The sequence below is a fragment of the uncultured Sanguibacteroides sp. genome, assembly GCF_900543425.1.
Lineage (GTDB): Bacteria > Bacteroidota > Bacteroidia > Bacteroidales > Marinifilaceae > Gabonibacter.
This window is the reverse complement of record NZ_UQRQ01000005.1, coordinates 1-115,343: the sequence shown is the minus strand read 5'-3', so window position 1 is coordinate 115,343 and position 115,343 is coordinate 1. Positions and strand designations below refer to the sequence as shown.

The 115,343-nt window shown below is 40.2% G+C and carries 97 protein-coding genes and 2 tRNA genes (1 of these 99 running past the window's edge); 57 read left to right on the top strand and 42 right to left on the bottom strand.

Going from position 1 to position 115,343, the window contains the following annotated elements; genetic code table 11:
• Nucleotides 1–1,715: the 5' portion of a putative porin gene (locus QZR76_RS04110; protein ID WP_294140661.1), read on the bottom strand. The gene continues 265 nt to the left of window position 1, outside the view; 1,715 of the gene's 1,980 nt are visible here — the first part of the coding sequence; its start codon is at nt 1,713–1,715; its stop codon lies beyond the left edge, outside the window.
• A 78-nt stretch (nt 1,716–1,793) separates the two neighbouring features.
• On the opposite strand from QZR76_RS04110, the gene QZR76_RS04105 reads away from it, so the two are divergent.
• From QZR76_RS04105 to QZR76_RS04060, 10 genes are all read left to right on the top strand, one after another.
• Nucleotides 1,794–3,500, top strand: a complete 1,707-nt coding sequence (locus tag QZR76_RS04105; RefSeq protein ID WP_294140660.1) for a glutamine--tRNA ligase/YqeY domain fusion protein — start codon at nt 1,794–1,796, stop codon at nt 3,498–3,500.
• 90 nt (nt 3,501–3,590) lie between these two features.
• Nucleotides 3,591–4,460 carry a YitT family protein gene (locus QZR76_RS04100; protein ID WP_294140659.1) on the top strand — a complete coding sequence of 290 codons (870 nt, stop codon included), beginning with the start codon at nt 3,591–3,593 and terminating at the stop codon, nt 4,458–4,460.
• A gap of 150 nt (nt 4,461–4,610) precedes the next feature.
• Entirely contained in the window at nt 4,611–4,835 is a 225-nt protein-coding gene (locus QZR76_RS04095) for a hypothetical protein (protein WP_294140657.1), read from the top strand.
• A 12-nt stretch (nt 4,836–4,847) separates the two neighbouring features.
• On the top strand, nt 4,848–5,312 hold the full coding sequence (locus QZR76_RS04090) for a hypothetical protein (RefSeq protein WP_294140655.1): 465 nt from the start codon (nt 4,848–4,850) through the stop codon (nt 5,310–5,312).
• A 149-nt stretch (nt 5,313–5,461) separates the two neighbouring features.
• Nucleotides 5,462–6,103 carry an MBL fold metallo-hydrolase gene (locus tag QZR76_RS04085; RefSeq protein WP_294140653.1) on the top strand — a complete coding sequence of 214 codons (642 nt, stop codon included), beginning with the start codon at nt 5,462–5,464 and terminating at the stop codon, nt 6,101–6,103.
• Nucleotide 6,104: 1 nt separating this feature from the next.
• Complete coding sequence (locus QZR76_RS04080) at nt 6,105–6,824, top strand: 5'-methylthioadenosine/adenosylhomocysteine nucleosidase (protein ID WP_294140651.1); 720 nt, start codon at nt 6,105–6,107, stop codon at nt 6,822–6,824.
• Nucleotides 6,824–7,303, top strand: coding sequence for an S-ribosylhomocysteine lyase (locus QZR76_RS04075; RefSeq protein WP_294140648.1), 480 nt, complete (start codon nt 6,824–6,826; stop codon nt 7,301–7,303). Before QZR76_RS04080 ends, QZR76_RS04075 begins: the two co-directional genes overlap by 1 nt.
• A gap of 1 nt (nt 7,304) precedes the next feature.
• Nucleotides 7,305–8,162: a zinc ABC transporter substrate-binding protein gene (locus tag QZR76_RS04070; protein ID WP_294140646.1), complete on the top strand. Its 858-nt coding sequence runs from the start codon at nt 7,305–7,307 to the stop codon at nt 8,160–8,162.
• Nucleotide 8,163: 1 nt separating this feature from the next.
• Entirely contained in the window at nt 8,164–8,916 is a 753-nt protein-coding gene (locus tag QZR76_RS04065) for an ABC transporter ATP-binding protein (protein WP_294140643.1), read from the top strand.
• A 103-nt stretch (nt 8,917–9,019) separates the two neighbouring features.
• Nucleotides 9,020–9,820, top strand: a complete 801-nt coding sequence (locus QZR76_RS04060; protein ID WP_294140641.1) for a metal ABC transporter permease — start codon at nt 9,020–9,022, stop codon at nt 9,818–9,820.
• Nucleotides 9,821–9,866: 46 nt separating this feature from the next.
• Here QZR76_RS04060 and QZR76_RS04055 read toward each other — a convergent pair whose 3' ends face one another.
• On the bottom strand, nt 9,867–10,454 hold the full coding sequence (locus QZR76_RS04055) for an indolepyruvate oxidoreductase subunit beta (RefSeq protein ID WP_294140639.1): 588 nt from the start codon (nt 10,452–10,454) through the stop codon (nt 9,867–9,869).
• Between the two features lie 45 nt (nt 10,455–10,499).
• On the bottom strand, nt 10,500–12,092 hold the full coding sequence (locus tag QZR76_RS04050; RefSeq protein WP_294140637.1) for a thiamine pyrophosphate-dependent enzyme: 1,593 nt from the start codon (nt 12,090–12,092) through the stop codon (nt 10,500–10,502).
• 365 nt (nt 12,093–12,457) lie between these two features.
• On the opposite strand from QZR76_RS04050, the gene QZR76_RS04045 reads away from it, so the two are divergent.
• The gene (locus QZR76_RS04045) at nt 12,458–14,383 is read left to right on the top strand and encodes a SpoIIE family protein phosphatase (protein WP_294140635.1); all 1,926 of its coding nucleotides are present in this window, start codon (nt 12,458–12,460) and stop codon (nt 14,381–14,383) included.
• A gap of 40 nt (nt 14,384–14,423) precedes the next feature.
• On the opposite strand, the gene QZR76_RS04040 is transcribed toward QZR76_RS04045, so the two are convergent.
• The 3 genes from QZR76_RS04040 to QZR76_RS04030 all read right to left on the bottom strand — a co-directional run bounded on the left by QZR76_RS04040 (nt 14,424) and on the right by QZR76_RS04030 (nt 17,200).
• Nucleotides 14,424–15,344: a DUF368 domain-containing protein gene (locus QZR76_RS04040; protein WP_294140633.1), complete on the bottom strand. Its 921-nt coding sequence runs from the start codon at nt 15,342–15,344 to the stop codon at nt 14,424–14,426.
• A gap of 27 nt (nt 15,345–15,371) precedes the next feature.
• On the bottom strand, nt 15,372–16,934 hold the full coding sequence (locus QZR76_RS04035; protein ID WP_294140631.1) for a DUF4301 family protein: 1,563 nt from the start codon (nt 16,932–16,934) through the stop codon (nt 15,372–15,374).
• 113 nt (nt 16,935–17,047) lie between these two features.
• Nucleotides 17,048–17,200, bottom strand: coding sequence for a hypothetical protein (locus QZR76_RS04030; protein WP_294140629.1), 153 nt, complete (start codon nt 17,198–17,200; stop codon nt 17,048–17,050).
• A 303-nt stretch (nt 17,201–17,503) separates the two neighbouring features.
• Here QZR76_RS04030 and QZR76_RS04025 point away from each other — a divergent pair, with 303 nt between their 5' ends.
• The 9 genes from QZR76_RS04025 (at nt 17,504) to QZR76_RS03985 (ending at nt 28,134) form a co-directional block, all read left to right on the top strand.
• Complete coding sequence (locus QZR76_RS04025; RefSeq protein WP_294140626.1) at nt 17,504–18,169, top strand: CBS domain-containing protein; 666 nt, start codon at nt 17,504–17,506, stop codon at nt 18,167–18,169.
• A gap of 30 nt (nt 18,170–18,199) precedes the next feature.
• Nucleotides 18,200–19,087: an NAD kinase gene (locus tag QZR76_RS04020; protein WP_294140624.1), complete on the top strand. Its 888-nt coding sequence runs from the start codon at nt 18,200–18,202 to the stop codon at nt 19,085–19,087.
• Between the two features lie 68 nt (nt 19,088–19,155).
• Nucleotides 19,156–19,899, top strand: coding sequence for an isoprenyl transferase (locus tag QZR76_RS04015; RefSeq protein WP_294140622.1), 744 nt, complete (start codon nt 19,156–19,158; stop codon nt 19,897–19,899).
• Nucleotides 19,900–19,904: 5 nt separating this feature from the next.
• A complete protein-coding gene (locus QZR76_RS04010) occupies nt 19,905–22,460 on the top strand; it encodes a POTRA domain-containing protein (RefSeq protein WP_294140620.1) in 2,556 nt (851 codons plus the stop codon).
• Nucleotides 22,461–22,566: 106 nt separating this feature from the next.
• Nucleotides 22,567–23,082 carry an OmpH family outer membrane protein gene (locus QZR76_RS04005; protein WP_294140618.1) on the top strand — a complete coding sequence of 172 codons (516 nt, stop codon included), beginning with the start codon at nt 22,567–22,569 and terminating at the stop codon, nt 23,080–23,082.
• 95 nt (nt 23,083–23,177) lie between these two features.
• Nucleotides 23,178–24,002 (top strand): glutamate racemase, encoded by an 825-nt coding sequence (gene murI / locus QZR76_RS04000; RefSeq protein WP_294140616.1) that lies wholly within the window; start codon nt 23,178–23,180, stop codon nt 24,000–24,002.
• Nucleotides 24,003–24,027: 25 nt separating this feature from the next.
• Nucleotides 24,028–26,238, top strand: a complete 2,211-nt coding sequence (locus tag QZR76_RS03995) for a RelA/SpoT family protein (protein ID WP_294140613.1) — start codon at nt 24,028–24,030, stop codon at nt 26,236–26,238.
• An 83-nt stretch (nt 26,239–26,321) separates the two neighbouring features.
• Nucleotides 26,322–26,774, top strand: coding sequence for a transcriptional repressor (locus QZR76_RS03990; protein ID WP_041504341.1), 453 nt, complete (start codon nt 26,322–26,324; stop codon nt 26,772–26,774).
• Between the two features lie 91 nt (nt 26,775–26,865).
• On the top strand, nt 26,866–28,134 hold the full coding sequence (locus QZR76_RS03985; RefSeq protein WP_294140611.1) for an adenylosuccinate synthase: 1,269 nt from the start codon (nt 26,866–26,868) through the stop codon (nt 28,132–28,134).
• 179 nt (nt 28,135–28,313) lie between these two features.
• On the opposite strand, the gene nhaD is transcribed toward QZR76_RS03985, so the two are convergent.
• Nucleotides 28,314–29,723, bottom strand: a complete 1,410-nt coding sequence (gene nhaD, locus QZR76_RS03980; RefSeq protein WP_294140609.1) for a sodium:proton antiporter NhaD — start codon at nt 29,721–29,723, stop codon at nt 28,314–28,316.
• 77 nt (nt 29,724–29,800) lie between these two features.
• Between nhaD and QZR76_RS03975 the strand changes: the two genes are divergently transcribed.
• The gene (locus QZR76_RS03975) at nt 29,801–30,463 is read left to right on the top strand and encodes an MgtC/SapB family protein (protein ID WP_294140608.1); all 663 of its coding nucleotides are present in this window, start codon (nt 29,801–29,803) and stop codon (nt 30,461–30,463) included.
• A gap of 35 nt (nt 30,464–30,498) precedes the next feature.
• On the opposite strand, the gene recQ is transcribed toward QZR76_RS03975, so the two are convergent.
• Nucleotides 30,499–32,673: a DNA helicase RecQ gene (gene recQ, locus QZR76_RS03970; protein WP_294140607.1), complete on the bottom strand. Its 2,175-nt coding sequence runs from the start codon at nt 32,671–32,673 to the stop codon at nt 30,499–30,501.
• Nucleotides 32,674–32,912: 239 nt separating this feature from the next.
• Between recQ and QZR76_RS03965 the strand changes: the two genes are divergently transcribed.
• The 11 genes from QZR76_RS03965 (at nt 32,913) to QZR76_RS03915 (ending at nt 47,625) form a co-directional block, all read left to right on the top strand.
• Nucleotides 32,913–33,878: a KpsF/GutQ family sugar-phosphate isomerase gene (locus QZR76_RS03965; protein WP_294140605.1), complete on the top strand. Its 966-nt coding sequence runs from the start codon at nt 32,913–32,915 to the stop codon at nt 33,876–33,878.
• A gap of 59 nt (nt 33,879–33,937) precedes the next feature.
• Nucleotides 33,938–36,433, top strand: a complete 2,496-nt coding sequence (locus QZR76_RS03960) for a DUF5686 and carboxypeptidase-like regulatory domain-containing protein (RefSeq protein WP_294140603.1) — start codon at nt 33,938–33,940, stop codon at nt 36,431–36,433.
• A gap of 108 nt (nt 36,434–36,541) precedes the next feature.
• The gene (gene lptB, locus QZR76_RS03955) at nt 36,542–37,273 is read left to right on the top strand and encodes an LPS export ABC transporter ATP-binding protein (RefSeq protein WP_041504347.1); all 732 of its coding nucleotides are present in this window, start codon (nt 36,542–36,544) and stop codon (nt 37,271–37,273) included.
• Between the two features lie 62 nt (nt 37,274–37,335).
• A tRNA-Leu gene (locus QZR76_RS03950) sits at nt 37,336–37,417 on the top strand.
• Nucleotides 37,418–37,496: 79 nt separating this feature from the next.
• Complete coding sequence (gene tig, locus QZR76_RS03945; RefSeq protein WP_294140601.1) at nt 37,497–38,849, top strand: trigger factor; 1,353 nt, start codon at nt 37,497–37,499, stop codon at nt 38,847–38,849.
• Between the two features lie 117 nt (nt 38,850–38,966).
• On the top strand, nt 38,967–42,293 hold the full coding sequence (locus tag QZR76_RS03940; RefSeq protein ID WP_294140599.1) for a SusC/RagA family TonB-linked outer membrane protein: 3,327 nt from the start codon (nt 38,967–38,969) through the stop codon (nt 42,291–42,293).
• The gene (locus tag QZR76_RS03935; protein WP_294140598.1) at nt 42,293–43,741 is read left to right on the top strand and encodes a RagB/SusD family nutrient uptake outer membrane protein; all 1,449 of its coding nucleotides are present in this window, start codon (nt 42,293–42,295) and stop codon (nt 43,739–43,741) included. Before QZR76_RS03940 ends, QZR76_RS03935 begins: the two co-directional genes overlap by 1 nt.
• A gap of 5 nt (nt 43,742–43,746) precedes the next feature.
• Nucleotides 43,747–44,439, top strand: coding sequence for a DUF4843 domain-containing protein (locus QZR76_RS03930; protein ID WP_294140597.1), 693 nt, complete (start codon nt 43,747–43,749; stop codon nt 44,437–44,439).
• Complete coding sequence (locus tag QZR76_RS03925; RefSeq protein WP_294140596.1) at nt 44,439–45,953, top strand: PKD-like family lipoprotein; 1,515 nt, start codon at nt 44,439–44,441, stop codon at nt 45,951–45,953. Before QZR76_RS03930 ends, QZR76_RS03925 begins: the two co-directional genes overlap by 1 nt.
• Nucleotides 45,954–46,095: 142 nt before the next feature.
• Complete coding sequence (locus QZR76_RS03920; protein ID WP_294140594.1) at nt 46,096–46,989, top strand: cation diffusion facilitator family transporter; 894 nt, start codon at nt 46,096–46,098, stop codon at nt 46,987–46,989.
• 9 nt (nt 46,990–46,998) lie between these two features.
• On the top strand, nt 46,999–47,625 hold the full coding sequence (locus tag QZR76_RS03915) for a DUF5715 family protein (RefSeq protein ID WP_294140741.1): 627 nt from the start codon (nt 46,999–47,001) through the stop codon (nt 47,623–47,625).
• Nucleotides 47,626–47,690: 65 nt separating this feature from the next.
• On the opposite strand, the gene QZR76_RS03910 is transcribed toward QZR76_RS03915, so the two are convergent.
• On the bottom strand, nt 47,691–48,401 hold the full coding sequence (locus QZR76_RS03910) for an SIMPL domain-containing protein (protein WP_294140590.1): 711 nt from the start codon (nt 48,399–48,401) through the stop codon (nt 47,691–47,693).
• 390 nt (nt 48,402–48,791) lie between these two features.
• Between QZR76_RS03910 and ychF the strand changes: the two genes are divergently transcribed.
• Together ychF and QZR76_RS03900 are read left to right on the top strand one after the other, a co-directional pair.
• Complete coding sequence (gene ychF, locus QZR76_RS03905; protein WP_294140588.1) at nt 48,792–49,892, top strand: redox-regulated ATPase YchF; 1,101 nt, start codon at nt 48,792–48,794, stop codon at nt 49,890–49,892.
• A gap of 68 nt (nt 49,893–49,960) precedes the next feature.
• Nucleotides 49,961–51,262: an NCS2 family permease gene (locus tag QZR76_RS03900; RefSeq protein ID WP_294140587.1), complete on the top strand. Its 1,302-nt coding sequence runs from the start codon at nt 49,961–49,963 to the stop codon at nt 51,260–51,262.
• 9 nt (nt 51,263–51,271) lie between these two features.
• Here the strand turns inward: QZR76_RS03900 and QZR76_RS03895 are convergent, their stop codons facing one another.
• Together QZR76_RS03895 and QZR76_RS03890 are read right to left on the bottom strand one after the other, a co-directional pair.
• On the bottom strand, nt 51,272–52,336 hold the full coding sequence (locus QZR76_RS03895) for an RluA family pseudouridine synthase (RefSeq protein ID WP_294140586.1): 1,065 nt from the start codon (nt 52,334–52,336) through the stop codon (nt 51,272–51,274).
• Nucleotides 52,333–53,160, bottom strand: a complete 828-nt coding sequence (locus QZR76_RS03890; protein ID WP_294140585.1) for a PASTA domain-containing protein — start codon at nt 53,158–53,160, stop codon at nt 52,333–52,335. The genes QZR76_RS03895 and QZR76_RS03890 overlap by 4 nt, the downstream gene beginning before the upstream one ends.
• 199 nt (nt 53,161–53,359) lie before the next feature.
• Between QZR76_RS03890 and QZR76_RS03885 the strand changes: the two genes are divergently transcribed.
• Together QZR76_RS03885 and QZR76_RS03880 are read left to right on the top strand one after the other, a co-directional pair.
• Nucleotides 53,360–55,105 carry a LysM peptidoglycan-binding domain-containing protein gene (locus QZR76_RS03885; protein WP_294140584.1) on the top strand — a complete coding sequence of 582 codons (1,746 nt, stop codon included), beginning with the start codon at nt 53,360–53,362 and terminating at the stop codon, nt 55,103–55,105.
• Between the two features lie 183 nt (nt 55,106–55,288).
• Entirely contained in the window at nt 55,289–57,472 is a 2,184-nt protein-coding gene (locus tag QZR76_RS03880; RefSeq protein WP_294140583.1) for a RelA/SpoT family protein, read from the top strand.
• Here QZR76_RS03880 and QZR76_RS03875 read toward each other — a convergent pair.
• On the bottom strand, nt 57,469–58,731 hold the full coding sequence (locus tag QZR76_RS03875) for an Nramp family divalent metal transporter (RefSeq protein ID WP_294140582.1): 1,263 nt from the start codon (nt 58,729–58,731) through the stop codon (nt 57,469–57,471). The genes QZR76_RS03880 and QZR76_RS03875 overlap by 4 nt on opposite strands.
• A gap of 120 nt (nt 58,732–58,851) precedes the next feature.
• Between QZR76_RS03875 and QZR76_RS03870 the strand changes: the two genes are divergently transcribed.
• From QZR76_RS03870 to QZR76_RS03845, 6 genes are all read left to right on the top strand, one after another.
• Nucleotides 58,852–59,781, top strand: a complete 930-nt coding sequence (locus QZR76_RS03870; protein WP_294140581.1) for a calcium/sodium antiporter — start codon at nt 58,852–58,854, stop codon at nt 59,779–59,781.
• A gap of 413 nt (nt 59,782–60,194) precedes the next feature.
• Nucleotides 60,195–60,680 carry a hypothetical protein gene (locus QZR76_RS03865; protein ID WP_294140580.1) on the top strand — a complete coding sequence of 162 codons (486 nt, stop codon included), beginning with the start codon at nt 60,195–60,197 and terminating at the stop codon, nt 60,678–60,680.
• A 261-nt stretch (nt 60,681–60,941) separates the two neighbouring features.
• On the top strand, nt 60,942–64,259 hold the full coding sequence (locus tag QZR76_RS03860) for a hypothetical protein (protein ID WP_294140578.1): 3,318 nt from the start codon (nt 60,942–60,944) through the stop codon (nt 64,257–64,259).
• A gap of 193 nt (nt 64,260–64,452) precedes the next feature.
• Nucleotides 64,453–64,863: a hypothetical protein gene (locus QZR76_RS03855; RefSeq protein ID WP_294140576.1), complete on the top strand. Its 411-nt coding sequence runs from the start codon at nt 64,453–64,455 to the stop codon at nt 64,861–64,863.
• Between the two features lie 183 nt (nt 64,864–65,046).
• Nucleotides 65,047–65,466 carry a hypothetical protein gene (locus QZR76_RS03850; RefSeq protein ID WP_294140573.1) on the top strand — a complete coding sequence of 140 codons (420 nt, stop codon included), beginning with the start codon at nt 65,047–65,049 and terminating at the stop codon, nt 65,464–65,466.
• A 1,477-nt stretch (nt 65,467–66,943) separates the two neighbouring features.
• Entirely contained in the window at nt 66,944–67,360 is a 417-nt protein-coding gene (locus QZR76_RS03845; RefSeq protein WP_294140572.1) for a hypothetical protein, read from the top strand.
• Nucleotides 67,361–67,427: 67 nt separating this feature from the next.
• On the opposite strand, the gene QZR76_RS03840 is transcribed toward QZR76_RS03845, so the two are convergent.
• The 4 genes from QZR76_RS03840 to QZR76_RS03825 all read right to left on the bottom strand — a co-directional run bounded on the left by QZR76_RS03840 (nt 67,428) and on the right by QZR76_RS03825 (nt 73,474).
• Entirely contained in the window at nt 67,428–68,858 is a 1,431-nt protein-coding gene (locus tag QZR76_RS03840; protein ID WP_294140570.1) for a hypothetical protein, read from the bottom strand.
• A gap of 487 nt (nt 68,859–69,345) precedes the next feature.
• Nucleotides 69,346–70,995 (bottom strand): AMP-binding protein, encoded by a 1,650-nt coding sequence (locus tag QZR76_RS03835; RefSeq protein WP_294140569.1) that lies wholly within the window; start codon nt 70,993–70,995, stop codon nt 69,346–69,348.
• Between the two features lie 103 nt (nt 70,996–71,098).
• Nucleotides 71,099–71,683 carry a DUF4251 domain-containing protein gene (locus QZR76_RS03830; RefSeq protein ID WP_294140568.1) on the bottom strand — a complete coding sequence of 195 codons (585 nt, stop codon included), beginning with the start codon at nt 71,681–71,683 and terminating at the stop codon, nt 71,099–71,101.
• Nucleotides 71,684–71,827: 144 nt separating this feature from the next.
• A complete protein-coding gene (locus QZR76_RS03825) occupies nt 71,828–73,474 on the bottom strand; it encodes an AMP-binding protein (RefSeq protein ID WP_294140567.1) in 1,647 nt (548 codons plus the stop codon).
• A 298-nt stretch (nt 73,475–73,772) separates the two neighbouring features.
• Between QZR76_RS03825 and QZR76_RS03820 the strand changes: the two genes are divergently transcribed.
• Entirely contained in the window at nt 73,773–75,170 is a 1,398-nt protein-coding gene (locus tag QZR76_RS03820; RefSeq protein WP_294140565.1) for a glutamate decarboxylase, read from the top strand.
• Nucleotides 75,171–75,395: 225 nt separating this feature from the next.
• Nucleotides 75,396–75,908 carry a ferritin-like domain-containing protein gene (locus tag QZR76_RS03815; RefSeq protein WP_294140563.1) on the top strand — a complete coding sequence of 171 codons (513 nt, stop codon included), beginning with the start codon at nt 75,396–75,398 and terminating at the stop codon, nt 75,906–75,908.
• A 65-nt stretch (nt 75,909–75,973) separates the two neighbouring features.
• On the opposite strand, the gene QZR76_RS03810 is transcribed toward QZR76_RS03815, so the two are convergent.
• The 5 genes from QZR76_RS03810 to QZR76_RS03790 all read right to left on the bottom strand — a co-directional run bounded on the left by QZR76_RS03810 (nt 75,974) and on the right by QZR76_RS03790 (nt 81,875).
• A complete protein-coding gene (locus QZR76_RS03810; protein ID WP_294140561.1) occupies nt 75,974–76,648 on the bottom strand; it encodes an ion channel in 675 nt (224 codons plus the stop codon).
• Nucleotides 76,649–76,732: 84 nt separating this feature from the next.
• The gene (gene glsA, locus QZR76_RS03805) at nt 76,733–77,698 is read right to left on the bottom strand and encodes a glutaminase A (protein ID WP_294140559.1); all 966 of its coding nucleotides are present in this window, start codon (nt 77,696–77,698) and stop codon (nt 76,733–76,735) included.
• Nucleotides 77,699–77,719: 21 nt separating this feature from the next.
• A complete protein-coding gene (gadC, locus tag QZR76_RS03800; protein ID WP_294140556.1) occupies nt 77,720–79,297 on the bottom strand; it encodes a putative glutamine/gamma-aminobutyrate antiporter GadC in 1,578 nt (525 codons plus the stop codon).
• Nucleotides 79,298–79,434: 137 nt separating this feature from the next.
• Nucleotides 79,435–80,619, bottom strand: coding sequence for an MFS transporter (locus QZR76_RS03795; protein WP_294140554.1), 1,185 nt, complete (start codon nt 80,617–80,619; stop codon nt 79,435–79,437).
• A 77-nt stretch (nt 80,620–80,696) separates the two neighbouring features.
• Nucleotides 80,697–81,875 carry an SAM-dependent methyltransferase gene (locus tag QZR76_RS03790; protein WP_294140552.1) on the bottom strand — a complete coding sequence of 393 codons (1,179 nt, stop codon included), beginning with the start codon at nt 81,873–81,875 and terminating at the stop codon, nt 80,697–80,699.
• A gap of 72 nt (nt 81,876–81,947) precedes the next feature.
• Between QZR76_RS03790 and QZR76_RS03785 the strand changes: the two genes are divergently transcribed.
• From QZR76_RS03785 to QZR76_RS03765, 5 genes are all read left to right on the top strand, one after another.
• Nucleotides 81,948–82,376, top strand: coding sequence for an N-acetyltransferase (locus tag QZR76_RS03785; RefSeq protein WP_294140550.1), 429 nt, complete (start codon nt 81,948–81,950; stop codon nt 82,374–82,376).
• 79 nt (nt 82,377–82,455) lie between these two features.
• Nucleotides 82,456–83,247 (top strand): UDP-2,3-diacylglucosamine diphosphatase, encoded by a 792-nt coding sequence (locus QZR76_RS03780; RefSeq protein ID WP_294140548.1) that lies wholly within the window; start codon nt 82,456–82,458, stop codon nt 83,245–83,247.
• A 10-nt stretch (nt 83,248–83,257) separates the two neighbouring features.
• Entirely contained in the window at nt 83,258–84,397 is a 1,140-nt protein-coding gene (locus QZR76_RS03775) for a glycosyltransferase family protein (RefSeq protein WP_294140545.1), read from the top strand.
• A 63-nt stretch (nt 84,398–84,460) separates the two neighbouring features.
• Nucleotides 84,461–85,366 carry a bile acid:sodium symporter gene (locus tag QZR76_RS03770; RefSeq protein WP_294140543.1) on the top strand — a complete coding sequence of 302 codons (906 nt, stop codon included), beginning with the start codon at nt 84,461–84,463 and terminating at the stop codon, nt 85,364–85,366.
• A 76-nt stretch (nt 85,367–85,442) separates the two neighbouring features.
• The gene (locus QZR76_RS03765; protein ID WP_294140541.1) at nt 85,443–85,880 is read left to right on the top strand and encodes a DUF2007 domain-containing protein; all 438 of its coding nucleotides are present in this window, start codon (nt 85,443–85,445) and stop codon (nt 85,878–85,880) included.
• A gap of 8 nt (nt 85,881–85,888) precedes the next feature.
• Here QZR76_RS03765 and QZR76_RS03760 read toward each other — a convergent pair whose 3' ends face one another.
• From QZR76_RS03760 to QZR76_RS03735, 6 genes are all read right to left on the bottom strand, one after another.
• Entirely contained in the window at nt 85,889–86,824 is a 936-nt protein-coding gene (locus tag QZR76_RS03760; RefSeq protein WP_294140540.1) for a DMT family transporter, read from the bottom strand.
• A 76-nt stretch (nt 86,825–86,900) separates the two neighbouring features.
• Nucleotides 86,901–88,151: a HAMP domain-containing sensor histidine kinase gene (locus tag QZR76_RS03755; protein WP_294140538.1), complete on the bottom strand. Its 1,251-nt coding sequence runs from the start codon at nt 88,149–88,151 to the stop codon at nt 86,901–86,903.
• Nucleotides 88,152–88,396: 245 nt separating this feature from the next.
• Nucleotides 88,397–89,470, bottom strand: coding sequence for an NADH:flavin oxidoreductase/NADH oxidase (locus QZR76_RS03750; RefSeq protein WP_294140536.1), 1,074 nt, complete (start codon nt 89,468–89,470; stop codon nt 88,397–88,399).
• 32 nt (nt 89,471–89,502) lie between these two features.
• A complete protein-coding gene (locus QZR76_RS03745) occupies nt 89,503–90,486 on the bottom strand; it encodes an aldo/keto reductase (RefSeq protein ID WP_294140532.1) in 984 nt (327 codons plus the stop codon).
• A 168-nt stretch (nt 90,487–90,654) separates the two neighbouring features.
• On the bottom strand, nt 90,655–90,927 hold the full coding sequence (locus tag QZR76_RS03740; protein ID WP_294140530.1) for a GNAT family N-acetyltransferase: 273 nt from the start codon (nt 90,925–90,927) through the stop codon (nt 90,655–90,657).
• Nucleotides 90,928–91,006: 79 nt separating this feature from the next.
• Entirely contained in the window at nt 91,007–91,909 is a 903-nt protein-coding gene (locus tag QZR76_RS03735) for an alpha/beta hydrolase fold domain-containing protein (protein WP_294140528.1), read from the bottom strand.
• Between the two features lie 357 nt (nt 91,910–92,266).
• Here QZR76_RS03735 and QZR76_RS03730 point away from each other — a divergent pair, with 357 nt between their 5' ends.
• The 3 genes from QZR76_RS03730 to QZR76_RS03720 all read left to right on the top strand — a co-directional run bounded on the left by QZR76_RS03730 (nt 92,267) and on the right by QZR76_RS03720 (nt 95,046).
• Nucleotides 92,267–93,604 carry a hypothetical protein gene (locus QZR76_RS03730; protein ID WP_294140526.1) on the top strand — a complete coding sequence of 446 codons (1,338 nt, stop codon included), beginning with the start codon at nt 92,267–92,269 and terminating at the stop codon, nt 93,602–93,604.
• Between the two features lie 9 nt (nt 93,605–93,613).
• Nucleotides 93,614–94,693: a trypsin-like peptidase domain-containing protein gene (locus tag QZR76_RS03725; protein WP_294140525.1), complete on the top strand. Its 1,080-nt coding sequence runs from the start codon at nt 93,614–93,616 to the stop codon at nt 94,691–94,693.
• 80 nt (nt 94,694–94,773) lie between these two features.
• Nucleotides 94,774–95,046, top strand: coding sequence for a hypothetical protein (locus tag QZR76_RS03720; RefSeq protein WP_294140523.1), 273 nt, complete (start codon nt 94,774–94,776; stop codon nt 95,044–95,046).
• Here the strand turns inward: QZR76_RS03720 and QZR76_RS03715 are convergent.
• From QZR76_RS03715 to mtaB, 6 genes are all read right to left on the bottom strand, one after another.
• On the bottom strand, nt 94,997–95,893 hold the full coding sequence (locus tag QZR76_RS03715; protein WP_294140519.1) for an AraC family transcriptional regulator: 897 nt from the start codon (nt 95,891–95,893) through the stop codon (nt 94,997–94,999). The genes QZR76_RS03720 and QZR76_RS03715 overlap by 50 nt on opposite strands.
• Nucleotides 95,894–96,088: 195 nt before the next feature.
• On the bottom strand, nt 96,089–96,988 hold the full coding sequence (locus QZR76_RS03710; protein WP_294140740.1) for an AraC family transcriptional regulator: 900 nt from the start codon (nt 96,986–96,988) through the stop codon (nt 96,089–96,091).
• A gap of 321 nt (nt 96,989–97,309) precedes the next feature.
• Nucleotides 97,310–97,394 (bottom strand) — tRNA-Ser (locus QZR76_RS03705).
• Nucleotides 97,395–97,436: 42 nt separating this feature from the next.
• Entirely contained in the window at nt 97,437–98,780 is a 1,344-nt protein-coding gene (nhaA, locus tag QZR76_RS03700) for a Na+/H+ antiporter NhaA (protein WP_294140517.1), read from the bottom strand.
• Between the two features lie 61 nt (nt 98,781–98,841).
• Complete coding sequence (locus QZR76_RS03695) at nt 98,842–99,876, bottom strand: NAD-dependent epimerase/dehydratase family protein (protein ID WP_294140515.1); 1,035 nt, start codon at nt 99,874–99,876, stop codon at nt 98,842–98,844.
• 139 nt (nt 99,877–100,015) lie between these two features.
• Nucleotides 100,016–101,329 (bottom strand): tRNA (N(6)-L-threonylcarbamoyladenosine(37)-C(2))-methylthiotransferase MtaB, encoded by a 1,314-nt coding sequence (gene mtaB, locus QZR76_RS03690; protein WP_294140514.1) that lies wholly within the window; start codon nt 101,327–101,329, stop codon nt 100,016–100,018.
• A 210-nt stretch (nt 101,330–101,539) separates the two neighbouring features.
• Between mtaB and ispF the strand changes: the two genes are divergently transcribed.
• The 3 genes from ispF to lgt are packed head-to-tail and all read left to right on the top strand — an operon-like array spanning nt 101,540 to nt 104,006.
• On the top strand, nt 101,540–102,019 hold the full coding sequence (ispF, locus tag QZR76_RS03685; protein ID WP_294140513.1) for a 2-C-methyl-D-erythritol 2,4-cyclodiphosphate synthase: 480 nt from the start codon (nt 101,540–101,542) through the stop codon (nt 102,017–102,019).
• A 1-nt stretch (nt 102,020) separates the two neighbouring features.
• Nucleotides 102,021–103,163 (top strand): lipid-A-disaccharide synthase, encoded by a 1,143-nt coding sequence (gene lpxB / locus QZR76_RS03680; RefSeq protein WP_294140511.1) that lies wholly within the window; start codon nt 102,021–102,023, stop codon nt 103,161–103,163.
• Nucleotides 103,164–103,187: 24 nt separating this feature from the next.
• On the top strand, nt 103,188–104,006 hold the full coding sequence (gene lgt / locus QZR76_RS03675; protein WP_294140509.1) for a prolipoprotein diacylglyceryl transferase: 819 nt from the start codon (nt 103,188–103,190) through the stop codon (nt 104,004–104,006).
• A 107-nt stretch (nt 104,007–104,113) separates the two neighbouring features.
• Here lgt and QZR76_RS03670 read toward each other — a convergent pair whose 3' ends face one another.
• The 9 genes from QZR76_RS03670 to QZR76_RS03630 all read right to left on the bottom strand — a co-directional run bounded on the left by QZR76_RS03670 (nt 104,114) and on the right by QZR76_RS03630 (nt 112,658).
• Nucleotides 104,114–105,589: a hypothetical protein gene (locus tag QZR76_RS03670; protein ID WP_294140506.1), complete on the bottom strand. Its 1,476-nt coding sequence runs from the start codon at nt 105,587–105,589 to the stop codon at nt 104,114–104,116.
• A 141-nt stretch (nt 105,590–105,730) separates the two neighbouring features.
• Complete coding sequence (gene tatC / locus QZR76_RS03665; RefSeq protein ID WP_294140504.1) at nt 105,731–106,552, bottom strand: twin-arginine translocase subunit TatC; 822 nt, start codon at nt 106,550–106,552, stop codon at nt 105,731–105,733.
• On the bottom strand, nt 106,549–106,755 hold the full coding sequence (locus tag QZR76_RS03660) for a twin-arginine translocase TatA/TatE family subunit (RefSeq protein WP_294140502.1): 207 nt from the start codon (nt 106,753–106,755) through the stop codon (nt 106,549–106,551). Before QZR76_RS03660 ends, tatC begins: the two co-directional genes overlap by 4 nt.
• A gap of 12 nt (nt 106,756–106,767) precedes the next feature.
• Entirely contained in the window at nt 106,768–107,280 is a 513-nt protein-coding gene (locus QZR76_RS03655) for an ECF transporter S component (protein ID WP_294140500.1), read from the bottom strand.
• A gap of 11 nt (nt 107,281–107,291) precedes the next feature.
• On the bottom strand, nt 107,292–109,181 hold the full coding sequence (locus tag QZR76_RS03650) for a TonB-dependent receptor (protein ID WP_294140498.1): 1,890 nt from the start codon (nt 109,179–109,181) through the stop codon (nt 107,292–107,294).
• Nucleotides 109,178–109,594 (bottom strand): DUF1893 domain-containing protein, encoded by a 417-nt coding sequence (locus QZR76_RS03645; protein WP_294140496.1) that lies wholly within the window; start codon nt 109,592–109,594, stop codon nt 109,178–109,180. Before QZR76_RS03645 ends, QZR76_RS03650 begins: the two co-directional genes overlap by 4 nt.
• Nucleotides 109,595–109,653: 59 nt before the next feature.
• Nucleotides 109,654–111,132: a 4Fe-4S binding protein gene (locus QZR76_RS03640; RefSeq protein WP_294140494.1), complete on the bottom strand. Its 1,479-nt coding sequence runs from the start codon at nt 111,130–111,132 to the stop codon at nt 109,654–109,656.
• A gap of 352 nt (nt 111,133–111,484) precedes the next feature.
• Nucleotides 111,485–112,048 carry a flavodoxin gene (locus QZR76_RS03635; protein WP_294140491.1) on the bottom strand — a complete coding sequence of 188 codons (564 nt, stop codon included), beginning with the start codon at nt 112,046–112,048 and terminating at the stop codon, nt 111,485–111,487.
• Between the two features lie 70 nt (nt 112,049–112,118).
• On the bottom strand, nt 112,119–112,658 hold the full coding sequence (locus tag QZR76_RS03630; RefSeq protein WP_294140489.1) for a flavodoxin family protein: 540 nt from the start codon (nt 112,656–112,658) through the stop codon (nt 112,119–112,121).
• Between the two features lie 345 nt (nt 112,659–113,003).
• On the opposite strand from QZR76_RS03630, the gene QZR76_RS03625 reads away from it, so the two are divergent.
• Together QZR76_RS03625 and QZR76_RS03620 are read left to right on the top strand one after the other, a co-directional pair.
• The gene (locus QZR76_RS03625; protein WP_294140488.1) at nt 113,004–114,119 is read left to right on the top strand and encodes an MBL fold metallo-hydrolase; all 1,116 of its coding nucleotides are present in this window, start codon (nt 113,004–113,006) and stop codon (nt 114,117–114,119) included.
• Nucleotides 114,120–114,148: 29 nt separating this feature from the next.
• Complete coding sequence (locus QZR76_RS03620; protein ID WP_294140485.1) at nt 114,149–115,153, top strand: DUF362 domain-containing protein; 1,005 nt, start codon at nt 114,149–114,151, stop codon at nt 115,151–115,153.
• The last annotated feature ends 190 nt before the right edge of the window (nt 115,154–115,343 follow it).

Sequence of the window (115,343 nt, the reverse complement as noted above, 5' to 3'; positions counted from 1 at the left end):
CCGAATTGTAAACCCAATACCCGTTTAAATAAACGGTTTTGATAATAGTTGTGGGAGTATAGGGAAATCTGAGGGAGTGCAAGTATCTCTTCTTTGTTGCTGACCTGATAATAGACCTTTTGATCAAAATAGAAATTGCCTAACTTGAAATTTTGTTTTACCCAAGCCGTGAATACCATTAAGTTCCCGTCGTATTGCCGGGGCATGGCTGCTGTATCCAAGTAGATGTAACCTTTGGTATTGTTTAAAGCGATTCCTATTTCCGTGCGGCGCCGAATATTATTATATTTTCCTTGCAGTCGGTAGGAATGAATTTTTCCGAAGTTATTTTTCCAGACGTTATGATTTCCCATGTAAAGTTCATAAAAGGGATTGGGGGTTTTGTTTTCTAATGAAGCATTAACCGTTACCGACGAATTTTTTCCCCGGTTCAGGTATTGTGTGATCTCTCCTTGTAGGCTATAATCCATATTATAGTCTCCGAATAAACAGTAGGCTGCCCATATATCGAAATTGAACAGAGAGTTTGTGTCTACATTAAAAGTTCCGGCTGTCAAATAAGTTCCCGTGTATTTACTGCTTCCGAAATCGGTTGTTGTCGTGTCCTGATCTATGTTGATTCGTTGGTGATAATCCAGGTATTTGAAATTAAGTCCGGCATATATACCTGGCAAATATTTATATTTGGGGTGTTCGTTCACGATGAGTTTAGTGGTAATTTCAAACCGTTTATTATTGACTATGTCCGCATTGGACATGCTGTCTATGTAGGTGTTCGGGAAAAAAGACGTTTCTACGGATTTCTCTTTAAATTTGTATTGATTATCTTGAACATTAAAAGATAGCACCGCTTTCATCGGGTAGACAATTGTGGTGTCCGTACGGGCGGAGTCCCGTTGGATAATGATTTCTTTTCCCTTTCCGATATTGTATTGGCCTAAAGCATAAAGATTGAAATTGTAAAAATTATTTCGAGGTTCGCTGACAAGATTCGTCGGGATCAATTGTGAATCCAAGGTCGTGTCCCGTAAAAAGTAGAGATCCTGAATTCCTCCGTTCTCGGTATAATGGCCGACATTCTGGTTGATGAAAAAAGATATGGCTACCCGTTTTAGTTCGTAAGAAGAAAAGAACGAGAGATTATAGGTTTTGGATTTTTGGTAAGAGTAAGCTCCAAGTCCCGATATGATATTGTAGCGGAATCCGGCACTCCAATAAGGACGAATATTTTGGACGTGCCATACATCCAGAAGGTCTTCCGATTTGGTACGGCCTCCGCCGTTAAAGTAATTGAGCTGAGTAAAAGGAGTTGTCGTATTGTACTCCAAGGCGTCTTCCGGTTTAAAAATGTAAGCTCTTACCCGGTTCAACGGGAAAAAATCCTCGCTTTCGATCCGGTTGATAAAAATATTGGATTCGTAAGCCGAAGGTAAATTACCCAGGTAGGTATTGGAGACACTTTGTTTGAATATAGGATTGAAGTTTTGGACTCCATCCGTGAGGGTATCCAGAGGAATTATTTTTTTATAAACACCGTTATGCATCCATTTCCACGTCATACGGTAATGTTTGACATTAGGCTTTTCTACGGAATCTTGTTCCATTCTCCTGTCCCGGGGATCTCTTTCATCCTCGTTGCCGTAGTCGTAATCGCTCTGAGCCAACGACATGATAGAGCTTAGACAAAATATGATGATGTAAAATAATTTTTTCATGGCCTGCAAATATACAGAAACTTTTAAAACTCTCATAAATTAATTACCTTTGCGACTCGTATGTTAAATAATTTTAGTATGGATAAGAATCATCTCGTATCAGAAGAAGAGAATGAAGTGAAATCATTGAATTTCATAGAACAGATCATAGAAGAGGAGTTGGCAGAGGGCAAGAACGGAGGACGGGTACATACGCGTTTCCCGCCGGAACCTAACGGTTATTTGCATATCGGCCATGCAACGTCGATTTGCTTGAACTTCGGTTTGGCTGCAAAATACAACGGGAAATGTAATTTGCGTTTCGATGATACCAATCCGTCGAAGGAAGATGTGGAGTATATCGATTCGATATTGGGGGATATCCGGTGGTTGGGATTTCAATGGGAAGGAGAGCCTCATTACGCTTCTGATTATTTCCAACAATTGTATGATTGGGCGGAAAAGATGATTATGGAGGGAAAAGCTTACGTGGATGATCAACCGGCAGAAGTGATTAGTGCTCAGCGGATGACACCTACCGAATCGGGAGTTAATAGTCCTTACCGGGACCGGACACCGGAAGAAAATTTGGATTTATTCCGGAGAATGAAAAGCGGGGAATTTCAGGCCGGAGAGAGAGTGTTACGGGCTAAAATAGATATGGCTTCTTCTAATATGCTGATGCGTGATCCGATCATGTATCGTATTATGCATGTGGCTCATCATCGTACCGGAGACCGGTGGTGTATTTATCCTATGTATGATTTTACTCACGGGCAAAGCGATTATCTGGAAGGAATCACTCATTCCATATGTACCTTGGAATTTGAAGTGCATAGACCATTATACAATTGGTTTTTGGATCAGTTGATCGATACCGTAGACCGCCCTCGGCAGATCGAATTTGCCCGTCGTAATTTAAGTTATACGGTAATGAGTAAACGTCGTCTGTTAGAGTTGGTACAAAAGGGAATCGTTGCCGGATGGGACGATCCCCGGATGCCGACAATTTCCGGTTTACGTCGGGCGGGTTACACTCCCGAATCCATTCGTAATTTTGCAGAAAAGGTCGGTGTTGCTCGTCGGGAAATTGTTGTGGATATGGCCTTGCTGGAATTTTGTATACGGGAACATTTGAATAAGGTGGCTCCGCGTGTAATGGCCGTATTGGACCCGGTAAAAGTGGTTATCGATAATTATCCTCAAGGACAAACCGAATACGTGGAGATCGAAAATAATCCGGAAGACGAAAGTGCTGGAACACGGGCTGTTCCTTTCTCCGGTGAGCTTTATATCGAGCGGGATGATTTTATGGAGGATGCTCCGAAGAAGTTTTTCCGGATGACGATCGGAAACGAGGTTCGTTTGAAGGGGGCTTATATCGTGAAATGTGAAAGCGTAGAGAAAGATGCGGAGGGTAATATAACGACCGTTCATTGTACGTATGATCCGGATACGCGGAGTGGCAGCGGGATCAATAGCAACCGGAAAGTGAAGGGGACCTTGCATTGGGTTTCCGCGACGGATGCCATTGATGCGGAAGTGCGCTTGTACGATCGTTTGTTCAAAGATCCGGATCCTGCCGGACATAAAGATATCGATTTTAAAGAATTTTTGAATGAAAACTCTTTAAAGGTTCTTACCCGTTGTAAATTGGAACCGAGCTTGAAAGAGGTAAAGGAAGGGGATCGTTTTCAGTTCCAGCGATTGGGGTATTTTTGTGTGGACAAGGATTCCCGGCCGGGACAATTGGTGTTTAACCGCACCGTGGGATTAAAAGATACCTGGGCAAAACAGAATAGTTAATTACTTGATAATAATGAATTGTACGATTTACAATGCCGATGTTTTTTCGGTGATTGTAAATCGTAATTTGTACTTTAAAATTAAAACTAAATGTTGTCGAAAAAGAAAGTTTTATCGGAAGTCAGGGCGTATGTATTGATTACGATAGGTTTGATGATGTATGCTTTTGCCGTGACTGCCTTTTTAGCTCCTCAAAAGATTGTCGGAGGTGGGGTGACGGGTATAGCTACGATTATTTATTTTTTATCGAATGAGGTGATTCCTATCGGTGTCAGCTACTTCGTTATTAATTTCCTTCTGGTGGCTATTGCCATGAAGATATTGGGTCCCAAGTTTGGGATTAAGACGATCTACGCGATATTCATGAGTTCCTTTTTGTTGGGAATACTGCAGAGTTATATCCGGGAACCTCTCTTGGAAGACCGTTTCATGTGTGCCATTATCTCCGGTATCATGTGTGGTGCTGGGATCGGGATTTCTTTGGTTAACGGGGGAAGTACGGCCGGAACGGATATCATAGCCATGATCATCAATAAATACCGGAATATCAGTCCGGGTAAGATCATCATGTATATCGATGTGGTAATCATCGGTTGCAGCTATTTTATCGAGGGTAGTTTCCAGGATATCATATACGGTTATGTGGTCATGGGAGTGGTCTCCTATACCATCGATATGGTATTTACCGGGCAGATGCAATCCGTGCAATTCCTTATTTTTTCGGATAAATACGAGGAGGTGGCTAACTCTATTACCCATGATCTGAAACGAGGGGTAACCGTTTTGGATTGTTTGGGATGGTACACGGGATCGGCCCGGAAAATGCTGGTAGTTGTGGTCCGTAAAAACGAAATGCAAAATATTATGCGGGTGACCAAACAGGTCGATCCGGATGCTTTTCTAACCATGAATACGGTTATGGGCGTTTACGGTAAAGGATTCGACACGTTAAGACCTTAATACCGAAAATGATTTCAAAAAATCCTCCCTGGTTTGCAATAACAGACCGGGGAGGATTTTTTATGAAAATAACACGTGTAATATTCTTTTTATTTTTAAGTTATAGTTAATAATTGTGCATGTAAATTCTTGTGTGTATATTTGGATCATATGGTATTGGAACTTGCCCATAAAGATCATGAATATGATAAATTTTGGGCTTATTTAAGTGATGTTACGGAAGAGGAACGCAAAGATCTTTATATGGGAGTGGCTATAAATGGAATTCCTCCTGTAATATATAACGATTATATCGATTCGGAATTGATTGATAGATATAGAAAGATGTATAATAAATATAATTATTTGTTGATAAGTGGATGGTGTAAAGAGTAAAGTAAAAATAGTATGATAAAGTTATTTGTAATGGTTATTTTCTTTTCCCCTTTGCTTTTGCTGCAAAGTAAAGAGGAAGGGAGTATTCCGGTGTATGTTTTGATCGGGAAAAATTCGGTGAATATTCGATATGTTGAGGAATATGACAGTTGTAGACAACATACTACTTATTGGTTCTGTTTTAAGGATACATTTGGTTTAGAATGTACTTTTGTTCGCTATACCAATATGCGGGAAGATTATTTAAATGATACATTAATCAAATCCCGCTCTTTTTTGGATAGTATCTCGTATTATGATGAAAAATGGTTGTTGACTTCCCCCCGAGTCGGTTCTTTAGATAACTGGAGGAATCGGATTTATGTGATTGATACTACCGGTTTAGGACGAGACTCGATTGTTTTGCGCCGATTTGATTTTTCGGCAGAAGAACCTACGGATGATGTCATCATGGAGGAGGAACTCAAATTTAATTAGATAATTTATTTTTTCTTTGAATCGTCCTTAGTTGTGCTTAAGCGATGCGGGATGATTCTTTGTTATATAATTTTTCGATTTTCATCGAATTATCGTCCGTTTTAAGTCGCAAATCGTATTATCTTTGTAGAATAATAAAATGGAGAAAGATGGAAATAAAGGTATTTGTAAATAATCCGTGGCAGGAGAACACGGTTATATTATATGACGAAACGGGAGAGGCCGTGGTGATAGATTGCGGATGTTTCTCGAAGGAGGAACGTCAACGGGTGAAGGATTTTATAGCGGATCGTCATTTGACACCGGTTGCGTTGTTGAATACCCATTTACATATAGATCATATTTTCGGGAACGGTTTTATGTTGGATGAATACGATTTGTCGGCACAAGCTCATCCGGCAGATGCTTTTTGGGTGGAGAATGCGGAAGAGTATGCGGCTATGTTGGGCGTGAGAGGAATCACACCTCCACCAGCATTGGGAGAGCCACTAAAAGACGGTCAGGTAATACGTTTCGGTCATTCGGAGTTGCGTGTAATTCATGTACCGGGCCATTCTCCCGGTGGCGTTTGCTTTTATAGTGAACAGGATAAATTGTTGATTGCCGGAGATGTATTGTTTGAGGGAAGTGTCGGACGGGCAGATTTGCCGGGTGGCGATATGGCGGAATTATTGGATGGAATCCGTGCGAAATTGTTTGTTTTACCCGACGATGTACGGGTTATTCCGGGACATGGAAGAGAGACCACGATCGGAGCGGAAAAGAGGTATAACCCTTTTTTTCAGGTGTAATATGAAGACGATAGGAGTCATTGTGGCCATGAGTTCGGAATACGAACTGGTCAAGTCGCTTTTAACGGAAAAGCAAGAGAGAGAGGATCGCGGAATATGTTATTTGGAAGGACAGGTAGAGGGGTGCCGGGTTATTTTGGTCAAGTCCGGAATCGGTAAAGTATGTTCGGCCGTAGGAACGGTTCTGTTAATTCGGGAGTATGCCCCGGATGTCATTATCAATACCGGGGTAGCCGGAGGAATTGATCCGCTTGCCCGGGTGATGGATATTGTGGTCGGAGAGCAGATGGTGTATCATGATGTTTGGTGTGGAGAAGGAAATGAATACGGGCAGATACAAGGATTACCGGCTCGCTTTATTTCGGATAGGGAACTCTACCGGATTGCGTTGGATATTCCTCACGAAGGACAGGTGTATGGCGGGTTGATTTGTAGCGGGGATCAGTTTATTACGGATCAGGCGGCTTTAGCTAAAATAAAAAAGAGATTTCCGGAGGGTTTGGCCGTGGACATGGAATCCTGTTCTATCGCTCAGGTCTGTTATTTGATGGATATTCCTTTTTTAAGTTACCGTATTATCAGTGATACTCCGGGAGTAGAGAATCATTCCGGACAATATCGGAATTTTTGGGAAGAAGCTCCCAAACGCTCTTTTTTGATACTGAAAGAGTTGATTGCGCGTGTCGGGAAAATGAAGCAAGGATGTAAAATTGAAAAATAATGGAAAAGATACCAAGTTTTACTATAGATCATATTCGCCTGTTAAGGGGAATATATGTTTCTCGAAAAGATGTAGTCGGAAACGAGGTGATTACGACTTTCGATATCCGAATGAAAGAGCCGAACCGGGAACCGGTATTGGGGCAAGGAGAGTTGCATACCATTGAACATTTGGCGGCAACTTACCTCAGAAATGATCCGCAATGGAAAGATAGAATTATTTTCTGGGGTCCGATGGGGTGTTGTACCGGAAACTATTTCTTGGTAAAAGGGGATTTGGATTCTCAAGACATAGTGGAGCTGATGCGTGAAACGTTCCGTTTTATTCGGGATTTTGAAGGAGAGATTCCGGGAGCGGCACCTAAGGATTGTGGAAATTATCTGTTACATAATTTACCTATGGCAAAATATGAAGCAGCCAGATACTTGACGGAGGTCTTAGATGTGATTGAAGAAAAAAATACGGTATACCCGGAATAATATGAAATGGATTTGGGGAATAGTGTTGGCGTTTTGTATTGTCGCTTGCGGAACAAAGCGGGATAAATCTAAAAATGTTAGTGTGAGCATATTGCCGCAGAAATATTTTGTAGAGCGCATTGCGGGAGACTTTGTACGAGTGAACGTAATGATTCCGCCCGGGGCTAATCCTGCCGTCAGCGATTTAACATCCGAGCAGTTGAAAATGCTGAATAATAGTTCTATTTATTTTGCTGTCGGGTATTTGCCGTTCGAACTTACCCATATCTATTCTTTATTGAAAGATAAAAAGGATATTTTATTGATAAAACATGCAGATGCGATCGAGCTACCGGAAAAGGAGCTTCCCACGCATCGGCATGGGGAGCTGGAAAGTCTGGACCCGCATATTTGGATGTCGCCGGCTTATGCCAAACAGATGGCTCAAACCATACGGGATGTATTGATCGATAGGTTCCCGGAGGAAAAGAGTCTCTTTTCTGAAAATTGCGATCGTTTTATGCAGGAGATAGATAGTATCGATCGGGAAGCTCGTCGGATTATTTTGCCCAAACGACATAAATTATTTTTGATCTACCACCCGGCTTTAACTTATTTTGCCCGGGATTACGGAATGGAACAAATCGCAATAGAGGATGAGGGTAAGGAGCCTAATCCGGTTCACGTGAAGATGATTATAGATCGTAGCCGGGAAAAGGGAGTCCGGGTCGTTTTTATCCAGAGTCAGTTTGATGAGGCTAATGCCCGTGCTATTGCGACGGAGATCGGAGGGGAGGTGATTCCCATAGATCCTTTGAATGTGGATTGGAAGGGTGAGATGAATTCCTTATTGAAGATAATCGATCAAAAAATGGATTAATATGGATGATATACTGGAATTGAAAGGAATAAATGCCGGATATGAGGGACATGCGGTTCTGAAGGGTGTGAATTTGACAATTCGTAAGAACGATTTTATCGGTATCATCGGTCCGAACGGAGGGGGAAAGACCACCTTGTTAAAGGTCATTTTGGGTTTAATAAAGCCGCTTTCCGGAGAGATCATTTATCATACGTCCAAACAATCTTTGTTTGGCTATTTGCCGCAAAATAGTCGTTTTGATACCCGTTTCCCGATTAACGTGGAGGAGGTGGTACTATCGGGACTTATGTCGGAAAAAGGGATATGGAAATCTTATTCGAAAGAGGATCGTTTGAAGGTAGACGAATTATTGGAAACTTATGGAATGGGGGGATACCGGAAAACTCCGATCGGCGACTTATCGGGTGGACAGATGCAACGTGTTTTTTTATGCCGGGCCATTATTTCGTCACCTAAAATCCTGATATTGGATGAGCCTTCAACCTATGTCGACACGAATTTCGAAAAGGAATTCTATGGACTGTTGGAAGAGTTGAATAAAAAAATGAGTATCGTGATGGTTTCTCATGATTTAGGGATGATATGTTCTTACGTGAAAACGATTGCTTGTGTGAATAGAGGTTTACATTATCATGAATCGAATCTGATTTCCCAAGAACAATTGAAATTGTATAATTGTCCGATCGAATTGATTTCTCACGGGACGGTGCCTCATCGGGTGTTATTAAAACACGAGAAAGACGGGGAGTAAAAATTAGAAATGGGGAATGATATGAAATACAACTTATTAATAATCATAAAAATATCATATTTTTAGAACCTAAAATCTACAATTGTAAATTTAAAATTAGAAGATGTTTGATTTATTAGAATACGGTTTTTTTCAGAATGCTCTGATCGGAACGATATTGATCGGGATAAGTTGTGGACTGATAGGTACTTATATCGTGGCGAAGCGGATGGTTTTTATTAGCGGGGGGATTACACATGCCTCGTTCGGAGGATTGGGATTAGCTTATTTTTTGGGAATTTCCCCTCTTTTCGGAGCTGCCGTGTTTGCTTTGATTGCGGCTTTTGGTATTTTATATCTGTCTGATAATAAGCGTTTCAAAGAAGATTCTTTGATCGGTATATTTTGGTCGGCCGGAATGGCTATAGGAGTATTGTTTATTTACCTGACTCCGGGTTATGCCCCTAACCTCCTTTCTTATCTTTTCGGCAACATATTAACCATCACGGGGAGTCAACTTATGATGGCCTTGTTGCTTTGTGTAATGATTCTTCTCTTTTTTATGAAATTTTATCGTCCGCTTTTTTATATCGCTTTTGATAAAGAGTATAGTCGGACTCATTATGTTGCTCTTTCTTGGATAGAGATCGGGATTACGGCCTTAATTGCTCTTTGTATCGTATTGTGCATGAAATTGGCGGGGATTATTCTTGTGATTTCTTATCTGACCATGCCACAGGCTATAGGAGGTATGTTTTATAAAAATTTTCAACAACAATTGATACTCTCTACCTTAATTAGTTGTTTGGGGTCTATCATGGGGCTTTTTTTCTCCGCCTTTCTTGAGATTCCCTCGGGAGCAGCCATAGTACTATGTTTCTTGGGAGTGTTTTTAATTTGTTACGTTGTAAAACGCTTGAAATAAAAGAGGTCAGTCTCTCGGCTGACCTCTTTTAAGGATGACTTATCTTTTATTTGATATAATTTTGTGCGAATGCTCTTCCGGCACGTAAGGCTTTTAGATTCATTTCTACGACTTCGGCTCCTTTTCGTTCGAAAATAGCGGCAATTCCTTTTTCGAGGTACTCGAAAGGAATTTCGATAAAAGGAGATGCGGCTCCTAACATAACAAAATTACTGGCCCTTACGTTTCCTGCCGATTCTTTTGCGATGGTATCGGCATCGATGATTACCTGGTGAGGTAATGCCTTCAATGTTTTCATCAACTCTTCGGTATCCGGGTAATTCGGAATATTAATAAACGGTGTGGAGTTGGTCACCACGTATCCGCCTTGTTTTAAGTAAGGCAAGTAACGTAAAGCCTCCATGGGTTCAACCGAAAGAATGATATCGGCACTTCCTTTGGCAATCAGGTCTGAGAAAATCGGTTGATCCGAAATTCTCATGTAAGATTGAACATCTCCGCCTCGTTGACTCATTCCGTGGGTTTCGGCTTGTTTCATGTACAAGTTGTTGGTGAGAGCTGCGGAACCTAAAGCGGCTGCGATTGACAATATACCTTGTCCTCCTACACCGGCTAATATGATATCTGTCTTCATAATTTTTAATTTTAAAGTGGATTTTCCAATTGATCCGTTAATCTTTTATTTTTTCTTTTTCTTAGCGTCGCGGGAAGCTTTCTGGATACAAACTCTTCTCGGAATGATTACGGATACACCTTTGTATTCTATTTCATCGCGGATAATTTTACAAAGTTCATCGTGATTTTTCGGAACAGGAAGTAAAACCCGAATATGTTCTGGCTCTACTCCGATACCGCGACAGATGGCTTCGAGATGTCCTAAGGCGGAAGATTCTTGTCCTCCGGTCATAGAGATAGACTCGTTATCTGAAATGATAATGGTAATATTGGATTTTTCGTTTACGGCATCCAAAAGACCGGTCATACCGGAGTGGGTAAAAGTAGAGTCTCCGATAACAGATACGGCAGGGTATAACCCGGCATCTGCGGCACCTTTGGCCATCGTAATGGAAGCACCCATATCTACGCAAGAGTTAATGGCTTGGAAGGGAGGGAGTGCTCCTAAGGTATAACACCCGATATCAGAGAAAACACGTGCGTTGGGATATTCGGCTACGACTGCATTTAACGCATTGTATACATCCCGGTGGCTACAGCCTACGCATAAAGCAGGTGGGCGAGGAGCTACGATTTCCGGTACGGGAGCTCCTTCCGTTACAGATATTCCGAAAGCTTTGGCGATCCAATCCGGATTCAATTCTCCGTCACGGGGAAGAGTGCCGTCCAATCGTCCGTGTACTTCTTCTTTTTCCAGATATCCTTTTAATACTTCTTCCACGATAGGATATCCCTCTTCAATTACCAAAAGTTTTTCACAACTTTCAGCCAGGCGGGTAATCATTTTTCTGGGGAGCGGATATTGGCTTACCTTTACTACCGGATAAGGGCATTTCCCTTTAAATACTTCCATCAGATAATTATAGCCGATACCACAAGCGATGATCCCCATGGATTTGTCGCTCCCGTCTACGTAGCGGTTGAAAACCGAACGGTCAGATTCCTCTTCGAAAGCAGTTTGCTTTTCTAATAGAATCTTATATCTTTTTTTTGCGATAGCAGGTAATAGCACGAATTGACGTTTATCTTCCGGTAGGTGCATCTCGTTTTCCTTTGTAGCTTCTTGAGTCTCGACTCCGGCACGCGAGTGAGCCAAACGGGTCGTGATACGCATCATTACGGGAGTTCCCATTTTTTCGGAAAGTTCGAAACCGTAGCGGGTCATCTCGTAGGCTTCCTGTTGGTTAGACGGTTCTAACATGGGAATAAGAGCAAACTTTCCATAAGCACGGGAATCTTGTTCGTTTTGTGAAGAGTGCATGGACGGATCGTCGGCTGCTGTGATCACCATTCCGCCGTTTGCTCCGGTAATAGCCGAGTTCATGAAACAATCGGCAGCAACATTCATCCCCACGTGTTTCATGCAAACCAATACTCTTTTACCGGCATAGGACATACCCAAAGCTGCCTCCATCGCTGTTTTTTCGTTAGCGGACCACATTCTATGAACGTTACGGGCAATAGCCTGTTTGGATTCTTGAATGTACTCAGTGATCTCTGTTGATGGGGTTCCCGGGTAAGCATATACTCCGGAAATTCCTCCGTCTATAGCACCTTGTGCAATAGCTTCAACACCTAATAATAGTTGTTTTTGCATAGTGATAAGATTATGATATTAAGTTTTTTGTTGATTTTTATAATGAAAAAATAGTTTCACGATACGCGATCGTGAGACAATGGGACATTCGGCTTATAGCCCTCCGAACAATTTAAGAACGCCTACGATGTAAGCTAATACGAAATAATACTCTGACGGACGATACATCACGCGTTATTTAAAACGTTTTCAATATTCATTTGGGTGCTAATGTAGCATTATTATTTAACAAGAGCAAATTTTTATCTTGTTTTACCTGATAACTATTTTCAAGAGTCCGATAAGACGTAAAAGTAAAAAAGTAGAGTCAAATACCTGTTTTCTTGAGGGAATTAATTAATTTCGACCAATTAATCACAGAAATCATGTTTAAACGTATAGAGAGGTCATTTTCGGCTAAGTTGAGTTTTTATTTGATAGCCTCTATGACCGTTTTAGCGATTGTTATGTTTAGTATTTTTTATCACTATGCCATATTGAAGCTGGAACGGGATGTAGACGAGCGTATATGGAATATTGCAGATAAATCGGATTTGCGGTTGACTACTCTTTTACGCGGGGTGGAGAAGATTCCGAAGAATATGGCTTGGATGATATCCAATGGTTTCTTGGATGCGGATTCTATTTTTAGTATAACTCGCCGGGTGGTGGAAAACAACGATGAAGTTTTTGGTTGCGCTATTGCTTTTGAGCCGAACTATTTCAAGTCTAAAGGATATTATTTTGCTCCTTATTCTTACATGAGCCGAGATTCGGTGGTGACTGTCCAGTTGGGAGATGCAGCTTATAACTATTTTGAAAAGAAATGGTATGCCCGTTCGAAGAAGTTTGGCATATCGCGATGGAGTCAGCCTTACCGGGAGTTTGGGGATAATGATGTAATTACGTCCACTTATTCTGTTCCGATGTATGATAAGAAGAGTCACTTTATCGGTATTTTTTCTGTCGATTTGTCGACGAATTGGTTGACCGATCTGGTAGATTCTATTAAACCATATCCGGGTAGTTATGCTATTGTTATCGATAGCTTAGGGAATTATATTGTTCATAAGAGGGAGAAGAATATGGTGGAACGGACTATTTTCGATGTGGCGGAAGCAATGTCCGATACGACGGCAATGTCGGTTGCCAAGTGGCTTGCGGCAGGTAAAAAAGGGAAGATGCGGATGCTGGATAACGATATCGATTCCTATGTTTATTATATGCCTCTGAATGCGACCGAGTGGTATATGGCAGTTGTTTGTCCCTATCAAGAGATCTATCATGAGTTTTTTCAGTTTAATGTTATTTTGTGGGTGGCTTTTTTGATTATTATATTGATGCTTTACATCATAAGTTCCGGAACGATAAGACGTTTGACGGCTCCGTTGAAAGATTTTGCTCAATCTGCCCGGACGATTGCTTTAGGAAAATTTGATACGCCTTTGCCTGTCATTCGTTCGAAGGATGAGATGGAAGAATTGCGGGATTCGTTTGAATACATGCAGCAGCAATTGACGATGTTTATCGAGCGTTTACAGCAGACTACTTCAGCAAAAGAGAAAATAGAGAGTGAATTACGTATCGCTCATGATATTCAAATGGGATTACTGCCTAAACCGGTTGTTCCCTGTCCCAAATGGGAAGGAGTGGAACTTTATGCCGTTTTGAATCCTGCCCGGCAGGTCGGAGGTGATTTTTATGACTATATTGTGGTTGAAGACGAGCTTTGTTTTGCGATAGGAGATGTGTCGGGAAAGGGAGTACCGGCTTCTTTATTAATGGCGACGACATTGAGCTTAATGCGTTCTATCTCTTTTTCGAATTTCGAGCCTCAATATGTGACGAATTTTATCAATCAGGGATTGTTACGTTCGGGGCAGTCGGATCGATTTGTCACTTTTTTTGTTGGAATACTTCATTTGAAAACCGGAAAGTTTAACTATTGTAATGCGGGCCACTCTTTACCTGTTATGATCCGACCGGACCATTCGGTTCAAATTATGGAGATGGAGCCGAGTCTTCCTTTGGGTATATTGAAGGAGTACGAGTATAAGGAGTATAGTTGCTTGTGGGAACGGGGAGCAAAGATGTTGCTGTATACGGATGGAATTACGGAAGCAGAGAATGCGGATCATAAGCTTTATTCGAAAGAACGGCTATTGGAAACGATTCGAAATCATGCTTCTTTCTCTTCGAAAGGAATGGTCGAAGCCATACTAATCGATGTCAATGAGTTTGTGGCGGAAGCCATACAATCTGATGATCAGACTTTGTTAAGTATATCTTTTTATTCGGAAACAGAAGAATAGACGACCTTATTCGAAGACGCATGGGGTCGTCTGTTCTATGTTATTTTTTTAACGCTACTGCCATTTTTTCAATCCCCCAAATCAGTAAAAATCCGATAAGACACATGAGTATGGCTTGCCATGTATAAGGATCGCTTGCCTGCATTTGTTCGAAAGTATGAGGTAGAACATTTTTTTCCGTTTCAAACATCTCTCCGTTGATGAATTCCGGATTGTTGATTTTCCAAGGCCATATTTTATTTAATGATCCGATCATGAATCCGGTTAATAAAGCAACGGTCAGTCCATGATAATTCTTTAATAGCCATGAAAGTAAATGAGAAAATGCAATTAATCCGGAAACAGCTCCTACTAAGAAAACAAGTAATATACCGATATTAAAATTACTAACGGCGGTAATGATATACTCGTATTTCCCGAGTAGAAGTAGAATAAAGGCTCCGGATATTCCAGGCAGGATCATGGCACAAATGGCAATGGCTCCTGAAAATAGGATAAACCACCAAGTCTCCGGTGTCGTGGTTGGGCTAAGTACCGTGATTGTATAGGCCATAATACCTCCTGCCAGTAAAGAGAGTACGGTAAATACGTTCCAGTTTTTAACTTCTTTGAAAACTAAGAAAGCGGAGGCTATGATTAGCCCGAAGAAGAAAGACCAGACGTGAATAGGATATGTTTCTAACAGGAATTTCATTAATTTGGCTAAAGAGAATATGGATATGGCTATTCCGGCAACCACGGAAAATAAAAAATTACCGTTTATATGTTTCCATAACTCTTGCCATCTGAAAGTAAACAGAAGTCGTAAGGCCTGTAAGTTGACGGAACGAATAGAGTCGATTAATTCTTCGTATATTCCGGTAATAAAGGCAATGGTACCTCCGGATACTCCCGGGATAACATCTGCCGCACCCATCGCACATCCCCGCAGGACAAGTAATAGATAATTTCTTTTTTGCATATGTTTAAATTAAAAATGTTTTTCCGCTTATACGCTAAATACGTTGCGATGTTCAAAGCGTAGCAAGTCAAATACCGTTTTTACCGGAGTAAAAGTTGACAAGGGGACTTCGACAAAAAGTGTGTTCCAGTTTGCCATAGCTCCATTCCAAAGTCCGGGTAATTCCTGAACCTCAATTTCTTGACCTTCGTAAGATTTTTTGGAGATGAAACCTTGTGTAGCATCGATGAATTCCCGTAAGTCAAATTTCTTTCCACGGTAATTATAAGTACTGCATACAATATCTACCGGATTAAAATGAGTCGCTTTTGAAAATATTTTTTTCTGTTCCTTATCCTTCAGATCGATTTGGGCACTTTCCAAAATCATCAGGCGACTCCCCGTGTCATCACCGACCCAGAAAGGTCCTCCTCCGGGTTCACCTTCATTTTTAACCATTCCACATACGCGGATGGGACGATCCAGTAAATGTTTCAGGTATTTGATTCGCTCTTTAGGTGTGGAAAATGCAAATCCTTCCCGTTGTTTGTACCCGAGATTCTCGCTGATGAAATTTTCGATCTCACTCAATTTTTCTTCCGTCAGGTTATTTCTGTTTTTATTCAGAATCTTCAGGTAGCTGAATACTTTTTCCTGAACATCGAGCAATAGGCCGGCTAAAATCTTTTTATATTTAATCGTGTCGGCTTTATTTCTGTCCGGAGTTACGTTATCAATATTTTTAATAAAGATCAACTCTTCTTTCAAATCATTCAGGTTATGGATCAGAGCTCCGTGTCCTCCCGGCCGGAAAACAATGTTTCCTTGAGCATCACGTAAAATATTTCCGTTTGAATCCAGACTGATTGTATCCGTGGAAGGTTTTTGAATGGAGAAAGATATCTTGTATTTTATGTTATATTCTTTTTGGTAATCCTTTAGAATGTTCTTTAACAGCGCCTTGAATTTGTTGAGATGTTCTTCGGAAACCGTAAAGTGCAGATTGGCTGTTTTCCCGTTGTTACAATATAATGCAGCCTCCACGAGGTGTTCTTCCAAAGCGGTTCGGATATGATCCTGATAGATATGAAAATCAATAAGACCCTTGGGGGTTGAATTGTAATTTAATCCTTTTTCTGTCAACAGGTACTCTAATATTTCAGAGAATTGATTTTTCCACAAGAGCTTATCAACATCCAACATGTCTTTATAAAGGGCTTCCTTCAGATGAGGGTAAAATGGAAATTCCTTTAGTTTCTCAAAAAAAGAGAACATGGTTCCCGGCTCTTTGTTTTGCCGGAAGTTCAGGTAATCTTCATCACTTCCCGTGTATGTATTATAGAATGTATTTAAGGTTTTAAACATCCGCGAGGCGGAACCGGAAGCCGGAACCATTTTAACCATATCGAGAGAATCTCTTTTGTTCTCAAAGATTGAAATATAGTTGTTTCCCTCTTCTTCTGTTAAACTTTTTATTCCGTTCCGAAGAGTGGCGGCATCTTGAAGTTTGACAAATTCGAAACCTTTCTTGAAATTTTCGATTTGTTTATCAATTTGTACGAGTTTGATGCCCCGGTGTCTAAATTGTTTAATATCATTCTTTGTATACATAAATTTCAAATTTGAAAGGTTAGTAATAGTTTCGTAATGTACGAATGAATTGTGAAATAGTATGCGATTAATTGTTAAATTAAATAAAAAGCACGGCAAGGCCGCGCTTTTATTTAATTTTCTTCTTCATCGTATAGGTCTTCTTGGTTATCCAGTTCTTTTTCAAAGAAATCTTCTGCTTCTTCCAATAGACTTTCTACATCATCAATGCAAAGAGGCTCTTCGTCAATCCAGTAAATACGTTGATTACTATAGAAGCCGTCCATATCGCACTGTATAATACAACGAGGTTTTTCTGTATGTACAACATACAAAAGATCAGCTGCTTCCTGTGAATTGTCTGCGATGAGAAACTTCGGTAACATAATGTTTATTGTTTTTAAAATTCAAAGGCAAATATAAAGAATAATTGAAAATTGAAAATTGAAACCCGAAAATTATTTTCGGGTGAACTGGAAGTAGAGAAAAAAGCGTATCTTTAGGGCATAAAAAGAGATAGAATTTAAAATTTAGGGAGGGAAGAGTGGATGGCCTTTTGTTTTTAACGTCATATATTCAAAGAGTTAACAATGATTGCATTAAAAATATTATCACATGTTATTCCTGTCTTGAACCGGGAAGATCGTTGTTCTCAAGCTTTGGGATGGATGGAAATTTTCAGGGTTTCCCATTTGCCTGTTGTCGAGGGAGATGAATATCTGGGGTTATTGGAGGATGAGACAATATACGCTCATGGAAATTTGGAGGACCCTATCGCATCTCTGGAGATTCGTAAGGAGGCTACGTTTGTTTATGAGGATACTTATATTTACGATATTGTCGGGGTGGCTTCGGCCGGTATGTTATCCGTTATTCCCGTGTTGAGTCGAAGTGGAAAATACAGGGGAGTTATTCTGCCAGCTGATATTTTGTATCAGGTTGATCGTTTGTTAGGTGCTAATTTACCCGGTGGTATTATCGTTTTGGAAGTAGATAATATTGATTATTCTTTGGCGGAGATCGCTCAAATTGTCGAGTATAATGAAGCGAAGATCATCAGTTGTTGTGTAACGAGAGGCGGAGATGCCAATAAGGTGTATGTTGTTTTAAAAGTGAATACTTCTAATTTGGAGCCTATATTGGAGACATTCAATCGATACCAGTATTCGATTAAAATTACATTTGTAAACGGAGAAGAATATGGAGAAGAGCTGAGAGAGCGTTTTGGTCAATTGATGAAATATATGGAAATGTGAAGAAGCATCTGATTAAATTTTGTACGTGATATGAAAATAGCAATATTCGGGAGGGTGGTGGAAACTCATTTTTTCCCCTTTTTGGAGAGTATGTTGAAAAACTTGAGGGAAAGAGGTGCCATATTAAGTTGTTATCATCCTTTTTATTCTTTTTTGAAACAGCAGAATAGAGGTGTGGTGGAGTATTTTGATTCCTCTTTCGATGAGGTCCTGTCCAAAGGGGATGTCGATGTGTTATTTAGCGTAGGAGGAGACGGAACTTTCCTGAATTCAGTTATTTATGTAAGGGATAGCGGTATTCCTATTTTAGGTATTAATAGCGGGCGATTGGGTTTTTTGGCCAATATTGCTCAGGAAGAAATTTCTCGGGCTGTGGCAATGCTCTGTGCGGGTGATTTTGAAATCGAACAGCGGGATTTGATTCACTTGGATATAGAAGAGAATCCATTTTCAGATTTTAATTATGCATTGAACGAGGTTAGCGTGTTGAAAACGGAACGTTCTTCTTTGTTAAAAGTACACGCTTATATTGAGGGCGAGTATTTAACGACTTACTGGGCCGATGGTTTGATTGTGGCGACTCCTACCGGTTCTACCGCTTATTCTTTGAGTGGCGGAGGTCCTATCGTGTCTCCTGCATGCGACAATTTGATTTTGACTCCGGTAAGCCCTCATAATTTAAGTATCCGTCCGTTGATCTTACCGGGAAACGTGAGGGTCAAGTTACAAGTGGAAAGTCGATCTGCTGATTTTATGTTGAGTTTGGACTCCAGAATGCATAAAATATCGAATATTCGTGAATTATTCATATCTTCGGGGAATTTTAAATTGAATGTGGTTAAAATGCCGGATCACAGTTATTATGAAACACTCAGGAATAAGTTGCGATGGGGTGAGGATTTGCGAAATGAAAAGTGAAAAATAGTAAAAAGAGTGAGGGGATATGGAGAACTCTTGTAAATTTGCAATCTCATCTGGTGAAAAATATGATAGAAGAAATTAAACATAAAGGGAATGTGCCGGTTCATGTCGCCATTATCATGGATGGTAATGGAAGATGGGCTAAAAGTCGAGGTTTAGAGCGATGGCAAGGGCATAAAGAGGGGGTGGATACGGTAAAGCGAATTGTGGAGGCAAGTGGGGAAATCGGACTGAAATATTTGACCCTTTACACCTTTTCGATAGAAAATTGGAATCGTCCTAAGGAAGAGATAGATGTGCTGATGGGGCTAATGGTTGATGCTATTCTTGCGGAGACGGACAACCTGATGAAACAACAAGTGCGGGTAATGGCTATCGGAAACTTGTTGGATTTGCCTGAAGCGGTATATAAGAAATTGAAAAATTTGATCGGCCGGACGTCGGAAAATACAGGGGTAACCTTGGTGTTGGCGTTGAGCTACGGGGCACGATGGGAGCTTTTGGAGGCGGCAAAACACTTGGCTCGAGATTATAAAAGCGGGAAAATTATTAATATAGAGAGTGTTAATGACAATGATTTCGAATCTTATTTAACAACGACAGGGATTCCGGATCCGGATTTGTTAATTCGGACAAGCGGTGAATGTCGGTTAAGTAATTTTCTTTTATGGCAATTAGCGTATACGGAACTATATTTTATTGACAAATTTTGGCCTGATTTTGAAAAAGAAGATTTATATTTGGCCATTCGTAATTTTCAAAAACGAGAGAGACGCTTCGGGAAAACCGGAGAACAATTAAAAAAGTGAGTCAGATGATAGGAAAAACAGCGTTTGTACTGATATTTATATTTTGTTTTAATTGGGTTGAGGCCCAAGTTGCGGATTCGACAAAAAAAGTAATTGAGATTTATTATTCTGATCCTAAATCGTACGAGTTGGCCGGGGTTGAAATAACCGGTACCGGTGGCGGTTATGATAAGGATATTTTATTACAGATGTCCGGGTTGATTGTCGGACATAGAATTACCATACCCGGAGATGCAATAACAAAGGCTATCCGGAGATTATATGATCAGGGAATCTTTTCTGATATATCTATTTCTGTGGATCGGATCGAAGGAGATAAAGTGTATTTGAATCTGTATATTCAGGGGAGTTATCGACTTTCGAAAGTCCTGTATGTTGGTTTGAAAAAATCGGAAGAGACAAAAGTACGGGAAAAATTAGCTCTTATGCCGGGTATCCAGGTAACAGAGAACACGAAAGTCAATATAAAAAGAGGTATTGAGAAATATTTAAAAGAGAAAGGGTATTACAATTCCTCTATCAAGATTATTCAAAGAGATGATCCTGCCGTGGAAGGGAGTGTGATATTGGATGTTATCGTTGAGAAAAATAGCAAAATTAAAATTTCCGATATTATTATTACGGGGAATAAAGAGATTAAAGCCGGAAAATTAAAAGCGGCGATGAAAAAAACAAAAGAAAAATCTTTTGTTAATTTCTTTAAATCTGCTAATTTTATAGAGAAAAATTATGACGAAGATAAATTTAATCTTCTGAGCAGATACAATGAAAAAGGGTATCGAGATGCCGTTATCCTATCGGACTCGATCGTTCCGGTTTCGCCGAACAGGGTGAAGATTTATATTCATCTGGAAGAAGGGAATAAATATTATTTTAACGATATTACTTGGGTGGGTAATACCAAATACGAATCGTGGCGTTTATCCACACTTTTGAATATCAAGAAGGGAGATGTATACAATAGCAAGTACCTCCAAGAACGGTTGTATGTGGATGAGGATGCTGTAAGTAATATATACCAGAATAACGGGTATCTTTTCTCCAGGTTGGAGCCCATTGAAACGATCGTCGGCAATGATTCGATTAATTTGGAAATCCGTGTCGTTGAAGGACCTCAGGCCACCATTAACAAGTTAATGATAAAAGGTAATACCCGTACGCACGAACATGTGATTCGTCGGGAATTATACACGTATCCGGGCGAGCTATACAGTCGTCAGGATGTTATTCGGAGTATCCGGGAGTTAGCTAATATGGGGCATTTCGACCCGGAAAAGATCGAACCTAAATTCGAACCGCATCCGGAAGCCGGAACAACGGATATCATTTATAATGTATCGGAAAAACCCAATGATAAGATCGAGTTGTCGGGAGGTTGGGGTGCCGGTATGATTATCGGTTCGTTGGGTTTGACGTTTAATAATTTCTCTATCCGGAATATTTTTAACTGGGATTCTTATCGTCCTTTACCGCAGGGAGACGGACAAACATTTAGTTTGAAAGCTCAAACGAACGGTAAGTATTATACTTCGTTCAGTATCTCGTTTCGGGAGCCTTGGTTAGGAGGAAAGCGTCCGAACTCATTAAGTGTTTCGGCTTATTTCTCTCGCCAAACAGGTTATTCCCGTAATTATTATAACTCTTATTACGTGAACTCCAATAAGTCTAAGGATTTTTATAATTCCAGCGAATTGATGCTGACCTATGGTGTTAGTGTCGGATTGGGACGGAGAATTACTTGGCCGGACGACTGGTTCACGATGTATAATGAGATCTCTTACCAACGTTACGAGTTGAAGAATTGGCCTTATTATATTTTTAGTGACGGAAATTCCAATAACCTTTCCTTTGCAACCGTGTTGAAGCGGAGTTCTATAGATAATCCTTTATACACGAAACAGGGGAGTGAATTTACCTTGTCTTTAGCTTTTACTCCTCCTTATTCCTGGTTTGATAATCGTGATTATGCGACGGAGAAAGACCGGGTAAGATATAAATGGATCGAATATCATAAATGGAAGTTTAGCGGGAAAGTTTATATTCCGTTGACGGATGTGAACAAACCTCGTCCTTTGGTTCTTTATGCGTCCGTACAATATGGTTATTTAGGCCATTACGATAGTGACAAAAAATCTCCGTTCGAGGGATTTGAAATGGGAGGAGACGGAATGTCGGGATATAGTTTGTACGGTCGTGAATACATCGGATTAAGAGGATACGAGAACGGTTCGTTGACGAATGCAGGTTCGAGCTTTATCGCACCGAACGCTGCAGATGCGAGTCTTTATTCTAAGATTACGATGGAGATACGTTATCCGATCTCGTTGGCTCAATCGGCTACTATTTATGCTTTGGGATTCCTGGAAGCAGGAAATTCATGGTATAAATTAAAGGATTTTGAGCCTTTTAACTTGTACCGTTCTGCCGGAGTCGGTTTGCGCGTATTCCTGCCCATGTTCGGTTTATTGGGTATTGACTGGGGATATGGATTTGATGAAGTGCCTGGTCGTCAGGGAGCTGCCGGCTCACAAATACATTTTGTACTCGGTCAGGAGTTTTAGTTGACATAATCTTTTTTTTGTAATTTGTTAGATTAGATTAATAAGATAAAAGAGTGAAAAAGCAATTAATTTATTACTTTTGTAAATCATCAAATAGACAAACATTATGAGGAATACAATGAAATTTTTTGTTTTTGTGGCATTTATTTTTGCTGCATTTACAGCTTCAGCCCAAACGAGTTCGATAAAATTAGGACATTTAGATACGGATAAGTTGTTAAGTATAATGCCGGAGTTTAAGGATGTACAAATGAAAATACAACAGAAATGGGAGGCAGCAAGGAAAGAATCAGAGGATATGCGTGCGGAATTTGCCAAGAAATATCAGGAGTATCAGCAAAATGTGAAAACATGGAATGAACTTATACGGGAGACTAAAGAACAGGAATTGCAACAAATGAATCAGAGAATACAAGACTTTGATACAAATGCTGGTGAAAGATTAGATAAAGAGAGAAACGAGTTAATGACTCCGCTTCTTGAAAAGATCAAAAAAGCAATTACCGAGGTGGGAAAAGAGAATGGATATACCTATATCTTTGCTGCCGGAGCATTGCTGTTTGCTGCTGATAATAGTGATGATGTATTGCCTTTGGTTAAGAAAAAACTCGGGGTTCAATAAAAACTTCAGCTCGATATAAAAAGCCGCCGATGGCGGCTTTTTTTTGTTTAATATCTCGAAAAAGGTTATATTAGCACCTATAATAGAAAAGAAGTATGAGTTGTCCAATAGGGGTTTTTGATTCTGGTTATGGGGGGCTTACGATATTGAAAGATATTGTGAGAGAGATGCCTGGATACGATTATATTTATTTGGGTGATAATGCTCGGACACCCTACGGGACCCGTTCTTTTGATGTCGTTTATGAATATACCCGTCAGGCTGTTCTTAAATTATTCGAAATGAATTGCCGGTTGGTTATACTTGCCTGTAATACTGCATCGGCCAAGGCTCTACGTACAATTCAGCAGGTGGATTTACCTTTGATTGACCCGGAAAGAAGGGTGTTGGGGGTTATTCGTCCCAGTGCCGAAGCGGTTTCCCGTTTTACAACGAACGGGCATATCGGGGTATTGGGGACCAAAGGAACCGTGGCTTCCGATTCCTATCTTATGGAAATTGCTAAGATACATTCGGAAAAGGGACTTCGGGTCACTCAGCAGGCATGTCCCATGTGGGTCCCGCTGGTTGAGAATGATGAAATAGATACGCCGGGGACTGATTATTTTGTAAGAAAATACATTCAGGAGTTAATGGACAAAGATCCGATGATAGATACGATCATTCTGGCTTGTACCCATTATCCATTGTTAAGAGAGAAAATAGATGAGATTATACCTAAGGGCGTGACTGTTGTTGAGCAGGGGGGATTGGTGGCCCAAAGTTTAAAAGATTACTTGGAGCGTCATCCTGAAATAGACGGACGACTTTCCAAAGGGGGGAAAATCACGTATTATACGACTGAAAAAGGGGGTATGTTTGACCGGATGGCTGCCTTATTCCTGCAATCGGACGTGACCTCTCGGCATATAGAGATATAACCGGTTGACCTAAATCATGATGGATATGACAGAGCAGGAAATAATAGAGGCGGCTTTCGAGGATTTATTGAATTCCATGCGGAAGGGTACCACAGAGGAGAATAAGAAATTAATTCGGGTGGCGTTTGAGTTCGCCAATGAAGCGCATCAGGGAGTGCGGAGAAAATCCGGAGAACCCTATATTCTTCATCCGATCGCTGTGGCCAAAATTGCGACGAAGGAGATCGGCTTGGGTACGAAGTCGGTGATCGCCGCTTTGTTGCATGATGTTGTGGAAGATACGGATTATACTGTAGAGGATATCTCCAACCTATTCGGGCCTAAGATCGCTTCTCTCGTGGATGGATTGACGAAAATCAGTGAGGTCATGGGATCGAATACGACGAAGCAGGCCGAGAGTTTTCGAAAAATGATTCTTACTTTGGCTGATGACGTTCGCGTGATCCTGATTAAGATTGCCGATCGTTTGCATAATATGCGTACGTTAGACTCCATGCCCGAACACAAGCAGGTGAAAATAGCGGGAGAAACGCTTTATATTTATGCTCCTTTGGCTCATCGTATGGGGTTGCATGCGATAAAAACCGAATTGGAGGATTTAAGCTTGAAATATGAGAATCCGGAAGAGTATAAAGTCTTAGAAAAACGAATTCAGGCTTATAAGACCGAAAATACGAATCTTTTTCAGCAATTTATTATTCCTATACGGGAGCGTTTGGCGGAAAATGGTTATCAGTTTGAGATCACGGCACGTACCAAGAGTGTCTATTCTGTCTGGTCGAAGATGCAACGCCGGCATATTTCATTTGAGGAAATATATGATTTGTTAGCCGTACGTATTGTTTTTGTTCCCAAAAGTAACCAACCCGAAAAATGGCAGTGCTGGAATATATATTCCCTGATCACGGATTTGTATAGCCCTAAACCCGAACGTATACGGGATTGGGTTAGTGTTCCGAAAGCGAATGGATATGAAGCGTTGCATTTGACTGTCATGGGGCCGGGAGGACGATGGATTGAGGTCCAAATTCGTTCGGAGCGCATGGACGAGATTGCGGAACGAGGTTTTGCCGCTCATTGGAAATACAAGGGCGATACGGATTCCAATTCCGAGTTGGATAAATGGTTGGCAGGGATAAAGGAAATGTTGGAACAGCCGGGAACGGATGCTTTGGAGTTTCTGGATGAATTTAAAATGAATTTATACGCGAAGGAGATTCGGGTATTTACTCCTAAGGGCGATATGAAGACTCTTCCTAAAGGAGCTACGGCGCTGGATTTTGCTTATGATATCCATACAGAAATCGGAAATTCGTGCATCGGGGCAAAAGTCAATCATAAGTTAGTCCCCATGAGTCATGTCTTGCAAAGTGGGGATCAGGTGGAGGTGTTGACGAGTGATAAGCAAAAGCCCCAGAGTGACTGGCTTGATTTTGTGGTTACGGCAAAAGCAAAAACGAATATAAGTGCAGTTTGCAGAAAAGAAAAGAAAGAACAGACCCGGAACGGCGGAGCGATCTTTGAGAAATTATTGGATGATATGCACTTACCCGATTCGCCCGAAACCATGAGGAAAGCACTTAATCATTTGAAACTAAATACAAAAGAGGAGTTGTTTATCAGCTTGGCTAAAGGACATCTGGATGTAGAAGAGGTGAAGAGAGCATTGAAGAGGAAGTCTGAAAATAAATTTGTAAAATATTGGAAGTTACAGTTTTTCAAAAACGACAAATCGGATGCGATCAAAGAAGGAGGGGCAGAAAATAAAAAGAAAGAGGATGAGAAGGTTTTTAACGATATCGTAGAGGATGCTTCTGATTTTATTATTGCGCCTTGTTGTAATCCTATTCCGGGTGATGATGTCGTCGGAATGAAAATAGACAATAAGATTACCGTTCACAAACGTAAATGTCCCGAAGCCATTCGCTTGATGTCCAGTTACGGGGATCGTATCGTGCCAGTCAAGTGGGTCAGCCATAAGATTATGTCTTTTTTAGCCGTGATTAAGTTGAACGGCATTGATAGCATGGGGATTGTGAGCGACATAACAATGATTATTTCTAAAGAGAATAACGTGAATATGCGTACGGTACATTTTGAGACGAAAGACGGTATATTCGAAGGGATGATTCATTTGTACGTACATAATACGGCAGATTTAAACAATCTGATGATGAAAATAGCCTCGTTAAAAGGGGTGGAGAATGTGTCTCGGGTGGAGAATATCGATCTTTAATTAAAATTCTTCTAAATTAGATGAGCATGTTTTCGAGATTTGTTGTAATTTAGCAAAGTCATAAATCAAGTGTTTTGGACTCAATGGAAAAAATAAAGGAGACGGTAAAAGAGATTTTTACTACTTACTTGCAGCAAAAAGGACATCGTAAGACACCGGAACGGTATGCTATCTTGGACGAGATTTATTCTCATACGGGGCATTTCGATATCGAATCTCTGTATGTTTTTATGAAAAATAAAAACTACAGGGTAAGTCGGGCTACTTTGTATAATACGATTGATTTGCTGTTGGAATGTAAGCTGGTGATAAAACATCAGTTTGGAAATAATATTGCCCAGTTTGAAAAGGCTTATAACAATAGAAAACACGAGCATATTGTGTGTAAGGTATGCGGAAAGGTGGAAGAGTTTGCTGACCCGCGATTGGAAGAGATCGTTGAGCATGTGGAAGATAAATATGATTTTTCGGTTCATCATCATATGCTTTATATATATGGCGTCTGCCACGACTGCAAGTTGGCTGCTTCGAAATAAATATTAACTTTGTACGTTTGTTTTTTTAGTAATTGTTTTATAATCCAGAATTGTTGCGGTTACGTGGCAATTATAATTAAAATAGTATCAAATGAAAGTAGATGTATTGTTGGGATTACAGTGGGGAGATGAGGGAAAAGGAAAGGTCGTTGATGTTTTAACACCTCATTACGATGTGGTCGCTCGTTTTCAAGGAGGGCCAAATGCGGGACATACGCTGGAATTTAACGGTGAGAAATATATCCTTCGTTCTATCCCTTCCGGAATTTTTCAGGGAGACAAAATAAATATTATCGGGAATGGTGTCGTGTTGGATCCGGCTTTATTTAAGGCAGAAGCAGAGGCACTTGAGGCTTCCGGTCATGATTTGAAAAAGAGATTGCATATATCTAAGAAAGCCCATTTGATTCTTCCGACACATCGTTTCTTGGATGCTGCTTATGAGGCGGCCAAAGGGGCGGCCAAAGTGGGAACGACAGGGAAAGGAATCGGACCGACTTATACGGATAAGGTCAGTCGGAATGGCGTTCGCGTGGGGGATATTTTACATGATTTCGATACTAAATACGCGAAAGCGAAAGCTCGTCACGAGCAGATATTGAAGAGTCTGAATTTTTCATATGATTTATCTGCCGTGGAGAAAGAGTGGTTTGAGGGAATCGAATATTTAAAACAATTTCAGTTAGTAGATAGTGAACATGAGGTGAATTATACCTTGAAAGCCGGAAAGTCTATTTTGGCGGAAGGGGCGCAAGGAACAATGCTGGATATCGATTTTGGTTCTTATCCTTTTGTAACCTCGTCCAATACCGTCTGTGCCGGAGCTTGTACCGGATTGGGCGTAGCTCCGAGTCGTATAGGAGAGGTTTTCGGTATTTTTAAAGCCTATTGTACCCGTGTCGGAAGTGGTCCTTTCCCCACGGAGTTAAAAGACGAAGTAGGAGGTCGGTTATGTGATCTGGGACATGAATTCGGATCCGTTACTGGAAGGCGTCGTCGTTGCGGTTGGATTGATTTGGTTGCCTTAAAATATGCTATTATGATCGATGGTGTCACTCAGCTCATTATGATGAAAAGCGATGTGCTGGATTCTTTCGATACCATTAAAGCCTGTGTGGCTTATGAGATTGATGGAAAGGAAGTGGAGGATTTTCCTTTCGAAATCAATGATAATATCAAACCGGTCTACGTGGAGCTTCCGGGTTGGAAAACCGATATGACTCAAGTGAGTTCGGAAGATGAATTTCCGGAAGAGTTTAATAACTACTTGACTTTTCTGGAAGAAGAGACGGGGGTGCCCGTTAAAATCGTGTCCGTCGGGCCGGATCGAGAACAAACAATTATTCGTTACCAGGATTAAGAATAAGAAAGGTGTCTTTTCAGGCACCTTTCTCTGATAATAGAGACGGCTATTGCCGGGAGCCGTTGGGCCCTTGAGGAAAATATGAATGGGATGCCGGACCGGCAAAGGTGACATTATCCGATAGGGGAGCCGATGGTTATCAAATTATACAGGCCGATGCGGTGAAGTGGGTCAAATCAGATTGATTTTTGTAAGATATAAACGGCGATACCTCCGAGATAACCGAGAAGGGCGATCCAGGTGATGTGTTTGAGATACCATACGAAGTTGATGCGCTCCAGTCCCATGACGACCACCCCGGCAGCAGAGCCAATGATGAGAATGCTGCCTCCTACTCCTGCACAATAGGCCAAGAGTTCCCAGAAGGTGCCGTTCGTGACGAAATTCATTAAATAGGGTGTGAGGGGTTGTGTGTCCGGCGTAACGAGGGGATACATACCCATGGCGGCAGCCACTAAAGGAACGTTGTCGATGATGGAAGACAATAATCCGATGATGCTGTCGATAAGGTAAATATTGTCCAACTTCTCATTCAGGAAGGCGGCCATATGGTTTAATACTCCTAACGTTTGTAGGGCGGCAACAGATAGAAGAATTCCGAGGAAAAAGAGTAGGGTAGAGTAATCTATTTTGGAAAGAATGGCGGAGACCCGGTAGGGAAAAGTTACGCTGGTCGTTTTTTTACGGTTGTAAAGAATTTCCAGGTATATCCATAACATACCTAAAGCTAACAGAATACCGACGAAGGGCGGTAGATGAGTTGTAGATTTGAAAACGGGAACGAATAGTAGGCAAATGATCCCCAGTAAAAGAATAATGAGTTGTTCCCGATGTGAGACGGATAAATTGTTTCCGGTTTCTCGTGGGGCGTTGTTTACGCTTGTGGTATTTCCTTTGATCCGAAAGGAGACGATGATTAGGGGTATCACGATAGAGATCAGGCTGGGAAATAGAAGTTGTTTCATGATGTGAGCGGCCGTTATGTTGTCGTGTATCCAGAGCATAATGGTGGTGACGTCTCCTATGGGCGTCCAGGTCCCGCCCGCGTTAGCTGCAAGGATAACAATACTTCCGAATATCCATCGTTCCGTTTGATCCGAAATCAGGCGACGTAATAACATGACCATTACCATGGCTGTTGTCAGATTGTCCAATACAGCCGACATGAAAAAAGTAATAAAGGCGATAAGCCATAATAACTTTTTCTTATTTTTTGTTTTTATCTGTTTGGTAATGAGGTCGAAACCGTGGTGTGTGTCAATGATCTCGACAATGGTCATAGCCCCTAGTAAATAGAATAAAATTTCGGCAATATTTCCTAAATGGTCTATTATTTGTAGGTTAATAAGATATTGGATAGCTTGTTCCCGGAGAGAAAGAGAATGTAAAGGGGGATTTGCTGCTATATATTCATGAAAAGAAGTGCTGTTGGCAGAGATAATGATATCCGGACCCGTGAAGATACAGAGGGTCCAAAGTAGCATTCCTAATACTAAGGCCGTAGCGGTTTTGTTGATGCCCAATTGGTGTTCGAGGGCGATAATCGTGTAGCCTGATATGAATAGTAAGATCGTAGCTGTAAGCATATTCTTTTATTTGTTGTAAACAACATACGTTATTTTGCGTAAATTTGTTGGTGTTCATAAAGTATAAAAGAGAGGATATGATTTGGGATTTTATTTTTAGGTTATTTGTTGCGGGTATTTTGGGTGCAATTATCGGTTTGGATCGGGAATACCGGGCTAAAGAGGCTGGTTTTAGAACGCATTTTTTAGTCGCTTGCGGTAGTGCATTGTTTATGATTGTTTCAAAATATGGTTTTGAAGATATTTTGGGAGATAAGGGGATCGGTTTGGATCCCAGTCGTATCGCTGCACAGGTGGTGAGTGGAATAGGTTTTCTGGGTGCAGGTACTATTATTATTCAAAAACAGTTCGTACGCGGCTTGACAACGGCAGCAGGGGTATGGGCAACGGCGGCTATTGGACTTGCGGTAGGAGGAGGGATGTATTGGTTGGGTGTCGGAGCGATGGCTTTGACTTTACTTGGACTTGAAGGGTTGGGTTATTTGTTTAAGAGGATAGGATTACGGAGTGTATTGTTGGTTTTTACGACAAGCGTGCGTGAAAATATTAAATTGATCACGGATGAAATCGAACGCAAAGGACATACCATCGCGAGTTATTCGACGGAAACCGGGCAGTTGGGTGATACTTCCACTTACCGGGTTACTTTAGTTATAAAAACGAAAAGGGCCGGAGATGAAAGCTTATTGTTTCAGTATATACAGCATCTTCCGGATGTGATGATAGACCGGATGGAATGAAAAAACTGCCTTTTAAAGGCAGTTTTTCTATTTACTTAATTTCCGTGTTTGGAATGAAATTTCAAACGCATTAATCTCAGATCTTCCTCCGCGTAGTCCCCGTCAAATTCGTCATAAGCATCTCCGATGTTGTCACTCTTGGCTTCCATGAAATAATCGAATATCTCCTGTTGCTGTTCCTCATCGAGGATCTTATTGATATAATAGTCAATGTTCAATTTTGTGCCCGAGAAGACGATGGCTTCCATCTCTTTAATTAATTCTTCAAAAGATAATCCTTCTGCGGATGCAATATCTTCCAGGTCGATTTGACGGTCGATATTTTGTATGATATATACCTTGAATTTGGATTTATTGGCAACCGTTTTGACGACCATATCTTGAGCCCGTTCAATTTCGTTGTCATCCACGTATTGTTTGATCACTTCGACGAACTCTTTGCCGTATTTTTGAGCCTTTCCTGTTCCAACTCCTTGTATATTAGCTAACTCTTCCAGGGTGATCGGATAGTTGATACACATGTCTTCTAATGACGGGTCCTGGAAAATAACATAAGGGGGCAGATTGTTTTTCTTGGCTATTTTTTTTCTTAAATCTTTCAGTATGGCAAATAATGTACTGTCTAACGCTGAAACACCCCCCTTTTCCTGAAGTTTCTCTTCAGATTCTTCAAAATTATGATCTTCCATCAGCATAAAATCTTTAGGTTCTTTTAAAAATTCGTGTCCTTTTTGAGTTAATTTAATGACACCGTATTGTTCAATATCTTTTTCTATATAGCAGCTAACTAAGGCTCTTCTGAAAACCATATTCCAGAATTGGGGAGTTTTTTCAGAACCGATACCAAAAGATTCCAGTTCGTCGTGGTGATACGATTTTATCGTAGAATCGGTTTCTCCCATTAGAATATTTACCAGATGCTCTACCTTGAATTTTTCTTTAACTTCCAAAATCGTATTTAAGGCGTCGATCAAGTATTCTTTTCCTTCGAATTCTTTTTTAGGGAATAGACAATTATCGCAGGAGCCACAATTTTCTTCTTCATAGGTTTCCCCGAAATAATGTAATAGGACTTTTCTCCTGCAGAGGGAAGATTCCGCGTAAGAGACGGTTTCTAACAACAGTTGTTTGCCTATCTCCTGCTCGGCAATAGGTTTTCCCTGCATGAATTTCTCTAATTTCTGGATATCTTTATAACTATAAAAAGTCAGACAATATCCTTCACCACCGTCTCTTCCTGCGCGTCCGGTTTCTTGATAGTATCCTTCCAGGCTTTTAGGTATATCGTAGTGGATAACGAATCTGACATCCGGTTTGTCGATGCCCATGCCGAAAGCAATTGTTGCGACAATGACATTCACCTCTTCCATTAGGAATTTGTCCTGATTCGTACTCCGGGTGGCTGCATCCATTCCAGCATGATAAGCGGCTGCTTTAATGCCGTTTACGCATAAGACTTCTGTCAGTTCTTCTACCTTTTTTCGGCTCAGACAATAGATAATACCTGATTTGCCCTCGTTGTTTTTGATAAATTTGATGATGTCTTTTGTCGGATCGATCTTCGGGCGTACTTCATAATAAAGGTTGGGGCGGTTAAAAGAAGATTTGAATACTTGAGCATCCAGCATATCCAGATTTTTCTGAATATCGTGTTGTACTTTGGGCGTTGCCGTTGCTGTTAAAGCGATAATAGGAGCTTTTCCTATTTGTTCCACGATAGGACGAATTTTCCGGTATTCCGTACGAAAGTCGTGTCCCCATTCGGAAATGCAATGTGCTTCGTCTACGGCAAAGAAAGAAATTTTGACCTTACGAAGGAATTCGATATTACTTTCTTTGGTTAGCGACTCCGGCGCCACATACAATAATTTTGTTTTGCCGCTGAGTACGTCTTCTTTTACGCTTAGTATATCATTTTTACTGAGAGAAGAGTTCATGAAATGAGCTACGCCTTCAGATTCACTAAAGGAACGCATTGCATCCACCTGGTTTTTCATTAAAGCAATCAGCGGAGAGATTACAATCGCTGTCCCTTCAAGAATTAGAGCGGGTAATTGGTAACATAAAGATTTCCCTCCTCCTGTAGGCATTAGAACAAAAGTATTGTTTCCTGCCAGTACGTTCTTAATAATCTGCTCCTGATTTCCTTTAAAATTATCAAAACCGAAATACTCTTTTAATTTAACATGTAAATCAATTTGCAATCCCATGATTTTATTAAAAAATTTCTACACACCTCCATAGGAGGGAGTGCAAATTTATAACTTAATTCTTTTGTACAAACAAAATAGGCGATAATAAATCTATTCCTACACATTTTTGGGGCAATCGTAAAAAAATAATACTTTTGCCCTTAGTAAAGTTATAGACAAAAACTGAGTGTGCAATAAATTTTGAATTTTTTTTTTGCTGAAACTCGTTTTTTTGAAATTAATAAACGAAAAGGAACATGGTAGATATAAAATCAATCGCCTTGAATGTGATTCGGGATGAGGCCGAAGCCATTCAGAATTTGTCCCAATATATAGATGAAAACTTTGAGGCTGTTGTGAAATTGATTTACGAGAGCAAAGGACGTGTCATTGTTACCGGCATTGGTAAAAGTGCTATTATTGCGACGAAGATTGTAGCAACGTTAAATTCAACAGGTACTCAGGCTATATTTATGCATGCCGCTGATGCTATTCACGGTGATTTGGGAATGATCCGGGAGGAAGATGTGGTTATCTGTGTTTCAAAAAGTGGGAATACTCCGGAAATAAAAGTACTTGTCCCCTTAATACGGAATATAGGTAATCATAATATCATAGCCATGGTCTCTAATACCGATTCTTTTTTAGCGCAGAATGCTATGTATGTTCTGAAAGCAAAAGTGGAAAAAGAGGCCGGTCCTTTAAATTTAGCTCCGACAAATTCAACTACGGCACAATTAGTGCTGGGAGATGCATTAGCAATGTGTCTGATTGGTTGTAGAAGTTTTTCCAGTCGGGATTTTGCTAAATATCATCCGGGAGGTTCTTTGGGGAAACGTTTGTATTTAAGGGTTGCAGACGTTTTTGATAAGAATAACCGTCCTTGTATTAAGAAGGATGCGGGGATTCGTCCGGTGATTTTAGCGATGTCTAAAGGAAGATTAGGAGCCGTTGCTATTGTGGATGAAAATGATAAACTAATAGGGATTATTACAGATGGTGATTTGCGGAGGATGATGGAGAAATATGAAGATGTCGACGGATTGACGGCAAACGATATTATGTCGAAGTCTCCAAAGACGATTTTTGAGGAGGAATTGGCTTATAATGCCTATCGGTTAATGGAAAAAAATAGTATTACTCAACTGGTCGTTGTTGACGAAAAGTTACGCTATAAGGGAATAGTTCATTTACATGACATATTGCGCGAGGGGGTAGTTTGACGGGATAATAATTTTGAAAGTGGTGACAATGAAAAATTTAAAAATGGGAGATTCTGAATATGATGAAATGCGCAAAGTTCATTCTATTTTTATTTTTGTCTTTATGGATTACTGAACTATCGGCACAAACAACAAAAGTACGCGGACGGGTGACGGATGCCAAAACGGGGGAACCTTTACCTTTGGTGAGTATCTCTTTTGTCGGAACGACAATCGGAATCACCACGGACTTTGACGGGTATTATACAATTGAAACTCGGGCTGAAGTGTCGGAGATCATGGCAGCTTATCTTTCTTATGAGCGACAGGTGGTGAAGATAAAGCCCGGTGCATTTAATACGGTGGATTTTAAGTTGGAACCGGTTGTTACGGATTTAGGAGAAGTGACGGTAACTCCCGGGGAGAATCCAGCTCATGCTATCTTGCGTAATATTTCTAAAAATAAGAAGCGAAATAATCCGGCCGAGAAAGACTCGTATCATTGCTCTACTTATACTAAAATGGAGTTGGATGTCGCCAATATAAAACCGGAGTTTAAAAATAAAAAACTGCAAAAGAATTTCGGATTTATATTTCAATATATCGATACCTCTGTTATAACGGGTAAAGCTTATTTGCCCGTTATGATTTCGGAAGCCTCGGCAGATTATTATTATCGGAAAACTCCCCGGCTGAGCAGGGAAGTTGTAAAAGCCAGTCGTATATCGGGCATAGAAGAAGATTATACCTTAGCTCAATTCACGGGTCATCTGCATGTGAACGTGAATCTATACGATAATTATATTAATATTTTTGAGGTAAACTTTGCCAGTCCTTTAAGTGAGCACGGATTGATGTATTATAAATACTTTTTGGTGGATAGTGTTCAAAAAGAAGGAAGAAAAATATATAAAATTCGTTTTCATCCCAAAGGGAAATCGACTCCGGTTTTCGACGGAGAGATAAATGTCGATTCTTTGACATGGGCCTTGGAGTCTGCTACCTTGCGTATGGTAAAGGGGTTGAATGTAAACTGGATTCGGGATTTGGTGATTGAAAATACCAATGAGCTGGTGAATGACTCAACCTGGTTTTTGAAACAGGACAAAATCATGGCGGATTTTACCGTGCAGATGAAGGATTCTTCTAAGTTGATATCCTTTATGGGACATCGGCAAATCGACTATTCAAACGTGCGGATTAATGAGGATATTCCGCCGGAAATTGCCAGATTGGATAACGATATGATATTGAGTGAGGATGTATTGAAGAATGATGAGAATTATTGGGAAACGGTGCGTCCTTATCAGTTGAGCGAACGGGAGCGGAACATCTATAATATGGTAGACTCGATAAAGAATGTTCCTTTGTATCAGAATATATATGATCTGATCAACACCGTTTTGTTCGGGTATTATCCGGTGAAAAGAGTAGAGTTGGGGCCTTATTATAAGTTGTTTAGTTTTAATAAGCTGGAGGGTGCCCGATTCCAGTTAGGAGCCCGTACCACGAGTGAATTCAGCAAAAAAATACGCCTGAGTGGTTACGGTGCTTATAGTACAAAAGATAACGAATTTAAAGGTGGAGGTAATGTGGAGATTATATTCAATACCTTACCAACTTCCAAATTGACGATCGGGGGCAGGCATGATGTATTCCAATTGGGTGCAAGTGAAAATGCTTTTACTACCGGGAATATTTTAAGTTCTATTTTCTCGCGGGGTAATAATGAAAAACTGACGCTTATCAATCAATTTGATTTGCGGTATGAAAAGGAGTGGTGGTCGTGGTTTACCAATACTTTTGCTTATGAATACAGGCAGATGTTTCCCACTCCTTATGTAGATTTTTTGCGTCCAGATAGTACGGAGGTGAGCCAGATCCGTACTTCACAATTCCGTTTGGGGTTGCGTTTTTCTAAAAATGAGATCGTGGTACGTAAGACTTTCGATAAGTTATCTATGGGATCCGACTATCCGATTGTCGGTCTGGATTTGATTGCCGGAGTGAAAGGTGTCTTTAATAGCCAATACAATTATCAGCGTTTGGAGCTTTCCGTTAAGCATGATTTTACAATTGCACCGATAGGTTATAGCGATGTTATGCTGTCCGGAGGAAAAATATTCGGAAAAGTCCCCTATCCCTTATTGAAATTGCATGAAGGAAATGCGACCTATTTTTATGATCCTTATGCCTTTTCTTGTATGAATTTTTATGAGTTTGCTTCGGATTTGTGGGGAGCTGTTTTCTGGGAACATCATTTCCGGGGATTTTTCCTGAGTAAGATCCCGTTAATGAAGCGATTGAAATGGCGAGAGGTGGCAACGGTAAAGGCGTTGTGGGGATCTTTATCCGATAGAAATAACGGAAGCCGACCGGACACGGAAGCTTTATTGCTTTTTCCCAAAGGAATGTCCTCGGTGTCAAAACCTTATATAGAGGCTGGATTTGGTATTGAAAATATATTTCGATTTATTCGTATCGATGCCATGTGGAGAATAACTCATCGCAAGGATAAAGATCGGCAGGATGTGGATAATTTTGCCATTAATTTTTCATTACACTTGAATTTCTGACGGGAGTGTTGTTATCTATCGGTAAACAGTAACTCTTGATCATTTTTGGGTGACGGCTTTTACTTTTACATCGAAAAGAACTATCTTAGCGCGATAAAACTGAATAATATGAAATTAAGGGCTGAGGATCTGGTAAAAAAATACAAAAGCAGAACTGTCGTAAAAGGGGTTTCGGTTAACGTGGAACAAGGAGAGATTGTGGGGTTGTTAGGGCCGAACGGAGCGGGAAAGACAACGTCGTTTTATATGATTGTAGGTTTGATTAAACCGAATGGCGGCCGTATTTTTTTGGATGACACGGAGATTACGACGGAACCGGTATACCGGAGAGCTCAATTGGGTGTCGGTTATTTGGCGCAGGAAGCTTCCGTGTTCAGGCAACTAAGCGTGGAAGATAATATTAAGGCCGTGCTGGAGATGAGTAAGTTTCCGAAAGATTATCAAAAACAACGCTTGGAAGAGATGCTGGATGAGTTTGGGTTGCAACATATTCGGAAAAGCAAAGGTATCCAATTGTCAGGAGGAGAACGCCGACGTACGGAAATTGCGCGGGCTTTATCCATTTCTCCGAAATTTATTTTACTGGACGAACCGTTTGCCGGAGTAGATCCTATTGCCGTGGAAGATATTCAGAGTATAGTACAGAAATTGAAAGAGAAAAATATAGGTATTTTGATTACGGACCATAATGTACAGGAGACCCTGTGTATTACTGACCGAGCTTATCTATTATATGACGGACGTATATTACAATCGGGTTCCGCCGAGCAATTGGCGGAGGATCCGGAGGTAAGGCGCGTCTATTTGGGAAAGAATTTTGAGCTTAGAAGGAAAAAATAAAAAAAGGTTCAAAAATTTTGGAACTGATAAAAAAGCACTATATTTGCACCGCAAATTAGCAAGCGGGCGTGGCGAAATTGGTAGACGCACTAGACTTAGGATCTAGTGCCGCAAGGCGTGGGGGTTCGAGTCCCTTCGCCCGCACTTGAGAAAGAGCTGGCCGCCTTAATTTAGGTGGCTTTTTTGTTTGTTTTATCATTATTATCATTTATCATAGAGAAGTATGAATATAACACAAACCCAGATCGATGACCTTAACGCAACTCTTAAGGTTCAATTAGATAAGGATGATTACGCTACCCGCGTGAACGATGCATTGAAGGAATATCAGAAGAAAGCAGTAATTGACGGTTTTCGTAAAGGTAAGACTCCCTTTGGGATCATAAAGAAAATGTACGGTAAGGCCGTGTTGATAGAGGAGATTAACAAATTGATCGGAGAAGGGCTGACCAAATATATTCAAGACAATACGCTGAATTTACTTGGAGAACCGCTTCCTAACGAAACGGAAGAACAAGATTTGAACCTGAATCAGGAAAATTTCGAATTTACTTATGATATTGCATTGGCTCCCGTGATGAATGTGAAATTAAGCAAGCGCGAGAAAGTGCCTTATTATACGATTAAGATTGATGATGAAATGATAGACAAACAGATAGAGAGTATCTGTAAAAATAGCGGAAGTCTTGAAGTCGTTGATGTCGTTGAAGGGACGGAATACTTAAAGGGTGAATTGATCGAATTGGACGAGAACGGTAAACCGAAAGAGGGAGGAATTCACAATGAGGATGCTTCTGTTTCCGTGTATCATATGAAAGACGAAGAGGCTCGTAAAGCTTTTATCGGGACAAAAGTCGGAAGTGAAGTTATTTTCAATCCGGCAAAGGCTTATCCGAACAAGACCGATTTTGCCGCTATGTTAGGATTAAGTAAGGAGGAGGCCGAAAAAGTTGAATCTGATTTCTGTTTGATCATTAGTGAGGTAAAAAGATATATCGATGCCGAAGTTAATCAGGCATTATTTGATAAATTGTATGGAGAGGGAGCGGTGAAGAGTGTAGAGGAGTTCCGTGCTAAGGTAAAAGAAGATCTGGAGAACCAATTTAAAGGACATAGTGAATATCGTTTCTCTGTGGATGCTCGTGATAAGATGTTGAAAAAAAATGAGGATGTTGTCTTGCCGGAAGCTTTTCTGAAACGCTGGATGGTGGCCACGAACAGGGAGATGACACCCGAATCGGTAGAGAAAGATTTCGATTCTTATCGTGAGGAGTTTAAGTGGCAGTTGATCAAGACGGCTATGGTTAAGGAGTATGAAATAAAGGTTGAGGATGAGGATATGAAGGGGATGGCTCGTGAAATAGCTGCAGCTCAATTACAACAATACGGATTGTATGGTTTGAGCAATGAGCAGTTGGATGGTTTTGCCGTTCGTTTATTGGAAGATCAAAAACAACGAGCCAACATGTACGAGAGAGCTTTGGAGAATAAAATTTTCGCTACCGTGAAAGAAGGCGTGAAATTGGAGGAGCAGGTGGTGACGATGGACGAATTCGGAAAATTATTTGAAAAATAAAATCTTTTCGATATAAAGAAACTGCCGGAAAAATTTTTCCGGCAGTTTTTTTATGTTTCCTGTTGTTTTTAACATGTTTTGTTTTCAAAATGGAATAGATTACTCTATTTTTGCTGCATGAATAAAGTCTTGTATCTGATCTTGTTATTGCAATTTGTGTCGTGTTCTACTTTTGCCCAAGCTCAGCATCCTGCTAATATAAGGATAAGTGCAGATTTTAAAAATACCTCTATCTTAAAGGTATTGGAAGAGATAAAGCAAAAGAGCGGGATAAGTTTTTTGTGTAATCACGAACAGGTTCGGGAACTTCCTACCATTACTAAGTGTTTCCGGGAAGAGACGGTAGAGAATATATTGAAATTTTGCTTGCAAGATTCCGGACTTGATTTTCAATTTGTCAATCATGTTATTATCATTACTCCCCGGAAGCCGGAGATGATGAAAAAAACAGAGATTTCCGGTCGGGTATATGATATTTCCGGACTTCCTTTACCGGGGGTAACCGTGAAGGTAGAAGGGACGTCTGTCGGGGTCTCCTCGGACAGGGAGGGACGATTCCACTTGAATATATACCCTCGCGAAGCGAAAGTTCTTCTTTTTTCTTTTGTCGGGATGAAAACACAAAGGGTCCCGATTATTCAGGATAAAACAACAGGTATTAGTGTTTTTCTGGAAGAAGATCCGGAATTGATAGATGAAGTAGTGATTACCGGTTATTCTAATTATGCGAAAGGTAGTTTTACCGGAAACTCAACAACCATTTCCGGAGATAAATTGCTGAGGGTTTCCAAAACAAATCTTCTGAGTGCCATTCAGACGTTTGAACCCTCTTTCCGGATACAGGGGAATAATGAATGGGGATCGGATCCGAATACCTTGCCGGAACTTTACGTAAGAGGTCGGTCTGGCATAGGAGTGACGGAGTTAAGCAGGGAAAACTTGACGAAGTCGGTTCTGGAGAATAATTCTAATTTGCCGACATTTATTCTGGACGGTTTTCAGATTGATGTTCAGCAAGTATACGATATGGATATGGATCGGGTGAAGAGTATAACGATTTTGAAAGATGCGGTGGCGACGGCGATGTATGGTTCCAGAGCGGCCAATGGTGTTATCGTTATTACCACTCGAGAAATACAGCCGGGGAAATTGAATGTCAGCTATAGTATGAATGGCGAGGTTGCGTTTCCTGATCTGTCGGATTATAATCTGATGCATGCGGCGGAAAAGATTGAAACCGAACGATTGGCTGGTTTGTTTGAACCGGATGATGTCTCTTCCGAAGTAGCGGGACTTACGGAGTATAATAATAAGTTGAAACAATTAGCCAAAGGAGTCGATACTTATTGGTTGTCTAAACCGGTACGTGCTGTTTTCAATCACAAACACTCGTTGGTCGTGGAAGGGAAAACCGGTAACCTGCAATTGGGTGTGGATTTCCTTTATCACGATCAAAACGGTGTAATGAAAGGTTCTTTTCGAAACCGAATCGGTGGCGGCTTAACCCTCGATTTTCATTATCGTTCTTTGCAACTCCAGAACAGAATATCTTATTACTCTGTCCGGTCAAAAGATTCTCCTTATGGGATGTTTAGCGATTATACCAGACAGTTGCCTTACGACGAATACCGGGATAGTAAGGGAAACGACCTGCCCTATTTACAGAATTGGCATTCCGGTCCCTTGAAACTGAATCCTCTTTATGAAGCCGGTTTAAAAAGTTTCGCTTATTTGAATTACGATCAGTGGATTAATAATTTCAATATAAACTGGTATATTAACGATTACCTCTCCTTTAAGGGAGGGATTAGTGTGAGTTACCGGACTTCGAAACAGGAAGAATTTACGGATCCGCGCTCTTTAAAACCGGTAAATTTGGAGAATACATTAAAAGGCTACTTGGAGAGAAAAGAGGGAAAGGCTCCGGAATGGAATACGAATGCATTGGTGACTTATGACAGGTCGGTAGGAGTGCATTATATTCATATGACAGTAGGAATAAATGCTCGTTCTTCCCGAACAGAGTATGTATCCTCTGCTTATCGGGGATTTGCTTCCGGGGGTTTGCATTCTCCCAATTATGCTATGGAAGTTGTTGTGAAACCAACTTTAGGAGAGGTTACCAAAAGACTTTTTGGTGTATTCGGGAGTTTGAATTATGCTTATCGTTCAATCTATTTGCTTGATGTTGCCGGGCGTGTAGACGGCTCTTCCGAGTTCGGGAAAAATAGGCGGTTTGCTCCTTTCTGGTCCTTGGGAACGGGAGTTAATTTGCATAACTGCTCTTTTATGGAAAAATGGTCTGCTGTCGATCGTCTGAAGATAAGAGTGAGTTACGGACAGACGGGTAAAGTGGATTTTCCCGCCTATTGTGCTATTTCTACTTATGAGGTGGCATTGGATGACTTGTATAAAACGGGTTCCGGAGTCTTGATGAAGACGTTAGGGAATCCTGATTTGAAATGGGAACGGACCAATACCCTGGATATCGGGGCGGAACTGGAGCTGTTTAAGGGGTTGTTAACTTGTAATTTGAGTTATTACAATAGTCGTACGCGTGATTTGATCACGGATGTGACCATTGCCGCCTCTTCCGGTTTCCCTTCTTATAAAGATAATTTTGGAGAGGTACGGAATCGAGGAATTGAATTATCGTTGAGTGGAAATTTGATAAATAAATCCGATATTTATTTGAATGTGTACGGGAATTTGTCACATAACCGGAATCGAATAATGAAGATTTCCGATGCGTTGAGAGAGTATAATCGGAAAGTAGACGGTTACTATGGAGACTATCATGGAGGTTCGAGTGATTTAAAGTATACCCGGCCTTTATTGAAATATGTGGAAGGGAGATCTTTGACTGCAATATGGGGAATGCATTCATTGGGAATTGATCCCTCTACGGGGAAAGAGCTATTTCTTAATCGACAAGGAACAATGACTCAGGAGTGGAAATCCGGCGAACAAGTCGTTATTGGAGATAATGAACCGGATGTTCGAGGTGCTTTCGGATTTTATATGAAATATAGGGGATGGTCTTTGTTTACCTCCTTCCTGTATGAATTCGGAGGACAGCGGTATAACGAAACTTTGGTTCGAAAGGTCGAAAATGTAAATATTGCCGAAGAGAATGCGGATCGTAGGGTCTTGTTGGAACGTTGGCGTAAGCCGGGAGATAAAACGTTATTAAAAGATATTCGGAACAAGGAGTTGACCCGGCCGACTTCCCGTTTCTGTCAGGATTATAGCGTACTCTCTTTGGATGCTTTGTCTCTGGGATATGATTTGGACCGGATGTGGATGAAACGTTTAGGGATAGAAACCGTGAAACTGGAATGGAGTATGAATAGTGTGTTTCGTTTTTCCTCCATAAAAGAGGAGAGAGGTCTGTCTTATCCTTTTGCTCGGAATATGAATCTTACTTTAAAAGTGTGTTTTTAATGAAATGGATATTGAACATAATGGCTATTTTGATCGTGTTTAGTTCATGTGAGAAATGGTTCGAGGTGACTCCGGCCGGAGAAGTGGCGGAGGATGACCTGTTTCGGAATGCAGAAGGATTTCGGAATTCATTGAACGGGATATACCAGGGAATGAGCCGGGCTTCTCTTTATGGACAGGAATTGTCCTGGGGATTAGTCGATGTTCTGGCTCAGTATTATGACGTGGAAAACTGTAACGATATTGGTTATCGGGTGGTTATTAATACGGATGAGTATAATTACTCTCAAGCGACCGTACGTTCGAAATTGGATACGGTCTGGATCAATACTTTTCATTTGATTGCTAATTGCAATACTCTTTTAAAGCACGTGGAAAAGGCAGATTCGTCTTTGTTCAAGGATGGATACGGAGAATTGGAGAGACGATTGATAGAGGGAGAGGCATTGGCTATTCGGGCCTTTCTTCATTTTGATATGTTGCGGCTCTTTGCCCCGGCTCCTCTCGTTCATAGTGGGGAGAAACGGCTTCCTTACTGCGATCAGGCACCCTCTGTTAATTTTCCTCGTTTGACGACGGAAGAGGTGTTGGAAAAAGTTATTCGGGATCTGGAAAAAGCCAAAAAGTTGACGGCTTCTTTTGATACTCTTTATCAAACCCAAATCTTGTTGGTGGATTCTCGTTTGGGAGATTCGAAATTGGCCGGGGTAAGCGATTTTTTGTCCTTTAGAGGGTATCGATTAAATTATTATGCTATAGGCGGGTTATTGGCCCGGGTATATCTCTATCTGGGAGATAAGGAATCGGCAATGAGAGAAGCGGAGAAAATAATTTATTCTTCTCTCTTTTATTTTACAGAGCCATCGGAAGCTAAAAAGGGGAATTTAAAACTATACGATGATGTTATTTTTGGTCTGTATAATAATAAATTAGTCGATATATACGGAGCCTTAAATGATGAAGGGCGTACTTCTTACTCCTATCTTTTTTTGAAAGATCGGGAAGAACTCCGGGATAAGGACCCGGGAGACGTGAGGGTGGGCGAGAGTTTAGTGGTCAAGCGAAAAGACCGGGATGTGTGCGGAAAGTATTTTTACGTGACTCCTTCAGCGTATCGTTTGAATAATAAATTGATACCTGTATTACGTTTAAGTGAATTGTATCATATCTATATCGAATGTCTATATGATTTGGCGGGAGAAGAGAGAGCGAAAGCGATGTTTACTTATTTGCGTTTTTGCCGGGGAGCCCAACGAGAACTTTCTCTCGGGAGTAAAGAACAACTTTATCGTGAGTTATTGCTGGATGCCCGTAAAGAGTATACGGCCGAGGGGCAGTTGTTTTATATGTATAAGAGGTTGAACCGGGATATTACGGTCGATGGTAAAACCTATGGAATGTCAAAGAATTTTGTATTTCCTCTTCCGGAGGTAGAGACTAATATATGATGAAAATGCGAAAAATAGGGTGGATCGGTTTATGGATTCTTGTTTTTTGTTCTTGTGGCAAATCCGAGATGAAGATGTTCGGCGGGAAGAATTATATCTATTTTGCCGGACGTTATGATCAGGATAGCGTCGAGGTATCGTTTTATTTTCATCCGAATACGGAAGTATTGAGTGTCCCGATTCATTTGTGTGTCTCCGGAGATTTGCTGACAGAAGATAAAACGTTTGTGATTGAGGCGGATGAGGTTTCGACGGCGGAAATCTCCGATTATACCTTACCGGAGTGGAAGTGGAGAGCGGGAGAGGTAGAAGATTCTTCTTTTCGGGTGCTTTTGCACTACTCTCCCCAATTGGAGAACCGGGTTCTCCGTTTGGTTTTGAAGATCGTAGAGAATGAGAATTTTTTGCCGGGTGATATACCTTATCGGAAGAAAATCATACGGTTTTCGGCTTTAAAATCCAAACCGTCGTGGTGGGATGATAAGATTACGGACGAGTATCTGGGGCCTTATACAGAGAAAAAATTGGATGTTTTTATGGAAATTACCGGTGTGGGTGATTTGACGGGGTTGGATGAAAACAGAATACGTTCTCTGGCGATTCAGTTTAAGTATAAGCTTATTGAAGAGGCTGAAAAAGGAAATATTATTCAGGATGAAAACGGGCCTATGTATAAAACGGTAAGTGTAAGCGTGTGATGAAACGAATTGTTTTTTGGATCGGAATATTTTATTTTTTGTCCGGTTGTTATGAAGATAAAGGAAATTATGACTATGTTCCTGTCAATGAAATAGTCATTCAGGGCATCTCGGCCCTTTATCAAAAGAATGCCGGAGAGATATTGGAAATAAAACCGAAAGTCTGTTATAGTCATGATACGATGGCTCCGAAACATTGGACTTATCAATGGAAAATCCAAAGGGGTGAAGTAATAGGAAACCAACGGGATTTACATTATCTGGCCGATACGATCGGAGAGTTTGAATGCTATTTTAGTGTCAAGGATAGCGTCAATGGTATAGAGTATGTCAAGGAGTTCATGTTGCGAGTGACTTCCCGTTATAATAAGGGGTGGATGATATTGTCCGAAAAAGATCAGGTCTCCCGTCTTTCGTTTATTCAGGAGAGGAATCAGGGGAAAGAGCTGGAGTATACGGTCTATTCGGATGTGTATGAGGCTGAAAACGGTGATGTGTTGGGGACTTATCCGGTAAAATTACGAGAACATTGGCCGGGGAGCGATTATTCGGAGGCGGACGGAGAAGTGATGGTCATGCAAAAGGGGGGGCAAGGGTGTGTGGAGTTGAATGATGTCTCTTTTCGGAAAGTGATACATACGCGGGATGAGTTTCTTGAAAAAGATTTTCCACCGGGTTTTGTTATTAAAGATGCACTTCACGGGATTTGGTCCGGTTATTTGCTTAGTGAAGATGGTGGCTTATATTTTCGGAAGTATTTGACAAATGAAATTTTACATAGTGGAGCTTTTATGCAATTTAAAGCGGCTTACGGGGGGGAGGAACTTCAGGTCGATCGATTGGTGCTTACCGATTATCAGAAGGTCCCTTTCTTTTTGTTATACGATGGACGGTATAGAAGATTCTTGTGGATTTCTGATGCCGAAAAGGATGCAACTCGTATCGATAAATTATATTATGGAGAGGAAAGACCTGCCTCGTTTATGGATATTACGGGATTACCTTCGGAAGTAAACTTATTGTATGTAGGATATTTAAGCGAAGGATATAAGAGTTGTGGCTTTTTGATACTATTACATCAAAATGATGAGGTGATAGCCCAAACTTTTTCTGTTACCCTCGATCGGGAGATCATAAATGTTTCCACGGTAAAATTTAAACGTCCGGATCTTTTGAACGGGAGAAATGTAATGACCCTCCTGCCTAAACGGGGATATCTGCTTTTTTCGGGTGGTGTAAGCCAGCAGGAGTTGTATTGTTATGATCCTGTTTCCAACGATATCAAGCTAATCTATGTATTTAATAGTCCGATACGTTCACTGGCTTATAATTCGGACGTAACAGATCGAACCAATACTCGGATTGGGGTCGGGTTGGAAAACGGGACATTTTTTGTTCTGGACGCCTCTTCCGATTATATCGTAACCGGTCTTGTACCTTTATATACTTCTGTTACTACTTTTGGCCGGATCGTAGATGTTGCTTATAAAATGCAGCTTAAAAGCGCATTGTAATTTGTTGCTGTCTTGAAAATAGCATCCTTATTTTTGAATAACGGGAATGTAAATAGGGACTATAAAGAGGGTAAAAACATAGAATCCTTTTTAAGTAAATAGGGTATTATTTTTATCTTTGTTCAAAATTATTTAGTAGGAAATGGACGAGAAAAATCGGGGAAAAGAGATCTATCGGATAACAATCATTGGTTCTATTGTTAATTTCTTTTTATTGGCTTTTAAATTTATTGCCGGAATATTGGGAAAGAGTAGTGCTATGATAGCGGATGCCGTACACTCTTTGTCTGATTTCGTGACAGATGTGATTGTCCTCTTTTTTGTGAAGGTTTCGGCAAAACCGCAAGATAGAGGACATGATTACGGTCATGGAAAGTATGAAACATTAGCGACAACGATTATCGGATTGATATTGTTATTGGTGGGTACCGGTATTTTTTGGAACGGTTTGAATCGTATTTTGGCCGTAACAAGAGGAGAAGAGATAGGTAGCCCGGATAAAATCGCCTTAATTGCGGCTATTGTTTCGATTGTTTTAAAAGAGATTTTGTATCGTTATACTCTTTTGGTGGGGAAAAAAGTAAATAGTCAGGCAGTCATTGCTAATGCATGGCATCATCGTTCGGATGCTTTTTCCTCTATCGGAACGGCTTTGGGTATTGCCGGAGCCATTTTTTTAGGAAAAGAATGGCATGTTTTGGATCCGATTGCGGCGGTTGTCGTGAGTGTTTTTATAGTAAAGGTTTCAATACAGTTGGTGACCCCCGCATTGAACGATTTATTGGAACGTTCCCTTCCGGAAGAAGTGGAGAAAGAGATTTTAGCCGTCATAAGTGAGGACGTACAAATAAAAGACCCTCATAATTTACGAACGCGTCGTATCGGAAATGATTTTGCAATAGAGATACATGTACGTGTCAATAGTGAACTGACGGTGAAAGAGGCTCATGTGATTGCGACGGGAATCGAAGAGCGTCTACGAAAGAAATATGGTCGCCGCACACATGTTGCGGTACATGTCGAACCGGAAAAATAGAGTAGTGTGATGCAGATATATAGGTTGTTTATTTTGATGTGTTTTGTCGTGTGTGTACTGGTCTCGTGTGGAGAGAAGAAAGCGAAAAAGCCTTTTGTATATTTTAGAAACTATTCCCGTACGTTCAATGATTTGAATAACAAACATTTGGATGCAGCTAAACGCTTGGGAATAGAGCCTCTTGCTTCTTCTGGTGAATTTAAAAGAGCAAGTAGAAAGTTGAAAAAGATCTCTTCCTGCGGATTGTATCACGTGGACGAGTTAACTCATTCGATTCCCTATTTGGTTCCGGAGGCTTATGACTTGCTGGAAAAAATTGCAGAGAATTTTAAAGATTCACTTCGTGCTAAAGACCTTTCAGGGCATAAACTTATTGTTACGAGTGTGTTGAGAACAGGGTCGAGCGTCAATCGTTTGAAGAAGAAAAATTTGAATGCCAGCTCTAATTCGGCTCATATATACGGGACGACCTTCGATATTGCATATGCTCGTTATAAGCAAAAAGGATCAAAGTCCGAGACCAGGGATAAATTGAAAACCGTATTGGCCGAAGTTCTTCAGGATTTGCGCAAACAGAAAAGATGTTATGTTCGTTACGAGTATAAACAAGGATGCTTTCATATAACGGCACGCTAAGTGTTCCTAATTATCGATTTTAGATTAAACTGTCAATTTTTAGGGCAAGACAAATCCGAAATCACCTAATCCCTATCGTCTATTTTAAACCTTACCAGCATGGTATAGTAAAGTTTGATCGTGCGGAAACCGTCGAATGATTCTACTTGTGAAGAACGTACATTACTTTGCGCCTGCGATAGGGGGAATGGATATGTATTCTCTTGTGGTTCTACAATGCGAATAAGATCGCCGAGTTGTTTCCCTAATGCTTCGACTAAATAGGTCGCTTTCGTCCGGGCGGCTTTTAACGCTTCTATTTTTCCTTGTCGACGATAATATTGTATTTGTTTGTTTTTTAATTCACCGATACGCATGGACTGTATGCCTTTTGTGTCAATAACTTTTATAATTTTATCGATCTGATTAAAATCCTTTAACGTGATATCAAATCTTTTGGCTATGAGAAAATCGTGTCCCCGTTCACGCCAGTAGTCGCCTACTTCCTGGGTACGTATGGAGTTGTTGCTGATCCCTGCTTTACACAATGCCGATCTTAAATTTTGTTCTATGTCACTTAATGCCACTTTGGTCCGGTAATCTTCCGGTTTGGACTTTTCATAAAACTCTTCCGCCCAATACTCTTTTATCTCTATGATAAAATGGATTTCATCCGGTACGATTTCAATTTCCGATGTTCCGGTTACTTCGATATATTTGGCATTTTCATCCTCTTGTCCGAAGGAGGCGGTGCAGATGGTTAATAATATGGCCAATAATAAATTTCTTACTTTCATAGTTTTTAATTTTAGGATATAATTATGTATACAATAATACAAAAAAAATAATTGGTTGAGATATTAGGTAACTTCTTATCCTTCGTTTGTGGGGAAAATCGTGATTTTGAAAAAAGGGTTGGTGGATTATATCGACTGAACGGACGGCACGGTTATTCTTTTTATCGATTCGTGGAATTTACTTTAATTGTTTGTAATATTTTTAATATCAATATATTGCATGGAAATGGTTACTCCGTTTATAGCCGGGGATAGAAAGTAGAACAAGATGCTGCATTAGCTTAAAAATTGATTATCTTTGCAGACTCAAACGAGCTTAAAAGGAATAAGGATTCTTTTTATTGTTCGTTGGTTTTGATTTGATGTATAATTAATTGATAATAAGATAGTATGAGTTTACAATGTGGAATCGTCGGTTTGCCGAACGTGGGAAAATCGACCTTGTTCAATTGTTTAAGTAATGCGAAAGCCCAGTCTGCTAATTTTCCTTTCTGTACGATAGAGCCGAACGTGGGGGTAATAACGGTGCCGGACGAGCGATTGAATAAATTGGTGGAATTGGTACAACCTCAAAATGTAGTGCCTGCCGTGGTTGAGATTGTGGATATTGCCGGATTAGTAAAAGGGGCCAGTAAGGGAGAAGGTTTAGGAAATAAGTTTTTATCTAATATTCGAGAAACGGATGCTATTATTCATGTATTGCGCTGTTTTGATGATGATAATATTGTCCATGTGGATGGGAGTGTTGATCCGGTAAGAGATAAAGAGATTATAGATACAGAACTGCAATTGAAAGATTTGGAGACGGTTGAAAATCGGTTGTTGAAAGAAGAGAAGCGGGCGAAGACCGGAGGAGATGCTTATGCTAAAAGACTTGTAGAAGTGTTGTATCTTTATAAAGAGGCTCTCGAGAAAGGAGAGTCTGCCCGATCTGTTAGGTTGACCGACCTGCAGCAAGAAGTTGCTAAAGATCTGATGTTATTGACGAATAAACCGATATTATATGTCTGTAACGTGGATGAAGTATCTGTTGTAAAGGGTAATAAATACGTAGATGCAGTTCGTGAGGCCGTGAAAAACGAAGGAGCTGAAGTTTTGGTGATAGGAGCGGCCATTGAAGCGGATATTGCCGAGTTGGAAACGTATGAGGAAAAACAAATGTTTCTTGAGGATTTAGGTCTGAAAGAGGCAGGTGTGAATAAATTAATCCGGACGGCTTATAAGCTGTTGAATCTGAGAACTTATTTTACGGCAGGACCAAAAGAGGTTAGGGCATGGACGTTTAAGAATGGCATGAAAGCACCTCAAACCGCCGGTATTATTCATACTGATTTTGAAAAAGGATTTATCCGGGCGGAGGTTATTAAGTATGAAGATTTTATCACTTTGGGATCGGAGGCTAAATGCAAGGAAGCAGGAAAGATGTCCGTGGAGGGAAAAGATTATGTGGTACAGGACGGTGATATGATGAATTTCCGGTTTAACGTATAATGCAGGAAAAACGATAATCAAAACGGTTTTGTCTTTTAAAAGACATAACCGTTTTTTTAATTATGACGATGAGAATTTTAGCATTGTTATTTGGATTTGATCCGCGTACTATGCGAATCAAAACGGAGATAATGGCAGGTATAACGACTTTTTTAACCATGTCGTATATTCTGGCTGTGAATCCTGATATTTTGTCTGCCGCCTCGATGGATAAGGGAGCCGTATTTACGGCTACGGCTTTGTCTGCTGCGATAGCAACGTTATTGATGGCTGTGGTGGCAAAATTGCCTTTTGCTTTGGCTTCGGGTATGGGATTAAATGCTTTTTTTGCTTTCACCTTAGTACAGGGCATGGGTTATTCCTGGCAGGAGGCATTGACCGCTGTATTCGTGGAAGGATTGGTTTTTATTTTGTTGACTGTATTTAATGTCCGCGAACTGATCGTAAATGCTATTCCTGCTTGTCTAAGGCAGGCAATCTCGGTTGGGATCGGTCTGTTTATAGCCTTTATCGGATTGAAAAATGCCGGAATTGTGGTCTCGGATCCCGTAACTTTTGTTACATTGGGAAAATTTACTCCATCGGTTATTTTGGCCATATCGGGTATCATATTAGGAGGTGTTTTGATGGCAAAACGAGTCAAAGGAGCTCTTTTTTACGTGATTGTTATTTGTACGTTAATCGGGATTCCATTGGGTATCACTCGGTTGCCTGAAAATTTTTCTCCGATAGCTGTCCCTCATTCTTTGAGTCCCGTATTTTTTAAATTTGATTTTCGTTCCATTCTGGCTCCCGATATGCTGATTGCGATTTTCTCTCTGATTTTTATGGATATATTCGATACCTTGGGGACTTTAGTCGGAACGGCTAATAAAGCGGGAATGGTTGATGCGAAAGGAAAAATTCCGCGGATAAAACAGGCTTTGTTGTCCGATGCATTGGGTACAACCGTCGGTGCTGTTTTGGGAACGTCAACAACTACGACTTATGCCGAGAGTGCGGCAGGAATAGCAGAGGGTGGACGCTCCGGTGTTACCGCCTTTACCGTGAGTTTACTTTTTTTGATTTCCCTTTTCTTTTCTCCTTTGTTTTTATTGGTTCCTGGTGTGGCCACCGCGGGAGTACTGGTCATGGTAGGCGTATTTATGTTTGATTCTGTGGTAAAAATTAATTTCGGCGATATAACGGAAGTACTTCCTGCTTTTATTACCATTATTATGATGCCTTTAACCTATTCTATTGCCGAGGGAATTGTGCTGGGTATGTTATCCTATGCTTTGTTGAAGATATTGAGTGGAAAATTTCGGGATCTGAATTTGGTCATGTATATATTGACCGTGTTGTTTATGTTGAAATACGTTTTTGCTTAAAGAGTTGAACTATTCTTCCAACTCTCTGTTTATGACGTAGTTTCTCCATTTGGAAATCAGCTGTTGCATGTCGTCCGGAATTTCCGAATCGAAAGCCATGTATTTTTCCGTTGTCGGATGAACGAACCCTAATGTTTTGGCATGTAAAGCCTGACGGGGGCAGATCGCGAAACAGTTTTGTACAAATTGTTTGTATTTGCTGAAAGTCGTTCCTTTCAGTATCTCGTTACCACCGTATTCCGGGTCGTTGAATAACGGATGTTTGATATGCTTGAAATGAGCCCGGATCTGATGGGTTCTTCCGGTTTCAAGTACGCACTCAATGACATTTACATATCCGAGACGTTCTAATACATGGTAGTGGGTAACGGCATGCTTACCGTATTCGCTGCCTTCGGGAAAGACGCCCATAACTTTTCGATTGGAGAGGTTTCTGCCGATATTACCGATGATCGTACCGTTATCTTCTTCCAGGTTACCCCAGCAGACGGCAACGTATTTCCGGTCGGAAGTTTTGTTAAAAAACTGTAAGGCAAGTTTTGTTTTAGCCTCTTCTGTCTTGGCAATGACCAGTAAGCCGGAAGTATCTTTGTCTATCCGGTGAACAAGTCCCGGTCGGGGATCATTTTCTTTAAAAAGAGGATTGTCCTTTAAATGCCAAGCTAAGGCATTGACCAATGTGCCCGTGTAATGGCCGAAAGAAGGGTGTACTACCATACCGGGCGCTTTGTTTATAATTAACAGGTCATCGTCCTCATAAACAATATGGAGAGGAATGTTTTCGGGAATGATCGTGATCTCTCTTTTCGGGTGAGACATCATAACCGAAACCACGTCTTTGGGTTTTACCTTGTAATTGGGTTTCACGGGTTTTCCGTTTACCAATATATTACCCGCTTCGGCAGCGTCTTGTATTTTGGTACGCGAAGCATTAGGAATCCGGTCTACCAGGAATTTGTCGATTCGTAAAAGAGCTTGACCGGAGTCTGCTTCCAGACGAAAATGTTCGAATAATTCCTGCTCTTGTTCTTCCTCTTCGTTCAGTTCGTCTATATCTTCTGTTTCTTCGATCATCGTTGTTCTTGTGTTTCAATGGAAAGAGTGTCCTGCACGACTAATTTCTCCTGATCTTTTGTCAAATAAATCGTTATATGACTTCCCAATGTGGTCTTAGGATGTTCTTCGATATCAGGCGATTGCTGGTAGATAAAAGCTTCGAGTTGATCTTGTGGAGTGCGGACGGTTTCATCGTTAATAATCTCTCCTATGTTTAAAAAAGACAGCAGAATAAGAGTTTTGGCCTCTTCTAACGTCTTGCCTCGTAGATTCGGGATGAAAACCTGATTATTACTTGTATTCCCATCTCCTAATATAATATCGATATTCTCCCCTTTCTGGATGATGTCTCCGGGTTCAATAGGTTCGTCTTTATACATAAAACCCAGTACCAAATTCTTAAAGTTGGAGGAGGTATATTTTAGTTGGCCGATATTGAAACCGATATTTTTTAACTTCTGTATCGTTTGTCTGAATGCCGTATTTTTTAGATTCGGGAAGATTAGTTTTTCCGGTGCGTTGGCATTGATGGTGAGTTGGATCGTCCGGCTGTTTTTTACCTTGGATTCGGGAGACGGAAATTGCTCGACGACAGCTCCCGCCTTGGCGTGATCGTCGTAGATAGAATCGACTACGATAGCGAATAAATTTTTCTCTTGGAGGAATGGAGCCGCCTCCGAAGGAGTAAGTCCGCGCAAATCAGGTACAGAAATGTATTGACCATGTAAGGTGTAACTGTCTAAACGTTGAAGGACAATATAACCGGTAAGAAAAAGAAGTAACACGGCTACCAACAAGTTGATGCTCCAAAATATGATTTTTTTCGTATTGAATACACTCATAAATTTTATGTGTTTGAATTTTTCACCTTCCCGCTTTTTATTCAGAATGATGGATTGATCTCTTTCTCTGGCAAAAATAGCAGAGATTTTTCAATTATCTATTACTATTTTACTATTTTTGCTATGAAAAGGGGATTTTGGTATTTATAAAATGAGTTTTCCCTTTATGAAATAGGTTGTTTATTGTAAATGAAATAGTATGGTCAGAATTATATTGTTGTTCGTTTTCCTTGGGTGGATAGGAGGTGTAAATGCGCAGGACGTAAAGATTGAACGTTCGAAAGAGATGGTTGTTTGGAAAGGAAAAACATATTATCTGCATACGGTGGAACCTGGACAGACATTGTTTTCCATTTGTAAGGCTTATGGAGTTAGCGTGGAAGAAGTAAAGGCCCTGAACGAGAAAAAAGACAATAATCTGACAATTCATGAAATATTAAAGATTCCTTATGTGGAGCCTTTTAAACGTTTGGATAATCAATTTTATTACCATAAGATCAAACCTAAGGAGACCCTATACTCTTTATCCCGTAAGTTTGGAATTCGTCTGAAACGTATATTGAAGGATAACCCGGAATATAACGAGAAAGATCCTATTCCGACGGGTTCTGTCGTTCGCTTGACTTTAAAACAGATAGATAAGAATGCTTTGAATGCGGAATTAGCATGGGAGGACCGACAGGCCCGGGAAGAAGCAGAGGTCGAGGCCTTACGGGCTGCCGCACAGGACGTGAAAGAAGAGGTCGATCGGGAAATAAAGAGGATAGAAGACGAGGTGCAGCGTCCGGTATCGACATATGTCGGACGTCCGGTTTCTTCCTATCAGGTAAGAGTGGCGTTGCTTTTGCCTTTCTATTTGAATAATAATCAATATCCTGAAGAGAGGCCCGTTGTGCTGGATTCGCTGATGGCTGAACAGCAGGAAGAGAAATGGACTTTGTATTCGAAATCAGAGCCTTTTGTACAGTTTTATGAAGGGATATTAATGGCCGTTGACAGCTTAAAAAAGGATGGATATTCGGTTGATCTTCAGGTGTTCGATACGGAACGGGATCCAAGCAAGGTGCGGATGATAGCTAACGAGCTGAATCATTTTAATCCTCAATTGATATTAGGGCCTGTATATGCCAATACTTTTCAAGTCGTAGCGGATCAGTTGTATGATAAGAGTATTCCTATGGTATATCCTTTGTCTGCCCGGACGGAAGGCTTGGGACGTTTCCCGAATTTTATTCAGGTAAATACCTCTACGGCTACTTTACTCGAAAATATGGCCGATTGGATTGTAAAAAATAGTGCAGGAGCCAATCTTGTGGTTATCCGCCCAAATGGGGTTCCCGCTAATACGGAGGAGAGTCAATTGCCGTATTTGGTGAAATATCGGTTACAACCGGATGTGACAATGGAAACGATAGATTGGAATTCGAGTATAACGGTGGATACGTTAAAAATACTCTTAAAACCGCATACGGAGAATATTATACTGTTTCCCACGGTTAATGAAGCGGCGGCGAGTCGGGTTTTACCGGTATTGTCGGCTTTGCCCGATAGTTATAAGGTAACGGTTATCGGCTTCCCGGATTGGTTGAAATATACGACATTGGGAGACGATGTATTCTTTAAATTGAATGTGAAATTGTTCATGAATAGTTATATCGACTACCAGTCGGAAGCGGCTCGGAATTTTGCAGAACGACACCGGAAATATTTTTATTCGGAACCTACTTCGATCGTAAACCGGGCTTTTGATATCGGATTGTTTTTTATGAAACAGGTCGCCGATTACGGCAGTCAGGCGTTGGGACATTTGGGAACGGAGGATAAGGAGACCTTATTCACACGGTTTAAGTTTAAAATGTTGCCTGGAGGGGGAATGGAAAATTGTGGATTGTATTTGGTTCATTTCCGTTCTAATTACGAGATAAAAATAATACCGGTAAATTAACCGCATTAAAACATTTTTTATTTTTCTGCGTTTATCGTGGGAAAATATTCATGTACACATGGCGTATTATCATAACGATTGTCGTCAGTCAATTTACTTCCCGTAAATCATGTTAATTGAAAATGGACGGCACTCTTTTTGCAATGATTAATAAGTTCGTATAAATCACTAAAATTTTGCAGTATGGCAGAAGATATAGCCAAAGAGGTTATTTTAAAAAAGTATAGGTTGCTTTTGAAATCATGTAAGAATTTGATCTCTAAAGAGGATATTCGTTTGGTCCGTAAGGCATTTAATATGGCTACGAAAGGGAGTAAAAATGTGCCTGAGGCCGATAGAGAAGAGATGTTTCGTATGTTGGAAGTGGGGCTTATCATTACTTCTGAGATCGGATTAGGAAGAACTTCTATTATTTGTGCCATGTTACATAAAGTAGCAGAGAGCGACTGCTTGTCAGAACAGGAAATTCGGGAATTGTTCGGGGCTAAAGTAGCCCAAATTCTATCCGGTTTACGTAATATCAGTCGTATATATGCAACGCATGCAATCGTGGACTCGGATAACTTTCGTAAACTGTTACTTAGTTTCGCGGAGGATGTGCGCGTACAATTGATCTTTTTGGCAGAGAAAATTTATGATTTGCGTCGGGCGGATTCGTTTTCCCGCGAAGAACAATTGAGGTTGGCTCAGGAAACGAGATTTATTTATATTCCGTTTGCACACCGGTTAGGATTGTATAACGTAAAATCGGAAATGGAGGATAGGGCTTTACATTACGAGGAGCCAAGGATATACGAGGAGATCTCCCGTAAATTGGAAGATTCGAAAGATACCCGTGAGAAATATATCGCGGAATTTATAGCTCCGATTGTGGAAGAATTGAATCGACGGGGCATAAAGTATAAAGTGAAATATCGTACGAAAACAATAGCTTCCATCTTAAATAAGATGCGTAAGAAACAGGTGGAGTTTGAGGAAATATACGATATTTTTGCCGTTCGTTTTATTTTGGATAGCAGGGGTCCGGAAGAGAAAGCCGATTGTTGGCGTGTATATTCTATTGTGGCCGATAAATATACACCTAACCCACAACGCTTACGAGATTGGCTTTCCGTACCTAAATCGAATGGGTATGAGTCGTTGCAGACAACTGTTTTAGGACCGAATAATCGTTGGGTAGAGGTACAAATCCGAACCGAACGAATGGATGAAATAGCCGAAAGAGGATTTGCCGCTCATTGGAAGTATAAAGGAGGAACGGCCGATAAGGCGATTGAAAACTGGTTAGCCGAGTTAAGGGATATTTTAGAAAGTCCCGAGGTCGGAGCTGTCGATTTGTTGGGAGATATAAAAATTAATTTGCAGGATAAGGAGGTACATGTGTTTACTCCGGCAGGAGATTTGAAAACCTTATCGGCAGGTGCTACTTTGTTGGATTTTGCCTACGCCATACATACGGATGTGGGATCTAAATGCGTGGGAGGAAAGGTGAACCAGAGGAATGAAACCCTGCGCTATGTTTTAAAAAACGGGGACCAGGTTTCTATTTTAACTTCCAATAATCAGCAACCGAGTGCCGATTGGTTAAATATTGCAGTAACCTCCAAGGCCCGGAATAAGATCCGGCAATACCTGACCGAACAATCAAGGGCTCAGGCGGAATTAGGTAAAGAGATGTTGATACGCCGTTTTAAAAATTGGAAGCTGGAATTAACAGACGAGGTAATAAGACGCTTGCAACAACATTATAAGTATAAGTTTGCCATTGACCTGTACCAGGGAATCGCGGAAGGAAAGCACACGATGACCGAAATTAAGGAGTGGATCACGAAGCCGAAAGAGGAAGAAAAACCTGTCGTTCCCGCGAAAGAGGTGCAGATCGTTCATCCTAAAAGAGTAGAAGAAGATGTCTTGTTGATTGACCGAAATGTGGATAATGTCGTTTATAAGTTTGCCAGGTGTTGTAATCCTGTTTTCGGAGATGAAATTTTGGGATTTGTTTCGATCGGAGAGGGAATTAAGATTCACCGGAAACAATGTAAGAATGCCATGGATTTGGAAAAACGTTATCCTTATCGAATCGTAAAGGCGCAATGGACGAATGAGGGGACGACTTCGTATCAGACGGTTTTGAATATTGTGGGACGAGAGGATGCTGGGATGGTTAATAAGATTACGGAAGTTATTTCGAAGGATCCCGGAATCACGTTGAGAGGGTTGGCCATTAATTCGAGCGAAGGTTTGTTTGATGGAAAAATTACCGTTTTAGTCGGAAATACGGAACATCTTTCTCAATTGATCTCCAGATTGAAACGAATTCAGGGTGTTATGAGAGTCGCCCGTCATGATTCGGTTATCGAAAATTAAAAGAAACTGATTAATAGCATAATATTTAACAGAGTTACAATTCCACCGATCACGTAAAGTAAATATTTCGTGTAGGTGGAATTTTTATATTTTCCCATGACCTTCTCGGAAGAGGTTAGATGTACTTGTAAAAAAATGGTGACGGGAAGTTGTATGCTGAGAGCCATTTGGGAGTAGATAAGTCCTTGAAAGGGGTTGGAAACAATTAAAATCAATCCGAAAGCCAATAGCAACGAGATGAGTACTCCCCACCGGGAATGATTGTCTTTTATGTCGTAAGGTTCTTTAAACATACCGGCGAAAATAGAACCTGCAGCCATGCCCGAAGTGATAGTAGAGGCGATCCCCGCAAAGAGCAGGGCGACCGCGAAGATGATAGCGGCATTGTTTCCCAGAAGGGGCTGGAGTAAGGTATTGGCTTGTTCTAATTCCGTAACGGGAGTTCCGTGTTTAAAAAAGCTGGCAGCTGCCAGAAGAATCATGGCGCTATTGATCGCCCAACCGATAAACATCGATAAAATGGTGTCGGCATATTCGTAGCGCAATTGTTTTTTGATAACCTTATCGTCCTGAATATTCCATTGTCTACTCTGAATGATCTCCGAGTGGAGAAATAGATTATGAGGCATCACGACAGCCCCGAGAACGCTCATGATGATGACCATCGAACCTTTTGGAAAAGAGGGAGTTATCCAAGCCGTTCCGGCGGTACCCCAATCGATATCGACGAGCGAAAGTTCGTAAATAAAAGAGAGACCGATGATGGAGACAAAAGCGATGATCCATTTTTCGATAATCCGGTAAGTATTGGTGAAAAGCATAATCGTAACAAAGAGGAGAACCAAGAGGGAACCGGCTTTTATCGGAATATGGAAAAGCATTTCCAGGGCGATAGCTCCGCCTAAAATTTCGGCTAATGAAGTTGAGATTGAAGCTAATACTGCAGATCCGAGAATTAGGTTGGCATGTTTGGGTTTTAGGTGGGTTGCTGCGGCCTCCGACAAACAAAGGCCGGTAGCTATGCCCAAGTGAGCCACGTTATGTTGTAAAATAATTAGCATAACGGTAGATAGTGTAACCATCCAGAGAAGGGCATAGCCGTATTCTGCACCTGCCGCCAGGTTGGAAGCCCAATTTCCCGGGTCAATGAAACCGACCGTTACCAGTAAACCGGGGCCGATGTATTTCAATATTTCAAGCCCTCCGAAGCTGGGATTGTGTTTGGCCGTACTGAATAATTGTTTTAAATGCTTAAGCATAAGTTCTTTTGTAAAAATAGACTTATTTTTGAGTGTATACACTAAATTAGTTTATAATTTTGAAACTTCAAATATATTCTTTACGATTGTAAAGGAAAAGAGTTTATATAATAAATGCCTATGATATTAAGTGTAATTTTAGTTGTATTATCCCTGGTGATACTCTATTTCGGGGCGGACTTTCTGGTAAAGGGAAGTTCATCCATGGCAGTTCGGGCTGGGATCTCCCCTTTGGTCGTCGGTTTAACGGTTGTAGCCTTGGGTACGAGCGCTCCCGAATTAGTGGTTAGTGTAAAGTCGGCGTTGGATGGTATAAGTAGCATTGCTGTCGGAAACGTAATCGGTTCCAATATTTTTAATATTTGTGTGATTTTAGGGATTTCCGCCATGATCTACCCTTTGCAGGTAGATAGACGATTGATTCGAATCGATACCCCGATTATGCTTGTCGCTTCTCTGCTTTTTGTGGTTTTGTTTAGTGACGGACGTTTCGGACGCCTATCCGGAATCCTGTTTTTAGTAGGAATCGCGGGATATATGTTCTTATGTGTCTATAAGGCCAAAAAAGGGGAGGTTATCGAAGGAGAGCAGGAGATGAAACCGACGAAAAGTTGGTTATTGGATGTAGTACTGGTGATCGGAGGACTATTTTTATTGGTTTGGGGATCGGATATGTTGGTAAAAAATGCCGTGGTTATTGCCAAAACCTTGGGATGGAGTGAAGCCGTAATCGGATTGACCATCGTTGCCGCCGGAACGAGTATGCCGGAGTTAGCGACTTCCGTCGTTGCCGCCTTGAAAAAACGGACGGACATCGCTATCGGGAATGTAATCGGCTCCAATATATTCAATTTATTCGCCGTGCTGGGAGCTACGGCAACAATTACTCCTATCCAAACAGATCAGATTAATATATTGGATATGGCAGTCATGTTAGGTTCGGCTGTCATTGTACTCCCTTTTATGCGTACGGGATTTCGGATTGAACGTTGGGAGGGGATTTTACTGTTTGCAGTCTATTTGATCTATACGGTCTATTTATTGGTATAATCTTTCCGGAGAGATAAATGAGAATCTGATATAGCTTAGTTGTAGACGATAGGGTTTATAACTATGATGCTACATTATGTGCATACATTGACCGGATTAAAAAAACATCGGAGGATAGTGAAGATTTTGAACGATATATATAATCGTAGGTGCTTTAAGTATTTTCTAAAGGAATATAGTTTTTTACAGGATGCAAAAACGTCCTCTTTTTTAGCGTGGAGCATTTTTTGTAAAATTTCTTCGTAAACGTGAGATGTAAATTGGCCGAAAAATTATTTTTTATTGAAATAATGGAATTTTTATTTTAATAATGGTGTTTGTTGTGTTGTGATAAAACTTTATTGTACATTGTTTGGATGATTTAGCGATATATTTTACATTTGAAAAATATATTAACTACATTAATTAATGTTATGAAGAGGATATTTTTATTTGTTTTAGTGTTGTTTGTTGCTCTTACGGGATTTAAGAATAAAGAGTTAGAGGTATCGAATGGTCCTGATGTCAGGCGAGAATTATTTTCTTTCAAAGGAAATAAACCTGTGATAACAAAAATAGTTCCGGATGGGGATGTTAGAGGTTATGTGGGGCAAATTATTACATTTTATATTGAATTTATGGCAGAACCTGCCGTTTTCGTGGAAGTGTATAAAGATGGCGTATTAGGTGATAATTCAGGTAATCTTGTATATACGGAAGGAAAAGCTACAGTTAAAATAGAAAATGCAGAATTAAGTGACACTGGGATATATGATATTGTACTCACGAATGAATTCGGATCTGTTAAAGCTACGTTTAAGGTAGAAATTTCTAAAAACGCCAAAGTAACCTTGAGTGACAGGATAGAATCAACGCAAGGGTTGGTGGCCGATGCCGTGAAGTGGGTGAAGGTAGAGTAGCGATATGAGAACATTTATTGTGAATTCGGGTAATGAATTACTTTATTGGTAGTTATATGATGATACTTTAAAGGTGATTTTGTTTTGTTGTATATATTAATGATATATTCATTAATATTATTTGTGTATATTATTATTTTTTCTAATTTTGAGAAATTATATTGATTCATTAAGTGCAGTTGGGATTGTCTTTTTTCATGGAATGATTCCTTATTTCTCTGTGTATGGAGAAATTGGTTAATTTATAAACGTCAGAATGTTATGGATAAGCGTGCTGTTTTTGTGATCACTTTATACGAGCTTAAATCTTCCTGCAGGACTGTTGTTTTTGGTATATTTACCATCCTTTCCATTGTTGGGCTTCTTGTTTACCTGTTCACCCCGGCATCGGCCGGCTCGGTAAATGATTTGTTTCGTTCCTCGTTGGATTGGATCTCACAAGTCTTTCCATCATCCATGGCTTACAAGGCGGCCTATTACTTTAATTTTGTTCAGTTGCTTTTCGTCATCGGTTACATTACTGGTGATTCGAGGGTGGCCAGGCTAAGAGCAATGGAGGCGTTACATGTCCGTCCCTTGAGTAACTGCGGAATTGTCATCGGAAACTTCTTGGGGAAATTATTGTTTTTCACACTTGTGAATTTTATCGTGTTCGGCGTTTCCATCTTGATCAACGCCAATTTTTATTCCCGCTCTTTCGATTTATGGGCCTATCTTTTTTATTGGGTTACCTTAACCTTGCCTACCCTGGTTTATTTTTTGGGAATTTCTTATCTCGTGGCCCTCTTCGTTCGTCACCAGGGAATCAGCTTACTGATCCTATTTGCTGTTCTTGGAGTTTTTATTTTTTTCGGGAGCGATTGGTTAAATGGTTTGCTTGACCCGGTTGCACGATTTATACCGAGCATGTTCTCGGATTTCACGGGTCACGTTAACCTGGGGAATTACTTGTTGCAACGGGGATTTATCTTGTTGACGGGAATAGGTTTTCTGGTGTTGTCCGTGATTCCTTACCCGCGAATTCCCAATGATTTGCTTATTTTCAGAAAAACCGTGGGTGTTGCTTGTGGATTTTTTGTTTTCGCTTGTGGACTGGCTTTTGCTTATTACGTTCGTCACACTTCCGTTAATATGAACCGGGAGATTTACAGGCAGGTTTACGCCGAACATGGTAAACATCCTGCAGCCCGTGTGGTACGGAATGATTTGCAGGTGAAGGAGCTCGGGAATGGTGATATCTCCGTGGTCAGCGAGTTGACCGTTACAAATCGAGCATCTGTTGTAATCCCTCTCGTGATTTACCTTAACCCGGGTTTGACCGTGAATCGTCTCGATATTGACGGTCAACCCGTTTCTTTCCGTAAGGATCACCAGGCATTGATCACGGGTAAAGAGTTAAAGCCGGGAGAGAACTGCGAGGTTGTTATGAGTTACGAGGGAGGTGTTGACAATGACCTGTGTTTTCTGGACGTGATCACACGAGACTACAATTTTTCGAGAGTAAATCGTATCGGTATATATGGTTTCGGTTATTCACCTGCCTTTTGCGGTAAAGATTACAAGTTACTCACGCCTGAATGTGTCTGGTATCCGGTTTGTGTGCCTCCATACGGGGAGTCGGGAGTTCGGGATGTAAATTTTTCCCGCTATAGTTTAAGCGTGGAACATGATCCCATGCTGACGGCTATTTCTCAGGGAGATGTTGTTAGCGAGAGAGAAGGAGAAACCGTGTTTGCTTTTGATCATGGTATGCCGGGTATTAGTCTTTGTATTGGACATTACAAGAAACGGATGGCCTCGTTAGGTCCTGTTCGTTTGGAACTCTATTATTTGCCTGATCACGAGTACCTTCTTAAGGATTACGATATTTTACTGAAAGACACTATCGTGTCAAGACTCTCGCATATTAAACGTGGTATGGAGAGTGAAGAATGTATACAAACGCCGAAATTTCTGGAAAAATGTTATATCGCAAGTTTTTATAATAAGGAGCGAGAAATTCATGATCCGATACAGCAATACCCGTATCGTTGGGTGACGCTCTTGGAAGTGCCTGTTGCTTTTTATTGTTTTCCAGGAGTGATGCAAAGAGGTGGAGAGAGAGTGCAGGGAGGACTTGTTTTTCTTCCCGAGAAAGCCTATTCTATAAAAGGTTATCCTTTTGAAAGTCCGGATGGTAAAGCCGAGGAGGAAAAAGAGAATTTTATGGATATAAGAATGAAGTTGCGTGATATTAAAACGTTATTTGGAGAGGGTAGTTGTGATATACGTCCCATGATGCGGGGTAAAACGACATTTATTGCTTCCCGGGAATACCCGATTTTACATGATGTTCTGGCTAACGTGGCCCGCAGGTATGGAGGTCTTAAAGCATGGTCTTCTCCCGTTGATGATTATGTTGCCGTGGAATATCTGAGTCATAATAGCCTGAAAGATGCTTTATATGACCATTCATTGTTACCGGAAGTGCTGGAAAATATCATTCGTAAAAAAAGCGAGGAGTTGTATTCATATATCTCTTTGTTAGTGGGAAACGAACCATTTCGTCAGTTTTATCATGGTTTTCTAGCAAACAATTTTTTCAGAGAGACGACCGCAAAAGTGTTTTTTGACCAATTTCATCTGGCCTTCGGGGTTCGTTTGGACTCACTCGTGGAGGATTGGTATCATACCAACCGATTGCCTATACTTGATATCAGAGAACCTCGGGCAATAAAGATTACGGGAATAGACGAACCCTATTGGCTGTACTGTTTTAAGGTATTCAATAGGAGTGATGTGCCCGGTCTTGTCGAGACAGAATTTCATCAGGCATGGATTATTCCCCCTCACGAGGCAAAGGAAATCAGAACACGTGTATCTCGGATTTCCAGTTTAAAGGCAGTTTTTAGCATAGGAACGCCATTGGCTCAGAATCTTCCTTCAATGATTCGATTAGAGCCGGAAGAGGCAAGTTGTTTGAGTAAGGACACGATAACCGGTGTTTTTAGTGTGGATTCGTCTATTTTCGCTTCGAGCAGCGACGAAATTATAGTTGATAATGAGGATTCGGGTTTTAGAATCGTAAAACCGAAAAATTTTATAACTTCTTTATTCCGGCAAAAAGATGTTTCTAAAAAATATTATGAATATCTCACGGAAGATACTTGGTTACCCACGATTAAAGAACATTTCTATGGTTTCCCGGTGCGAAGTGCGCTTTATAAAGAAGTTAGCGAAGGTAAACAAAAAGTGGAATGGAGTGTTCGGTTGCCTGAAGCAGGGAAGTATGAGGTTTTTTTTTACTATACGACCTTCGCCGGTGGCGGTCGGAAAAGTATTCCTGATTGGATTGAATTCTCTTCTTTATCAGAAAAGAAAAAGCAAGAAACTTCACGTTTTTATACCGTTTTTGATGGCAGAAAAGAGCATGAAGTGGTTGTTGCTCCGGGAGAGGACGACTTGGGATGTTGGGTCTCTCTTGGAGTATTTGATTTTACTGAAAACGCAAGGGTAACACTAAGTGATAAAAAAATGAATGAAGAGTATTCTCAGGGACTTGTGGCTGATGCCGTGAAATGGGTAAAAGTAAAAGAGTGATGTTTAATTTATTGCATACTGGTGTAATAATAACTGATTTTAACTGCTTTTGAGAATGAAAAATGATGATCTGAGATGATCGTTATGTTGATGTTTATTGTGATATATCTTTTAGTTATAAATATATTATTAATGTCGACAATGTATATTATTTAAATTGGCAAATTATATTAACTAATTAAAATTTACGACTATGAAGAAAAAATTATTATTTGTTTTAATGTTATTTGTAAGTCTTACGGGGTTTAAAAATAAAGAGGTGGTAACTTCTAACAGTCTTAATATTTCTAAGGAGTTATATGCTGTTTTGTCGCAAGCGCCTGTGATAACTAGAACGATTCCTCGTAATGGTGAGGTTAAATGTTTTGAAGGTCAGATTATGACATTTGCTATTGAATTTGTTGCAGATGCGTCTACTGAATTTGTAATATTAAAGGATGGTGAACAATTTGGTTCTGGAAATATTAGTAAAAATCAAGACACGATGGAATGTACTATAAAGAATGTAAAATTAGCTCACTCTGGGGAATATAAAATTGTGCTTTGGAATAAAGCTGGAACAGCTGAAGCCAAATTTAATGTGAAGATATATCCTAATGAATAACATCTTATTGTATATTTATTTCGATGAAATTTGCCAGTAACATTAAATTTTATATAAATATTCTTGTTGTTGTGCCAAGAAATATGAAATTACGGGTAAAGGAGATCATGATTTGTTATATTATAATTATTATGATCTTATATTATTAAAAAATAAAATAATTAATCATCTAAATTTGAGACAATGAAAATAAATATATTATTTGTTTTGATCTTATTTTTAAGTTTTACAGGGTTTAGAAGTCAAGAAGTAGAAAAAATTAGTGATGTCAATATTAGTAAAATATTACTTTTTGCACCACCGAGTAAACCTGTTGTTAACTATACGACTCCTCGTGATGGTAATGTAAAAGGTTTTGTAGGACAAATTGTTAAATTTGAAATTAATTTTACTGCAAATCCAGAGGCTACTTATAAAATATATAAAGATGGCGAACTATGGCAATCTTCGGAAGATGTTTCTTTTACTAGTGAAGTTCTAACAGTTAAACTATTATGTGCTGCTCGGCAAGATTCAGGGGAATATAAGATTGTGCTTAAAAATTCGGCAGGAGAGACTAACGTGATATTTAATGTAAAGATCTATGCTGATCCGGATAATTAACATGTTGTATTTGACAAGAATTGGTTTTGGGATTAAAAGTATATCTCGAGCCAATTCTTTATATAATGAATCAAATTAATTTTTCTTGTAGGAATATATTTAATCTATTCTTAATGTTGTTAATTAATAGTTTTTGTCAACTGATATTAGTATTAAAAAATAATTTGTTTAACTTTTTGTTGGATTGAATTTTATAAGTCATGCTCAAGTCTAAAGTTTATATGATTTTTTATTCCAATATTGTTGACGTGCTTTTTATAATTAATTTAATAGGACAGCCTTGAGGGGAGGCTGGTTTAAAGCGATGGAAATGTTATGGGGCTGCTCCTTGAATAACGGGGAGATTGTGACCGCAAACTTCTTGGGAAGATTACTGTTTTTCACGCTAGTAAATTTTATCGTGTTCGATGTTTCCATCCTGATGAATGTCAGTTTTTATTCCCTTTCTTTCGGTTTGTATACTTATCTCTTTTATTGGGTTTCTTGCCCTTTTTATCCTAGTTTATTTTTGGGGGAATCTCTTATTTTTTAGCCTATTTCGCTTGTCACGGGGTGATCAGTTTACTGACTCTATTCGTTGTTTTTGGATTCTTTATTTTTTTGAGAATGATTGGTTAAATGGTTTACTCGATTCGGTGTCAAGGTTTATGTCAAATATGTTTGTGAATTTAACGGGACATGTTAATCTGGAGAATTACCTGTTACAACGGAGATTTATTTTGCTGATGTGAATAGGTTTCTTTGTGTTATCCGTGATTGCTTATCCGCTAATTCTCCGTAATTTGTTTATTTTCAGAAGAAGCCTTATACGTTACCTGTGGATTCTTTGTTTTTGCCGGGGGATTGGCTTTTTAACAGAAGTGCCGTTCCGGATCTTGTAGAGTTTGATAAGCAAATGTGAATGATTCCCCTCCGTGGGTGACGAGAGATTAGAACGTGCAGCTTACAATTATTTCTTGGGAGATTATTTTCACGATGGGAATACCTTTGGCTCAGGATCTTCCAGTTGTGATACTGTTGGAAACAAAAGAGGCAAGCTACCTTCAAGTGATAAGATAATCGACGTTTTTAGTGTAGATTCATCTATTTTTCATTTCTAACAAGGATGAAGAGGAAATTATAGTCGATAATGAGGATTCGGGTTTTAGAGTTATGAAACCGAAAAATTTTATAGTTTTCTTATTTCGATAAAAAGATGTTTCTAAAAATATTATGAATATCCCACGGAAGATACCTGATTCCCCATAATTAAAGAATATTTTTATAGTTCTCTGGTACTATGGTTTATCTAATTTGAATTTTTATCTAATTGTAAATCTGAATTATTTTATCAAGAATTATATTCTGGTTTTTTTAAGAATCAGGAATCGTGCGTTACGTGTAAGATTATTTTGATTAAAAAGATCGGTAATTTTTTTTCTAAAATTTATTTTGTCTATTTTTGTAAAATGTATTAATTAGTTTAAATTGAGAGATTATGCGGAAGAAATTATTAGTTGTTTTAATGTTATTTGTAAGTTTTACCGGGTTTAAAAATAACGATGTTAAGGAATCAGAGAATCGTGATGTTACGGAGGGGGTACTTCGTGGTACGGGTGTTCAACCGGTGATAACCCAGAAAATTCCTAAAAGTCTTAATGTTAAAGGTTTCGAAGGGCAGATCGTTTCCTTTTATATTGAATACACCTCGCAACCGGAGGCAACTTGTGAGGTGTATAAGGATGGTAAGTTGTATCAGCCTTCGGAAGGTATCGATATACAAAAAAATAAGGTGACCGTTACTCTAAAAGAGGCGAAAACAAAGGATTCAGGAAGATATAAGATCGTACTCAGGAATACAATCGGAACTACCGACGTAACATTTAACGTGACGATACAGCCTGATTTGGAATAATAAAGCTTTACGAGTTTGTTTGGAAAAGATTGTGCCGGAAATAGTTTAACCATTTCCGGCACAATCTTTATTTTATTCTTTTCAGTAATTCTCTTTTTTTGTCGGAGTCCTTTAAGCAATTTATAAAATAGAGAGCATCGTTTCGGTTGGATGGTGTTTTGTCGGATTCATATTTTTTGACAAAATGGGTAGCGTGATCCGATAGGAATTTCCGGCAATCGATGTTCAGCATAAGGCCGTTATGATGATCTTCGTAAGATAATCCACTAACGGTATTTCCGGAGATAACGGAGGTGATATGTTGCTTTTTTAGATGACTTAAATTAATGGTAATGGAGGGGTAATAGAAGTATGCTTTGGATGGTAAAGTAATGGTTAATTTCAACGTGTTGTTGTTGAGTTGCTTTTTAATAATACTGTGGATACGGTAGTAATTATACTCGTAATACTCTTCCATATTGGGAGACCAAACAGAATCGTCCCCGTCTTTTCCGTAAGTATTGTTAAGCCAAAGGAGAAATTGTGCCCAATCGGGATCGGTTTTGTGAACTCCGATTAAAATGGCAGTTCTCTCTTCCTTTCTTTTTTGTAATTCGGACTGTATGGCTTTTTGGGTTTGTTCCGGAGAGTAGAAGTACCTGTTCAGTAATTGTTTGTGTAAATCATTTGTCGTTTTAAACGGATATAAGGTAGAGGCTTCGCTTTGTGCCGTCATGATCTGGATCGGATCATATTTTAGAGCCGCTTCCACGTAAGTCTTATTGCCATTGGGTTCTGCTAAGACCTTGCATCCCCGTCCCGATAGTTTGTCTGAAATAATCCCTTGGGAGGCTATATAATGTGCTTTGATGCTATCCGGATCGTGAACCATGGAGGTTTTTACATCATGGAAGGCTATGCCGACGCCGTAATTGACCATTTCGATAACGTTATTCCAAATAAGGCCGGATTTCATATAGAAACGGTAGTAATTTTGGGTGAAACCGACTTGTACGGAAGGTTTCGTGTTCATCCATTCCCATTCGGGTGCAAGTGTCGTCGTGAAAGAAAAACGTACCTCATTACCTGCACCGTCGGTACAACCCAATGTTTTTCCGAGATTGTAGCTATCCGGCGGTAAGTCTCCGGCTTTTAAATGTGCGGCATCGTAATAGTATTTTGAAGATAACGGTTTACCGTGAATGGCCGCCCATGTATTGCAATAAGCTGTTTGACTACAATCATCCTGTGTTAAGAGGAATAACCAGGACTTATTGTATTTCAAAGGGGGGATTTCTGCTTCAATCTCTTTTAAGTCGATTTTACCGTCCGTCTTAATGACAAGTTCAGCTGTGATATCGTGGGATTCGCTCTTAAATGGATAAATATAAGCAATCTCTTCTTTTTCTTTCTGCTCTTCTTCTTCTTGTTTCTCGGATAAATCGATTTTTTTGATACAAGAAATAAATAATGTAGATACTAAAACATAAGTAACAAGACTGATTATGTGCATTTTCATACTCTATTGTTTAATATTAGATGATAATAAAACGTTCGTTTTATGAAACCAAATTTAAGCAAAACAAATCATATATTCAAAAAAACAAACAAGTCTTTTATACATCTGACTATAACGTAGTTAATTTACAAATCACATATTCATACTTTATTTTATCATTTAAACGCTCATGGATATTAATAAACGAACGTTTATTAATTGTATTTTAATATTGTAAATCGTAAGATTATAAAGGTTTTATACAGAACGGACAAAAATCGTCTTTGAACATTTAATTCGAGTATAACAAAATGGTTTATGTGTTACTATATAGACAAAATTGTCAATTATTCTACTGATAATCAGTATATTGATTGATGATGTAAAAGGGCTTTTTGTACAAGACATACAAAAGTAACAGAGAAGTAGACTCCAATACTTAATGGGTATTTGCAAAGTAGAGTTTTATATGAAAAGGAGCTATCCTTTCCGACAGCTCCTTTTTATTTTATTGGTATAAATAACGTTTGATACTACGTTTAGGAGTTTTCTCAAACTCCTCATTATAGATTTTTACTTTTGTTATCTGGCTGTAGGCGGGAAGTGTTTTATTGACTTCCTGGCGATTTTCTTCCATGATAGTAGTAAGACACTCTTCTGATTCCTTATGGTCTGCGGTGGCAGCTTCAAAATCCGGATAAATCAGGGCAATTAGTTTACCTTCTTTTTCAATTACGATGGATTCCGCAACATATGGAAGATTATTAATTTGATCTTCAATCTCCTCCGGGTATATGTTTTGACCGCTCGGTCCCAGGATCATATTTTTACTGCGTCCCTTGATATATAGATAACCGTCGGGATCTATCAGACCCAAATCTCCCGTGTGTAACCATCCGTCGGGGGTAAAAGCCGCTTTGGTTGCCGTTTCGTTTTTATAATAACCGTACATCAGGTTATCTCCTTTGGCTAATATTTCACCTACAATATGGGCAGGATCGGAAGAGTCGATTTTTAATTGCATTCGCGGAACAGCTTTTCCGCAAGAGCCTTTTTTAAATGTCTCCCACCCGTCGTAGGAAAGAATGGGACCGCATTCTGTCATTCCATACCCAACGGTATAGGGGAAGTCTATGGAACGTAAAAATTCCTCTACCTCTTTATTAAGAGCTGCCCCTCCGATAATAAGTTCTTTAAAATTACCTCCAAAAGCATCAATGACTTTTTGCCGAATAGATTGTTTTACTTTTTTATCGATGAGAGGAAGGTTTAATAATAACTTCATAATCGGTTTTTCTAACGTGGGAAATACCTTTTTACGAATGATCTTTTCAATGATAAGCGGTACTGATATGATTAAATTCGGTTTGATCGTGGCAAAAGCTTCCGCAATGATTTTCGGGGAAGGAGTACGAGTTAAAAAGAAAATATGTGCGCCGCTGGCGAATTCGTAAATGAATTCGAAAGCCAGACCATACATATGAGCCATGGGTAACATGGAAATGACCCGTTCTTCCGGTAGTTTGCCAAATACACCAAAGGCAAATTTCAAATTTGACCATAAGCTTCGATACGGAAGCATTACCCCTTTCGAGAAGCTGGTTGTTCCTGAGGTATAGTTAATGACTGCCAGGTCTTTTAAATTATCGTATTGATAATTAACGTTCTCCGGTTTAAAACGCTCTGGATATTTTTTCCCGAAAAATTCGTTCAATCGATTGCGGGCTTCCGTTAGAGAATGACTACGCGAAATAAGCAACGAGTAATCTTCCATACTGATAATTCCCTCTAAAAGTTCCATGGAATTTTCATTTAATCCTTCCCATACGACACTTCCCACGAACAATAATTTAGCTTCGGAATGATTGACGATATTGTGAATATTATCCGTTTTGAATTCGTTCAAAATGGGAACAGCTACGGCCCCGTATGATAGGGTGGCTAAAAAAGCGATTCCCCAATTGGTGGAATTACGTCCGCATAAAGCGATCTTGTCTCCTCGTTTGATACCGGCATTTTCAAAAAGGATATGTAATTTTTCGATTTTTCGGGCTACGTCCTTGTAACTGCAATTTACCCCTTTGTAGTCAGTCAGGGCCGGACGATCCCAATTTTCTTTAATACTTTGTTCTATATAGAATAAAAAACTTTCTTCCATTGCATTATATGATGATACAAAATTCAAATTTAAGAAATTATTTTCAGATAACGCAAGGGATGAGTTTTTTTAAGAATTGAGAAAAGGGCCTTTATGCCCTTTCTTATTTCATGTAAATAGCCTTTTTATCTTCCGGGATAGGAGATACTTTCCCGTCATAAGAGATCGAAGCCCGGTTATTACTGTTGACTTTTACGCTGCAAAAACCGTTGGAATAGATCTCTACATAAAAAGAAAAAATATCATTGCGGTTCCTGACTTGGAAGGTATATTCCACGTATTGTTTTTTCCGTTTCTTAATGACCTTCAATGATTCATTTGTTAATTTTGCCTTCTCGAATTCAATGCCACCGCCTTCACCATACGGAACAGAATAAGCTCTGCCAAAGAACGGAAGTTTTCCGGTAGCGATCGTGTCCATTAAAAAAATTTCTCCTTGATTCATTGTCAGGGAAACATGACCTTCTCCGCCGATTGTTTTTCTCCCGTATTTTGAATCTATTGTTATACTACTATTTCCGCTCGGAAATGCATCGTCAAGATTGATGTAAAAAACTTTACTTTTCACGAGTTCTACGATACGATTAAAAGCGGCTGTATCTACTTTAGTCTTTTTCTCCCTTGCCGTTACTACAAAAGAGGAAAAAATAAGTATTCCAATGATTAAGATGCTTTTTTTTGTTTTCATTGTTTTTAATTTTAGTTGTTTTTCCCGTTTTTATAACAAACAAATTCCATACCGAAGTAAAAGGAACCTGTCATTATGGCAAGATAATAAAAAATATGTAATCTTCCATCTTTTTGAAAGATAGAAGTTTTATAGTCAGCTTTTTTATTGATACAGATAACGTTTGATGCTTCTTTTGGGTGTTTTTTCAAACTCTTCGTTGTGAATCATGATACGGGCTATTTGACTATATACCGGGAGCTGTTGATTCACTTGTTTCCGACTTTCATCTAAAATTTTGGATAAATTCTCGGCCGATATTTTATTTTGTTTCATGGCTTCGAAGTCCGGATATACCAGTCCGATTAGTTTTCCTTCTCTTTCGATTACTATAGATTCTGCGATATAAGGCATGACATTCAGATAATCTTCAATCTCTTCCGGGTAAATGTTTTGGCCGCTCGGTCCTAATATCATATTTTTACTACGTCCTTTGATATAGAGGTAACCGTCTTTATCGATAATGCCGAGATCGCCCGTGTGTAACCATTTTTCTGAATCCAATACTGTATTTGTGGCTTCTGGATTCTCGTAATAGCCGTCCATAACGTTCATTCCACGGGTAAGAATTTCTCCCACGACTTGCTCCGGGTCGGAGGAGGCGATTTTTAATTCCATTCGATCCACCACCTTTCCGCAAGAGGTGGGACGGAAGGTGTCCCAATGATCGAAAGCAATGGCCGGTCCGCACTCGGTCATACCGTATCCCACCGTATAAGGGAATTTAACGGAATGTAGGAAGGCTTCCACTTCTTTGTTTAAGGCTGCTCCTCCAATAGCGAGCAATTTAAATCGACCCCCGAAAGCATCTAATATTTTTTGTTTGATTTTATGACGAATTTTTCCGTTTAAAACCGGAATTTTTAGCATAAGTTTAATATGAAATTTATCTAATTGTGATAAGACTCTTTTTTTGATTATCTTTTCGATGATTAGAGGAACGGCCACGATAAGATGGGGACGTATTTCGGCAAACACTTCGTTGAGTATTTTAGGTGATGGCATTTTCTGCAAAAAATAGATATGGGTACCGCTGGTGAATGGATAGATAAACTCAAAAGCTAATCCGTACATATGGGCCATCGTTAAAATGGATACCAGTTTTTCACCCGGATGATATCCCATTTGGTCTAGGGCATATCTTAAGTTCGACCACATGCTTCGATACGGGAGCATGACTCCTTTCGGAGAACTGGTTGTTCCTGAGGTGTAATTGATCATGGCTAACTCTTCCGGAGCATCTACACGGTATTGGATGTCTTTGGCTGTAAAACGTTCCGGATATTTCTGCCCGAAAAGTTCGTTTAGGCGGGCATTGGTTTCTTTCAGTTTATTACTCCTGGAAAAGATTACCGAATAATCAGACATGGCTAATATGCCCTCCAGGTTAGGCATATCCTCGTGATCTATCTCGTCCCATACCGATTTTCCGACAAAAAGCAGACGTGTTCCGGAATGATTGATGATATGATGGATGGTATCCGGTTTGAATTCGTTTAAAATGGGAACGGCAACAGCTCCGTAAGTCAGTGCAGCTAAGAAAGCAATTCCCCAATTAGCTGTATTCCGACTGCACAAAGCAATTCTGTCTCCCGGGCGAATATCGCTTTTTTCGAATAAGATATGTAATTTTTCCACTCTTCTGGCGACATCTTTATACGTGTGGTTTGCCCCTTGATAGTCGGAAAGAGAGGGCAAATTCCAATGCTCTTTTATACTGTGTTCTATGAGCTTTAAAAAACTTTCTTCCATAAAAATGGTTTTTATTTCGTTTAGACAATTTCTATGTTTATACTGAAAATCAGGTGGGAAAGTTCCGAAAAAACAAGTGATCTGTTTCCGGAATTTAGGGGCGTTTCCCCCAGAATAGGGCAAAGTTTCTTTAAGCCATTTTTTATTAAAAAAGAATGAGGTAGTAAAGCAAAGTGCAAGTGTAGTTAAATATTGTGAGGAGCCGAAACCTTCGGTAGAATAACCCGTAACTATTAGCGAGCGCCAAGGAATGCACTCGTTAATTCATTATGTTACATTATATTAAAAACAATTAGTTATGAAAACAGAAAATCCAAACACTCCTATTTTTGGAACACCGGAAGAAGCTCGTGTTGCTCCGAAATATGAGATGCCTAAAAGTTCGATGCCCGGAGAAGTTGCTTATCAAATTGTTCATGATGAAGCTATGTTGGACGGGAATTCCCGTTTGAATCTGGCTACATTCGTTTCTACTTGGATGGATGATTATGCTCGAAGGGTTATGACCGAGAACATGGATAAAAACATGATTGATAAAACGGAATATCCTCAAACAGCTGAGATTGAACGTCGCTGCGTGAATATTATTGCCAAGTTGTGGAACTCTCCGGAAAAACCGTATTGTACGGGGACCAGTACTGTCGGATCATCTGAGGCATGTATGTTGGGTGGTATTGCGGCTTTAAAGCGCTGGCAAAAACGTCGGAAAGCGAAAGGACTTCCTATCGATAAACCGAATTTTATCATCTCTACTTGTATGCAGGTCGTATGGGAGAAATTTGCGATCTATTGGGACGTTGAGATGCGTATGGTGCCGGTTACGATGGATAAGATTACGCTTGATCCGCAAGAAGTGGTGAAAATGTGTGACGAAAACACTATCTGTGTGGTTCCAATCCAAGGAGTTACGATTACGGGTTTAAATGATAATGTGAAGGAAATCAATGATGCACTTGATAAATTGAATGCAGAAAAAGGTTGGGAGATTTGTATTCATGTGGATGCGGCAACTGGTGGTTTTATACATCCTTTTATCGATCCGGACACCGTATGGGACTTCAGGTTGAAATGGGTACTTTCTATTAGCGTATCGGGGCATAAATTTGGTTTAGTATATCCGGGTGTCGGTTGGGTTGTTTGGAAAGACAAGCAATATTTGCCCCAAGAGATGAATTTTGCAGTAAATTATTTAGGTGCCGATATCCCGAGTATTTCGATTAACTTCTCTCGTCCGGGAAATCAAGTATTGGCTCAATATTATCAATTCTTGCGTTTGGGATGGGAAGGTTATCGTCAAATACAACAGAATTGTCTGGATGTATGCTTCTATTTGAAAAAACGGTTGCAAGATATGGGTATATTCGAATTCTTCAGTAATGAAATGCCGAATCCGTTGTTTATTTGGAAGTTGAAAGATGATCCCAAACGGAAATGGACATTGTATGATTTGTCCGATGCCTTACACGTGGAAGGTTGGCAGGTTCCGGCTTATACCATGCCTAAGGATATGGAAGATGTCGTTATCATGCGTGTTGTCGTTCGTCAGGGAACAGGTTTCGATTTGGCAGATTTGTTGATGGAGGATATGAAACGTTGTGTAGATCAATTGAATAAACTGGAAGAACCTACGAATAGCGCTATTCTCTGGAGTAAGAAAATGCCGCAAAAACCAAGAGGCTTTAACCATAGTAGATAAACAAAATAATTGTTCTGCTCTGAAAATACCCCGCAAAAAATCCTTTGCGGGGTATTTATTTACCCCCCGGGGACGGTTCTTAGGGGTTATTTTTGATCCCCAAGAACCGTCCCCGAGGGTTAATCGGTGAGGGAAATCTTTGTTAAAATTTTAAGTTACTCAAACAAAAAATTTCTTTGTTCGTTACACATGGAAATAAAACAAAATGAACTAAACATTAAAATTATGGCTAAAGAAAGTGTAAAAATCCTGCAAGGAAAGCTTGACGTGCAAAGTTTGATTTCACAATTGAATGTAGCATTGTCTGAAGAATGGTTGGCATATTACCAATATTGGGTAGGTGCATTAGTCGTTGAAGGCGTTATGCGTCCGAATGTACAAAGTGAGTTTGAAGAACACGCTGAAGAAGAACGTAAGCATGCTCAGATGATAGCCAAACGCATCATTGAGTTGGAAGGAGTACCTGTTTTAGATCCTAAAAAATGGTCCGAGCTGGCAAGGTGCAAATATGATACTCCGAAAGACTTTGGTTCTGTCAGCTTACTGAAAGACAACATAGCTTCTGAACGTTGCGCTATTCTGAGGTATCAGGAGATAGCAGATTTTACGAATGGTAAAGATTTTACCACCTGCGATATCGTGAAAAAGATTCTGGCCGAAGAAGAAGAACATGAACAGGATCTTCAGGATTACCTGACAGATATTATCAGAATGAAACAATCACTTCTTGAAAAGTGATTATTATAATCCTCGGGGACGGTTCTCAAGGTATGTTTTTAAACCTTGAGAACCGTCCCCGAGGATTACTTTTCAGCTTCTTTTCGTTTGGCCTGAAATTTAGTGGTGACGTATGCCGTGAAGATCGGGAAAAAGATCATGCCTGCGGCAGCTAAAATGACTGCAAGGGACTGTCCTATTTTTGTAACTCCAAAGATATTGGAACCTACTGTGGTGACATTCATAAGGGCCCAATTGAAAGCGTCCCAATAGTTTTTGACCATAGGATTGACGCCATGTTCCATAAAGAAAAAGAGAATACTGCAAAAATAGATGGTTGTAAATAGGATGGTCAGGTATGTTGCAAATAAATTGGTGACCTTACTGCGGCTCATCCATCCTACGATAAGTGATACTCCATATATTCCTCGGGCCAAGGGAATTAATCTTAACGTCAACCAAAGGCCGTGGGAGATAGTTGTGGTTATAGCATGGACAATGTTGAGATAGGGAATGGATACAAGTAGAAAAAACAGGTTATGGAAAAAAAAGCGTTTACTCCACCTGTCTGTATACCATCGAACAAAGAAATCAGCCAGGAAGATGGAACAGACCCATAGATGAAAATGAAGTATAAATTGTTCGCTTAATGTGTTTTCCGGGGATAGTAACTCGATGGATATAACGATGATAATGGCGATACTTCCGACCAGTACAAGAGCGTTAAGGATTTTTTCTAATACTTTGCTTCTTGGTTCCATAGTATATTTATGTATAATTGGGATTTACAGAAGAGATCGTATTTGTCTTGCCATAAATCCCAAAATTATAAACTGAAACAGATTTTATTCTGTAATTTCTATGCTATTTCCATTAAATACATTTACTTTCAATTTTTGAGCGATGTATTTAATGGCAGCTTGCGCTTTTACCGAATTTCCCGCATCGTCCAGGGGAGGGGCAAAGGCTGCAATACCGAATCCTCCGGGGAGCGTACCCATAACGCCTCCGCCAACTCCTGTTTTTGCAGGAATACCGCTTGTATAAAGCCAGTCTCCGGTATGTTCGTAGAAACCGACAGTAGCGATTAAAGAAACGATTTGCGGGGCTAATTTTTCATCGAATACCTGTTTGCCCGTTACGGGGTTTTTACCTTTATTGGCAATGGTACATCCGGCGATAGCCAGTTGCTTGGCTGTCACTCCCATAGAACATTGACGGGTATAGAGGTCAAGAGACATATCCGGATCGTCGTATATTCGATTGTAATTTTTTAATAACCAAGCGATCGAGCGGTTATTAAAGTTTGTGGCAGTTTCTGATTTGTAGAGTTCATCCTGTAGGATCAGTTCACTACCGCAGAGGTCGGTCATGTTATCGATGATTGCGGCCCATTTGGCGTTACTGTCTCCGACAGGCTTAACCATACTATCGGCGGCAATTGCTCCCGAGTTTACGAGAGGTGTACTCGGATGATCTTTTTCCAATAAGATAGCCATAATTGAGTTAAAAGGTAATCCGGTCGCATCAGCACCGATCTTTTCCAGTAGGGTTTCGGCTCCATATTGGCGTAAGACCAGAACGGCCGTATGTACTTTAGAAATGGATTCGATACCGAAAACATAATTGGTGTCTCCTGCTTCAATAATTTCTCCTGAGGGGAGACATATGGCTATTCCGAACAGATTAGGGTCGATTTTTGCCAAAAAAGGGATGTAGTTTGCGTTGGCTCCTCCCTTCAATCCCTTTAGTTTTTCATGGGCCTCGGCGACAACAGCCTTAAGGTCTGACAATTTGATAGTCTGTTTCATGTGCTTGTTTTTTAGTTTAGTTTATTTTTTATCTGTAGTTGGTGTCGTATTGTCTGTTGTTGTATTCGGCTTTGTGTTTGGTTGTGCCGGTGCGGAAGCTGTGGTCGTGGCCGATGCTGTAGCAACAGCCGGTGTTTCTTCCCAGTGGAAAGGTTCGATATCCGCATTCGGGTCTTTCCAGGAAGGTTTCCGGGAAGCATAGATAATGAACGGAGTTGCGACAACAACGACACATCCGATGATCAGAACGGAGAACCAAACGGTGTTGCTACCGGTATTGATCTGGGAAGGCGGAATAAAACTCAATATAAAGGCGAGCAAGGCTCCACAGAATCCGAGTCCGCCGATAATCCATATCAGGCCGTTGCCTTTTCTACCGATGGCAAAGGGACGTTCTGCCTTTTTCATTTTGTAACGCAGTACAATGGCTCCTGAAAACATCAATAGATACATGATCAGGTATAGAAGTACTGTCAATTGAGAAAGAATCTGATAGAAAGATTGTACGGACGGCATAACGACGAATAATAAGGCCAGAATCGTTACGACTCCTCCCTGTACGAATAGAATATTTTTTTGTACGCCTATTTTATTGGTTTTTTGGAAGAAGGGAGGCAAATATCCGGCTTTACCCACGGTAAAGATACCTTTTGACGGACCGGCAACCCAGGTCAATACTCCTGCCAGTACTCCGAACATAAGGGCGATGGCAATGATTGGAGAGGCCCAGCTTATGTGGAGGTATCTCAAATAATTGTCAAATCCTACCAACAAGCTCTGTGTCAGATTGATGTCTTTTGCAGGAATGATCAAGCCTAAAGAGAAGGTTCCTAAAACGAAGATCAGAACCGTGATTCCGGCTCCGATGAAGATTGCTTTCGGATAGTTTTTGGCGGCAGGAGGGGTTACTTCCATCACGTGAATACCCATCATCTCCATACCGGCATAAAAGAGAAATATACCTGAGGCTAAAACCAGGTTATCGAAGTTTGCCAAATCCGGAAAGAAACCTTGACTCATGTCCATATTGTTATGGCCACCTGTTGAGATGTAGATGATTCCGAAAATGATCAATAGGGCGGCAGGGATGATTGTTCCTACCATGGCACCTATCTTGGAGACTTTCCCGACCCATCCTAATCCTTTTAGTGAGATGAAGGTAGCGACCCAGTAGATAATTAATACGGTAACTAAGGTGAAGACCTTATTGGAGGCTAATAAAGCATCTCCTGTCGGGTTCATCCCTATATAGGCAATGGATACGGCACCGAAGGTTAATACTGTCGGATACCAGATGGTACTCTCGATCCATTGGAGAAAAATAGCCAAAAAACCGAATCGTTTTCCATAAGCTTCGCCGACCCAACGGAAAACTCCACCTTGCTTTTGTGAAAACATTGCAGCTAATTCGGCGGCGACTAAAGCCGTTGGAACAAGAAATACGATAGCTGCAAACAAATAATAAAATGCAGAGCTTAATCCGTATTCAGCTTCTGCAGGTAGTCCCCGAAGACTTACTACGGCTGCCACGTTCATGATTGCTAAAGTCATAACGCTGAGCTTTGCTACGGAACCCTTTTTGTTTGAATTTGTTGCCATAATTTAAATTGAAGTTTGGTTAATTAATTTAGAATATTGTTCTATAATTTATAAAGCTTTGTTTGTATTCAAAGTAAGTACGGGAAACAGGGATGAAGGTTTAATTCCTCACAATATTTAACTTTGACAAAGATTTATCACTCATCCGAAGAAATTCCTACTGTTTTTGTTTTTCGACGGAAGTAGATAAACAGGGTAAAGCCGGCACTAATAAACATATTCAATACAAAGGGGAAATAGGATGAATCTGTTGCAAATAGATTTCCCAGCCCCCGGAGTATGAAGGGATAGGTAATGATAGCAATATAATTCATTGACATGACCAGCGCAAGAGCGTAAGTCGGATGAGAGGAGCTATTGGCTGTTTTATCATAAATGATGGGTTGCATGCATCCGTACCCCAAACCGATTAGAATTACTCCTAAAATAAGAGTAAACAGATCGCTTCTAATGGCGAATAAAATTAGTCCTACCGTAATAGATGCCATTGCTATAAAATTTGTATAGGTCTTGAACCAGGATATGACTTTGTTGATGAAAAAGCCGGGAAGAGTCATGGACAGAAAGAAGACCGAAATAAGGCTTCCCGATGTATCGGATTTTCCAATGTGTAGGTTTTCCATGTAAAGGGCCAGATTAAATGGAATGGTCAAAGCGAGGATCGTGATAAGGTAATAGAATAACATCAGACCGACAGGCCACTGAAGTGCAAAAGATTTATGTGGTGTCGGTTTCGCCTTTATATTGGAAGGCGGATCATTTTTCAGTTTAAAGGCAAACAAAAGGGATATCCCGGATAGGCAATAGACCAGAAAGGAATAATGCCAATTGATATCGGCCAGAATACCGGACAGTAAGGTGGCCAAGACTAACGTGATGTTTGTTATGGAAGAGACTATGCCTAACTGTTTTGTTCGGTATTTGCCTGTAAAGTAATCTGCGATCAAACCTGTTGAGAATGGAATAACCATTCCGGCACCTATGCCTAATAATGCACTGATTATCAATAGAAGGCTTAAGGTATTTGCAAACGGATAGATAATGCTGCATCCGAAAAATATACCTAATCCGATAATTAAGACTTTTTTCTGATTCGCGTGCATGGATAGTTTACCGGCCAAAAGGATAAAAGGGACGATGATAAAAGAGGGAAGTGATTCCAGCATTTGTAATTGTAAATCGCTTGCACCTTTAAAAATGGTTTCAAGAGATCCGAGTATAGGGGAAATAGCCAAGCCCGGTAATGAAGTTACCATAGATATGGAGTAGATGGCCAATAGAGCGAATAGGGAGATGCTTCCTTGTCCCGTTTTTATCTTCATCTTTTTTTCTAATTATCGTTCTTTTCAATGATACGAGTATTGGATAAAAAAGTTGAAGATGGCGATGGTTTTGGAGTTTATTTATGGCATTGAACAAGAACGGGAGTATTCGGATATAATGTAGTTGCAAATAAGTATATAGGACCACCTTCCGTGATTTTACTTTTTTGACGTAAATCTTTCACCGATAAATTGAAATTTCTTGTTGTTATGTTGGCTTGCGGAATGGTTCGGTAGAGTTGTTTTAATCCTTTCCCGGAAAAACCGAAGACCTTGTCGACCACGAATTTTCTTCCGGGGAAGTCTTCAATCCATAGGTCGGAAGTATAGAGATGGCTGTGTGGGTGTAATTTTTCTGCATTAAAACGTTTTGCGGGCAATTTAAAAGCTCCGGCTTTTAATATGGAGCTGTTGGGTTCATATAAAAATTTTTTAATGTTCGGAGTATAGGTTATTTCTGTTTCCTTTTCGGCAGAAAGTTGAAATCCAAAGAGTTGTTTTTTTCCGGTAGAGGTGACGTTGAAAGTAGAGACAACGGGATCAGCGTTTCTTTTTTCGTTTTCCAACACGTATAAAAGTTCTTTGCATTCGTTTCTGACAGAAAGTACATGAATTTCAGCGGTCTCCGGTAGCAGCCTCAGCGTCTCCATGATATCGGCCATAGGCGAAATCTTGATAATAACCCGTTGGGCATTATCTAACAAAAGGGGTTTTAATTGTAGTACATCCGGTTCGCATTCGGATAAAGCGAACACCCGTTTATTACCTTCCGTTCTGCGAGCCGGATCTATGTAAAAGGTATCTACCTTAACGGATTCGGCAACTTCTCCGGCTTCTTGATTTAGAATCTGGATATTGTTCGCTTCTAATATGCTGAAATTGTGTTTTGCCGCTTCGCAATAATCGGAAAACCGTTCCGTGTAGATCACTTTTTTTACTTGCTTTGAAAAATAGAATGAGTCTATCCCTAAACCGCCGGTAAGATCGCATAGCGTGTTTCCTCGAGTTAGTTTTTGCTTGTATTCTGCCGTGATCTCGGATGAGCATTGTTCTGTAGCTAAACGGGAGGGATAAAATAATTCCCGGCAAGCGTACCAGGAAGGCAGTTTTTCTTTTATTTGCCGTCTGGCAATGATTTGATCCACGATTAAGGGTATATTGATTTCAGGATATTTAGAGGCTGAAAGTAGTAATTTATCCGTGTTGTCGTTCTCGTGGAGTTTAATAAAATCAATGATAGACTGGGTCAGAATCATACATAAAATGAATTGAAGTTTGATTTTCAAACATACGAAAAATTATTATCTTTATCTGGTAAAAGAAATAATATGATTCGTAAATATACGATTTCGGATGGAGAGGCTCTTGTAAAAATATGGTTGGATGCCTCTTTTCTTGCTCATGATTTTATTCCGGAAAGTTTTTGGATAGAACAGGTCGAGAAGATGAAGAATTACTATTTGCCTTCGAGCGAGACCTGGATATATGAAGGGGAAAATGGGAAGATCGATGGTTTTATATCTCTGGTCGGGAATTATATTGCGGCTTTGTTTGTGAGCCCCGACAGGCAAAAAACGGGGATAGGGAGTACTTTGATTCAATTTGCAAAAGGAAAATATGAACGACTGGAATTGAATGTTTTCGCGAAAAATATCTCGGCGGTTGAATTTTATGGACGTCATGGTTTTAAAATATTGAAGCGACAAATTGAAGAAATGACTGGGCATGAAGAGTTTGTGATGGTATTGGAGGAATAAACGTCATGATATAGTCATTGTTTCTACATCTATTCGTAACAAAATACTTGTTATTTTGTTGGAGAAGATAGAAGAAATTATGACAAACAGATTAAAATTTGCAACGGTGATCCTGTCGGATGTACATTTGGGATCAGAACATTCGAAAGTGGAAGAGCTGACAAGCTTCCTTAAAAGTGTGGATTGTGATAAATTGATTTTGAATGGTGATATTATCGACGGTTGGAAATTACAAAGGAATCCGTTCGGTCGCTGGAAACAATCCTATACGAATCTGATCAAGGTGATCATGAAAATGATGGAAAATTACGGAACCGAAGTGATTTATGTACGTGGAAATCATGATGACTTTTTAGACAAATTAACTCCGTTGACTTTGTCTAATATTTCGGTAGTAAAGGATTATATTCATGTTTCTCACGGGAAACGATACTATGTGACACACGGGGATGTTTTCGATCATATTACGACCCATATGATTTGGTTGGCGAAATTAGGGGACTACGGGTATACTTTTTTATTGTGGTTGAATCGTGTGCTTAATCAATACAGGCGGAAGCGGGGTAAACCTTATTATTCTTTTTCTCAATCGATTAAGCATCGGGTAAAATCAGCCGTTTCCTATATTTCTGATTTTGAAAAAGAGTTGGCGTCTATTGCCGAGAGTCGTCATTTTGACGGCATTATTTGCGGACATATTCACCAGCCTGCTGACAGGTATTACGGGAATATTCATTATTTGAATTCCGGGGACTGGGTCGAATCGTTGAGTGCTTTGTTGGAGTATCCTGACGGGCGTTGGGAAATCTATAGTTATGAGGAAAATACTGCGTTGAAAATGGAGAGAGAGGCATTCAAAATTACGGCTTAATAGGATTCGTATGCGTTTTGTTTTTATTATTCAGGGAGAGGGACGGGGACATTTCACACAAGCTCTTGTTATGCGGGAGATGTTAACGAGGCGGGGAGATGAAGTTGTCGAAGTTCTAATCGGGAAAAGTGAGGCACGACAAGTTCCGAATTTTTTTCTCCAAAAAATCAATGTACCTGTGTTGGCGTTTGAAAGTCCGAATTTTTTACCTTCCGCGCAAAATAAACGTCCTTCGTTAGCCAAAAGTATTTATTATAATATACGTAAATTACCGGTTTTCGTCAAAAGTATGCGGTTGATACGCCGTCGGGTGGAGGAGTTACAGCCTGACATGGTACTAAACTTTTACGAGCTATTGACGGGGTTGACTTATTTATTTATGCCGCCGGATATTCCTTTGATCTGTATAGGGCATCAATATATGTTTTTGCATGATGATTATGTATTCCCGCGTATTTCTCATTTAGAATTGGCCTCTTTGCGTTTTTTTACCCGGTTGACTTCGATTGGTGCGGCTCGCAAACTGGCTCTCTCTTTTTACTCTTTTCCGAATGCGTCGAAATCTCGTATAATAGTTGTCCCGCCCCTGTTAAGGAAAGAGGTGCTGCAGTATAAGCCGGTGAAGGGAGATTACATTCATGGCTATATGCTTAATAGCGGTTATGTTTTAGATATTATGAGTTGGCATCGGATGCATCCGGAGATACCGCTTCATTTCTTTTGGGATAAAGAAATGGCTACGGAAACTTGGGAAGCAATGCCGGGATTTACACTTCATCAGATTAACGATGTACAATTTCTAAATTATATGAATGGCTGCAAAGCTTATGCCACGACAGCCGGTTTTGAGTCTATATGCGAGGCGCTTTATTTGCGTAAACCCGTTCTAATGGTTCCGGTACACGTAGAACAGAGATGTAACGCTTATGATGCCGTACGGGCCGGGGCGGGAGTCGAAGCTTCGGAATTCGATATGGATCGATTATTGCAATTTCTTCCTTCTTACCGGGTTAATCCGATCTTTAGATTGTGGGTAGATTCTGCTGAGAAGAGGATCATAAAGGAAATCGAAGAAGCTTATTTTCAGCGTAAATCTTCCTTGTATGAACGCTTGTATAATAGAATTACAGACGTGTTGTTAACGAGATAGGGGTATATATTATTTTAAGATTTCAATTATAATCGTTTTCTTTGCGGTATAAAATTTACTGCCGTGTTACAACGTTTAAAAATTTGGATGATGCCATTGGCCATGCTAAGTGGTGGGTTATTTAATCCTTTTTTTAGTCAACTGGCCGTGGTGACTCCTTACCTGATATTTTGCATGTTGCTGGTCACTTATTGTCGGTTAGCTTTCAGAGATATGAAGTTTTCCCGTTTACATTTATGGTTGTTGGGGGTTCAGGTGATCGGGAGTTTTGTAGTCTACGCTTTATTGGTTCCTTTCGATCCTTTGCTGGCGGAAGGATTGATGATATGTATTTTAGCTCCGACGGCTGTTGCCGCCACGGTAATAACCGGGATGTTAGGAGGGAATGTGGCTTGTTTGGCGGCTTATACTTTGATTAGTAATCTCTGTGTTGCCTTTGTCTCTCCTTTGTTTTTTTCCTGTATCGGTACGCATAGGGATTTACCTTTCTGGGACTCTTTTTCCTATATCTGTGGACAGGTTATTCCTCTATTGATTTTGCCTTTGGCTGGGGCTTGGTTCTTGGAAAAATTTCTACCCGTCATTCATCGTCAGTTAAAGAAACACCAAAGTATTTCGTTTTATTTATGGACCCTGGGATTGACAATCGTGACAGGTAAGACCGTATCTTTTATAGTCCAACAGGATAATACGAAATTGGGAGAAGAGGTGGTTATTGGCGTAGCGGCTTTTTTACTTTGCTGCATTCAGTTTCTGCTCGGGCGTTGGTTGGGAAAACGATACGGAGAGGTTGTTGCCGGGGGACAAGGATTAGGACAAAAAAATACGATATTAGCGATCTGGATGGCACAGGTGTATCTGTCTCCTCTTTCGTCCATAGGGCCTGCCGCTTATGTATTGTGGCAAAACAGTATCAACTCATATCAGCTTTGGAGAAAAGATAAAAAAAGTAAACGGGATCTCCGGTAAACGAATAAAATTCCTTTAGAAATAAATGGAAAAGTCGTTTGGAAGTATTAAATTAGGAAATCTAAATAAAGAAAATATGGATTGGAGTGTAGTTCTTACGTTTACTTATCCTCAGGAGGCTTATATGGCTAAAAATTATTTGGAATCCGAGGGGATAGAGACATTCATCCAGGATGAATTAACGGCCCAGAGCGGTATGTACGCTAATGCTATAGGTGGAGTCAAGTTGTTGATACCTACGGATAAACTGGAACAAGGGATAGAGATATTAAAGGAAGGAGGCTATATTTGTCCGGCAGATCTTTATCGGGAGGAAGAGATTAAGATCGTGAAATGGGAGAAAGGTATGGATAAAACCTGTTGTCCTTTTTGTGGTTCGACAAATATAGGTAAAAAGAAGGATCCGGATAAAATCATGGTTTACATCCTGCTGATTTTATCCGTGTTGTTTCCTATTTTCAGATCCTCGTATAAATGTTTTGATTGTCAAAAGGTCTGGAAATATAAAAAATAAGGTATTGTCTATACTTTTTGTGTGGTAGCTTCTTTTGTCTTTGTTTTTTTGTTGATGAGGATAAAACCGATAATGATTAATACGAGTGCGATCGGGTCATGCCAAGAAAATTCCTGTAGTCCTAAAGCGATAGAGATGATGGCTCCCGTGATGGGTAGAAGGTAGATATAAATGCTCTCCACAAAAGGAGAGATGTATTGTAATGCCTTTACGTTTAAGAAATAAGCGATCATTGTAGCAAAAATCAACGTGAAGCCCAGTTCTAACCAGATGTGAACGGGTGCCTCTCCGGTAAATATAGGAGCGTGGAGTAGTTGAAAAATACCGAAAGGCAATGTAACGATAAAGGCGGCCAGACTCATCCACTTCATGACGATGACCGGGTTATATTTTTGTGTATAGGGTTTGATTAAAATCAGAAATAACGCCGAACAGACGGAAGCCAAGAAAATCAGTATATCTCCTGTAAATGAATCTTTCGCTCCGCTTGCATGAGGTACGATTGAAATGTAGAGTGTCCCTGCCAAACCAAGTAAGATACCGATAGCTTTGTTTCTGGTAAATTTCGCGTGCAGGATAAAAACAGCTAATGCAATTACCACGATAGGCTGTACGGTACGGATAACAAAAGCATCTACGGGTCCCGTGAGAGCCAAACCATTGATATAAAGTAGCAGATTTGCTCCCATGCCCAAGGCTCCTCCTAACATAATGATACCGATCTCTTTTCCCGAAGGGTGGTCTTGTTGCGTAGTGCGAATAAAGAGTGAGATAACCCAAAATCCTATCGTGCTGGTAATGCAACGGATTAACACCAGTCCGTGGGCTCCAATCCATTCGGGCATTACGATTTTCATGAAGTTGGTATTAAAGCTATAGATCAATATGGTGGTCAATGCCATGAGATGCCCTTTGTAAGCTTCTGGTTTTTGAGATATCTCCATAATTCTTTTTCGGAGATAAACGAAAAAAAAGAAGTTAAGGTTCCATTTTTGATTTTCTCAATACTTAAATAAACGGTCAGAGTATTAATTCTTCTTTAGGGATATCATTTTTCTTTATAGAGAAGAATACAGAAGTTCCTCTGTCTTTTTTCGATTGGACTCGGATATCACCTCCTAATGCCTTGATATAAGCCTGACAAATGGAGAGGCCCAAGCCTGGAGTATCGGAAAAATCATTTCCCCTGTAAAACCGTTCGAACAGATGTATCTGTTGTTCTGCTGACATTCCGCATCCGGTATCTTCAACGACAAAGTCTACGCTATGTTGTCTGCTGTTTACTTGGAAAGCAATTCGAATAAACCCTTTATTCGTAAACCTTTGAGCGTTGGAAATTATATTTAGAAGGATTTGATTGAGTTTCATCTGGTCAGAATATACGATAATGTCTTCTGCTGCCTTGTCCAGGTAAAGTTTCACATCCGGATGTGAATAGCTGAAACGAATATTAATCAAATTTTGACAAAGATCTTTTACATTGAAAACAGAAGGAGTGATGTCAATATCAATGTTATCGACTTGCGAGAATTGAATGATATTGTCAGAAAGATGAAGTAGGTTATCCGTATTCTGATAAATCAGGTTGATGTATTCTTGTTGTTGTGCGGACGTGAGTTTTTGGTCTGCAATGACAAGGCTTGTCCATCCCAGAATTCCATTCAACTGATTCCTGATTTTATGGCCTAAACTTGTAAGAAATAGGGATTTGGATTCTTCGATACGTTTAAATTTTTCTTTTGTATCCTCTAATCTGAGTTCATTTTGTTTTTGGTCTGTAATGTCACATATGGTCAACAGCATTCCCCCGGAAGGTAAAGTATGCATGTAGGAGCCGTAGATTAGAACGTGGCAATTATGAATCCTATTATCAGATACTTGCATTTGCAAGGTAGCTTCTAACTTTGAAAAATTGGATTTATTCAATAAGGAATTAGTGATTGTTTGCCGAATAATACAGGTTTTACATAACTCTCCCTTTCCGCATTCTCCGGCTTCAATTGCATTTATGCAGTTGAACAGTTCCCCTACTCTTTTGGGAGAAGACTCCTGGGTGGAGGTGAGGGCGTAAAAGTTTGTTTTTAAGACAATGAAATCGGGATTTATCAGTAAGATATATGCTTGAATATTTTCAAAAATATTTTCAGAAAAAGAAGTGTTGTCTTTTATTTCTTGAATTTTGTATCGAAGTTGTTTTTTTAAATACAGTATTCTGTATAGTAAAAAAACAATCGCACCACACAATAAAATAATGAAAATATAATATGCCATTGAATTCAAAATCTAAAAGTCGATAATATACAAAGATTGCAAAAAAAAATTATTTTGTCAATAAAAATAAGTTGAATTTTTGCAGACATTTTAATTGATAAAAAAAACGATTGGTAGTATTCTTATAATCATCTGTTTATTGCCGGGTCAATGGATAAGAAGGAAAATGGAAATGATCGGCAAAACAGGTCTTACCGGACGGTCAAACGACCGTCCGGTACAGGGGGATGTCCGTTCGGGTTATTTTAACGGATGGGGCGTGCCCTTTGGTATTGTACGGGCCATACGATTTTTTCGTTTAATCGCTCGGCAGCATGCAAAGGGAAATAAGGATCACGTAATAGTTCCCGTCCGATAATAATCAGATCGGTCTCTCCGGTTCTTAAAATTGTCTCCATTTGAATGGGATCCGTCAACATGCCGACGCTACCTGTCCGCATACTGGTTTTTCTCTGAATTATACTTGCAAACGGAAGTTGGTAACCGTAATCAATGGGTATCTCGGCGTTTGCAATGAGTCCTCCGGAGGAGACATCCAGAAGATCGACACCAATTTTACTCAGGATCGAGGCCAATTGAACGGATTGTTCCGGATCCCATCCTCCTTTTTCCCAATCTGTTGCGGAAATGCGTACGAGTAAGGGTATTTCTTGTCGAATGACTTTTCGAATGCTGTTAACCACTTCCAGTAGTAGTCGAATCCTATTTTCAAAACTTCCTCCGTATAAATCTTCCCGGTGATTCGTGAGGGGGGATAAAAATTCATGCAGAAGGTAACCGTGAGCCGCGTGAATCTCAATTACTTTAAAACCGGCTGCAATGGCCCTACGGGCGGCATCCGTAAAATCCGTAATGACTTTGTGAATACCTTCGGCTGTTAATGCCTGTGGCGTATCATGGTTTTTCAGGTAGGCTATAGGTGAAGGTGCTACCGTTCTCCAACCTCCTTCGGCGGGTTTTAAAAATTTACCTTTTCCTTTCCACTCGGATAGGGTACTTGCTTTTCTCCCGGCATGAGCAAGTTGTATGCCGGGGACGGCTCCTTGTTCCGTAATGAAATCGGTAATCGTTTTTAATTTTTCGACATGTTCATCTCTCCATAAGCCCAAATCATCCGGGGTAATTCTTCCTTCCGGAGAGATAGCCGTTGCTTCCACCAGGACTAAACCGGCTCCACCGACTGCTCTACTGCCGTAATGAACCAAATGCCAATTATCGGCAAAACCGTCTTGTGCCGAATATTGACACATGGGTGAAAGAACGATACGATTTCTAAGTGTAACGGACTTTAATGTTAGGGGAGTAAATAAAGCAGACATAACAATATGTTTAATATGAATACCATATCCGATTATAAGGTCTCCAGTTGTTTATTAATAAATTCGATCTCTTCGTGTGATAGCTTCACATTAATGGCCTCTGCATTTTGCTTGGCTTGTCGGACATTCCTTGCGCCGACCAAAGCAATTGTAATACCCGGTTGTTCGATGGTCCAGCGGATGATTAGTTGGGATAGAGTAGCTCCCTTTTCATCTGCTAAAGGTTTTATTCTTTCCAGAAAATCGTTCGTTCTTTGGATATTTTCGTCTGTAAAATATTTATTATTTTTTCGGTGATCCCCTTCTGCAAATACATAACCCGGTTTCATTTTTCCCGTTAACAAACCTCCTTGCATAGGGCTATATGCTAAAATGGATTTACCGTGTTTAATACAATAGGGTACAATCTCATTTTGAATTTCCCGGTTTACCATGCTGAAAGGAACTTGGTCCGAAACGATGGAAATTGTTTTTTTCACTTCTTCCAATAGCGGAGTATCGTAATTACATACTCCGGCATAACGTACCTTACCCTGATCTATTAATTTGGCCACGGCTTCAAATGTTTCGTTTACCGGAGTAGAAGGGTCCGGCCAATGTATTTGATATAGGTCGATGTAGTCTGTCTTTAAACGACGCAGACTGTCTTCACACTCTTTTATCACGCTCTCTTTGCCTCCGTACTTGTATATATCGATATCTTGTCCGTTATTGTTTTTGCTCTTAAAAGCGAAAGTACCTTTCTTTACATCCCAGCGCATCCCGAATTTTGTAAGGATTTGTATTTTATCCCTTGGAATTCCCCGGATCGCTTCTCCTACAATTTCTTCACTATCTCCCTGACCGTAAACGGGAGCCGTATCAATAGAAGTCACACCTAATTCATAGGCGGTACGAATCGCTCCGATAGCGTCGTTTCTTTCCGTTTTTCCCCACATCCAACTCCCTACGGCCCATGAACCGAAGGTGATGACGGATAATTCAAGATCTGAATCTGCTAACTTTCTATATTCCATAAGTACAGTAGTTTATATGTGTTTCACTCCAAATTTACGTAAATTTGTAGAAAAGGTGGCCTTTTAAAATTTAAAAGAATCGAATAAAATGATATTTGCTCTAAAGATTAAAATGAAAAACCTGGGAGATTTTGATCCCAGGTTTGTTTTTCAGACCCGGTGTTTCTATTATGAGAATATCAAATTCTGGTATTCCGGATGTCGGGCCACGTAGCTTCTGGAAAAAGGACAGGTGGTGATCACTTTTAGGTGATTCTCCCGGGCATACTCTAACGCGTGTTTTACAAGGGCTGAGGCATATCCTTTGTTTTCCATCTCTTGCGGAACGTAGGTATGTATGATATCGATTCCTTCTTTGAAGGGTCTGTATTCAACGATTGCCGTATGTCTACCGTCCCGAATCTCAAATTTGTGGTCGTGTGTGTTGTGTATAATTTCCATGGTTTACAGAATTAAATATTTATAATATATTTTATACGTGAACAGGACGGATGACGGTTGCTGTTTTCAGGTAAAAATTTTACAGATGTTCTTCTACGGAAAGTAATTGTCGTTTTTCTCTGTTTAGGTCATTGAACGTGATGTCGATTTTGTAATTTTTTTTGTTTATGATATAATTTTGAATGAACCATACGATGGCGTCCAGGTCTTCCCGCATTGCCAGTTTCGAGATTTCGTGGCCCATGCCTTCATAACGTTTTAAATAGAAAGGATAATTTTCTAAGGTGAATAGATCAGCCAAGTGGCTGGAACCTAATAGTAAATAGGTACTTAAACGTAATCCTTTGTAAAATACGATATGATCTTCCGTGCCGTGAAACATCATGGTTGGGGCGGGATCTATTTCGTACTTTGGCAGTCCTATCGTGCTGAAAAGTGCTCCGGAAAAACTGATAACCCCGGCGTATTGAAACTCCCGCGGTAAGATCGTGGAATATTTGTTCGGATTTCTTTTGTGCCAATCTGCCGATAAAACGACCAAGGCTCCGGCACTGGAGCCTGAAAGAATGATTGTCTTGGTGTCCACATGTAGTGTTGTGGCATTTTTTAGAACGTAGGACGTAGCATCAAACAGGTCTTCCCGGGCTATATCGATGGCTTTCTCGAGGGGTGTTATATTTTGAGCCGATACGTCCGGATTGTCTTTTAATCCCAGGCGATAATCTATGGATACTATAATGAATCCCTCTTCTGCCATTCGATTAAAGTAAAAGTTATATACAGACCGATCTCTTTCTCCATGGGTAAATCCTCCACCAAAAAGGAATAGGATTACTGGAGCATCATTAGAAAGATCAGGCCGGGAGATAATATCCATTTTTAATTTTTGGTTATCTTTTTCAGCGTATGTATAAGTTTGTTTTGACAAAAGAGGATTTAACGGAGTTCCTTCGTCGGGTATTTTGAAAGATGGTGTATTCATATTATCAGATCGTGTAATTATTAGGTTTTTTGCATGTCATACGAATGATATTAGGTAAAGTTATATTCTAATCAATTCATAAATATTAAGATGTTGTTTCTTCATTGTCGCAAGATAAGTAAAATAATTTTTATTTGAATACTTAAAAAATTAATGGAAGAATGGCAAGATTAGAAGGCAATAAGTACGTTGTTTAAAATATTAATAAAATATATTCTCAGACTTTGGAGTTATCAATTATTTCATAATTTTATGACGTTTGTGTGATTTTGTTATCGAGAAGTATTCAGGTTGTTATAAATCTTGATAAATAGAGATTTATGAAACAATAGTAATAAAAATTAAATGGCTGCAATTATGAAGCAAACCTTAACTTTTAATCTTTCCACCATAGCCTCGACGGAAAGCAAGTTGAATGTCGATTCTTTCGACACGAGTGTAGAGGCTTTCGAGAATAAAGAATATTTACGTTCTTTTTATGCCTTATTGGATTACATCAATGCAGAATTCCGCACTAAATACGGGAATGTTCAGGGTACCGAATTTGATATTCCTCACGGATCTATAGTGGTTAACTTGAAATTGGAGGATGATTGGTTGAAGATCACGGCTCCTTTTCTTTCCATTCCCGAAAAAGGACGTATCCCTCTGTTGCGTCGGATTGCCGGATTAAATTTCAATCATATGGATTTGGCTCGGATTTCTCTTCAGGACGATCGATTGTTTTTTGAGTATAGTTGTCCTATTGCCTTAATTAATCCCTATAAGATTTATTATGTATTGGAAGAGATTTGTCGGGTTGGCGATAAATATGATGATGAATTCGAGGCAAAATTCGGGGCGAAACGGATTTATGAACCGAAAGTTACTCCTTATGATGCCCAGACCGTGGATTCCGTGTACGATGTCGTGCAATTGAGTTGTAAAGAGTGTATGGATGCCGTTAGTTATTTCGAGGGAGGACGTAAATACGGGTATGCATGGAACGTCGTCGATACTACTTTATTAAAAATTTTATATTACGCTCATCCACAAGGACAATTGCTTAATGATTTGAACAAGGCGGTTATCGATATGGACCGGGAGGATATCCCGTTGCCGGAAGTTGTGGCTCACGGTAAAGAGATGGTCGTGGCTATCCAAGCTATGACGAAAGATCAGTTGGCGGAGAACCTGTATTTTGTGGAAACTTTTATTCCCGGTAAACGTCGTTCCAACTTAAAAAATATACAGGAGAATTTTGAAAATACTTACGATAGGGCTTCCAATGCGTTAGAGGCAGAAGATTATATGACTTGTTGCCTGCTGATCATTTACAAGTTCTACGAAATGTATTTTTATAATAACGTACAGGATGATGTGAATGCGCTTGTCGTGAAAGCTTTACAGGAAACCTCTGCTAAATCTTGGGAGGAGGCAGCATCTATCCTGCATGAAGCGATGGATGATATTATGGAAGGTAATTTGGAGCCGGAGGAAGAGATGGATATGTCTCAATACATGCAAAATGTTCAGCAAATGCAACAACAAGCGATGCAGGCTATGCAGGGAGTAAATATGGAAGAGATACAGAAGATGCAACAACAGGCTATGCAGGCTATGCAAGGGGTAAACATGGAAGAATACATGAAGAATGTTCAGAATATGATGGCCTCTATGTTTGGAGGTAACAATAACGACAATAATGACAAATAAGGAGAGAACATGGAACAGAATATATTTAATGCGGTTTATAAAGTAAATCATGCCGGAGGTGCCGGTAGTTGTTTTTATCTAAAAGGATATGATTTATTTGTGACGAACTATCATGTTGTCGATGGATTTCAGCAAGTGGCTATACAAGATAATGATAAAAATCGTTTTTTGGCTAAAGTGGTTTTGGTGAATCCGGCTTTGGATATTGCCTTGTTGAACGTGGAGGGGGATTTCTCGCATTTACCGGATATCGTTTTTGCGGAGACAGATACGATACCTATCGGGCAAAAGATCAATGTTGCCGGTTATCCTTTCGGAATGCCTTTTACCGTGACGGAAGGAACCGTCTCTTCTCCTCGCCAGTTGATTCATGATAAGTACTATATCCAAACGGATGCAGCTGTTAATCCCGGTAATAGCGGGGGACCTATGTTTAATGACCGAAACGAGGTTGTTGCTATTACAGCCAGTAAAATAACCGAGGCCGATAACATGGGTTTCGGTATTCCGGTAACCTGTCTGAGACAGGTGTTGGAACAGGTTGCCGATATGGATCGAACGGTGTTTAATGTACAGTGCGGGAGTTGCGACGAGTTGATTTCGGAAGAGGACGAGTATTGTCCTTCTTGTGGAGAAAAATTACCGGAAAATATCTTTAAAGAACAGGGACTGACAGACTTGGCTGTTTTTTGTGAGAAAGCGATCGAAAGCATGGGGATAAATCCGGTTCTGGCGCGGGTCGGGTATGAATGTTGGACATTCCATAAAGGAAGCTCGGAGATTCGTATGTTTGTTTATCAACGTTCCTATCTTTTCTGTACGTCGCCTATTAACATCCTTCCCAAGAAAAATCTGGAACCCGTGTTAACCTACCTGTTAAATGCGGATGTGAAACCTTATCAATTGGGGTTGGACGGTAATCAGATCTATATCTCTTATCGTATTCATATTTCGGATATATTTTCCGAGTACGCGGATGAGATACAGGAAAATATTACGAATCTGGCTTTTAAAGCTGACGATTTGGATAATTTTCTGGTGGATACATACGGATGCGAGTTGTCGGAATACGCTAAAAAGGATGCTTAAATATAATATATCCGGAGGTCACTTGATTTCCGGGTATTAAATAAATAATAGCTATCTTTGCAGGACAAAAGATAGTAATTATGAAGATAAGTAAATTAACTCGACGTGATTACATCAAAGCCTATCGCAAAGCAAGCCGAGAGGCCGAGATTGAACATCACACTCGTCCGATCAATTTTAATCGGGTACACAAATCGAAAAAGGTCTATGACCGCAAAAGGATAAAGGCAGGCGATAAAAAGGGCTTGCCTTTTTTCATGTTTCCCGATAGTGTACCATCCTTGGCAGATTTACCAAAGATTTTTAGCTTACTGTCCGATATTCGTTTGGTGTGGAGCCAACGAGATTCTTGAACATACGACTCAAATGGTGAGGGTACTTAAATCCCAAAGAATAAGCGATTTCACTGACAGATTTGTTACTTTCTATCAATAATTCTTTAACTTTGCTGATAACGGTCAGTTGTATATGTTCTTGTGCCGATTTGCCTGTCTCTTTTTTTATCAGATCGCCGAAATAGTTAGGTGATAGATGTAATTGATCGGCACAATACTGTACGGAGGGCAGTCCGATGGTTTGAGGTTTATCCGAATCGAAGTAAGCGGAGAGCAATTCCTCAAAGTTTTCCAGTAGACCACGGTTTACGGCCTTCCGTATGATAAACTGACGATCATAGAAACGTACGCAATGATTGAGCAGAACCTCGATGTTGGCGGCAATAATCTGTTTGCTGTGTTTATCGATAGAGTGTTCTAATTCTTCCTGGATTTCTCGAAAGCAGTTGAGTATGATCTGACGTTCCCGTTCTGACATGTGTAAGGCCTCGTTTGATTCGTAAGAGAAAAAGGTATACTCCTTTATTCGTCGGGCCAGAGATGTTCCGTAGAGTAAATCGGGATGAAAAATCAAAGCCCAGCCTTTGGGATTGCGGGTCTCTCCGCCGTCGTCTATGCCTGCTACTTGTCCCGGTGCCAGAAAAACGAGAGTACCTTCCTGATAGTCGTATTTACTGCGACCGTACAAGAGTGTGCCGCAATCGAGTTCCTTGAGAAATATACAGTAAAAGCCGAAATTTTTGCGGCTGTGCTCGAGTACCTCGAGTGTTGAAAAATCGACCACGCTCACCAACGGATGCAAGGTCTCCACACCCAACATATTGTTGTAATCCTGAACTGTCTCTAATTTAATAATTTCACTCATATTTATTGCTTTTGGTTTATAACAAAAATAAGGATTTTATATGAAAAAACATAGATATTTTTTATAACCCGTAATTTTGGTTCGTAAATCTGTAACATATGTTCATGTATTATCAATAAGCGTTTTAGTATCGGATTGGGGTATGGATGTGAGTTCCTATCTTATTACGAATAAAAGTGAGATAATAATTATGATTTAATATTTAGACCTGTACTCGTTGGGACTATAACCTGTTAATTTTTTGAATAACCGACTAAAATACGGAGAAGAAGAGAAACCTAACTCTTCGGAGATCCTGACAATTGTTTTATTGGTTCCTGACAATTGTTTTTTGGCCATGTCTATACGCTTGAGTTGAATATATTCGTGCATAGTCTTACCGGATTCATGCTTCAACAGATCTTCAAAATAGACCGGGGATAGATGGAGTAAACCGGCGCAATAGTTGGTCGAGATCATGTCTCTGACACTTATCCGATCATCCAGAAAATGGTGATTTAATATTCGCTCTACTCTTCTTAGGAGATTTTCGTTTGCTTTATGCCGCGTAATAAATTGTCGGTCATAGAAACGTATGCTATGGTTTAATAGTAGCTCTATTTTGTTTATTATCAATATATTGCTGTAATTATCGATAGGACAATGAATTTCTTCATTGATTCTTTCCATACAAGTGTGAATAGTTCGTTTTTCGCGGGATGAAAGATGAAGGGCCTCATTCTGCTGATATAAAAAGAATGTATAATCTTTCATACGTTGCCCGAGAAATGTTCCTTTTATCAGATCCGGATGAAAGGTCAGCAAATACCCGTTTGAACAAAACATCTCGTGATTTCTTTCGATATCGACGGGTACACCGGGAGAGAAAAAAAGTAGAGTTCCGTCCGAATAGTCATAATATTGTCGTCCATAGGCAAAGCTGTTACATCTACATTCTTTCAACCAAACGGAATAGAAATTGAATTGTAATGAGGCCTGTTGTTTGTCGTTCACTTTTGAAAGGTCGATAACACTTACTAAGGGATGTAATGTCTTTTCCCCAAGAAAGGTATTGCATTGATGTATCGTATCTATCTTCACCGTCTCTTTTTTCATCATCGAGCATTTGTTCCGAACAAAATTAACTGCTTTCTTCTATACTTGTTTCTCTATCTTTTTAAAACAGTAATTTTGGTACAAACATCCGTAATTTATCTACGGTAGGAGGGTTCTTAACAGCGTGAGAGTCATTTTTCAGATTTGTGATTTTCTATACCCGTTCGATGTACAACCTACACTTTTTTATACGATTGGAATGTTAATTGAAAATGATTAACATACTTTTTGAACACTATCCAGACACTTCGTTCGAATCCCTGGTGGGTATTTTGTGTACAAAAAAAGAGTCAACAGTTTTAGTTGACTCTTTGTGTTCAGCGGAGAGACAGGGATTCGAACCCCGGGTGCCTCGCAGCACAACGGTTTTCAAGACCGCCGCAATCGACCACTCTGCCATCTCTCCGGATGCAGGTGCAAATATAGAGGTTTCCGTTTATTTTGAAAATTATTTCTCTCTTTTTTTTTCCAGAACGTATTTTAAGATAAGGTAACCACAGAGTCCTGCAAATAGAGATCCTCCGATGATTCCGATTTTTGCTTGATTAAGAAGAGTGGCTCCAATTTCTGGAATTCCCGCGTAAGACAGATTTGCTATAAATAAAGAGACTGTAAAACCGATACCGCCGATCATAGATATACCGAGTAAAGAACCTTGATTCATACGATCCGGCATGGAAAGCCAACCGGTTTTGACAGAAAGGTAGGTAAATGAAAAAATACCGATTAATTTACCTAAAACCAACGAGATGAAAATAGTAATGGAGACCCCATGTAATGAGGCAAGGGAAAATCCTTCAAAAGAAATACTGGCATTGGCAAAGGCGAATAATGGCATAACAACGTAGTTGATAAGGGAATGCAAATCATCGTCCATCGCTTGAAGGGGACTGATTACTTTGTCTGAAGCCGATTCTATGCTTTTTAGAATGGACAACTCCGAATTGGTGAGTATCAGATTATTGGAGTTTTCTCCTTCCGGCAATCTTTTTAAACTTTCCCGAATGCTATTCACGTATTTGTATATACGTAATTTTGGTCGGGCAGGAACCGTGAAGGCCACGATTACTCCGGCAATAGTAGGATGAAGGCCCGATTGGACAAACAGATACCATACCACAATGCCGAGAAAGATGTAGAACAGTTTATTATAGATACCTGCTTTTCCTCCGATATACAGCAGTAGGATAATGCCTGCCGCGGCTATAAGGAATTCCGAGATCAATTGCTGGCTGTAAAAAACGGCAATGACGATAATCCCTCCGATATCGTCAACTACGGCAAAAGCTGTTAAAAAGATTTTAAGGCTTAAGGGTACTTTCTTCCCGAGTAAAGAGAGTACGCCTAAAGAGAAGGCTATATCGGTAGCCATGGGGATCGCCGCACCTCTGGTTGCCGGTCCGGGTTCCCCGATCGACATGAACAGGAGGACGGGAACGATCATTCCGCCACATGCGGCGATGACTGGCAGTAAAGCTTTTCTGGGAGAAGATAACTCACCAACCAAGAGTTCCCGTTTAATCTCTAATCCTACCGAAAAGAAAAAAATGGCCATTAAAGCATCATTGATAAAGGCTAATAAAGTCATGGAGCCTCCGTCATGCTGCTGAAAAAGATTAAAACTTCCTATATTGAAACTGACCTCTTGTGAAAAAAAATGGTTATAATATTCTTTTAATGGAGAGTTGGCTATTATCATGGCCAATAACGCCACGAACAGAAGAATTGCCCCGCCGTTGATTTTTGCCTGAATCAATCTACGTGTAGAAAACTTCAACGTGTCCTTAAACATACCCTTCGTTTTATATTAGAGGTAAGGCAAAATTAATAATTCTTAATATACTTTCAAATGTTTAATGCTTTTTCTGGTTTACAAAATGGGATTGAGAAAACCACTCTGCAAACCGTTGTATTCCTGTTTCAAGAGAGATGGTAGGAGTGTAATTATAATCTTCCTGTAACCTGGTAGTATCTGCCCAGGTTTGATAAACGTCTCCGGGTTGCATCTCCATAAAAACCTTTTTGGCCTCTTTCCCTAAATTTTTCTCCAGTACATGGATAAAGTCCATTAATTTCACCGGTTCACCTCTTCCGATATTGTATATTGTTGCTGGTGTACCGGGAAAGTCTTCTCTTTTTATTCCGGGAGTTGTAATTATTTTTTCCATTCCGGTGATGATATCATCAATATAGGTGAAATCCCGGGATAGATGACCGTTATTAAAGATTTTAATCTCTTTATTATTTGTAATGGCGTTGGCAAATAAAATGGGTGCCATATCCGGACGTCCGTACGGACCGTATACCGTAAAAAAACGAAGCCCTATGGTTTGCAATTTATACAAATACGAATAGGTATTAGCCATTAATTCATTGCTTTTTTTAGTAGCGGCGTAAATGGATATCGGGTGATCTACCTGATCGTCTTCCCGGAATGGGACGGAGTGATTGTTTCCGTAAACAGAGGAAGAAGATGCATAGACCAATTTTGGACATTGGAATTTTCGACAGGCTTCCAATAGATTTAGAAAACCGACAATATTGCTTTGGACATAGGATTCGGGATGAGTAAGACTGTAACGGACTCCGGCTTGTGCTGCTAAGTTTACGACACAATCAAAACGATGATCGGTAAATAGTTTTGTTAATCTTTCTGTGTCACATAAATCCATTTGGCAAAAAGTATAACGCGAGTCTATTCCGGATCCGATTTCTTTACCGTATTCATAATTTTTAATTCCACATGCCTGCAGTCTCTCTTCTTTTAAAGTTGTATCATAATAGTTATTAACGGAGTCAATGCCGTAAACGGTATGATTCTCGTTTAAAAGTCTTTTTGCAAGGTAAAAACCTATGAATCCTGCTGTTCCCGAGATTAATATATTCATGCCTTCTTGTTTCAGATTCTAAATTGTCCGACAAAATTATAAAATAAAACAGAAATAAATTATTATAGACGGGTTAAATACATCTGTTTTGTGTCGGGAATAGGTATTTTTTTACGAGAGAACGGAGTACTTCTGAATGTCAATAATGAATGAGTTGGATTTTTCCTGTAAGATTTCCGTTTTCGTTGACTTCTCCTAATTTAACCGGAACGATTTGATTTACCAGCGTACGGTCGAATGGGAGTTCCACTCGAATGTAATTATCCGTGAACCCACCGATAGAACCGTCCATTTCATTCTCTTCAAAAAGTACCGGACGAGTTTGTCCTTGAAATGATTGATAAAAAGATTGGAGTTTTTGTTCCGAAATATCCAGTAAAAGGTTTACTCGGCGGTGCTTTTCTTGGGTGGAAACGGCTAACGGAATATCCAGGGCTTTTGTCCCGGAACGTTCCGAGTAGGGGAATACATGGAGTTGAGAGATGTGTAATTCGGAAATAAAATTTCGGGTATCTTCAAAAAACATTTCGGTTTCTCCCCGCATACCGGCAATGACGTCCACCCCGATAAAAGCGTCGGGTAAAATAGATTTGATTTTTTCGATTTTTTCAGCAAAAAGCTCCCGACTATAACGTCGTTTCATGAGTTTCAATACTTCATTGTTCCCGGATTGTAACGGTATGTGGAAATGTGGCATAAAATGTTTGGAAGCGGCAACAAATTCAATGATATCATCCGTCAACAAATTGGGTTCTATGGACGAAATCCTAAATCGGGGCATTTCTTCCAATTGATCTAATGCTCGGAGTAATTCGAAAAACGATTCTCCGGTATCCCGGCCGAAATCCCCCGTGTTGACACCTGTCAGTATGATCTCCTTTATATTTTTATCAGCTGCATTGCGAGCTGCTTCCAAAACATCTTTTATATTGGCGCTCCTGCTTTTTCCCCGGGCGTAGGGAATGGTGCAATAGGTACAAAAGTAGTCACATCCGTCCTGAATTTTCAGAAAACAACGGGTACGATCTCCGTAAGAATAGGCCAGATCGAACTGTTCGATTTTGAAAATATCACAAGAGTGAGGCGGAATGGATTCTTGGGTTTCGAGATGTTGTAAATAGTGAGCGACATTGAATTTGTCCCGAGCCCCGAGTACCATGCTTACCCCTTTGATATTCATGATTTCTTGGGCTCGAAGTTGGGCGTAACACCCGACGACGATAATATAGGCTCCCGGGTTGCGATGGATGATTTTCCGGATCATCTGACGTCCTTTTTTTTCTGCAATATCAGTAACGCTACATGTGTTTATCACGAAAATGTCAGCTCCTTCTTTTTCTCCTACCGTTATGGTTCCAACCTGTTCCAGGCTATGTTTTATCGTTGAAGTCTCCGAAAAATTCAGTTTACAGCCCAAGGTGATATAGGCTACTCTCTTCCCTTCAATAAGCATCGTAATCTTTATTATATGATTGTAAATCTTCCTTCTATTACGCAACAAAAGTAATGATTTTATGGTTAAAAACAGAGGCATTTATGTTTAGCCGTAGGAATTGAAATGAAATATTTGTTATTTTGTCTTTTCGTATTTATATCCTTCTCTTTATGTTTCGGAAAAATGAGGGAAGCGTTATAAAATATGCAATGAATAAACTTAATTATTATGAAGATAAAAACGGGTTTTGGAATAGATGTACATCGTTTGGCCGATGGAGAAGAGTTTTGGTTGGGAGGGATTAAATTGGAGCATGAAAAAGGATGTGTCGCCCATTCGGATGGTGACGTTTTGATTCATGCTATTTGTGATGCGTTGTTAGGTGCTGCCGGATTGGATGATATTGGTTCTTATTTCCCGGATACCGATCCGGCTTATAAAGGAATTGACAGTAAGATTTTGTTAAAACGGACCATTGATATGGTAAACACGAAAGGGTATACTATCGGTAATATCGATTGTGTCATTTGTTTGCAACGACCTAAAATTAAATTGCGGGTATTGGAGATGCGGGAATGTTTGGCCGAGATATTGGAGATGGAGGTGGAAGATCTGACCATTAAGGCAACGACCACGGAACATTTAGGGTACGAAGGCCGGGAAGAGGGTGTGACCGCTTATGCCTCGGTATTGATGATAAAGTTATAATATGAAATATTACATTATTGCGGGAGAAGCATCGGGAGACTTACATGCTTCCAATTTAATCCGAGGATTAAGACAGGAAGACCCGGAAGCCGTTATACGGGGATGGGGAGGAGATTTAATGAAAAATGCCGGTTGCGAGATCGTACGTCATTACAAGGATACGGCTATCATGGGATTTCTTACAGTACTGAAGAATTTGGGAAAGATAAAAGAGAATATTGAAGCTTGTCGTCGGGACATATTGGCATGGAATCCGGATGTGGTTATTTTGGTCGATTACGGTGGTTTTAATTTGCGGGTGGCTAAATTTATTAAGGCGGCCGAGATTCCCGTGTTTTATTATATCTCTCCTAAAATATGGGCTTGGAATACGGGGAGAGTTAAAAAGATCAAGCAATTGGTAGACAGGATGTATGTAATCTTTCCCTTTGAAGTCGATTTCTACAAGCAATTCGGTTATACGGTACAATACGCGGGAAATCCGTTGGTGGATGCCATTCATGACAGAGACCATAAAGAAGAGGAGTACGCGGATTTTATTCAGGTCAACCGATTACCCGATAAACCGATTATTGCTTTATTGGCAGGAAGTCGGTCACAAGAATTGAAGCATGTCTTACCTAAAATGTTATTGATGGTAAAGCATTTTCCCGATTACCAGTTTGTGATAGCGGGGGCTCCCTCCATGAGCGATACGGATTATGCTCCCTATATAAAAGATATGGATATCAGAATCGTATACGGGCAGACTTACCGGTTGTTGAAGCAGGCACGATGTGCTTTGGTAACTTCCGGTACGGCCACGCTGGAGACGGCTATATTAAAGACGCCTCAGGTCGTTTGTTATAGTGGAGAGGGTGGAGCCTTCAGTTATTTTCTTTTTAAAACTTTCGTGAAGGTAAAATATATCTCTTTAGTTAATCTGATTGCCGGAAAAGAGGTTGTTCGGGAGTTGTTGATGCAGAAGCTGAACGAGAGGAATCTGTTGAAGGCTTTGTCGGCAATATTACCGGATGGGTATGCGAGGGATGAGATGTTACGGGAATACGATGAGGTAAACCGACGTTTGGGAGATGCGGGTGCCTCCGAACGTTTTGCCCGTATGATGATCCGGGATTTAAAAGAGTTGAAAGGTTGCGGATAGAGTTATTTTTGTAATGGATTATTTATGTTGAATTATGTAAATTGGGATATAGATCCTGTTTGGTTTAGTATCGGCGGGGTTCAAATCAGGTATTACGGCCTTCTTTTTGCCGCGGGTGTATTTGTCGGGGCAAAATTAGTGAATGATATGTATCGGATAGAACACCGATCGGATCAACAGTTCGGACGCTTGTTTATGTATGTTTTTGTGGGAATCGTTTTGGGGGCGAGGTTAGGACATTGTTTATTTTACGATTTTGATTATTTTTCTTCTCATATAGCAGAGATCTTTTTGCCTTTTAAGATAGATGACGGAAGGTTCGAGTATACCGGTTACCAGGGATTAGCGAGTCATGGTGGGGCTTTGGGCATTTTAATAGCGTTAGCAATTTATTGTTATCGTTATAAGTATAATTACTTGGGAGAATTGGATAAAATCGCTATTGTAACCCCTTTGGTGGGTGCATTTATAAGATTGGCCAATTTCATGAATTCCGAGATTATAGGGAAGGTAACAGATTTACCTTTTGCCTTTATTTTTAAAAGAGTGGATATGCTACCGAGACATCCGGCTCAGTTATATGAGGCTTTTGCTTACTTACTTATATTTGCTTTGCTATGGATGACTTATAAGAGGGATAGGGGACAAGTGTCGAACGGATTCTTTTTTGGTTTGTCCATAGCCCTTATTTTTACGGCCAGGTTTTTAATTGAATTCGTAAAGATTAATCAGGAATCTTTTGAAGAGCATATGTTGCTGAACATGGGACAGCTGTTAAGTATCCCTTTTATTCTGTCAGGGGTTGTTTTGTTTATGCTGAAACGTAAAAAACAGGTAACCTGATCTCTCCTCGCTATCGGATAATCTACGAAACAATCTTTTTTGTGATGTAAAAATAATCAGGTATTGTGGTCAGGCGGGTCTAAATCCGGAAGGATACAGGTCTCACCTTAGTCATATGACATGGATTTTGGTGTTAACGGTGTCGGCGGAGTCGGTGGAGCCGGAGATTCTGGTGGATTAGCAAGCCGGTGAAGTTCGCGGTAAGAGTACGTGTATTTTTTGCCTTCCGGATCTCTTACCGTTAGTTTTTTGGCGTTTTTCAAAAATGCTTCTTTCAAAGCATGATTTAAAACTTCTCTGCAATACTCCTGCATGATTTCCGTATATCGACTTTTAACATTGTAATTTTCCAAGAACAAAATGCAGGTGAATAACATCTTTTCTCTGAGTATGCCTTGTGACATAAGAATACTTTCGTTAGAATCTTTAGGTTGGCAAAGGTAGGTCAGGTTGGCAATTGCCTGTTTGTTTTCAGGATATTGTTTATAAGCCAGCCAATAAGCCAGTATGGCTTTTTTATTTTCTCCGGATGTGCCGTATGCATTACCGTTCATTACCGAAATTCGGGAAAGTAATGTGTTGTCCGGTTGTAGCTGTGTTTCGACTTCCTGAAAAATCTGGAGTGCTTTGTAGGGATTTCCGGTTTGAATTAATGTCTCTCCATACCTTAGGGCAACGTCGAGATCCGTGTGGTTACCTTCTTCATCCATGAATAGTGAATCTGCTCGGGCAAGCCATTTCTCGGCTTGTAAAAAGCGTTTTAATTGGAATAGAGTTAATCCGTAATATTTGCAAGTTACGCGGGTCGCTCTTCCTGATTCAGCTAATTTGGTAAATATCGTATCACACTCTTTGTAGCATTTGTTGAAGTATTTTAATATTCCCCGACCTTGTGCCAAGGCCAGGTAGTTCGGATTATATCGAATTGCCGTATCTGCCAAAGCGATGATTGTATCCATGAATTCAGGCCAAATTTTTTTATCTTTACGTATGGTATTGATCGCTTTTAGAGCGATTCTTCCGTTGTTTTTATCCTGTTCGAAAGCCCGGATATAAAAAGACAGAGCATCAGCAATAAGGCCCAATTCGTTCGTGCAATCTCCCAGACTGGCAAGCAATGAGGTATTGGTTGAATCTACGGTCAATAACCTCGTATAAACCTGTATGGCTTCAGGGTAGTCCTGGATCTGCTGGTAAAGACGGCCTAAAGAGAGGTTGATGACGAAATGTAGTGAGTCTTCCTGTGACAATTGTTCATAATATTCCAATGCGGTTGTTTGATGCCCGGCCAGATTAGCCGATCGGGCCATAGCCAGTTTGGCATCTTGGTTTGTGGTGTCGTTGGAATACCATTTTTTGTAGTATTGATAAGCATTATTATAGCGCATCAATCCTTCGTTAGCCTTGCCCGCGTAAAAAAAGAGGAAGGGAGATTCTATTCCCGTACCGAGTAACGAATCGATATAAATAGTTGCCTCTGAGTATTTACCGGTTATGATCAAGTTTTTGATTCTATTGTCCGAATGTTGAGCGGAAAGAGTAAGGGTACAACAAAATCCTATTAAAGTGAGTAATCTTTTCATAACAGCGGTTTTAGTAGGTCCGATTTATTATTAGCACTTTTAGCAAATATATGAAATAAAAATCGGAATAACTACTTTTTTAGTTTATAAATTGCTGATTTATTATCAATCGCAACAAATAAACGGAGAGGAGTAGGGCGTTTAACTGTTATTGTTTGTCTTAATCTTCTTTGGAACAGTCCGTTTTACAAGTAAAATACTTATTTCATAAAGTAAACACATGGGCATGGCTACCAGCGAGAGGGTGAATACATCCGATGTAGGTGTGATAATAGCGGCAATGACGAGAATGATCACAATCGCGTGTCGACGGTAGTGTCGCATAAATGGAGCGGAGATAAATCCGAATAGGGCGAGTAACCAGCATAAAATAGGAATTTCAAAGACGATCCCCATCATCAGGTTCATCATTAGCAAAGTATCCATGTACGATTGTAACGAAATCATATTTTCAACTTCATTGCTTACTTGATAGGTACCGAGGAAACGAAAGGTCAGCGGAAAGATTAACAGGTAGTTTAGTGCTACACCTATTATGAACATAGCATAACCTCCGCCGACCATTCGTAGTGCATATTTTTTTTCTTTGGAGTATAAAGCGGGAGAGACAAAACGGAACAGCAGATACAAGATATAAGGAGAAGCACAAAGTATACCTGCATATAGGGCTGTTTTTACGTGAATAATAAATTGTTCTGCTAATCCCGTATTTATCAGTTTGACGGAAAAGATTCCGGAATTTGCATCTGACAGAGATAACCAACTACTCATGAGATTGAATATCCTGTAGGTGATGAAATCATCTTGTTTAGGTGCCAGAATAATGGTGAACAGTTCTTCTTTGAACAGGAATGCCACGATTCCGCACACGATCGTTACTGCTGCTATCTTTAGCAGGTAAACTCTTAATTCATCCAGATGTTCCCAGAAAGTTTGTATTTTACTGCCGTCGGTTTCGTTCATGGTTTTGGTGTCTCTTCTTTTTCCGGTTTTGTTTTTTCACTTGTGGTTTCAATACCGTTCATTCCTTCTTTAAAGCTGCGTACCCCTTTACCGATTCCTTTCATCAGTTCGGGAATTTTTTTCCCCCCGAAAAATAGTAAAACGACAAGGATAATAAACAGGATTTCCTGTGTCCCGATTCCGATAAGTAATGGTGTAATCATGGTGTTGAATGTTTATTTGTTAATTAAATGTTTGATAAATAGGTATCCTCCGAAAATTTGTAAACCGATACCGGGTAGTCCGATACGCAAGTCCTGTACTGCCCGGGAAAAGTCTCCTACGAGAAGCCATTCCCCCAATATGCCGATGAACTGGTAGGAAAATACTACCAGGATTAGAAGGGGTAGCGAAATATATTTGAAGCGATGAGCACACCATCCGGCAATCACGGCTAATAATATGGATTTCATCAGGATGGCGGGTAATGCTACCGGAAGAGGCATTCCGAAGAGCAGCGAATTGATAGTCGGGGAAAAAACGGCGGTGAGTAATCCGACTTTCCAACCGTATTTATAAGCTCCGATAAGGGTAAAGAAGTAGATGGGAAGCCAGGTAATACCTCCTTGAGGAAGCAGGTGGCATAGTTGTGGCAGGACTATATTGCCCAGTACAAATAGGGTGGTTACCAGGTAGGTTTTTGCCTCGTTGTACGGTAACGAGTAAAGTTTTACGGTTGTTGTTTTCATATTCATTTATGTTAAAAATTGAAATTCATTCCCCCCATAAACGTGGCTTTGGGCATCGGATAGCCGATATTGACTTCATAGCTTTGTGCAAGCAAGTTTTCTCCGCGAACGAAAAGATCTGCAAAATGGAAGACCCGATAACTTCCCCGCATATTCCATAGTACAAAGTTTTCTTTTTTCTCGGAAGGTTTAACCGTTGTGTAAAGTCCCTGAACATACATTACTCCTGTCGATATATTCCATCTCCCCCGGGCAAAATCTGCTCCGGCATATAGCTTATGTTCGGGAGCTGCTATAACCGGATGTACCATTCGTAGCCAGCTGTAATTGGCTGATATATTCCAAGACGGATTCAGCCGGTAAACCATATTTGTTTCAATTCCCCAGTTTTCGATCTTTCCTGTATTGATATTTCTGCGACGGTTGTCTTCCATGACTACGGTTTGAATGGTGTTATCTCCGTTGATATAGAAAAGATTTATTCCATATGACAAAGTGTTTCTCATCAGGCGTTGGGACCAGGAAAGTTCATAGTTTATGATTCGTTCGGGCTTAAGGTCCGGGTTTTGGGAACCGAACATATATAGTTCACGAAGCGTCGGGTTTCGAAAACCTTTGCTCATCATGGCTTTTAGTTCGGCGTTTTGTCGGAGTTGCGCACTCAGTCCGACCTGAGGAATCCATTCTGTTCCGCTTTGGGAATGGTGATCTACCCGGACTCCCGCGTTTAAAGTAAAAATTCTTCCGATGGACTGACGAAAATCCATGTATCCGGCTATTTCATTCTCTGATTTGTTGACGATATCCGTGCGGTCACCATTCAAAAATTTATTCCATGCTTCACCTCCGATATGTTGATAATCCACTCCGACGGTTATTCGGTTACCGGTAAATAGCGTGGCACTTTGATACCAAGTGAGGCCTAACATCTTATCCGTGGAATGAAACCGGTAATTTAAGGGTTCTTCTTCACGAGAATAGCCGTCGTTAATTCTATGGCGTCCCCAATTATAATAGAATTTCAGGGCTCCCGACGTACGTTTGTAATTATTTTCGAGAGAGAAAGAGGTTACACCACGAGTAATCCGTGAATCATTGTCGAAAACGGGAGAGGTCGTTGTACCGGGATTAGAAGTATTATAATGAGTCAGGTTTATATCCGCGAATAAATTCCAGATACGACTTAGTTCGTATCCCAGTTTGGCATAACCTCCGTATTGCTCAAATTCCATATCAGAACGATGTCCGTCGGTCCGATTGTAAGAACCGGTTACCAAGCTGGTAAAGCGTCCCTGCCGGATTTGATTGGAGACCTCGGTCGTTAAGGTGTTGTAAGAGCCGTAACTTGCTCTTGCATGGTTTTTTATGCCATTATCCCGTTGTTTACGAGTGACGATGTTAATGACACCACCCATAGCATTTGAACCGTATAAAACGGATGCGGGACCCCGTACGACCTCTACTTTCTCGGCTAACATGGATTGGTAGGCATCGGCCAGCGGATGGCCCATTAATCCCATGTATTGCGGGTGACCGTCTATTAATACCAGTAAGCCGGTTGTCGGACTGCCTCCGATACCCCTCAAGCTCATGCCTCCGGCGGCTCCTGTGGATATGCCGTATCCCATAATACTCCGGCTTGTAGTGAAAAATCCCGGTATCTGTTCGGTTAGTATGGGTAGCAAAGATTGTTCATACCTGCGTTCGATCTGATGCCGTCCGATTACCGATATACTCATGGGTAAATGCCGGATATCCGTTTCATTGCGCGTACCCGTAACGACGACTTCATCTATGGCATAGTTTCTGGTCGTACGCGTACTGTCTTTTCGGGATTGTGCATTTGATCCGATGGAGAGTAACAGGTTAATTATTAGTATACAAATTATATTCTTATTCATTTTCTAATATTTGATATAAAATTCTGTATAATAGGGAAGATATCTTTCGTCGATTTGATCTCGAAACAAGCCGATTCCAGCGGGCACCATCCGGTTTTATCCCGATTTTCAATGAAAGGGACAAGTTGTCCGAAGTCTACCTGAATGTCTGTATTTTGTAATAGTTCCAGGGCCGATTGGCTGATAATATCCGCATATACTTGTTGTATGTTTCCCAATATCATCAACGTGGCTGCCGCTTTGCCTACAACTTTATCTGCAACGATAGCTCCCTGAAGAAAAGAGACGTCTTGTTGAAGTAAGTCGTATAAATCCGCTATTCCGGGTTGTTTGAAAGTACGGATCGACCCGTTATTGGCAATTACGCAGGAATATTTGCCTGAATGCAGTATGTGAATTAAGTTTGCGGTCATCGTGTTTCTTGCTTCAATTGTGTGGTAAATGGGTTCATTTTTTACTAATATGAAGTATGTTATACAATTCGGTGCGACTGGTGTCCTTCCACGTAAATAGCGCTAAAAGGTCGTGCCGGGCATAAATACTCACAGGCTCCGCAACCGATGCAGCGTTCTGTATTCACTACTGGAATCCGAAGTGAGGTTGATATGTTCGGATCGGAGGGAACCATTTGTATAGCCTCTGTCGGACAATGGCGGGCACAGTTGCCACAGTTAACTCCGTCAGTCAGAGGAACACAATTTTCTTTTATCCATACGGCGTGACCGATTTGGACAGCCGATTTATCCGCCGTGGTAATCGGATGAATTGCCCCGGTAGGACAGATTTCCGAGCATTTGGTACATTCCGGACGACAATAGCCTCGCTCGTACGACATTTCGGGTTGCATGAATGTAGAGAGAGCGTCAGAGGGACGCAATACATGATTCGGACAAACCGATACGCATAGCTGACAGGCCGTACAATGCTTAGTGAAATTGCGTATACTCAGGGAACCGGGAGGAGTGAGGGAAGTGGTACGGTCTGGAATTTTTTTATCTTCTATAGTGGCTAAGCCGCCGTCTACTTTTTTCTCTTGAGCTTTTAGTGCTGTGCTTGTTGCAAACAGGGCCGTTACCGTGAGAAAGTTGCGACGAGCCTTGTTGATCTGTTGATCTCTGTTTTCGATTTTAACCGTGTTGGGGCGTACGTATTTGATGGCGTCCCGTTTACATATTCCCAGACAGTCCATGCAGGTTACGCAACGGCTGTAATCAATTTCGTGCTTTTGGGAGTCGATACAGGATGCTTTACAATTGCGGGCACATAAACCGCAACTATTACATTTGGAGGTGTCTATTACAGGTTTGAAAATGGAGTAACGAGATAAAAATCCGAGTAGGGTGCCAATAGGACAAATTGTGTTGCAATAACTACGTCCGTTCCGCCATGCCAATAGAGCGAGGACGATAAAAGTCGTGATTGCGATACCTAAGGTCGCTGCACTTTTCATCCATATTTCAACGGAATAAAATGTATAGTTGTTTATTCTCTCGGCTCCATAAGCCAATAGGTTATTTCCCCATTGCCAAAGGGGAGCGAATAGATTAGAAACGATACGACCGTAGGCACTGTAAGGAGCGAGTAGTGCGACCAACGAGTTGATACCTGCAAGTAAGGCGATGATAAACACGGCTAATATGCCGTATCGTAGCCAAGATAAAGCGGGTGAATAGCGGAACCGATTCTTCTTTTGTTTTCCTGCCAGCCAGGAAATGACATCTTGAAATATACCGAGGGGACAAATGACGGAACAGTAAATACGTCCGAATACGAATGTCAGTATGATAAGAGATAGCACCACACCAACATTCCATGCCAGTAGAGCCGGCAGAAATTGTATTTTGGCCAACCAGCCGAACCACGTATGTAACGTTCCTGTAAAATCGAGGAATAGCAGGGAGATGAGAATTAAACTCACGATGGCAATTGTTAGTCTGATAGTACGTAACATGGTGTATGTTTTTTAAGAGTAAATATTAGTTTACCGGAAAATAGGTCTGCACAATTTTCCTGTGGATAATTGTTTTTGCATCTTTTTTCCCCGGTTCTGATGTATTTAGGGAATTGTATTGTGTTTCCTGTTTTATTCATTAAATACTTGGTCGTATTGATGTTGATACAAAATTAATGAGTTGAAAGGGTATGTTTTGTATACAGATTACAGAGAGTTATACCAATTTTACTGATTTGATTTTTATATGAAATAGATTTGGGGTGGGCCTAAAAATAGGCGGTAAATTGAATTCTAAAATTCTCTTTCCGCCTACACGAGGGATATACACTCACCCTTTTGGTCCATCCCTTTATTTTATAATTCCGATTTCATGCAGCCATTTTTCTACTTCCTCGCGTGATGATTTTGCCTTTTCTCCATTGGTTAAAAAACCTTTTTTGTGCTCGTATTTATCGGTATGTTTTATGAAGTCTGTAAAGCAATTCTGCTCACCGCCACCTCCGTGGGTACAGAACGGAATAAGGATTTTTCCTGAAAAATCATAACTTTCGATAAACGTCAATATAGGCATAGGCATTGTTCCCCACCAGTTCGGATAACCGATAAAGATCGTATCATACTGTGCTATATTTTCGATTTTGTTTTTAAGAGCTGGACGAGCTTGATTTTCTTTCTCTTTTTTTGCGACGTCTGTACATGCACGATATTCTGCAGGATAGGGTTTTGTTACTTGAATCTCAAATAAGTCTCCACCCGTAATCTCTTTGATATGATTTGCTATTGCCCGGGTATTTCCACTACGAGAGAAATAGACGACTAATACTTTTTTCCCGGTCGAAGTTTTTTGGGCCTCTGAATTTGTGCTGAATATTGCCATAACCATCATGATTGATATTAAACTTTTTGTGACCATCTTTTTTGTTTTAGGTTTATATTCTTTTGATAAAAATTTTTGTCCTATTAGTTCGAGGAGATATTTGTCATTAAATATTTTTACCTGTTTCGTAGGCTTCTTTTAAGACAGGTTTGTGCTCTATTTCGCCGATTTTCCATACTCCCGTACCGTAAATAGCCCCTTTCTCGACGGCTCCGTTCAGGCAATCCAAAAAGCCTCGAAATCCTTCCAGAGTACGCTCCATTGCCTGTTTATTCGTGTCTGCTGCCGTGACAATGAAGTAGAATTCTTTGTTGTTGATTTCCGTGTAACGAGCACAGGTACGGTCAATCATTGTTTTCATTTGAGCACTCATCGTATAGAAATAGACAGGAGTGGCCATGACAATCACGTCGGCGGTAATCATCTTCTCTACAATCTCGGCTGCATCGTCCTTCTGCGGACAGGGCTTTCCGTACATGCTACAAATACCGCATCCTGTACAGTAATGAATAACTTTATCCCTTAGAAATATCTTCTCTGCCTGGTGACCTGCTTCCTTTGCTCCTTTTATTAATTCATCGCACAACGAGTCGGAATTTCCGCCTTTTCGCGGACTTGATGATAATACCAGTATTTTTTTATTCATATGTTTAAATTTATTTTATAGGTAAATAGATGATTTTAATATGGTATTGTTGTTTTGTCATTGTATTCGTACGCTATTTTGTATGACAAAATTAGGTCGGATAAATCGAAATGCGGGTATATGGATTACGGATTGTTATACCAATATTACCGATCACCGAATTGATAAAGGATAATATATAAAGGAGAGGACGGGTATGAAGCAAAACGTCAATAGGTCATAACGTTATAAATGTTTGTTCGGTTTTTATTTTTGATCTGTAATAATGGTAGGAATATCTGTAATTGGTATACTCATTGTCTTTTGTTTTGCGTTTATATTTGTATCGAATAAATAAAATAATAGATGAGAATAATACGTATGACGCTGACTATTATTGTATCGGTTGTTATAGTACTTGGTATTATAACTATGATAATACTGAATCATCCCAGTTTCGGTAAGGCTCCAAACGGGAAACGCTTGGAGCGTATAGAGCTGTCGCCTAACTATCGTAACGGACAGTTTCAGAACCTTACCCCAACACAACAGATGACTTCGGATAGGGGAAAGTTGGCTACGATGTGGAATTTCCTCTTCGATAAGCGGGAACGGCTGAAACCTCAAAAATCACTTCCCGGACAAAAGCAAGATTTACATCGCTTGGATCGTAAAGAAGACGTATTGATATGGTTCGGTCACTCTTCCTATTTCATTCAGGCGGACGGTATCCGTTTTTTAGTAGATCCGGTTTTAACCCATGTTTTTCCAGCATCGCTTATGTTTCGACCTTTCAAGGGTTCTGATCTTTATACCCCGGACGATATTCCTGATGTGGACTATCTCATTATTTCGCACGATCACTGGGATCATTTGGATTACGAGACGGTAAAGCGTATTAAGCAGCGGGTGGGGAAGGTGATTTGCGGATTGGGAGTGGGAGAGCATTTTGAGTATTGGGGATACGATAAAGATCGTATTATCGAATTGGATTGGGAAGAGAGTATCAGACCGATGGAGGGGATGCGAGTGCATTGTTTGCCTGCTCGCCACTTTTCGGGCCGCGGGCTTTCGCCTAATGGCACTTTATGGGCTTCTTTTATGTTAGAAACTCCGACACAGCGGATTTTTATTGCCGGAGACGGGGGATATGATACCCATTTTGCAGAAATCGGTAAGAGATTTCATCCGATAGATCTTGCTATTATGGAAAACGGACAATACAACAACGACTGGCGATACATTCATCTATTGCCTGAGGATTTGGTGAAAGCTATTCAAGAGTTAGATGCCAGACGGGTATTTACGGTACATCATTCCAAGTTCGTTCTAAGTAGACATACGTGGGATGAACCTTTGAATAACATCTCTCGGGCGGCTACCCAAGAGGGTATTGATTTGCTTACGCCGATGATAGGCGAAAAAGTTTATTTTAAAGATACCACACAAGTATTTACTGAATGGTGGAAAGAGGAGAATTGATATTTTAGAACCTAATAATAAAAATCGATATGAAAAAAAGTGTATTTACATTAATGATTGCGGTCATACTGCCTTTTTCCGTGTTTAGTTCTTCCCGGGAGGATGGAGAAAAGCAGACTTCTCGGGAACAAAATTCTGATAAGCGAGAGGCTGCAACGAAAAAGACGGCTAAGGTGTATATGACTAAAGAGATTACTCCACAGAGTCTTAAACGTATTTACGAAGCTTTAAATTGTCCCGCAACCGGAAAAGTTGCTGTCAAGTTGAGTACCGGAGAACCGGGAGGTAACAACTATCTGAAACCAGCATTGGTCGGTGATTTGATAAAAACCGTGAACGGTACGATTGTCGAGTGTAACACGGCCTATGGTGGAGGACGGGCAACGACGGAAGCCCACTTGAAGGCAGCAGAGGATCATGGCTTTACGGCAATCGCACCGGTCGATATCATGGATGCAGAAGGTGAAATTCGTTTACCGGTCGAAGGGGGTAAACATATTACCGAGGATATTGTCGGTTCACATTTTCAGAATTATGATTTTACCTTGGTCCTTTCGCATTTTAAAGGACATGCTATGGCCGGTTTCGGAGGAGCTATTAAAAATATATCTATCGGTATTGCTTCTTCTGGCGGTAAACTTCTTATTCATTCGGCCGGAAAGAGTACTACCAGCTGGGGAAATCCGCTTCAGGATGATTTTCTGGAAACGATGGCTGAGGCTGCTAAGGCCGTTGCCGATCATTGTGGCGATAAAATTATTTATATCAACGTGATGAATAACCTTTCGGTTGATTGTGATTGCGATTCCAGTCCCGCCGACCCTCAAATGAGTGATATAGGGATTTTAGCTTCACTCGATCCGGTAGCCCTGGACAAGGCTTGCGTCGATTTGGTTTATGCCTCTTCCGATCATGGACGGATTCATTTGATAGAGCGTATGGAATCGCGCCATGGAATTCATACGTTAGAGTATGCGGAGAAGATCGGACTCGGGAGTCAAAAATACGAATTGATATCTTTGGATGAAAAATAGTAATTCGAGTAAGTGTTGGTGATAATTAAATAGAAAGCCCGTCTCACTCTTAAAGAGTCAGACGGGTTTTTGATTATATTTTAAAAACCACCTAAAACAAATAAAGCACCTACTTTCGTAAGTGCTTCATTCAGTGAGCGGAAAACGGGACTCAAACCCGCGACCCCCAGCTTGGAAGGCTAGTGCTCTA

Excerpts from the sequence above, each read along its gene's own strand:
- QZR76_RS03925 (WP_294140596.1), top strand. The coding sequence starts at position 44,439 with ATGAAACGAATTGTTTTTTGGATCGGAATATTTTATTTTTTGTCCGGT.
- QZR76_RS03850 (WP_294140573.1), top strand. The coding sequence starts at position 65,047 with ATGAAAATAAATATATTATTTGTTTTGATCTTATTTTTAAGTTTTACA.
- murI (WP_294140616.1), top strand. The coding sequence starts at position 23,178 with ATGAGTTGTCCAATAGGGGTTTTTGATTCTGGTTATGGGGGGCTTACG.
- QZR76_RS03935 (WP_294140598.1), top strand. The coding sequence starts at position 42,293 with ATGAAATGGATATTGAACATAATGGCTATTTTGATCGTGTTTAGTTCA.
- QZR76_RS03860 (WP_294140578.1), top strand. The coding sequence starts at position 60,942 with ATGGATAAGCGTGCTGTTTTTGTGATCACTTTATACGAGCTTAAATCT.
- QZR76_RS03645 (WP_294140496.1), bottom strand. The coding sequence starts at position 109,594 with ATGACCGCAAACTTAATTCACATACTGCATTCAGGCAAATATTCCTGC.
- QZR76_RS03765 (WP_294140541.1), top strand. The coding sequence starts at position 85,443 with ATGGATTGGAGTGTAGTTCTTACGTTTACTTATCCTCAGGAGGCTTAT.
- QZR76_RS03660 (WP_294140502.1), bottom strand. The coding sequence starts at position 106,755 with ATGATTACACCATTACTTATCGGAATCGGGACACAGGAAATCCTGTTT.
- tig (WP_294140601.1), top strand. The coding sequence starts at position 37,497 with ATGAATATAACACAAACCCAGATCGATGACCTTAACGCAACTCTTAAG.
- QZR76_RS04095 (WP_294140657.1), top strand. The coding sequence starts at position 4,611 with ATGGTATTGGAACTTGCCCATAAAGATCATGAATATGATAAATTTTGG.
- QZR76_RS03735 (WP_294140528.1), bottom strand. The coding sequence starts at position 91,909 with ATGAATACACCATCTTTCAAAATACCCGACGAAGGAACTCCGTTAAAT.
- recQ (WP_294140607.1), bottom strand. The coding sequence starts at position 32,673 with ATGGGATTGCAAATTGATTTACATGTTAAATTAAAAGAGTATTTCGGT.
- QZR76_RS03820 (WP_294140565.1), top strand. The coding sequence starts at position 73,773 with ATGAAAACAGAAAATCCAAACACTCCTATTTTTGGAACACCGGAAGAA.
- QZR76_RS03750 (WP_294140536.1), bottom strand. The coding sequence starts at position 89,470 with ATGTCTGCTTTATTTACTCCCCTAACATTAAAGTCCGTTACACTTAGA.
- QZR76_RS03815 (WP_294140563.1), top strand. The coding sequence starts at position 75,396 with ATGGCTAAAGAAAGTGTAAAAATCCTGCAAGGAAAGCTTGACGTGCAA.
- QZR76_RS03920 (WP_294140594.1), top strand. The coding sequence starts at position 46,096 with ATGGACGAGAAAAATCGGGGAAAAGAGATCTATCGGATAACAATCATT.
- QZR76_RS03775 (WP_294140545.1), top strand. The coding sequence starts at position 83,258 with ATGCGTTTTGTTTTTATTATTCAGGGAGAGGGACGGGGACATTTCACA.
- lpxB (WP_294140511.1), top strand. The coding sequence starts at position 102,021 with ATGAAATATTACATTATTGCGGGAGAAGCATCGGGAGACTTACATGCT.
- QZR76_RS04100 (WP_294140659.1), top strand. The coding sequence starts at position 3,591 with ATGTTGTCGAAAAAGAAAGTTTTATCGGAAGTCAGGGCGTATGTATTG.
- QZR76_RS03825 (WP_294140567.1), bottom strand. The coding sequence starts at position 73,474 with ATGGAAGAAAGTTTTTTAAAGCTCATAGAACACAGTATAAAAGAGCAT.
- QZR76_RS03960 (WP_294140603.1), top strand. The coding sequence starts at position 33,938 with ATGATGAAATGCGCAAAGTTCATTCTATTTTTATTTTTGTCTTTATGG.
- QZR76_RS04015 (WP_294140622.1), top strand. The coding sequence starts at position 19,156 with ATGATAGAAGAAATTAAACATAAAGGGAATGTGCCGGTTCATGTCGCC.
- QZR76_RS04070 (WP_294140646.1), top strand. The coding sequence starts at position 7,305 with ATGAAATGGATTTGGGGAATAGTGTTGGCGTTTTGTATTGTCGCTTGC.
- lgt (WP_294140509.1), top strand. The coding sequence starts at position 103,188 with ATGTTGAATTATGTAAATTGGGATATAGATCCTGTTTGGTTTAGTATC.
- nhaD (WP_294140609.1), bottom strand. The coding sequence starts at position 29,723 with ATGCTTACAGCTACGATCTTACTATTCATATCAGGCTACACGATTATC.
- QZR76_RS03975 (WP_294140608.1), top strand. The coding sequence starts at position 29,801 with ATGATTTGGGATTTTATTTTTAGGTTATTTGTTGCGGGTATTTTGGGT.
- QZR76_RS04005 (WP_294140618.1), top strand. The coding sequence starts at position 22,567 with ATGAGGAATACAATGAAATTTTTTGTTTTTGTGGCATTTATTTTTGCT.
- QZR76_RS03695 (WP_294140515.1), bottom strand. The coding sequence starts at position 99,876 with ATGAATATATTAATCTCGGGAACAGCAGGATTCATAGGTTTTTACCTT.
- QZR76_RS03780 (WP_294140548.1), top strand. The coding sequence starts at position 82,456 with ATGACAAACAGATTAAAATTTGCAACGGTGATCCTGTCGGATGTACAT.
- QZR76_RS04025 (WP_294140626.1), top strand. The coding sequence starts at position 17,504 with ATGATTGCATTAAAAATATTATCACATGTTATTCCTGTCTTGAACCGG.
- QZR76_RS03710 (WP_294140740.1), bottom strand. The coding sequence starts at position 96,988 with ATGAAAAAAGAGACGGTGAAGATAGATACGATACATCAATGCAATACC.
- QZR76_RS03655 (WP_294140500.1), bottom strand. The coding sequence starts at position 107,280 with ATGAAAACAACAACCGTAAAACTTTACTCGTTACCGTACAACGAGGCA.
- gadC (WP_294140556.1), bottom strand. The coding sequence starts at position 79,297 with ATGGCAACAAATTCAAACAAAAAGGGTTCCGTAGCAAAGCTCAGCGTT.
- QZR76_RS03840 (WP_294140570.1), bottom strand. The coding sequence starts at position 68,858 with ATGAAAATGCACATAATCAGTCTTGTTACTTATGTTTTAGTATCTACA.
- QZR76_RS03630 (WP_294140489.1), bottom strand. The coding sequence starts at position 112,658 with ATGAATAAAAAAATACTGGTATTATCATCAAGTCCGCGAAAAGGCGGA.
- nhaA (WP_294140517.1), bottom strand. The coding sequence starts at position 98,780 with ATGTTTAAGGACACGTTGAAGTTTTCTACACGTAGATTGATTCAGGCA.
- QZR76_RS03995 (WP_294140613.1), top strand. The coding sequence starts at position 24,028 with ATGACAGAGCAGGAAATAATAGAGGCGGCTTTCGAGGATTTATTGAAT.
- glsA (WP_294140559.1), bottom strand. The coding sequence starts at position 77,698 with ATGAAACAGACTATCAAATTGTCAGACCTTAAGGCTGTTGTCGCCGAG.
- QZR76_RS03875 (WP_294140582.1), bottom strand. The coding sequence starts at position 58,731 with ATGCTTAAGCATTTAAAACAATTATTCAGTACGGCCAAACACAATCCC.
- QZR76_RS03855 (WP_294140576.1), top strand. The coding sequence starts at position 64,453 with ATGAAGAAAAAATTATTATTTGTTTTAATGTTATTTGTAAGTCTTACG.
- QZR76_RS03890 (WP_294140585.1), bottom strand. The coding sequence starts at position 53,160 with ATGAGTGTATTCAATACGAAAAAAATCATATTTTGGAGCATCAACTTG.
- QZR76_RS03620 (WP_294140485.1), top strand. The coding sequence starts at position 114,149 with ATGAAAAAAAGTGTATTTACATTAATGATTGCGGTCATACTGCCTTTT.
- QZR76_RS03790 (WP_294140552.1), bottom strand. The coding sequence starts at position 81,875 with ATGATTCTGACCCAGTCTATCATTGATTTTATTAAACTCCACGAGAAC.
- QZR76_RS03720 (WP_294140523.1), top strand. The coding sequence starts at position 94,774 with ATGAAGATAAGTAAATTAACTCGACGTGATTACATCAAAGCCTATCGC.
- QZR76_RS04055 (WP_294140639.1), bottom strand. The coding sequence starts at position 10,454 with ATGAAGACAGATATCATATTAGCCGGTGTAGGAGGACAAGGTATATTG.
- QZR76_RS04060 (WP_294140641.1), top strand. The coding sequence starts at position 9,020 with ATGTTTGATTTATTAGAATACGGTTTTTTTCAGAATGCTCTGATCGGA.
- QZR76_RS04035 (WP_294140631.1), bottom strand. The coding sequence starts at position 16,934 with ATGTATACAAAGAATGATATTAAACAATTTAGACACCGGGGCATCAAA.
- QZR76_RS04020 (WP_294140624.1), top strand. The coding sequence starts at position 18,200 with ATGAAAATAGCAATATTCGGGAGGGTGGTGGAAACTCATTTTTTCCCC.
- QZR76_RS03900 (WP_294140587.1), top strand. The coding sequence starts at position 49,961 with ATGAGAATTTTAGCATTGTTATTTGGATTTGATCCGCGTACTATGCGA.
- QZR76_RS04040 (WP_294140633.1), bottom strand. The coding sequence starts at position 15,344 with ATGCAAAAAAGAAATTATCTATTACTTGTCCTGCGGGGATGTGCGATG.
- QZR76_RS03965 (WP_294140605.1), top strand. The coding sequence starts at position 32,913 with ATGGTAGATATAAAATCAATCGCCTTGAATGTGATTCGGGATGAGGCC.
- QZR76_RS03845 (WP_294140572.1), top strand. The coding sequence starts at position 66,944 with ATGCGGAAGAAATTATTAGTTGTTTTAATGTTATTTGTAAGTTTTACC.
- QZR76_RS03870 (WP_294140581.1), top strand. The coding sequence starts at position 58,852 with ATGATATTAAGTGTAATTTTAGTTGTATTATCCCTGGTGATACTCTAT.
- QZR76_RS04065 (WP_294140643.1), top strand. The coding sequence starts at position 8,164 with ATGGATGATATACTGGAATTGAAAGGAATAAATGCCGGATATGAGGGA.
- QZR76_RS03835 (WP_294140569.1), bottom strand. The coding sequence starts at position 70,995 with ATGGAAGAAAGTTTTTTATTCTATATAGAACAAAGTATTAAAGAAAAT.
- QZR76_RS03865 (WP_294140580.1), top strand. The coding sequence starts at position 60,195 with ATGAAGAGGATATTTTTATTTGTTTTAGTGTTGTTTGTTGCTCTTACG.
- QZR76_RS04090 (WP_294140655.1), top strand. The coding sequence starts at position 4,848 with ATGATAAAGTTATTTGTAATGGTTATTTTCTTTTCCCCTTTGCTTTTG.
- QZR76_RS03785 (WP_294140550.1), top strand. The coding sequence starts at position 81,948 with ATGATTCGTAAATATACGATTTCGGATGGAGAGGCTCTTGTAAAAATA.
- QZR76_RS03895 (WP_294140586.1), bottom strand. The coding sequence starts at position 52,336 with ATGATCGAAGAAACAGAAGATATAGACGAACTGAACGAAGAGGAAGAA.
- lptB (WP_041504347.1), top strand. The coding sequence starts at position 36,542 with ATGAAATTAAGGGCTGAGGATCTGGTAAAAAAATACAAAAGCAGAACT.
- QZR76_RS04080 (WP_294140651.1), top strand. The coding sequence starts at position 6,105 with ATGAAGACGATAGGAGTCATTGTGGCCATGAGTTCGGAATACGAACTG.
- QZR76_RS03725 (WP_294140525.1), top strand. The coding sequence starts at position 93,614 with ATGGAACAGAATATATTTAATGCGGTTTATAAAGTAAATCATGCCGGA.
- QZR76_RS03640 (WP_294140494.1), bottom strand. The coding sequence starts at position 111,132 with ATGTTACGTACTATCAGACTAACAATTGCCATCGTGAGTTTAATTCTC.
- QZR76_RS03915 (WP_294140741.1), top strand. The coding sequence starts at position 46,999 with ATGCAGATATATAGGTTGTTTATTTTGATGTGTTTTGTCGTGTGTGTA.
- QZR76_RS03760 (WP_294140540.1), bottom strand. The coding sequence starts at position 86,824 with ATGGAGATATCTCAAAAACCAGAAGCTTACAAAGGGCATCTCATGGCA.
- QZR76_RS03880 (WP_294140583.1), top strand. The coding sequence starts at position 55,289 with ATGGCAGAAGATATAGCCAAAGAGGTTATTTTAAAAAAGTATAGGTTG.
- QZR76_RS03810 (WP_294140561.1), bottom strand. The coding sequence starts at position 76,648 with ATGGAACCAAGAAGCAAAGTATTAGAAAAAATCCTTAACGCTCTTGTA.
- QZR76_RS04010 (WP_294140620.1), top strand. The coding sequence starts at position 19,905 with ATGATAGGAAAAACAGCGTTTGTACTGATATTTATATTTTGTTTTAAT.
- QZR76_RS04105 (WP_294140660.1), top strand. The coding sequence starts at position 1,794 with ATGGATAAGAATCATCTCGTATCAGAAGAAGAGAATGAAGTGAAATCA.
- QZR76_RS03635 (WP_294140491.1), bottom strand. The coding sequence starts at position 112,048 with ATGGTCACAAAAAGTTTAATATCAATCATGATGGTTATGGCAATATTC.
- QZR76_RS03740 (WP_294140530.1), bottom strand. The coding sequence starts at position 90,927 with ATGGAAATTATACACAACACACACGACCACAAATTTGAGATTCGGGAC.
- QZR76_RS03650 (WP_294140498.1), bottom strand. The coding sequence starts at position 109,181 with ATGAATAAGAATATAATTTGTATACTAATAATTAACCTGTTACTCTCC.
- QZR76_RS03730 (WP_294140526.1), top strand. The coding sequence starts at position 92,267 with ATGAAGCAAACCTTAACTTTTAATCTTTCCACCATAGCCTCGACGGAA.
- QZR76_RS04050 (WP_294140637.1), bottom strand. The coding sequence starts at position 12,092 with ATGCAAAAACAACTATTATTAGGTGTTGAAGCTATTGCACAAGGTGCT.
- QZR76_RS03990 (WP_041504341.1), top strand. The coding sequence starts at position 26,322 with ATGGAAAAAATAAAGGAGACGGTAAAAGAGATTTTTACTACTTACTTG.
- QZR76_RS04030 (WP_294140629.1), bottom strand. The coding sequence starts at position 17,200 with ATGGACGGCTTCTATAGTAATCAACGTATTTACTGGATTGACGAAGAG.
- tatC (WP_294140504.1), bottom strand. The coding sequence starts at position 106,552 with ATGAACGAAACCGACGGCAGTAAAATACAAACTTTCTGGGAACATCTG.
- QZR76_RS04075 (WP_294140648.1), top strand. The coding sequence starts at position 6,824 with ATGGAAAAGATACCAAGTTTTACTATAGATCATATTCGCCTGTTAAGG.
- QZR76_RS03885 (WP_294140584.1), top strand. The coding sequence starts at position 53,360 with ATGGTCAGAATTATATTGTTGTTCGTTTTCCTTGGGTGGATAGGAGGT.
- QZR76_RS03795 (WP_294140554.1), bottom strand. The coding sequence starts at position 80,619 with ATGAAGATAAAAACGGGACAAGGAAGCATCTCCCTATTCGCTCTATTG.
- QZR76_RS04045 (WP_294140635.1), top strand. The coding sequence starts at position 12,458 with ATGTTTAAACGTATAGAGAGGTCATTTTCGGCTAAGTTGAGTTTTTAT.
- QZR76_RS03715 (WP_294140519.1), bottom strand. The coding sequence starts at position 95,893 with ATGAGTGAAATTATTAAATTAGAGACAGTTCAGGATTACAACAATATG.
- ychF (WP_294140588.1), top strand. The coding sequence starts at position 48,792 with ATGAGTTTACAATGTGGAATCGTCGGTTTGCCGAACGTGGGAAAATCG.
- QZR76_RS03940 (WP_294140599.1), top strand. The coding sequence starts at position 38,967 with ATGAATAAAGTCTTGTATCTGATCTTGTTATTGCAATTTGTGTCGTGT.
- QZR76_RS03670 (WP_294140506.1), bottom strand. The coding sequence starts at position 105,589 with ATGAAAAGATTACTCACTTTAATAGGATTTTGTTGTACCCTTACTCTT.
- mtaB (WP_294140514.1), bottom strand. The coding sequence starts at position 101,329 with ATGCTTATTGAAGGGAAGAGAGTAGCCTATATCACCTTGGGCTGTAAA.
- QZR76_RS03625 (WP_294140488.1), top strand. The coding sequence starts at position 113,004 with ATGAGAATAATACGTATGACGCTGACTATTATTGTATCGGTTGTTATA.
- QZR76_RS03910 (WP_294140590.1), bottom strand. The coding sequence starts at position 48,401 with ATGAAAGTAAGAAATTTATTATTGGCCATATTATTAACCATCTGCACC.
- QZR76_RS04085 (WP_294140653.1), top strand. The coding sequence starts at position 5,462 with ATGGAAATAAAGGTATTTGTAAATAATCCGTGGCAGGAGAACACGGTT.
- ispF (WP_294140513.1), top strand. The coding sequence starts at position 101,540 with ATGAAGATAAAAACGGGTTTTGGAATAGATGTACATCGTTTGGCCGAT.
- QZR76_RS03985 (WP_294140611.1), top strand. The coding sequence starts at position 26,866 with ATGAAAGTAGATGTATTGTTGGGATTACAGTGGGGAGATGAGGGAAAA.
- QZR76_RS03830 (WP_294140568.1), bottom strand. The coding sequence starts at position 71,683 with ATGAAAACAAAAAAAAGCATCTTAATCATTGGAATACTTATTTTTTCC.
- QZR76_RS03755 (WP_294140538.1), bottom strand. The coding sequence starts at position 88,151 with ATGGCATATTATATTTTCATTATTTTATTGTGTGGTGCGATTGTTTTT.
- QZR76_RS03745 (WP_294140532.1), bottom strand. The coding sequence starts at position 90,486 with ATGGAATATAGAAAGTTAGCAGATTCAGATCTTGAATTATCCGTCATC.
- QZR76_RS03930 (WP_294140597.1), top strand. The coding sequence starts at position 43,747 with ATGCGAAAAATAGGGTGGATCGGTTTATGGATTCTTGTTTTTTGTTCT.